Origin of the sequence: Streptomyces sp. CA-278952 (genome assembly GCF_028747205.1) — a bacterium.
Taxonomy (GTDB): domain Bacteria; phylum Actinomycetota; class Actinomycetes; order Streptomycetales; family Streptomycetaceae; genus Streptomyces.
The window spans coordinates 7,919,554-8,032,725 of record NZ_CP112880.1 but is presented as its reverse complement, the minus strand read 5'-3'; the positions used below and the strand labels follow the sequence as shown (position 1 = coordinate 8,032,725).

Annotated in this window: 100 protein-coding genes and 2 pseudogenes (2 of these 102 cut by a window edge); 49 read left to right on the top strand and 53 right to left on the bottom strand. The window is 72.0% G+C overall.

Annotated elements, in window-relative coordinates; genetic code table 11:
- Positions 1-400, bottom strand: partial view of a LysE/ArgO family amino acid transporter gene (locus N7925_RS35220; RefSeq protein ID WP_265603572.1) — the 5' portion only. The gene continues 212 nt to the left of window position 1, outside the view; the window shows 400 of its 612 coding nt (coding positions 1-400); the start codon lies at positions 398-400; the stop codon falls past the left edge of the window.
- A gap of 66 nt (positions 401-466) precedes the next feature.
- Here N7925_RS35220 and N7925_RS35215 point away from each other — a divergent pair, with 66 nt between their 5' ends.
- The 4 genes from N7925_RS35215 (at position 467) to N7925_RS35200 (ending at position 4,591) form a co-directional block, all read left to right on the top strand.
- Positions 467-1,387: a LysR family transcriptional regulator ArgP gene (locus N7925_RS35215; RefSeq protein ID WP_274346292.1), complete on the top strand. Its 921-nt coding sequence runs from the start codon at positions 467-469 to the stop codon at positions 1,385-1,387.
- Between the two features lie 307 nt (positions 1,388-1,694).
- Positions 1,695-2,369: a response regulator transcription factor gene (locus N7925_RS35210; RefSeq protein WP_274346291.1), complete on the top strand. Its 675-nt coding sequence runs from the start codon at positions 1,695-1,697 to the stop codon at positions 2,367-2,369.
- Entirely contained in the window at positions 2,369-3,694 is a 1,326-nt protein-coding gene (locus N7925_RS35205) for a sensor histidine kinase (RefSeq protein ID WP_274346290.1), read from the top strand. The genes N7925_RS35210 and N7925_RS35205 overlap by 1 nt, the downstream gene beginning before the upstream one ends.
- A gap of 54 nt (positions 3,695-3,748) precedes the next feature.
- Entirely contained in the window at positions 3,749-4,591 is an 843-nt protein-coding gene (locus N7925_RS35200) for an endo alpha-1,4 polygalactosaminidase (protein WP_274346289.1), read from the top strand.
- A 49-nt stretch (positions 4,592-4,640) separates the two neighbouring features.
- Here the strand turns inward: N7925_RS35200 and N7925_RS35195 are convergent, their stop codons facing one another.
- Positions 4,641-5,438 (bottom strand): VOC family protein, encoded by a 798-nt coding sequence (locus N7925_RS35195; RefSeq protein ID WP_274346288.1) that lies wholly within the window; start codon positions 5,436-5,438, stop codon positions 4,641-4,643.
- Between the two features lie 267 nt (positions 5,439-5,705).
- Here N7925_RS35195 and N7925_RS35190 point away from each other — a divergent pair, with 267 nt between their 5' ends.
- Complete coding sequence (locus tag N7925_RS35190; protein WP_274346287.1) at positions 5,706-6,290, top strand: DinB family protein; 585 nt, start codon at positions 5,706-5,708, stop codon at positions 6,288-6,290.
- A gap of 28 nt (positions 6,291-6,318) precedes the next feature.
- On the opposite strand, the gene N7925_RS35185 is transcribed toward N7925_RS35190, so the two are convergent.
- The 9 genes from N7925_RS35185 to N7925_RS35145 form a co-directional block, all read right to left on the bottom strand.
- Positions 6,319-6,984 carry a lysophospholipid acyltransferase family protein gene (locus N7925_RS35185; protein WP_274346286.1) on the bottom strand — a complete coding sequence of 222 codons (666 nt, stop codon included), beginning with the start codon at positions 6,982-6,984 and terminating at the stop codon, positions 6,319-6,321.
- Between the two features lie 204 nt (positions 6,985-7,188).
- Entirely contained in the window at positions 7,189-8,790 is a 1,602-nt protein-coding gene (locus tag N7925_RS35180; protein WP_274346285.1) for a glycoside hydrolase family 13 protein, read from the bottom strand.
- A 163-nt stretch (positions 8,791-8,953) separates the two neighbouring features.
- Positions 8,954-9,907, bottom strand: coding sequence for a carbohydrate ABC transporter permease (locus N7925_RS35175; RefSeq protein ID WP_018956400.1), 954 nt, complete (start codon positions 9,905-9,907; stop codon positions 8,954-8,956).
- Between the two features lie 17 nt (positions 9,908-9,924).
- Positions 9,925-10,893 carry a carbohydrate ABC transporter permease gene (locus N7925_RS35170; RefSeq protein ID WP_265603563.1) on the bottom strand — a complete coding sequence of 323 codons (969 nt, stop codon included), beginning with the start codon at positions 10,891-10,893 and terminating at the stop codon, positions 9,925-9,927.
- 7 nt (positions 10,894-10,900) lie between these two features.
- Positions 10,901-12,253 (bottom strand): ABC transporter substrate-binding protein, encoded by a 1,353-nt coding sequence (locus tag N7925_RS35165; protein WP_265603562.1) that lies wholly within the window; start codon positions 12,251-12,253, stop codon positions 10,901-10,903.
- 766 nt (positions 12,254-13,019) lie between these two features.
- A complete protein-coding gene (locus N7925_RS35160) occupies positions 13,020-13,181 on the bottom strand; it encodes a hypothetical protein (RefSeq protein ID WP_018956403.1) in 162 nt (53 codons plus the stop codon).
- Positions 13,182-13,354: 173 nt separating this feature from the next.
- Positions 13,355-13,903 carry a DUF6630 family protein gene (locus tag N7925_RS35155; protein ID WP_274346284.1) on the bottom strand — a complete coding sequence of 183 codons (549 nt, stop codon included), beginning with the start codon at positions 13,901-13,903 and terminating at the stop codon, positions 13,355-13,357.
- Positions 13,904-14,002: 99 nt separating this feature from the next.
- Entirely contained in the window at positions 14,003-14,218 is a 216-nt protein-coding gene (locus N7925_RS35150; RefSeq protein ID WP_265603560.1) for a hypothetical protein, read from the bottom strand.
- Positions 14,215-14,925, bottom strand: coding sequence for an alpha/beta fold hydrolase (locus tag N7925_RS35145; RefSeq protein ID WP_274346283.1), 711 nt, complete (start codon positions 14,923-14,925; stop codon positions 14,215-14,217). Before N7925_RS35145 ends, N7925_RS35150 begins: the two co-directional genes overlap by 4 nt.
- Positions 14,926-15,167: 242 nt before the next feature.
- Here N7925_RS35145 and N7925_RS35140 point away from each other — a divergent pair, with 242 nt between their 5' ends.
- From N7925_RS35140 to N7925_RS35130, 3 genes are all read left to right on the top strand, one after another.
- Complete coding sequence (locus tag N7925_RS35140; RefSeq protein WP_274346601.1) at positions 15,168-17,201, top strand: ATP-binding protein; 2,034 nt, start codon at positions 15,168-15,170, stop codon at positions 17,199-17,201.
- A gap of 81 nt (positions 17,202-17,282) precedes the next feature.
- A complete protein-coding gene (locus tag N7925_RS35135) occupies positions 17,283-17,786 on the top strand; it encodes a GNAT family N-acetyltransferase (RefSeq protein WP_265603558.1) in 504 nt (167 codons plus the stop codon).
- Positions 17,787-18,082: 296 nt separating this feature from the next.
- Positions 18,083-19,222 carry a serine hydrolase domain-containing protein gene (locus N7925_RS35130; RefSeq protein WP_265604110.1) on the top strand — a complete coding sequence of 380 codons (1,140 nt, stop codon included), beginning with the start codon at positions 18,083-18,085 and terminating at the stop codon, positions 19,220-19,222.
- A 60-nt stretch (positions 19,223-19,282) separates the two neighbouring features.
- Here N7925_RS35130 and N7925_RS35125 read toward each other — a convergent pair whose 3' ends face one another.
- Positions 19,283-20,098 carry a PepSY domain-containing protein gene (locus N7925_RS35125; protein ID WP_274346282.1) on the bottom strand — a complete coding sequence of 272 codons (816 nt, stop codon included), beginning with the start codon at positions 20,096-20,098 and terminating at the stop codon, positions 19,283-19,285.
- Positions 20,099-20,295: 197 nt separating this feature from the next.
- Here N7925_RS35125 and N7925_RS35120 point away from each other — a divergent pair, with 197 nt between their 5' ends.
- The 6 genes from N7925_RS35120 (at position 20,296) to N7925_RS35095 (ending at position 25,426) form a co-directional block, all read left to right on the top strand.
- Positions 20,296-20,544: a DUF6296 family protein gene (locus tag N7925_RS35120; protein WP_265604109.1), complete on the top strand. Its 249-nt coding sequence runs from the start codon at positions 20,296-20,298 to the stop codon at positions 20,542-20,544.
- 190 nt (positions 20,545-20,734) lie between these two features.
- The gene (locus tag N7925_RS35115) at positions 20,735-21,496 is read left to right on the top strand and encodes a DeoR/GlpR family DNA-binding transcription regulator (protein ID WP_265604108.1); all 762 of its coding nucleotides are present in this window, start codon (positions 20,735-20,737) and stop codon (positions 21,494-21,496) included.
- A complete protein-coding gene (pfkB, locus tag N7925_RS35110; protein WP_265603556.1) occupies positions 21,493-22,440 on the top strand; it encodes a 1-phosphofructokinase in 948 nt (315 codons plus the stop codon). The genes N7925_RS35115 and pfkB overlap by 4 nt, the downstream gene beginning before the upstream one ends.
- Before the next feature lie 141 nt (positions 22,441-22,581).
- Positions 22,582-24,609: a PTS fructose transporter subunit IIABC gene (locus N7925_RS35105; protein ID WP_265603555.1), complete on the top strand. Its 2,028-nt coding sequence runs from the start codon at positions 22,582-22,584 to the stop codon at positions 24,607-24,609.
- Positions 24,610-24,658: 49 nt separating this feature from the next.
- Positions 24,659-24,928, top strand: coding sequence for an HPr family phosphocarrier protein (locus tag N7925_RS35100; RefSeq protein ID WP_265603554.1), 270 nt, complete (start codon positions 24,659-24,661; stop codon positions 24,926-24,928).
- 63 nt (positions 24,929-24,991) lie between these two features.
- Positions 24,992-25,426: a protein-tyrosine phosphatase family protein gene (locus N7925_RS35095; protein WP_265603553.1), complete on the top strand. Its 435-nt coding sequence runs from the start codon at positions 24,992-24,994 to the stop codon at positions 25,424-25,426.
- A 10-nt stretch (positions 25,427-25,436) separates the two neighbouring features.
- Here N7925_RS35095 and lepB read toward each other — a convergent pair whose 3' ends face one another.
- The 3 genes from lepB to N7925_RS35080 all read right to left on the bottom strand — a co-directional run bounded on the left by lepB (position 25,437) and on the right by N7925_RS35080 (position 27,176).
- Positions 25,437-26,159, bottom strand: a complete 723-nt coding sequence (gene lepB, locus N7925_RS35090; protein WP_265603552.1) for a signal peptidase I — start codon at positions 26,157-26,159, stop codon at positions 25,437-25,439.
- A gap of 93 nt (positions 26,160-26,252) precedes the next feature.
- Positions 26,253-26,543, bottom strand: coding sequence for a hypothetical protein (locus tag N7925_RS35085; RefSeq protein WP_026290270.1), 291 nt, complete (start codon positions 26,541-26,543; stop codon positions 26,253-26,255).
- 123 nt (positions 26,544-26,666) lie between these two features.
- Positions 26,667-27,176 carry a mycothiol transferase gene (locus N7925_RS35080; protein WP_265603551.1) on the bottom strand — a complete coding sequence of 170 codons (510 nt, stop codon included), beginning with the start codon at positions 27,174-27,176 and terminating at the stop codon, positions 26,667-26,669.
- Between the two features lie 62 nt (positions 27,177-27,238).
- On the opposite strand from N7925_RS35080, the pseudogene N7925_RS35075 reads away from it, so the two are divergent.
- Positions 27,239-27,385: pseudogene (locus N7925_RS35075) on the top strand (DUF1801 domain-containing protein); the annotation flags it as partial.
- A 26-nt stretch (positions 27,386-27,411) separates the two neighbouring features.
- Here N7925_RS35075 and N7925_RS35070 read toward each other — a convergent pair.
- The 7 genes from N7925_RS35070 to N7925_RS35040 all read right to left on the bottom strand — a co-directional run bounded on the left by N7925_RS35070 (position 27,412) and on the right by N7925_RS35040 (position 33,060).
- Positions 27,412-28,449: an alpha/beta fold hydrolase gene (locus N7925_RS35070; protein ID WP_265603550.1), complete on the bottom strand. Its 1,038-nt coding sequence runs from the start codon at positions 28,447-28,449 to the stop codon at positions 27,412-27,414.
- Positions 28,450-28,608: 159 nt separating this feature from the next.
- Complete coding sequence (locus N7925_RS35065) at positions 28,609-28,842, bottom strand: hypothetical protein (protein ID WP_265603549.1); 234 nt, start codon at positions 28,840-28,842, stop codon at positions 28,609-28,611.
- A 6-nt stretch (positions 28,843-28,848) separates the two neighbouring features.
- The gene (locus N7925_RS35060) at positions 28,849-29,523 is read right to left on the bottom strand and encodes a TNT domain-containing protein (RefSeq protein ID WP_265603548.1); all 675 of its coding nucleotides are present in this window, start codon (positions 29,521-29,523) and stop codon (positions 28,849-28,851) included.
- 186 nt (positions 29,524-29,709) lie between these two features.
- Positions 29,710-30,225 carry a lytic polysaccharide monooxygenase auxiliary activity family 9 protein gene (locus N7925_RS35055; RefSeq protein WP_265603547.1) on the bottom strand — a complete coding sequence of 172 codons (516 nt, stop codon included), beginning with the start codon at positions 30,223-30,225 and terminating at the stop codon, positions 29,710-29,712.
- Between the two features lie 262 nt (positions 30,226-30,487).
- On the bottom strand, positions 30,488-31,192 hold the full coding sequence (locus tag N7925_RS35050) for a DUF4230 domain-containing protein (protein ID WP_265603546.1): 705 nt from the start codon (positions 31,190-31,192) through the stop codon (positions 30,488-30,490).
- 133 nt (positions 31,193-31,325) lie between these two features.
- Entirely contained in the window at positions 31,326-32,426 is a 1,101-nt protein-coding gene (locus N7925_RS35045; protein ID WP_265603545.1) for a winged helix DNA-binding domain-containing protein, read from the bottom strand.
- Positions 32,427-32,490: 64 nt separating this feature from the next.
- Complete coding sequence (locus N7925_RS35040) at positions 32,491-33,060, bottom strand: DinB family protein (RefSeq protein WP_265603544.1); 570 nt, start codon at positions 33,058-33,060, stop codon at positions 32,491-32,493.
- Positions 33,061-33,161: 101 nt separating this feature from the next.
- Here N7925_RS35040 and N7925_RS35035 point away from each other — a divergent pair, with 101 nt between their 5' ends.
- Positions 33,162-34,172: a helix-turn-helix transcriptional regulator gene (locus N7925_RS35035; RefSeq protein WP_265603543.1), complete on the top strand. Its 1,011-nt coding sequence runs from the start codon at positions 33,162-33,164 to the stop codon at positions 34,170-34,172.
- Between the two features lie 222 nt (positions 34,173-34,394).
- On the opposite strand, the gene N7925_RS35030 is transcribed toward N7925_RS35035, so the two are convergent.
- Both N7925_RS35030 and N7925_RS35025 read right to left on the bottom strand, forming a co-directional pair.
- Positions 34,395-34,937, bottom strand: coding sequence for a copper chaperone PCu(A)C (locus tag N7925_RS35030; RefSeq protein WP_265603542.1), 543 nt, complete (start codon positions 34,935-34,937; stop codon positions 34,395-34,397).
- 113 nt (positions 34,938-35,050) lie between these two features.
- Positions 35,051-35,722: a VanZ family protein gene (locus N7925_RS35025; protein WP_265603541.1), complete on the bottom strand. Its 672-nt coding sequence runs from the start codon at positions 35,720-35,722 to the stop codon at positions 35,051-35,053.
- Between the two features lie 146 nt (positions 35,723-35,868).
- On the opposite strand from N7925_RS35025, the gene N7925_RS35020 reads away from it, so the two are divergent.
- On the top strand, positions 35,869-36,369 hold the full coding sequence (locus tag N7925_RS35020) for a tetratricopeptide repeat protein (protein ID WP_265603540.1): 501 nt from the start codon (positions 35,869-35,871) through the stop codon (positions 36,367-36,369).
- A 299-nt stretch (positions 36,370-36,668) separates the two neighbouring features.
- Here N7925_RS35020 and N7925_RS35015 read toward each other — a convergent pair whose 3' ends face one another.
- Positions 36,669-36,929, bottom strand: a complete 261-nt coding sequence (locus N7925_RS35015) for a type B 50S ribosomal protein L31 (protein WP_265603539.1) — start codon at positions 36,927-36,929, stop codon at positions 36,669-36,671.
- Positions 36,930-36,993: 64 nt separating this feature from the next.
- Positions 36,994-37,158 (bottom strand): 50S ribosomal protein L33, encoded by a 165-nt coding sequence (rpmG, locus tag N7925_RS35010; protein WP_265603538.1) that lies wholly within the window; start codon positions 37,156-37,158, stop codon positions 36,994-36,996.
- Positions 37,159-37,355: 197 nt separating this feature from the next.
- Here rpmG and N7925_RS35005 point away from each other — a divergent pair, with 197 nt between their 5' ends.
- Positions 37,356-38,126, top strand: coding sequence for a dienelactone hydrolase family protein (locus N7925_RS35005; RefSeq protein ID WP_265603537.1), 771 nt, complete (start codon positions 37,356-37,358; stop codon positions 38,124-38,126).
- Positions 38,127-38,371: 245 nt separating this feature from the next.
- Positions 38,372-39,799: a PP2C family protein-serine/threonine phosphatase gene (locus tag N7925_RS35000; protein ID WP_265603536.1), complete on the top strand. Its 1,428-nt coding sequence runs from the start codon at positions 38,372-38,374 to the stop codon at positions 39,797-39,799.
- A gap of 51 nt (positions 39,800-39,850) precedes the next feature.
- Here the strand turns inward: N7925_RS35000 and N7925_RS34995 are convergent, their stop codons facing one another.
- Positions 39,851-41,350, bottom strand: coding sequence for a DNA-binding protein NsdB (locus tag N7925_RS34995; protein ID WP_265603535.1), 1,500 nt, complete (start codon positions 41,348-41,350; stop codon positions 39,851-39,853).
- Positions 41,351-41,581: 231 nt separating this feature from the next.
- Between N7925_RS34995 and N7925_RS34990 the strand changes: the two genes are divergently transcribed.
- The 3 genes from N7925_RS34990 to N7925_RS34980 all read left to right on the top strand — a co-directional run bounded on the left by N7925_RS34990 (position 41,582) and on the right by N7925_RS34980 (position 46,383).
- The gene (locus N7925_RS34990; protein WP_265603534.1) at positions 41,582-42,718 is read left to right on the top strand and encodes an aminoglycoside phosphotransferase family protein; all 1,137 of its coding nucleotides are present in this window, start codon (positions 41,582-41,584) and stop codon (positions 42,716-42,718) included.
- Between the two features lie 598 nt (positions 42,719-43,316).
- Positions 43,317-43,991, top strand: a complete 675-nt coding sequence (locus tag N7925_RS34985) for a transglycosylase SLT domain-containing protein (RefSeq protein WP_265603533.1) — start codon at positions 43,317-43,319, stop codon at positions 43,989-43,991.
- Positions 43,992-44,169: 178 nt separating this feature from the next.
- Positions 44,170-46,383: a terpene synthase family protein gene (locus N7925_RS34980; protein WP_265603532.1), complete on the top strand. Its 2,214-nt coding sequence runs from the start codon at positions 44,170-44,172 to the stop codon at positions 46,381-46,383.
- 72 nt (positions 46,384-46,455) lie between these two features.
- Here the strand turns inward: N7925_RS34980 and N7925_RS34975 are convergent, their stop codons facing one another.
- The 7 genes from N7925_RS34975 to N7925_RS34945 form a co-directional block, all read right to left on the bottom strand.
- Positions 46,456-47,013, bottom strand: a complete 558-nt coding sequence (locus N7925_RS34975; protein WP_265603531.1) for a TetR/AcrR family transcriptional regulator — start codon at positions 47,011-47,013, stop codon at positions 46,456-46,458.
- Between the two features lie 56 nt (positions 47,014-47,069).
- On the bottom strand, positions 47,070-48,317 hold the full coding sequence (locus N7925_RS34970) for an MFS transporter (protein WP_265603530.1): 1,248 nt from the start codon (positions 48,315-48,317) through the stop codon (positions 47,070-47,072).
- A 214-nt stretch (positions 48,318-48,531) separates the two neighbouring features.
- Positions 48,532-49,032: a hypothetical protein gene (locus tag N7925_RS34965; protein ID WP_003971159.1), complete on the bottom strand. Its 501-nt coding sequence runs from the start codon at positions 49,030-49,032 to the stop codon at positions 48,532-48,534.
- Between the two features lie 76 nt (positions 49,033-49,108).
- The gene (locus N7925_RS34960) at positions 49,109-50,275 is read right to left on the bottom strand and encodes a thiolase domain-containing protein (RefSeq protein WP_274346279.1); all 1,167 of its coding nucleotides are present in this window, start codon (positions 50,273-50,275) and stop codon (positions 49,109-49,111) included.
- Positions 50,268-51,320, bottom strand: a complete 1,053-nt coding sequence (locus N7925_RS34955) for a thiolase domain-containing protein (protein WP_274346278.1) — start codon at positions 51,318-51,320, stop codon at positions 50,268-50,270. The genes N7925_RS34960 and N7925_RS34955 overlap by 8 nt, the downstream gene beginning before the upstream one ends.
- Complete coding sequence (locus tag N7925_RS34950; RefSeq protein WP_274346277.1) at positions 51,321-52,268, bottom strand: Zn-ribbon domain-containing OB-fold protein; 948 nt, start codon at positions 52,266-52,268, stop codon at positions 51,321-51,323.
- A gap of 56 nt (positions 52,269-52,324) precedes the next feature.
- Positions 52,325-53,125, bottom strand: a complete 801-nt coding sequence (locus N7925_RS34945; RefSeq protein ID WP_274346276.1) for a crotonase/enoyl-CoA hydratase family protein — start codon at positions 53,123-53,125, stop codon at positions 52,325-52,327.
- A gap of 167 nt (positions 53,126-53,292) precedes the next feature.
- On the opposite strand from N7925_RS34945, the gene N7925_RS34940 reads away from it, so the two are divergent.
- Complete coding sequence (locus tag N7925_RS34940) at positions 53,293-54,915, top strand: acyl-CoA synthetase (protein ID WP_274346275.1); 1,623 nt, start codon at positions 53,293-53,295, stop codon at positions 54,913-54,915.
- 159 nt (positions 54,916-55,074) lie between these two features.
- Here the strand turns inward: N7925_RS34940 and N7925_RS34935 are convergent, their stop codons facing one another.
- Positions 55,075-55,314 (bottom strand): hypothetical protein, encoded by a 240-nt coding sequence (locus tag N7925_RS34935; RefSeq protein ID WP_265603524.1) that lies wholly within the window; start codon positions 55,312-55,314, stop codon positions 55,075-55,077.
- Between the two features lie 464 nt (positions 55,315-55,778).
- On the opposite strand from N7925_RS34935, the gene N7925_RS34930 reads away from it, so the two are divergent.
- The 4 genes from N7925_RS34930 to N7925_RS34915 are packed head-to-tail and all read left to right on the top strand — an operon-like array spanning position 55,779 to position 60,614.
- Positions 55,779-57,056, top strand: coding sequence for a polyprenyl synthetase family protein (locus tag N7925_RS34930; RefSeq protein ID WP_274346274.1), 1,278 nt, complete (start codon positions 55,779-55,781; stop codon positions 57,054-57,056).
- Entirely contained in the window at positions 57,053-58,576 is a 1,524-nt protein-coding gene (locus N7925_RS34925) for a phytoene desaturase (RefSeq protein ID WP_265603522.1), read from the top strand. The genes N7925_RS34930 and N7925_RS34925 overlap by 4 nt, the downstream gene beginning before the upstream one ends.
- Positions 58,573-59,601: a phytoene/squalene synthase family protein gene (locus N7925_RS34920; protein ID WP_265603521.1), complete on the top strand. Its 1,029-nt coding sequence runs from the start codon at positions 58,573-58,575 to the stop codon at positions 59,599-59,601. Before N7925_RS34925 ends, N7925_RS34920 begins: the two co-directional genes overlap by 4 nt.
- Positions 59,598-60,614, top strand: coding sequence for a DUF5914 domain-containing protein (locus N7925_RS34915; protein ID WP_274346273.1), 1,017 nt, complete (start codon positions 59,598-59,600; stop codon positions 60,612-60,614). Before N7925_RS34920 ends, N7925_RS34915 begins: the two co-directional genes overlap by 4 nt.
- Positions 60,615-60,662: 48 nt before the next feature.
- On the opposite strand, the gene N7925_RS34910 is transcribed toward N7925_RS34915, so the two are convergent.
- The 5 genes from N7925_RS34910 to N7925_RS34890 form a co-directional block, all read right to left on the bottom strand.
- On the bottom strand, positions 60,663-62,216 hold the full coding sequence (locus N7925_RS34910; RefSeq protein WP_274346272.1) for an NAD(P)/FAD-dependent oxidoreductase: 1,554 nt from the start codon (positions 62,214-62,216) through the stop codon (positions 60,663-60,665).
- The gene (locus tag N7925_RS34905) at positions 62,216-62,944 is read right to left on the bottom strand and encodes a class I SAM-dependent methyltransferase (protein ID WP_274346271.1); all 729 of its coding nucleotides are present in this window, start codon (positions 62,942-62,944) and stop codon (positions 62,216-62,218) included. Before N7925_RS34905 ends, N7925_RS34910 begins: the two co-directional genes overlap by 1 nt.
- Positions 62,925-64,181: a lycopene cyclase family protein gene (locus N7925_RS34900; protein WP_443032330.1), complete on the bottom strand. Its 1,257-nt coding sequence runs from the start codon at positions 64,179-64,181 to the stop codon at positions 62,925-62,927. The genes N7925_RS34905 and N7925_RS34900 overlap by 20 nt, the downstream gene beginning before the upstream one ends.
- 413 nt (positions 64,182-64,594) lie before the next feature.
- Complete coding sequence (locus N7925_RS34895) at positions 64,595-66,745, bottom strand: discoidin domain-containing protein (RefSeq protein ID WP_274346270.1); 2,151 nt, start codon at positions 66,743-66,745, stop codon at positions 64,595-64,597.
- Positions 66,746-66,918: 173 nt separating this feature from the next.
- Positions 66,919-69,135 (bottom strand): discoidin domain-containing protein, encoded by a 2,217-nt coding sequence (locus N7925_RS34890; RefSeq protein WP_443032329.1) that lies wholly within the window; start codon positions 69,133-69,135, stop codon positions 66,919-66,921.
- Between the two features lie 342 nt (positions 69,136-69,477).
- Between N7925_RS34890 and N7925_RS34885 the strand changes: the two genes are divergently transcribed.
- Positions 69,478-69,972: an ATP-binding protein gene (locus N7925_RS34885; RefSeq protein ID WP_265603517.1), complete on the top strand. Its 495-nt coding sequence runs from the start codon at positions 69,478-69,480 to the stop codon at positions 69,970-69,972.
- A 330-nt stretch (positions 69,973-70,302) separates the two neighbouring features.
- Here N7925_RS34885 and N7925_RS34880 read toward each other — a convergent pair whose 3' ends face one another.
- Complete coding sequence (locus tag N7925_RS34880; RefSeq protein WP_274346267.1) at positions 70,303-71,889, bottom strand: alpha/beta fold hydrolase; 1,587 nt, start codon at positions 71,887-71,889, stop codon at positions 70,303-70,305.
- A 200-nt stretch (positions 71,890-72,089) separates the two neighbouring features.
- Here N7925_RS34880 and paaK point away from each other — a divergent pair, with 200 nt between their 5' ends.
- On the top strand, positions 72,090-73,388 hold the full coding sequence (gene paaK / locus N7925_RS34875) for a phenylacetate--CoA ligase PaaK (RefSeq protein WP_274346266.1): 1,299 nt from the start codon (positions 72,090-72,092) through the stop codon (positions 73,386-73,388).
- A 266-nt stretch (positions 73,389-73,654) separates the two neighbouring features.
- Here paaK and N7925_RS34865 read toward each other — a convergent pair whose 3' ends face one another.
- From N7925_RS34865 to N7925_RS34855, 3 genes and pseudogenes are all read right to left on the bottom strand, one after another.
- Positions 73,655-74,599, bottom strand: a complete 945-nt coding sequence (locus tag N7925_RS34865) for an erythromycin esterase family protein (protein ID WP_265603514.1) — start codon at positions 74,597-74,599, stop codon at positions 73,655-73,657.
- A gap of 77 nt (positions 74,600-74,676) precedes the next feature.
- Positions 74,677-74,868: pseudogene (locus N7925_RS34860) on the bottom strand (hypothetical protein); the annotation flags it as partial.
- Between the two features lie 94 nt (positions 74,869-74,962).
- Positions 74,963-76,462, bottom strand: coding sequence for an acyl-CoA synthetase (locus N7925_RS34855; RefSeq protein ID WP_274346265.1), 1,500 nt, complete (start codon positions 76,460-76,462; stop codon positions 74,963-74,965).
- Positions 76,463-76,792: 330 nt separating this feature from the next.
- On the opposite strand from N7925_RS34855, the gene N7925_RS34850 reads away from it, so the two are divergent.
- Entirely contained in the window at positions 76,793-77,080 is a 288-nt protein-coding gene (locus N7925_RS34850) for a hypothetical protein (RefSeq protein WP_274346264.1), read from the top strand.
- A 179-nt stretch (positions 77,081-77,259) separates the two neighbouring features.
- On the opposite strand, the gene N7925_RS34845 is transcribed toward N7925_RS34850, so the two are convergent.
- Together N7925_RS34845 and N7925_RS34840 are read right to left on the bottom strand one after the other, a co-directional pair.
- Positions 77,260-77,544, bottom strand: a complete 285-nt coding sequence (locus N7925_RS34845; protein WP_265603511.1) for a hypothetical protein — start codon at positions 77,542-77,544, stop codon at positions 77,260-77,262.
- Between the two features lie 455 nt (positions 77,545-77,999).
- On the bottom strand, positions 78,000-78,830 hold the full coding sequence (locus N7925_RS34840; protein ID WP_274346263.1) for a class I SAM-dependent methyltransferase: 831 nt from the start codon (positions 78,828-78,830) through the stop codon (positions 78,000-78,002).
- Between the two features lie 432 nt (positions 78,831-79,262).
- Between N7925_RS34840 and N7925_RS34835 the strand changes: the two genes are divergently transcribed.
- Both N7925_RS34835 and N7925_RS34830 read left to right on the top strand, forming a co-directional pair.
- On the top strand, positions 79,263-79,409 hold the full coding sequence (locus N7925_RS34835) for a hypothetical protein (RefSeq protein ID WP_265603509.1): 147 nt from the start codon (positions 79,263-79,265) through the stop codon (positions 79,407-79,409).
- Between the two features lie 350 nt (positions 79,410-79,759).
- On the top strand, positions 79,760-81,079 hold the full coding sequence (locus N7925_RS34830; protein WP_265603508.1) for a cytochrome P450: 1,320 nt from the start codon (positions 79,760-79,762) through the stop codon (positions 81,077-81,079).
- Positions 81,080-81,285: 206 nt separating this feature from the next.
- Here N7925_RS34830 and N7925_RS34825 read toward each other — a convergent pair whose 3' ends face one another.
- Together N7925_RS34825 and N7925_RS34820 are read right to left on the bottom strand one after the other, a co-directional pair.
- Complete coding sequence (locus N7925_RS34825; protein WP_274346262.1) at positions 81,286-82,836, bottom strand: acyl-CoA synthetase; 1,551 nt, start codon at positions 82,834-82,836, stop codon at positions 81,286-81,288.
- The gene (locus tag N7925_RS34820; RefSeq protein WP_265603506.1) at positions 82,833-83,942 is read right to left on the bottom strand and encodes an NAD(P)H-dependent flavin oxidoreductase; all 1,110 of its coding nucleotides are present in this window, start codon (positions 83,940-83,942) and stop codon (positions 82,833-82,835) included. The genes N7925_RS34825 and N7925_RS34820 overlap by 4 nt, the downstream gene beginning before the upstream one ends.
- Before the next feature lie 225 nt (positions 83,943-84,167).
- Between N7925_RS34820 and N7925_RS34815 the strand changes: the two genes are divergently transcribed.
- A complete protein-coding gene (locus N7925_RS34815) occupies positions 84,168-86,141 on the top strand; it encodes a serine hydrolase (protein WP_274346261.1) in 1,974 nt (657 codons plus the stop codon).
- Between the two features lie 67 nt (positions 86,142-86,208).
- On the opposite strand, the gene N7925_RS34810 is transcribed toward N7925_RS34815, so the two are convergent.
- The gene (locus tag N7925_RS34810; protein WP_274346260.1) at positions 86,209-87,321 is read right to left on the bottom strand and encodes a LacI family DNA-binding transcriptional regulator; all 1,113 of its coding nucleotides are present in this window, start codon (positions 87,319-87,321) and stop codon (positions 86,209-86,211) included.
- A gap of 226 nt (positions 87,322-87,547) precedes the next feature.
- Between N7925_RS34810 and N7925_RS34805 the strand changes: the two genes are divergently transcribed.
- The 11 genes from N7925_RS34805 (at position 87,548) to N7925_RS34755 (ending at position 101,698) form a co-directional block, all read left to right on the top strand.
- Complete coding sequence (locus tag N7925_RS34805; protein WP_274346259.1) at positions 87,548-88,825, top strand: ABC transporter substrate-binding protein; 1,278 nt, start codon at positions 87,548-87,550, stop codon at positions 88,823-88,825.
- A gap of 135 nt (positions 88,826-88,960) precedes the next feature.
- Positions 88,961-89,803, top strand: a complete 843-nt coding sequence (locus N7925_RS34800; RefSeq protein WP_265603502.1) for a carbohydrate ABC transporter permease — start codon at positions 88,961-88,963, stop codon at positions 89,801-89,803.
- Positions 89,790-90,719, top strand: a complete 930-nt coding sequence (locus N7925_RS34795; protein ID WP_265603501.1) for a carbohydrate ABC transporter permease — start codon at positions 89,790-89,792, stop codon at positions 90,717-90,719. Before N7925_RS34800 ends, N7925_RS34795 begins: the two co-directional genes overlap by 14 nt.
- Positions 90,720-90,791: 72 nt before the next feature.
- Positions 90,792-91,556 carry an SDR family NAD(P)-dependent oxidoreductase gene (locus N7925_RS34790; RefSeq protein WP_265603500.1) on the top strand — a complete coding sequence of 255 codons (765 nt, stop codon included), beginning with the start codon at positions 90,792-90,794 and terminating at the stop codon, positions 91,554-91,556.
- Positions 91,544-93,337: a heparinase II/III domain-containing protein gene (locus N7925_RS34785; RefSeq protein WP_274346258.1), complete on the top strand. Its 1,794-nt coding sequence runs from the start codon at positions 91,544-91,546 to the stop codon at positions 93,335-93,337. The genes N7925_RS34790 and N7925_RS34785 overlap by 13 nt, the downstream gene beginning before the upstream one ends.
- Before the next feature lie 3 nt (positions 93,338-93,340).
- Entirely contained in the window at positions 93,341-95,326 is a 1,986-nt protein-coding gene (locus N7925_RS34780; protein ID WP_274346257.1) for a hypothetical protein, read from the top strand.
- A 3-nt stretch (positions 95,327-95,329) separates the two neighbouring features.
- A complete protein-coding gene (locus N7925_RS34775) occupies positions 95,330-95,971 on the top strand; it encodes a hypothetical protein (protein WP_274346256.1) in 642 nt (213 codons plus the stop codon).
- Positions 95,968-97,050 carry a right-handed parallel beta-helix repeat-containing protein gene (locus N7925_RS34770; protein WP_265603496.1) on the top strand — a complete coding sequence of 361 codons (1,083 nt, stop codon included), beginning with the start codon at positions 95,968-95,970 and terminating at the stop codon, positions 97,048-97,050. The genes N7925_RS34775 and N7925_RS34770 overlap by 4 nt, the downstream gene beginning before the upstream one ends.
- A complete protein-coding gene (locus tag N7925_RS34765; RefSeq protein ID WP_274346255.1) occupies positions 97,047-98,198 on the top strand; it encodes an SGNH/GDSL hydrolase family protein in 1,152 nt (383 codons plus the stop codon). Before N7925_RS34770 ends, N7925_RS34765 begins: the two co-directional genes overlap by 4 nt.
- Positions 98,199-98,301: 103 nt before the next feature.
- Positions 98,302-100,719: a polysaccharide lyase 8 family protein gene (locus tag N7925_RS34760; RefSeq protein WP_274346254.1), complete on the top strand. Its 2,418-nt coding sequence runs from the start codon at positions 98,302-98,304 to the stop codon at positions 100,717-100,719.
- Between the two features lie 4 nt (positions 100,720-100,723).
- The gene (locus N7925_RS34755) at positions 100,724-101,698 is read left to right on the top strand and encodes an acetylxylan esterase (protein WP_274346253.1); all 975 of its coding nucleotides are present in this window, start codon (positions 100,724-100,726) and stop codon (positions 101,696-101,698) included.
- Positions 101,699-101,723: 25 nt separating this feature from the next.
- Here N7925_RS34755 and N7925_RS34750 read toward each other — a convergent pair whose 3' ends face one another.
- The 3 genes from N7925_RS34750 to N7925_RS34740 form a co-directional block, all read right to left on the bottom strand.
- The gene (locus tag N7925_RS34750) at positions 101,724-103,358 is read right to left on the bottom strand and encodes a phytoene desaturase family protein (RefSeq protein ID WP_274346252.1); all 1,635 of its coding nucleotides are present in this window, start codon (positions 103,356-103,358) and stop codon (positions 101,724-101,726) included.
- 64 nt (positions 103,359-103,422) lie between these two features.
- A complete protein-coding gene (locus N7925_RS34745) occupies positions 103,423-105,624 on the bottom strand; it encodes a serine/threonine-protein kinase (protein ID WP_274346251.1) in 2,202 nt (733 codons plus the stop codon).
- 32 nt (positions 105,625-105,656) lie between these two features.
- Complete coding sequence (locus N7925_RS34740) at positions 105,657-106,559, bottom strand: oxygenase MpaB family protein (protein ID WP_274346250.1); 903 nt, start codon at positions 106,557-106,559, stop codon at positions 105,657-105,659.
- Positions 106,560-106,837: 278 nt separating this feature from the next.
- Between N7925_RS34740 and N7925_RS34735 the strand changes: the two genes are divergently transcribed.
- From N7925_RS34735 to N7925_RS34720, 4 genes are all read left to right on the top strand, one after another.
- On the top strand, positions 106,838-107,671 hold the full coding sequence (locus N7925_RS34735; protein WP_265603490.1) for a hypothetical protein: 834 nt from the start codon (positions 106,838-106,840) through the stop codon (positions 107,669-107,671).
- A gap of 118 nt (positions 107,672-107,789) precedes the next feature.
- Complete coding sequence (locus N7925_RS34730; protein WP_265603489.1) at positions 107,790-108,320, top strand: carboxymuconolactone decarboxylase family protein; 531 nt, start codon at positions 107,790-107,792, stop codon at positions 108,318-108,320.
- A gap of 81 nt (positions 108,321-108,401) precedes the next feature.
- Complete coding sequence (locus N7925_RS34725) at positions 108,402-109,676, top strand: MFS transporter (RefSeq protein WP_265603488.1); 1,275 nt, start codon at positions 108,402-108,404, stop codon at positions 109,674-109,676.
- Positions 109,677-109,836: 160 nt separating this feature from the next.
- Entirely contained in the window at positions 109,837-111,270 is a 1,434-nt protein-coding gene (locus N7925_RS34720) for an MFS transporter (protein WP_274346249.1), read from the top strand.
- Positions 111,271-111,343: 73 nt separating this feature from the next.
- Here N7925_RS34720 and N7925_RS34715 read toward each other — a convergent pair whose 3' ends face one another.
- Positions 111,344-112,099 carry an alpha/beta fold hydrolase gene (locus N7925_RS34715; protein WP_265603486.1) on the bottom strand — a complete coding sequence of 252 codons (756 nt, stop codon included), beginning with the start codon at positions 112,097-112,099 and terminating at the stop codon, positions 111,344-111,346.
- A gap of 224 nt (positions 112,100-112,323) precedes the next feature.
- Between N7925_RS34715 and N7925_RS34710 the strand changes: the two genes are divergently transcribed.
- Positions 112,324-113,172: the 5' portion of a hypothetical protein gene (locus tag N7925_RS34710; RefSeq protein WP_265603485.1), read on the top strand. Its footprint extends 381 nt past the window's final position; 849 of the gene's 1,230 nt are visible here — the first part of the coding sequence; the start codon lies at positions 112,324-112,326; its stop codon lies off the right edge, out of view.

The window sequence follows — 113,172 nt, the reverse complement described above, 5'->3', positions numbered from 1 at the left end:
GGAACACGGTGTCGAGGTACACGTGCGGGTTGAGCCAGGTCATCGCCAGGCAGGTCAGCACCACACCGCGGCGCGAGGCGGCCGGAGCGTCCCCCGCGTGCAGGGCCGAAGGCCGCAGGACCCGGCGCGCGGCGAGCAGTCCGTAGCCGATCAGGAACACGCCGCCGAGCAGCCCCACCACCGTCAGCGCCGACGGCCAGGCCACGACGAGAGCGCCGACCCCGGCGACCCCCAGCGCGATGAGCACCGCGTCGGACAGGGCGCAGATCCCGACCACCGCGAGCACGCCGTCGCGGCGGACGCCCTGGCGCAGCACCAGGGCGTTCTGGGCTCCGATGGCGACGATGAGCGAGAGGCCGGTGCCGAAACCGGCGGCTGCGGTGGTCAGGGCGTTCGTCATACGGCGACGCTACGGAGCGAGGAATCCTGATGTCCAGCTAAAGATTCTTACGTATCATTAGCAGCCATGATGTCCGAGCTTCCTCTCGATCAGGTGCGGACCCTGCTGGCCGTGGTCGACGAAGGCACCTTCGACTCGGCGGCGATCGCCCTGCGCCTGACGCCGTCGGCGGTCAGCCAGCGGGTGAAGGCGCTGGAGCAGCGCACGGGCCGGGTACTGCTGATGCGCACGAAGCCGGTGCGGCCCACCGAGTCCGGTGAGGTGGTGGTGCGCTTCGCCCGCCAGCTGGCCAGGCTGGAGCACGACGCGCAGGCGGCGCTCGGCCTGTCCGGGCCGGGCGAGCCGACGCTCCTGCCGATCGCGGTGAACTCGGATTCACTGGCGACCTGGTTCCTGCCCGCCCTGCGGCGCGTGCCGGAGGAGATGGGGCTCTGTTACGAGCTGCGCCGGGAGGACCAGGACCATACGGCCGCCCTGCTGCGGCAGGGGCTGGCGATGGCCGCGGTGACCTCGTCGCCGGAGGCGGTGACCGGCTGCTCGGTGCGCCGGCTGGGCCGCATGCGGTATCTGCCGGTGGCCAGTCCCGCCTTCGCCGACCGGTGGCTGGGGCGGCGGGAGGGCACCGCGTTGCGCGAGCTGATCGGCGACGCCCCGGTGATCGGCTTCGACCGGCGCGACGATCTCCAGGACGCCTTCGTGCGCCGGCTCGGGCCCGGCCCTCGGCCGAGCGCCCGGCGCCACCTGGTACCCACGTCGGAGGGGTTCGCGAACGCCGTGGCGTCGGGCATGGGCTGGGGCATGGTGCCGGAGGTCCAGGCGGAGCCATGGCTGAGCGACGGCCGACTGGTGCGGCTCGCCCCGGACCACACGGTGGACGTCCCGCTGTACTGGCAGCAGTGGAAGCTGGAATCAGCTGCTCTGGCGGCCGTCGCCGAGGCGGTGGCGGCGGAGGCCGCGGAGGCACTCGACGGCGACTGGCCGGAGTGACCGGCGCTTCCGTCCGGCACCGGGGCCCACTCGCCATCAGCGGCGGATGGGCGAGCACGGGGGCGCCGGCCGGGCCCGTGCTCGGCCGGATGGCCACCCAAGCGCTGGGCACGGCGGTGCGGCTGGGTGTCTTCGACCGGTTCCGGCCGGGCGAGCCGAGTCCGGAGCGTGACACCGCGGCCCGCGCCCAACACTTTCCGGACCGTGGAGGCCTCACCGGCCTGACGGGGCGACTCGGTGCGGGTGCGCGGGACGCCCTAGGATGGCGGGTCTCTCCCCCCGGAAATGACTCGGAGGCATCCTCCCCATGCGTGTGCTGCTGGTGGAGGACGACGACGACCTGCGGGACGTGATCGCGGCCGGGCTGCGGGACGGCGGCTTCGCCGTGGACTGCGCGTCGGACTGGCCGGAGGCGGACGTGCTGCTGCACACGACGGCGTACGACTGTGTGGTGCTGGACCGGATGGTGCCCTTCGGCGACACCCTCGCGCCGCTGGAGGGCAGGCGCCGGGCCGGCTGGTCGGTGCCCGTGCTGTGCCTCACCGCGCTGGACTCCCTGCACGAGCGGCTGCGGGGGCTGGAGAGCGGGGCGGACGACTATCTGGCCAAGCCGTTCTCGATGCGCGAGCTCGTCCTGCGCGTCCGGGGCCTGAGCCGGCGGGCGTCGGCCCGGCTCCCCTCTTTCCTGAGCTGTGCGGACGTGGTCATGGACGTGGCACGGCACGAGGTGCGGCGCGGTGGTGTGCTGCTGTCGCTGAGCCCGAAGGAGTACGCCGTGCTCCAGCAGCTCCTCGTCCACCGGGACACCGTCGTCACCCGTACCGGGCTGCTGGAGCACTGCTGGGACGAGATGGCCGACCCGGTCTCCAACGTGGTCGACGCCGTCGTCGCCGGGCTGCGGCGCAAACTCGGCTCCCCCGGCCTGGTGCACACCGTGCGGGGACAGGGGTTCCTGTTGTCGGCGGAGCCGGGGCCGTCCTGATGGCGCAGCCCGTACGGCGGCGCCGCTCACCGGCCCGGAGGCGGCTGCACCGGCTGCGGCTGCGGCTGACCGCCGCGTACACCCTGATCACCGTCGTCGGGCTGGCCTGCCTGTCCTGGCTGGTGATCCGTACCGACGACCGGGCGCGGCTGGACGCCGAGTACGACGAGATGCGCCGCCGGGCGTCCGTCGCGGCCTCCCTCGTCTACTACGAGGACGAGCGGATCCGGCTGGACGGGCTCGCGGACGACGAGGCGACCTCGGGAACCCCGCAGGTCCTGGTGGTCGAGGGCCGCCCCGGCGGTGCACCGGTCACCGTCTTCCGGGGGCGTACCGCGCGGTTCGCCGTGGGCGCCGGGACGCTCGGGGCGGTGACCCGTTCGGCGATGGACGAGGAAGGGCCGGTACGGGCCGAGGCGCGCGACCGCACGGGAGAGCCCGTCCGTCTGCTGGCCGTGCCCTTCTACCACGACGCCACCGACGAGGTGGCGGGCGCGGCCGTCGCGGTCGGCGATCCGGAGCGCGGGGCGGCCGAGCACCGCAGTCTGGTCCTCTCCCTCGTCGTCGGGGCCGGTGCGCTGGCCGCACTGGCCGCGCTGACCGGGCATGTCCTCTCCGGACGGAGTATGCGGCCGGCCTGGGAGGCACTGGAGCAGCAGGAACGGCTGCTGGCCGACGCGGCGCACGAGTTGCGGACCCCGGTCGCGGTGATGCGCGGATCGGTGGAGGTGGCCGCCGGGGCTCCGGGCGGGCTGGAGGCGCAGCTGCCCCGGATCCGGCGGGCGGCGGACCGGATGGCCGATGTCGTGGAGAACCTGCTGACCCGGGGGCGGCTGGAGGCCGCCGTGGACGTCGTGCGGGCGGAGCCGCTGCGCCTGGACCAGCTCGTCGAGGAGGTGTGCGCGGAACTGCCGGAGGGCGGGCACGGGCTGGAGTCGCTGCTGGAGGAGTCGGTGGTCGAGGCGGACGCGGCGCTGGTGCGGATCGCTGTGCGCAACCTCCTGGACAACGCCGTGCGCCACGGCCGGGCCCCCGGGGCGCCGGACGGGGCCGATCTGCTGGTGTCCGTACGCGGACCGGAGGTGCGGGTCGCCGACCGGGGCCCGGGGGTGGCTCCGGCCCGGCTGCCGGAGCTGATGGAGCGGTTCAGCTCGCCGGGCGGGGGAACGGGGATCGGCCTCTCGCTGGTACGGCGGATCGCGGAGGCCCACCGGGGGTCACTGACCGTCCGGGCGCGCCCCGGCGGCGGCGCGGAGTTCGTCCTGCGTCTCGCGCCCGCCCGGTCGCGGCGCGGCTTCGGCCGGGCGCTCACGATTCGCTCATGATCGGCCGTCCATGATGTGGGGGAAGGTTCCGAAGCCCACGCACGGGAGTCACGCATGTCCCAGCACGCCGTCCGTACGTTCCTCCGCCGCCGAAGCACGCTCGCCGGTCTGGCCGGCGGTGTCGCGATCGCGACGGGAGCGGGACTGCTGCTGTCCAACGCCTTCGCCTCGGGGTCAGCGCCCGAGGTCGTGCCGCCCGAGGCCGACGTGACCTTCGACTACCAGATCGGCGGCGCGTACGCCCCGCCCGCCGGGGTCGGGGCGGTCTCCCGCGACCGGGGCGACGAGCCGGCCGAGGGCCTGTACAACGTCTGTTACGTCAACGCCTTCCAGACCCAGCCCGACGCGTTGGACCGGTGGGAGAAGGACAACCCCGATCTGCTGCTGCGCGACGGCGACCTGGTCAATGACGAGGAGTGGGGCGAGGCGCTGCTCGACACCTCGACCGCGGAGAAGCGCACCCGGCTGGCGGACATCGTCGGGGGCTGGGTCGACGGCTGCGCGAAGTCCGGTTTCCAGGCGGTGGAGCCGGACAACCTGGACTCCTACGAGCGGTCGAAAGGCCTGCTGACCCGGGCGCACAACGCGGCGTTCGCGAAGCTCCTGGCCGACCGGGCGCACGCCGCCGGGCTGGCGATCGGCCAGAAGAACACCACCGATCTGCTGGAGCAGCGGGGGACGATCGGGTTCGACTTCGCCGTCGCCGAGGAGTGCGGCCGGTACGGCGAGTGCGAAGAATACGCCTCCGCGTACGGCGACCGGGTGTTCGTCGTCGAGTACACCGAAGACGACTACGCGAAGGCGTGTGCGTCCGTGGGGGCGAAGGTCTCGGTGGTGCGCCGGGATCTCGACGTCCGGCCGGCCGGACGGCCCGGATACGTGTTCCGTACCTGCTGAAGGGCGCTTCCCGGGGCGGGCGCGCTCGGGGGGCGTCCGGCGGGTGGACTCAGAGGGCGTCCGGCTGGTGGGCGCAGACGGTGAAGATGCCGCCGTGGGGGTCCCTGATCACCACTTCGGTTCCGTCGGCGGGCGAGTCCGCCAACGGTCCCACCGCACCGCCCGCCGCGCGGGCCGCCTCGGTGGCCGCTTCCAGGTCCGCGACCGGGAACCGGACGTGCCAGCGCGGGCGCAGCCGGGGGTCGGGCGAAGAGGCGTCGCCGCCTCCGCGCAGCGTGGCCACGGTGCGGCCGCCCTGCCGTACGACGACCGCGTCCTGTTCGTACGCGTAGCCGACCTCGCAGCCGCCGGGTTCCTCGGAGGCCCAGCCGAACACCTCGGCATAGAAGATCGCGCAGTCGAAGGCGTGGCTCGTCCGCAGTTCGATGGAGGCGGGCGGCTTGTCGCGGCCGAACGACCAGGGCGGGGTCCGGCCTTCCCAGAAGCCGAATCCGGCCCCTTCCCGGTCGGCGGCCACGGCCCCCCGCCCGGGGCCCAGCCGGATCGGGCCGACGGCGATGGTGCCACCCCGTTCCCGGACCCGGGCCGCTGTAGCGTCCGCGTCATCGACGGCGAAGTACGGGGTCCAGGAGACGGCGTTGGGCAGACCGGGGGCGATCCGGGCGATCCCCGCGACCGGCAGGGCGTCGAGGTGGGCGACGGTGAAGCCCTCGCCGAGGGTGCCGGAGCGGAAGGTCCACCCGAGGACGGTCCCGTAGAAGTCCTGGGCGGCCCGTACGTCCGGGGTCATGAGACTGACCCAGCACGGAACCCCGTGCACCGGGGTGCTCTGCTCTGCCGCGGTCATCGGGATCGTCTCCTCGTCCCCGGTGGTAGCCGCCGGACGCGGACGCCGGTCCGGCGGGTGAGCCTGCTGGTCACCGGCCGCCACAGGCCGGTGCGCTCCGTGGCGTCGGGCGTCCCTGGAACGGCACGCCTCCATACCTACGCCGCCGGGGTCGCCGCCGCCACCCGGGCCGCGTCCCGGAACGGTGTGGTGCACACACCCGGTGCGCACACCCGGACCGCCCCTGGGCGGGGATCGTGTGTCAGTGCCCGGTGGCAGACTGCCCCCATGACCGACTCGCGGCCGAAGGCTGATCTCCAGCACTATCTGCAGTCCGCTCGCGACGCCCTGCTCTGGAAGCTCGAAGGGCTCTCCGAGTACGACGTCCGGCGCCCTCTGACGCCGACCGGCACCAATCTCCTCGGACTGGTCAAGCACGCCGCCGGGGTGGAGCTGGGCTACTTCGGCGAGACGTTCCGTCGGCCGTTCGGCGAGACGCCGCCCGCCTTCGGGGACGACGCCGAGGCGAACCAGGACATGTGGGCGACCGCCGACGAGTCGCGCGAGGACATCCTCGCCCTCTACCGCCGGGTGGCGGAGCACGCGGACGCCACGATCGCCGAGCTGCCGCTCGACGCGGTCGGGCACGTCCGGTGGTGGCCCGGCGAGCGGAGCCGCGTGACGCTGCACCAGATCCTGATCCATGTGATCGCCGACCTCCAGCGGCACGCGGGCCACGCCGACATCGTCCGGGAGCTCGTCGACGGGACGGTCGGACTGCGGTCCGGCACCGACAACATGCCGCCGGGCGACCGCGCCTGGTGGGAGGGGTACCGGCAGCGACTGGAGCAGGTGGCGCGGGAGGCCGGGTAGCCGTTCCTCCCCCGGTTCCGTCGCCCGTTCAGCGTCCGGCGAGCGCCGCGGGTTCGCCGAGCCGGTGTGCGGCGGTGCGCCAGGCCGCGGTGACGGCTTCTCGGGCCGTGGCGGTCGCCGCCCCGACATCCGGCGGGAGACGCAGCGGGGCGCCGACGTGGACGTGGAGCCGGGGGCGGCGAGCCGGAGCGGTGAGGAGCCCGGAGATCTGCTTGACGCACGAACCCGAAGTCACGCGGCGGGCTCCCGCCTGGCCGAGCGGGACGACGGGCGCTCCGGACACGTGAGCGAGACGGGCCAGGCCGCTGCGGAAGCCCTCCGGCGGAGCCTCCGCCGCGTCCGTGCGGCAGGGCAGCCGTCCTTCGCCGTAGATGAGCAGCTGACGGCCGTCCCCGAGCGCGGCGGCCGCCGCGTCGAGGGCGGCCGCGGCCCGGTCGGTGTTCCGGTGCACGGGCACGTGGCCGCCGCGTTCCAGGAGCCGGCCGAGGACCGGTATGCGCCACAGCCCCGCGGTGGCCATGACGACGGGTTCGACGCCGAGGCGCAGCAGTGCGGCAAGGACGATGCCCGGGTCGGCCAGGGAGGTGTGGTTGGCGACGATGATACTGCCGGCGGCCGGAGCCGTGGCGTGGTCGGACGTGACCGTGAGTCGTCCGAGCGAGGGGACGACGGCGGCGGCGATGCGGCTGAGCACGGTTCTCCCGGGGTTCGGCGGGCGGGGCCGTCGTGGTGACGGCGGTGCGGGCTCCGCCTCTCCCGGCCTCGCCCGCCACACCCTCATCGTCGTGGCGGCCGGGGCGCGGGGCCTGAGTGCCGGTACTCAGGCCCCCTGGTCGATCGCCCCCGGATCGGGACGTCCCGGGCTGCCGGGACGCCCCGGACCGTGTGCCGTACCGGTTCAGAGGGCGAGCCACACCGCCGTGTCCCGGGGCAGCCGGCCTTCGGCGTCCAGGGGGCCGCTGGTGAGGAGGACCCCGGTGGGGGCGGGGAGCCGCGCGGGTTCCTCGTCGAGGTTGACGGCGCAGACCAGGCCCTCACCGCGGGCGAACATCAGGAGGCCGGGCTTCTCGCTCAGCCAGCGCAGCGGTTCGGTGTGCAGCGCTGTCAGAGTGCGCCGCAGCCGCAGGGCCTCGCGGTAGAGGGCCAGCATGGAGTGGGGGTCCTGTGCCTGGAGGTCGGCCGCGCGGCCCGGCCAGTCGGCGGGGAGCGGGAGCCAGGGTTCGACGGTGGAGCCGAAACCGGCGAACGGTTCGCCGGCCGCCCAGGGCAGCGGGGTGCGGCAGCCGTCGCGGCCGGGGGCCCGGCCCTGGGAGCGGAAGTACATGGGGTCCTGGATGCGGTCCAGCGGTACGTCGGCCTCGGGCAGGCCCAGTTCCTCGCCCTGGAAGAGGTAGACGGAGCCGGGCAGGGCGAGCGAGAGGAGGGCGGCGGCGCGGGCGCGGCGGGTGCCCAGCTCCAGGTCGCTGGGGACGCCGAACGCCTTGGCCGTGAAGGCGAAACCGGTGTCCTCGCGGCCGTAGCGGGTGACGGTGCGGGTGACGTCGTGGTTGCAGAGGACCCAGGTGGCGGGCGCGCCGACGGGGGCGTGTTCGGCGAGGGTCTCGTCGATGGCGCGGCGCAGCAGTGCGCCGTCCCAGGGGCAGCTGAGGAAAGTGAAGTTGAAGGCGGTGTGCAGTTCGTCGGGGCGGAGGTAGCGGGCGAAGCGCTCCGAGTCGGGCAGCCACACCTCGCCGACGAAGATGCCGCCGAAGGTGTCGGCAATGGCCCGCCAGCCCCGGTAGATGTCGTGCAGCTCGTCCCGGTCGATGTACGGGTGGGGCCCCGGGTGCCCGTCGAGGTCCGGGAGCGCCGGGTCCTTGGCGACGAGGGCGGCGGAGTCGATGCGCACCCCGGCGACGCCGCGTTCGAACCAGAAGCGCAGGACGTCCTCGTGCTCCTGGCGTACGGCCGGGTGCGCCCAGTTGAGGTCGGGCTGTTCGGTGGCGAAGAGGTGGAGGTACCACTCGCCGTCCTCGACACGGGTCCAGGGCACCCCGCCGAACTCGCTCTCCCAGTCGTTGGGGGGCAGTTCGCCGTGTTCGCCGCGGCCGGAACGGAAGTGGAAGAGTTCGCGCTCCGCGCTGCCGGGGCCCGCCGCCAGGGCGGCCTTGAACCAGACGTGCTGGTCGGAGACGTGGTTGGGAACGATGTCGATGATGGTCCGGATCCCCGCCTCGCGGGCTTCCGCGATGAGCTTCTCGGCTTCCGCGAGGTCGCCGAAGGAGGGGTCGATGGCCCGGTAGTCGGCCACGTCGTACCCGCCGTCCGCCATCGGGGACAGATACCACGGGGTGAACCACAGGGCGTCGACGCCGAGTTCGGCCAGGTAGGGCAGCCGGGACCGTACGCCCGTCAGATCGCCGGTGCCGTCGCCGTCGCCGTCGGCGAAGCTGCGGACGTAGACCTGGTAAATGACGGCCGAGCGCCACCAGTCGTCGGCGGCAAGCTGGCTGCCTTCCATAAGGCGGGTTCCTTTCGGGCGGGGCGCGGTCGCCGGCGGGGTGTGGGCCGGTCCGCGCAACAGAGGGCGGGAGGTTCTGACGCCGCCGCCCCGGAGCGGGGCGGGAAGGCCGGGGGCGGCGGCGGGTCCGGGTGGGCGGCACAGGTGGTGCCGTCCGGCGCGGTCAGCCTTTTGTGCTGCCGGCGCTGATTCCGGCGATGATGTGCCGCTGGAAGACCAGGAACATGAGGACCATCGGGATGCTCGCGATGACCATGGCCCCGATCAGGACGGTCAGCGGGACGTTCTGCGAGAGCTGCACCAGTGCCACGCTGATCGGCTGCTTGTCGGTGTCGGAGAAGACCATCAGGGGCCAGAGGAAGTCCTGCCACACGGCGACCAGCGCGAAGATCGACACGACGCCGAGGACGGGTCTCGACAGGGGCAGGACGATGGACCACAGGGTGCGGAGCTTGCCCGCCCCGTCGATCTCGGCGGCTTCCAGGACGTCGCGCGGGATCTGGTCGAAAAACCGTTTGAGCAGGTAGAGGTTGAAGGCGTTCGCGACGGCCGGCAGCCAGATGGCCAGCGGATCGTTCAGCAGGTTGACGTGGATCAGCGGCATGTCCGCGATGGTGAGGTACTTCGGTACGACGAGGGCCTGCACGGGGACCATGAGGGTGGCGAGGATGCCGCCGAGGATGATGTTGCCGAAGGCGGGCTTGAGCTTGGACAGGGCGTAGGCGGCGGCCGTGCAGAAGACGATCTGGAGCACCCAGGCGCCGGTCGCCTGGACGACCGTGTTCCACAGGTGGGTCGGCAGCCGCATGAGGTCCCAGGCGTCGGTGTAGCCGCTCACCCGCCACTGCTCGGGGACGAGGGTGGGCGGGGTGCGCACCACTTCCTCGGGCGGTTTCATCGCGCCCGTGACCATCCAGTAGACGGGGAAGAGGAACGCGAACGCGAAGAGCAGGACGACGAGGGTGAACACCGACCAGTAGGCGACCTTGCCGCGGCGTCCGGCGAGTGCCAGCGGCGAGATGACGGTACGTGACGACCGCTCGGCCGGGGCGTCGCCGGACTTCCTGGCGCGGACGGTGGGCGGTTTCTGTACCGGGGGCGGAGCTGTCTGTGTCATGGCGGGCGACGCTCCTCTCAGTCGGTGCGGGTGAGTCGCAGATACAGGGCGGAGAAGGCGCTGAGCACCAGCAGGAGCATCACGCTGAGGGCGGACGCGCCGCCGAAGTCGTTGTAGAGGAAGGCGTACTTGTAGATCAGGTAGAGCACCGTGACGGTGGAGTTCTCCGGGCCGCCGCCGGTGATGACGAACGGTTCGGTGAACACCTGCATCGTCGCGATGACCTGGAGGAGCATCAGCATCAGGATGATGAAGCGGGTCTGCGGGATCGTGACGTGCCGGACGCGCTGCCAGACGGACGCGCCGTCCAGCTCGGCGGCCTCGTACAGCTCGCCGGGAATGCCCTGGAGGGCGGCGAGGTAGATGAGGACGGTGCCGCCCATGTTGGCCCAGGTGGCGACGGCGACGAGCGAGACGAGCGCGGTGTCGGCGCCGTTGGTCCAGTTCGACGTCGGCAGGTGGAGGAAGCCGAGCACCTCGTTGGCCAGGCCCGCGCCCGGATCGTAGAACCACTTCCACAGCAGGGCACTGACCACCGGCGGGATCATCACGGGAAGGTAGACGACGACCCGGAAGAAGGCTTTGGCGTGCCGCAGTTCGTTGAGGACGAGGGCCATGACGAACGGGATGGCGAACCCGATGACCAGGGCGAGCACGGTGAAGGTGAGGGTGTTGCGCCAGGCGGCGGCGAACTCGGGGTCCTGGAAGACGCGGGAGAAGTTCGCGGTGCCGACCCATTCGGGGTCGGAGCCGGGGGTGTACTTCTGGAACGCGATGATCACCGACCGGACGGCCGGGTACCAGGAGAACAGGATGAAGCAGAGCAGGCCGCCGATCAGGAACCCGTAGGCGGTGGCCTGGTCGGCGATCTTCCTGCGCAGCGGGCCGAGGGGCCCGCGGCCCGCCCTGCTCGCGTCTCCCGGGGGAGGCGTCGTGCCGGCGGACCGCGGCCTCGCGGGCGGTGCGGGTGGGGACGTGGTCTTCATGCCTCTCTCAGCCCCGGGCCAGGATTCCGTCGATCTTGGACTGGGCGTCCTCCAGCAGGGCGTCGATGTCCGCGTCCTTCTTCGTCAGGACCGCCGAGACGGCGCCGTCGAGGACCGCGTAGATCTGCTGGCCGTGCTTGGGCTCCAGCTTCATGTCGAGCTGCTGGCCGCCGTCGATGAAGGCCCGGTAGTTCTCGACCGGGACGTTGGCGGACGCCTTCTTCAGCTCCTGGTCCTTGGCGTCGGTCGCGCCGGTGAACAGGCGCGGCTCGGGCAGACCGACCGGGGACTTGTCCTCGGCGGCGCGGGCGTAGTTGTTCATGAAGCCCTGGCCCGGGGTGAGGAAGGTCCACTCCAGCCACTTGAGGCCGGCCTTGATCTGCTCCGGGGAGGCCTTCTTGTTGAACATGTAGCCGTCGCCGCCCATGAGGGTGCCCTTGCCGCCGGGCATCGGGGCGAAGGCGAGGTCCTCGTACGCGCCGCCGGCCTCCTTGACGATGCGCGGGACGTTGTCGGGCGCGGCCAGGTACATGCCGAGCTTGCCGGAGCCCATCATCTGGAGGGTGTCGTTGATGATGAGCAGCTGCTTGGCGCCCATGGAGTTGTCGCGCCAGCGCATGTCCTTGAGGTTCTGCAGGACGGCCTTGCCCTCGGGGGTGTCGACCGTGGCCTTCTTGCCGTCCTCGCTGACGACCGCGCCGCCCTGGGAGTAGATCGAGGCGGTGAAGTGCCACCCGCCCTGGTTCTGGGCGCTGTACTCGGCGAAGCCGACGGTGCCGTCGCCGAGGGCGGCGATCTTCTTGGCCGCGGCCTGGACCTCTTCCCAGGTGGCCGGCGGCTTGTCCGGATCGAGACCGGCCTTGACGAAGAGCGGCTTGCTGTAGAGCAGGCCCATGGAGTAGTTGGTGCGCGGGATGCCGTAGATCTTGCCGTCGACGGTGTAGGCGTCGCGCAGGGGCTGGGCTATGTCCTTGTACGCCTTGAGGTCCTTGACGTACTCGGTGATGTCCGCGGCCTGGTTGATGGAGACGACGCGCTCGGTGTCGGTGAAGTACGTGTAGAAGACGTCTTCCATCTGGCCGCCGGCCAGCTTCGCGTCGAAAGTCTTGGGGTCCTGGCAGGGGAAGGCGTCGTGCGCGGTGACGTCGATGTCGGGGTTCTGCTTCTCGAACGTCTTGACGTCCTCGTCGAACCGCTTGTGGTCGATCTTCGCACTCGGCTGGGGCCAGCAGTTGACCGTGATGCGCGTCTTGCCGTCCGCGGCACTGTCACTCTCGGAACTGCAGGCGGCCAGGCCGGTGATGGTCAGTGCGGCGGCGACGGCGGTGACGCAGGTACGACGAAGAACAGAACTTCTCATCGGTGGACCCCTCTAGGGCAGGAGTGCGGGAAGCCCACAGCCCCGAGCTGTGCGGCGAGCCACACTCAACCACCGCCGACGAATGTCCGCAAGATGTCACGTTGATTTCGTAAATCTTTGACAGCCCTTGCCCGCTACGGGCCCCACAGACGGACGAAACCGCGAGAACCATGGAGGCGGAACCCCGCACGAGAGGCCCCCGGTGGGCCGCGGGCGCTGCGCGGGACCGTGACAGGGCCGGGCCGTCGCCCACACGGAAGCGGACGGACGGCCCGAGCCCCGGAGCGTGGGAGGTGCGGCAGTCCCCGGCGGTGACGTACGGCGGGGCGCATGACGCCCGCGAGGGATGCCCACGAGCGCGGGTAGGGGCGAGAGGGCGTGGGCCACCATGGGAAACGGGCGAGGAACCGCCCGGTGGGCGGAGGCCCGGCCGGCGACGCGCACGGTGTCTGCCCTGTGCCCCATCGCCCCTCGACGGCCGGCTGGGAGCGCTCTCCACGCGACTGTGTGGACCGCTCACCGAAGCACGGCCGCCGGACGGTCGCGACGGGGTGGGCCGGGGGCCGCGGTGGCATCGGGCGCGATGTCGGACGCCCGGCCTACCGCAGCCTCACCCGCTTTCACTGACGACGACTCTTCAGCAAACCATCGCGTCACGAACGCAAGAATATGGCAATAGTTGCAGGACGTTTATCGTCCCGTGATGGACATGGCCGCCGCAAGGCGGCTGCGACCGGGAGTTCCGGCCTATGGGCCCCGCGAGGCCCTAGCGTGCTGCGGCGGCCGTCCGCACCGTGCCGAAGTCAATGGCTCGGTCGGCCTCGCGCAGCACCTCTTCGGCCACTCTGCGCACTTCGGCGGGCACATCGCCGTGCTCCTCCACGAGGCCGGCGTAGATCGGTGCTTCGGTGCTGTCTGCGGAACTCATACGATTTTTTCCCCGGGGGTCTGGTGCGAAAAGCCCCTGCCGGTCGGCGGAGGCGGGGGCGAGTGTACGTGGTGGGTGGCGGCGGCCGCGATTCCATTCCGGCGCGCGGACCCTGTCGCACCTGCTGGAACAACGCCCCGCCCCGTCCTCGGAGAGCGCGGGCGGCGGCTCTGTCACCGCCTGCGACGGTCGGCACCGAGGTGCTGTACGGGAAAGCCCGCGCGGGCGGCGAGCCCGGTCAGCTCGTCGGCACGGGCCGCCCGCAGGCCCACCACCGGATAGCAGTCGGATGCGATGTCGAGGACGGCCGGCGCCGCACCGATCTCCCGGTAACGGCGTCCGCAGGCGTGCAGGAACTTCGCGGTCGGCAGGAGCGTCTCCTCGGCCTCGAAGAGCACCCACGGATCAACGGAGGGCCTCGATTCCAGCTTCCGCAGCTGGGCCCGGATCTCCTGCGCGTCCTCCTTCCAGTCGAACTCCGCGAGCAGACCGTGTGCGCCGAGCGCGTCGATGAGCGCGATCCAGGCGAGGTTCTCCACCGGCTCGTCGATCCCCCGCCCCTCCAGGCGGTCCCCGAAGGCGCTCACGTAGTCGTGCGGGCTGTCGTGGGCGCGCAGCGCCTCCTCGGCCACGGCGGGGTGCGCAGGGGCGAGCAGTGAGGCGATCGCGGCCAGGGCCGCGCGGATCGCGTCGGCGTCGTGCGGGTCGGACGTGGCGTGCACTCCTCAAGGGCGTCTGAGAGCACCGGAAGGCGCGGGGCGGGACCGGGAGGCGGGGCGCCGGGCTGGGACGGCCGCCGGGGCGCGGGGTCGGGACGTGCTCTAGGCCGTCTCCGCCGAGCGCCGCCGCCGGGCCTCGGGCAGGGGCCGGTGGCCCTCGGTCCACTCGTTGACCCAGCCGCAGCCCGAACAGGCGTACCGCCCGTCGAGACCCGCGATCAGGGTGCCGCAACGCGCGCATCCGATGTAGGTGATCTCCGGGTGCTCCGTGGCCGCTTCGTCCGGGGAGCGCCCCTCCGGGCGCGGCGAGGCCGTCATCGTCGGGCGTCCGTTCCCGCGGCGTCCAGCAGGATGCGGGCGAGCTCGGCCGGCTGCGAGAACATCGGCCAGTGGCCGGTGTCCATCGTGACCAGCCGCCACCGCTCGCCCGCCAGCAGCTCGGCCACCTCGGGGCTCGGCTCGGGCCAGTCGAGCAGGCATTTGACGTAGGTCGCGGGCAGCAGGCCCAGGGGACGGGCCAGAACGGCGGGATCGGTGAGCGTGGCGCCGGGGTGGGGGGTCGAGCCGTCGAGGAACCGGGCGAGCTGTTCCTCGGTGAGGCCCTGGTCCGCGCAGTCGGCAGCGGCCGGCGGCGGCCAGAAGCCCCCGTTGGCGGCGATGGCGGCCTCGACGCCGGCCCGGCCGTCCGGCCAGCCGGAGACGAAGGACTCGCCGTCGGCCGGAACGCTGGAGTCGACGAACACGACGCGGGCGAGCCGGTCGCCGATCCGCTCGGCAGCCTGCCCGACCGGAATGCCCGCGTAGCTGTGGCCGACCAGCACCACGTCACGCAGGTCCGGACGCTCGACCGCGTCGACGATGTCCTGGACGTGGGTCTGCTGCCCGGCCGCCGCTTCCTGTCTGTCCGCGAGGCCCGAAAGGGTCAGCGGGTGGACCCCGTGACCGGCCGCGCGCAGGCCGGGCTCCACGTCGCGCCACGCCCACGAGCCGAGCCAGGCCCCTGCCACCAGTACGAATTGCGTCATGCGAGCAACGTAGCGCAGGGGTACGACAGAGCCTCCCGGTCGACGTTCCGTCAGCCGACGTTCCGTCAGCCGACGGCGCTTCACTGTCTTCGCAGCACCGGATCGGGGGGCGGGACGCAGGCACACCACCCCTTTCGATCCAGGTCACTTGCCCATCGAACAGGATGCATTGTCGGCCGTTTCTGACTGCTTTTCGCTATGAACAGAGGCAGTGTGCCGCGGCGAGGCAGGATGTCCCCGTGATGGGCAACCTCCCCGTCGTGACGACCAGCTTCGTCGGACGCGACAACGAACTGGTCGGCGTCGAACGGGCACTTCGAGAGCATCGGCTGGTCACGCTCACCGGCCCCGGCGGGGTCGGCAAGAGCCGACTCGCCCTGCGCACCGCCGAGCGTGCCCGGGACCGCTACGCCGACGGCGTCTGGTGGGCCGACCTCTCCCATCTGCACGACGAGCAACTGCTCGCCACCACGGTCTGCGACGGCGTCGGGCTTCTGGACCACAGCCCCCGCCGGCCCGTGGCCGCGCTCGCTGAATGGCTGTCCGGTCGGCGGCTGCTCCTCGTTCTCGACTGCTGCGAGCGGATCGTCGGCCCCTGCGGGCAGCTCGTGACCGAACTGCTCGCCTCGGCCCCGGGGCTGACGGTCCTGACCACCAGCAGGGAGCCGCTGGGCGCGGCGCACGAGAAGTGCGTCGAGGTGCCCCCGCTCTCCTCGGGCGACGACGGTGACGAGGCCGTCCGGCTCTTCCACGAGCGCGCGGCCGCCGTCGCCCCGGCCCTCTCCCTCGACACCCCCGGGAGCGCGGCCGCCGTCGCCGAGATCTGTCGTCGGCTCGACGGCATACCGCTCGCCGTCGAACTCGCCTGCGCCCAGCTCCGCGAGAGCAGCGCGCAGGAGATCACCGGACGGCTGGCCTCCCGTATGGAGGAGCTCACCGACGACACCGTCTGGCCCCGCCGCCACCGGGCCCTGCGCACCACCATCGGCTGGAGCCACGAGCTCTGCGCACCGCTGGAGCGGCTGTTGTGGGCGCGGCTCTCCGTCTTCCGCGGCGTCATCACCACTCCGGACGCGGAGGCGGTGTGCGCCGGCGGACCGCTGGACGCCGTGGCCATCGCCCCGGCCCTGGAACGGCTGGCCGACCAGTCCGTGCTCCGGCGGACCGGAGACGGCTACCGCATGCTGGACACGCTGCGCGAGTACGGGGCGATGTGGCTGGCCGAGCTGGCGGAGGACGCGCTCCTCGCGGACCGGCACGCCCGGCACTTCGCCCATGTCGCCGTCCAGGCGTACGCGGGCTGGCTCGGGCCGTCGCAGGTCCTCTGGTACCACCGGATCGCCGACACCCACGCGGACCTGTGCGCGGCCCTGGACCATCTGCTGGCCGAGGACCCGGAGATGGCGATGGAGATGGCCGGGTGCGCGGGACTCTTCTGGAGCTGCTGCGGCCATCTGCACCAGGCCCGTACGTATCTGGAGCGGGTACTCGCCCTGCCCCTCTCCGCCGGTCCTCACCGCACCCGGGCACTGTGGGCCCTGGGTATCACGCTGACCCTGCAGGGCGACCACGAGGCGGCGCGCCGCACCGGCGAGGAGTGCCGGCACGCCGCACACCGCGACGAGGGCCCGGAGGCGGTGCTGCTCGCGGCCCACTCCATGAGCTTCACGTACCTGATGATGGGTCAGCCGCTCACCGCGTACGCCGTCAGCGACGGCGCGCTGAGCCACCATGACGGCGACCCCGCCGACGCTCCCTCACAGCTGCGCTGCCGGGTGATACGCCTGTTCGCCCTGTCCGCGCTCGGCCGACTCGACGAGGCGTACGAGGAGGCCATGCGGCTCCAGCGGATCAGCCTGCGGTTCGGCGAGCACTGGGCACGGGCGTACGCCGATCACCAACTCGCCCTCATCCACCTGCTCCAGGGCCGCCCCCGTCATGCCGAGAGCCACGCGCGCGCGATGCTCGCGAGCAAGCACGAGCTCCACGACAGCCTCGGCATAGCGCTCGGCCTCGATCTGCTCGCCGGATCCATCGCCGCCCAGGGGAACGGAGTGGCCGCGGCCCGTGCCTCCGGTACCGGACACACGTACTGGCGCATGATCGGCCACCCCCACCGGGGCACCCCGGAACTCGGGGCGATCCGCGAGCAGTGGGAACTCCGGGCCCGGCAGGTCGCGGGCGACTCGGCGTACGAGAAGGCCTACCAGGCTGCCTCGGCCGACGACGCCGAACGCGGTCTGGCCCACGCCCTGGAGCGCGGACATCCCGGATAGCCCGAGCCGCCCGGACCCCGGATGCAGGATGCAGGTGCTGGACACCGAACACCCCGACGGGACACCACTTAGCATCCCCGTATGACGTCCATCAACAGGCTCCGTCCCGACCACGCCGAGGCTCTGCTCGCCTTCGAGCGAGAGAACCGGGCCTACTTCGCCGCGTCCATTCCCGACCGGGGCGACGACTACTTCGCCGCGTTCGCCGAGCGGCACCGTGAGCTGCTCGCCGACCAGGACGCGGGGCTGCTCCACTTCCACGTCATCGAGGACGACGACGGCGGCGTCCTGGGCCGGATCAACCTCGTCGAGGTGCGGGAGGGTTCGGCCGAGCTGGGCTATCGCATAGCGGAGAAGGCCGCGGGACGCGGGCTGGCCACCTGGGCGGTCCAGCAGGTCTGCGTCCTGGCGGTCCGGGAGTACGGGCTCACCGAACTGCGCGCGGAGACGACGCTGGACAACACGGGATCGCGCGCGGTGCTGGCGCGGTCGGGGTTCGAGCCGCTGGAGGACGTCATGTTCGGCGACCGTCCCGGGCGGCGGTACGTCCTGGAGCTGAGCGGGGGCGCTCCCCCGGCCCACTGAGCGGCACGGCTGAAGGAAGCGGGGGCCGGTAGCGGTCGGGTGACCGGCGCTGCCCGGTGTCGGCGGTGTGGCGGGGATCGGCCGGATGGTCCACCTCGGGGGCAAGCCTCGTCCGGCCGCCCGATGCTGGGGCTCGCGGGTGCGGACGCCACCGCTCCGCCCGACGCCCACCGCCTCCAGGAGGCCCCGTGTCCGTACCTTCTCGCCCTGATGCCCCGCTCCCCCGCCCCCGTAGTCGGTCCCGGCGGCGAAGAGCCGTCGTCGCGGCCCTGGCGGCCGCATCGCTCGCCGGGCTCATGTCCGGCCCGGCCCACGCAGGCGGGGACGGCGGCGACGGCCCGCACGGGCCGGTCGACCCCGAGCTGCGGCGGGGGCTCCAGGCGCTCGTGGACACTCCGGGAGGGCCGCCCGGCGCCATCGCCGTCCTCACGGCGGGCGACCGGAGCGAGGTGTACCGGGCGGGTACGTCGCAGCTCGGTACCGGGCGTCCGCCCAGGACCACCGACCACATGCGGATCGCCAGCACGGCGAAGGCCTTCAGCGGCTCGGTCGCCCTGCAACTGGCCGAGCGGGGCGCCCTCCGACTCGACGACACACTCGGCCGGCGGCTGCCCCGGCTCCCCGCCGCCTGGCACCGGGTGACGCTCCGCCAGCTCCTCAACCACACCAGCGGGCTGCCCGACTACACCGAGGCCCCGACCTTCATCGCCGAGCTGACGGCCGACCCACGCCGACGCTTCGACTCGCGCCGCCTGCTGGACTACGTCGCCGGGGACCCGCTGCGGTTCGAGCCGGGCTCGGCGTACCACTACTCCAACTCCGACAACATCGCCGTGGCGCTGATGGCCGAGGCAGTCACCGGACAGCGGTACGAGAAGCTCCTCGCCGAGTTCGTGTACCGGCCGCTCGCCCTGCGCGACACCAGCCTCCCGCAGGGCTACCGGCTGCCCGAACCCTATCTGCACGGCTATGCGGTGGACCCTCCGGACGCACCCGAGGACGTCAGCACGGTACTCGGCGCGTCGGGCGTGTGGGCGTCGGGCGGCATCGTCTCCACCCCCCGGGACCTGGGGGCCTTCATCCGCGGCTACGCCGGAGGGCTGGGCCTCGGCCCCGAGGTCCGCCGGCAGCAGCTGTCCTTCGTGGAAGGCAGCTCCGAACCGGCCGGCCCGGGGCGCAACAGGGCCGGTCTCGCGGTGTTCTCGTACACGACGCGCTGCGGCACCGTGTACGGCCACACCGGTAACTTCCCCGGCTACACGCAGTTCGCCGCGGGGACCAAGGACGGCAAACGATCGCTGACCGTCTCCCTCACCTCCCAGGTGAACAGCTCGACGAACCCCCGGCTGCTGGCCGGGCTCCGCGAACTCCAGGAAGACTTCGTCTGCCGGCTGCTCGACCGCCGGAAGCCGGGAACCGCGCACGAGAGGCCATAGAAACGGAAGGGGTACGCCGGGCCTCCGGCGTACCCCTTCGCGGGTCAGACGGGGCGGCGGTCAGTCGTTGTCGGTCTCCTCGCGGACGATGGTGTCGTTCTTGGCGTCCACGTCGAAGGTCGTCTTCTTCCAGTCCGAGCCGACCACGTCGACCTGCCAGACGACGCCGCCACCCTCGTTGTCGTCGAGGCCGACGGAGGTCACCGTCCCCTTCTTCTTCTCGGTGGCGACCTTGGCGGCCTGCTGCGGGGTCTGGGTGGCCTGGGCGAGCCGGTCGGCCGTCTGCTTCTTGTCGTCCGCGTCCTGATCCGCGTCGACCCGGGCCTCGATCACCTTGCCGTCGACCGCGTTGATCCGGACGGTGTGGACCGTGCCGTCCTTCTCCGCGACCTCCGCGACCCAGACCGGGCCCTCGGAGCCCGGGCTCGCGCTCGGGCTGGACGTGCCGGTTCCGCTCGGGCTCGCGGTGCCGGTCGGGCTGGCCGAACCGGTCGGACTGGCGGAACCCGTGGGGCTGCCGGATCCCGTCGGGCTGGGGCTCTGGTCGTTGTCGTCGTCGTCCACACCCTCCAGGTCCAGATCGACCAGCTTGCCCCCGGCCACCTCGCCGGCGGCGGTGGTGGCGGCGTCGTCGAAGGTGACCTTCGTGGCGTCGAGCACCTTCTTCCGCTCCTGCTGGTCCTCGGTCAGCTGGGCACTGGCCGAGGGCGACGTCGTCTGCTTCTGCGGGACGACCTTCGCGGCTTCGGAGGTGGCCGCACTCGTCGCGCTGTCCGAGCTCTGACCGCATCCGGTCATCAGAACGGCCGTGGCGGCGGCCATGCCGAGGGCGCCGACCGTCTTGAGGGTGCGGGAACGGGAGGAGGCACTGTTCATTCGTCGAGGCTCAAGTCTCATGCACGCATGCCTAGCCCTCCGGGCCACCGGTCATGTTGTCCTACCGGGGAGTCACCCGATCGACCGGCCGGGTCCGCCCGTTGGCCGTCGCTCCCCGGGCGGTGCGCGCCGAGGTGCGGAACAATGGCGGCAGGGCCGTATTCTCCGCGCCCGGCCCGGAGGCCGTCATGGATCACATGGTGCACACCGAGTGTTACGAACTCATCTTCGAGCTGTCCGGAGCCGCGGACGACGTGGTCCGCGTACGGCTCACCGACCGGCTGGGGGCCGGCGGGTTCCCGGTGTACGAGGACGAGACGGGGATCGTGCGCGCCGAGATCAGCGACCGGGGCGAGGTCCGCATGCTCGCCAGCGGCGGCCACCAGGTCCCCGGCACTCCCCTGCTGGCCCGCCCCCTGAGCGAGGACACACCCCCAACGCCGTGACCGAACCCGCGGGGCGGGGCGCACCGTGCACGGTGCGCCCCGCCCCGCGATGCGCGCGCACCACGTCCGCGCGCGAGCTCACTCTTCCGTTCATGCCCACTCCTCGCCCGATTGTGTTTACAATCCCGCACCTCGGACGTAACCTGAGCACGAAACCACAGACTCGGGCATGAAACGGAAACGAAACCACATGTACGCACCGGAGCGTCAGCAGGAGATCCTCCGCCTCGCCCAGGAGAGCGGGCGGGTCGACGTGCTGTCCCTGGCCGAGGAGTTCCAGGTGACGGCCGAGACCGTCCGGCGCGACCTCAAGACCCTGGACCGGGCGGGGCTGCTGCGCCGGGTGCACGGTGGGGCGATCCCCGTCGGGCGGCTCGACTTCGAGCCCGACCTCGCCGAACGCGACGCCGTCGCCGCCGACGAGAAGGACCGCATCGCCCAGGCCGCCCTCGCCGAACTGCCCGCCGACGGCAATGTGATCGTGGACGCCGGGACGACGACCGCACGGCTCGCCGCCGCCGTACCGGTCGACGCGACGCTGACCGTGGTGACGCATGCCCTGCCGGTGGCCGCCCGTCTCGCCGACCACCCCGGCATCGCGCTGCATCTGGTGGGCGGCCGGGTCCGGCACCGCACCCGCGCGGCGGTCGACGCCTGGGCGCTGGGTTCGTACGCCGAGATCAACGCCGACGTGGTCTTCCTCGCCACCAACGGCTTCTCCCCCGACAGCGGCCTGACCACGCCCGACCTCGCCGAGGCCGCGGTGAAGCGGGCCGTGATCAAGGCGGCCCGCCGGGTCGTCCTGCTCGCCGACTCCGGCAAGTTCGGTCAGGAGCACTTCGCCCGCTTCGGCGATCTCACCGACGTGGACCTGCTCATCACCGACACGGGCCTCAGCCCCGACGACGCCCGCTCCATCGAGAGCCGGGGCACGGAAGTAGTACGCGCATGATCCTCACCGTCACCCCCAACCCCAGCCTGGACCGCACCTACGAGCTGCCCGGGCTGACCCGCGGCAGCGTGCTGCGTGCCACGGCGGACCGTGTCGATCCGGGCGGCAAGGGAGTCAACGTCTCCCGCGCGGTCGCGGCGGCGGGACACCGCACCCTCGCCGTCGCCCCGATGGGCGGCCCGGAGGGCGCGCTGCTCACCCGGCTGCTCGGCGACCTGGGCATCGAGGCGGTCGGCGTGCCGATCGCCGGGAACACCCGGATCAACGTCACACTCGTCGAACCCGACGGCACCCTTACCAAGGTCAACGCGGCGGGCCCCGAGCTGAGTCCGGCCGAGGCGGAGGACGTCCTGGAAGCGGTACGGGGCCACTCGGCCGCCGCCGACTGGGTCGCCTGCTGCGGGAGCCTGCCGCGCGGACTGCCGCCGCAGTGGTACGCGGAGCTGGTCGAGCGGAGCCACCGGGCCGGCGCGCGGATCGCGCTGGACACCTCCGGAGCGGCGCTGACCGCAGCCCTGGACCGGGGGCCGGACGTGATCAAGCCCAATGCCCAAGAGCTCGCCGAGGCCGTCGGCCGGCCGCTCGCCACGGTGGGCGACGCGCTGAAGGCCGCCGAGGAGCTGCGGGAGCGCGGGGCCAGGTCGGTGCTGGCGAGCCTGGGCGCCGACGGGCAGTTGCTCGTCGAGGCGTCGGGTGCGTACTTCGCCACCGCGCCGGTCGCCGCTGTGCGCAGCAATGTCGGCGCCGGGGACGCCTCCCTGGCCGGTTTTCTGGCAGCGGGCGGGCAGGGCCCGGAAGCTCTCACCTCGGCCGTCGCCCACGGTGCCGCGGCCGTGCAGCTGGCCGGAAGCCTCATGCCCACCCCGGCCGACCTGGATCTCCCGTCGGTCGTGACGACGTCCGACGTGCCGCTGGACCGCGCGCTGACGGAGCCCGCTCCATGACCCCGTACCGCCATCACCGTCCCCCGTACCGCCATTCGCCGCCGCAATTCCCACAACTCCCCTACAGGCCCCACCTGTACGAGTCCGCCGCCCCGTCCCCCCGAGCCGCCGCCCGGCGGTCCCCGAGCAAGGAGCACCGCGATGAGTGAGCTGATCACCGCGGAACTGGTCGACCTCGATCTGTCCGCCAACACGAAGGACGCCGCCGCGAGGTCGCTCGCCGAGCGGATGGTGGCCGCGCACCGCGTCACCGATCTCGAAGGCTTCCTGGCCGACGTCGCCGCCCGAGAGGCGCAGATGCCGACCGGCCTCGACGGCGGCATCGGCATCCCGCACTGCCGCAGCGAACACGTGAGCGCCCCGACGCTGGCCTTCGGGCGCAGCGGGGCGGGCATCGACTTCGGGGCGGCCGACGGTCCGGCCGACCTGATCTTCCTCATCGCGGCCCCGGCCGGGGCCGACGACGACCACCTCACCATCCTGTCGGGCCTGGCCCGCAGGCTGATGGACGCGGAGTTCACCGCCGCCCTGCGCGCCGGAACGGATCCGCGGACGGTGGCCGCGCTGATCCGGGGCGAGGAGCCGCCGAAGGAGAGCCAGGAGCAGGAACAGGAGCAGGAACAGGCGAAGACGGAGACGGAGACGGAAGCCGCAGTAGCCGCCGCGAGCACCCCCTTCCGGATCGTCGCCGTCACCTCCTGCCCCACCGGCATCGCCCACACCTACATGGCGGCCGAGTCCCTGGCCGCGGCGGGCCGCGCCGAGGGGGTCGAGGTGACCGTGGAGACCCAGGGTTCGGCCGGCTTCAAGAAGCTGGACCCCGCCGTCGTCGCGGCGGCGGACGCCGTGATCTGGGCGCACGACGTGGAGGTCCGGGAGAAGTCCCGCTTCCGCGGCAAGCCGCTGGTCGACGTCGGGGTCAAAGCGGGCATCAACCGGCCCGCCGAGCTGATCGCCGAGGCCCGCCGCAAGGCGGAGCGCGGGGAGATCGCCGCCGTGTCCGAGGACGGCGGCGGCGCGGACACCGGGGGCGGGCAGGAATCCTCTGCGGATCACGCGCACTTCGGCGTCCGGCTCCGTACGTATCTGATGTCCGGCGTGAGCTACATGGTGCCGTTCGTCGCGGCGGGCGGTCTTCTGATCGCCCTGTCGTTCGCCATCGGCGGCTACGAGATAGCGAGCGCCAAGTCGGTCGCCGACCACTTCGTCTGGGGTGAGGCGGACAGCTGGGCCGCGCTGCTCAACCAGATCGGCTCGGCGGCCTTCGGGTTCCTGGTCCCGGTGCTGGCCGGGTACATCGCGTACGGGATGGCGGACCGGCCGGCGCTGGTGCCCGGGTTCGTCGGCGGGGCCATCGCGCTCACGGTGAACGCCGGATTCCTCGGAGGTCTGGTCGCCGGCCTGCTGGCCGGTGCGGTGGTGATGGCCATCCAGCGGGTCCCGGTCCACGCGACCCTGCGCGGCATCATGCCGGTCCTGGTGATCCCCCTGATCGCGTCGGCGACCGTGGGGTTCCTGATGTTCATCGTGGTGGGCAAGCCCATCGCCTCACTGCAGAACGCGCTCACGGACTGGCTGAACGGACTGTCGGGCTCCAACGCGGTGATCCTCGGCGTCGTTCTCGGGCTGATGATGTGCTTCGACATGGGCGGCCCGCTGAACAAGGTGGCGTACGCCTTCGCGGTCGGCGGTCTCGCCGACCCGACGCCGGGCAGCCTCAAGGTGATGGCCGCGGTCATGGCGGCCGGGATGGTGCCGCCGCTGGCGATGGCGCTGGCCACCACCGTACGCAAGAGGCTGTTCACGAAGACGGAGCGCGAGAACGGCCGGGCGGCCTGGGTGCTGGGCGCCTCGTTCATCACGGAGGGCGCGATCCCGTTCGCCGCCGCCGATCCGCTGCGGGTCATTCCGTCGGTGATGGCGGGCGGCGCGGTCACCGGCGCCCTGTCGATGGCTTTCGGCGCGACCCTGCGCGCTCCGCACGGCGGCGTCTTCGTCGTCCCGCTGATCGGCGAGCCGTTCCTCTATCTGCTCGCCATCGCCGCCGGGACGCTGGTGGCGACCGCGCTCGTCGTCCTGCTCAAGGGTGCGCGGAGGGCGGCGCCGGAGGCTGCCGGTGACGCGGGGCCCGCGAGCCCCGACGGCTCCCGGGTCACCGTCGCCGCCTGAACTTCACACACACGCCCCTCCCGAACACCTCTTCCCTCAGGAGTGATCCATGCACCGGCAGACCGTCGCCATAGCCTCCCGCAGCGGGCTCCACGCCCGTCCGGCGTCCCTGTTCGTCCAGGCCGCCGCCCGTCAGCCGGTCAAGGTGACCATCGCCCGTGAGGGTCGCGACCCGGTCGAGGCCCGCAGCATGCTGGCGGTGCTGGCCCTGGCCGCCACGCACGGCGAGACCGTGGAGCTCAGCGCCGAGGGCGACGGAGCGCGGGCGGCGATCGAGGAGCTGGCCGAGCTGCTCGCGCGGGATCTCGACGCCACCTGACCCCCGGCCGACGACGGTGCGATCCGTACCACCGGCGACTGCCGGGTCGTTAGGTTGGGACACGTGATCGAGACGTGGAACACCGCCGACCCGGCCGTCCTGGCCCTCCCCTCCGGACGGCTCGTACGCGGCCGGGGACTGCGCAGGCCCTTGCCGGCAGGCCCCGAACCGGACTTCGCCGTCTACCTCCTCGGGCGTACCCCGCCCCCGGTCGCCTGGGAGTCCAGGTGGCTGCGGTGGCCGGACTTCCGGCTCCCGGCGGACCGGGCGGCGGCCCGGGAGCTCCTCCACGAGGTGTGGGAGCGGTCCGCCGGGACGCGGGTCGAGGTGGCGTGCGGCGGCGGAATGGGCCGCACCGGCACGGCGCTGGCCTGCCTCGCCGTCCTGGACGGGGTGCCCGCCGACGAGGCGGTGGCGTTCGTGCGCGACGGCTATCACCCGCGGGCGGTGGAGACGCCCTGGCAGCGCCGCTACGTACGGAACTTCGCGCAGCGCTGAGGGACAGCCCTCAGCGAGTTGCGGGGCCCCGGGGCTTGTCGGGCACGTTGTCGAAGGTTCCCGGCACCGGCAGGGTGCTCCAGCGGCCGACCGGCCAGGCGATGACGACAGCCCTGCCGACGACCTCGTCGACCGGGACCATCCCCTGGTTCGGGTCGTCCTGGTGGTAGCGGGAGTCCGCGGAGGCCTGTCGGTGGTCCCCCATCACCCAGATCTTGCCTTCGGGCACGGTGACCTTGAACCGGCCGCCGTCCTCGTCGTTGCTGCAAGGGGTGTTGCCCGGGAAGACGTACGGCTCGTCCAGGGCGGTGCCGTTGACCTTCACCGGCCCGTCGCCCTCGCACTCGACCGTGTCGCCTCCGACGCCGATGACCCGCTTGATGAGGTCCTTCTCCTCGGCGGAGGGCATCACGCCGACGAAGCTCAGGACCTTCTGCACGGTGTTGGGCGGGTCCACGGGCACGCCCGCGAGCCAGTTGGACGGGTCGTGGAAGACGATCACCTCACCGCGCTCCGGCTCCGATCCGAACCAGGGGGTCAGCTTGTCCACGAGGACCCGGTCGCCCCGCTGAAGGGTGTTCTGCATGGAGTCCGAGGGAATGGAGAAGGCCTGCACCAGGAACGTCTTGATGAGCAGCGCCAGCACCAGGGCGACGCCGATGAGGAGCGGCAGCTCCACCCAGAACGGCCGGTTCTTCCGTGTCCTCGACCGCTGTGTGCCTGCCCGCCCCATGTGCACCGCTCCTCGCCCGTGTACCGCGCGCCCGTCCCTGGGGGAACGGATCCGGTGATCCACTCTATGGGGCGCGGTGAGCGGTGGGCGACGTCAGACGGGTCCCGCGCCGACCGGAGGGACCGTCGCGCCCTCGCCGGCGCGGACGGCTTCGACCACGCTCTGGTGGAAGGTGCGGCTCTCCTCCTCGGAGGGGCACGGCACGGGGCTGCCGGTGAGCGTGAACCAGTCCGACGACCCGCTGTACTGCACGGCCACCGACGCCTGTCCGTCGGACCAGGTCGTATGCACGGTGAGATCGCCGCTCAGGATGCCCGCTTCTTCGGTGCGCACCCCACCGGTTCCCGCGAAGACACCACTGGTCGTCCAAGATGCCCAGCTCATGTCGGTCACCTCTCGGACGATGGCAAGCCTGTCCAGCCGACTTCTTCCGAGTATGGCACCGCCGCTGGGACTGCGCACGGGTGTGCGCGGGCCCCGTTCCGCCGCTGCTCCGGTCACCGGTTTTCAGGCGCGTTCCAGCATCCCTCGGACGTAGGCGGCCTGGCCCGCGTGCTGGAGATCCTCGGCGATGACGCTGATCAGCCGGACACCGAGCGTCACCGGGGGCGACCAGTCCTCGTCGACGATCCGGTCGAGGGCGTGGCCCTCCAGCCCGGCGACGAATTCCAGGGTCCGCTCGTGCACGGCGTCGAAGTAGCCGAGGAGGGAATCGGCGGAGTCCACGCGGACGGCGGCGACCTCGTCGGTGCTGTGCCCGTAGCCGGTGGCCGCCTCGTCGAACGGCAGTCCGAAGATGTCCGCCCAGCCTTCGGTGTGCCAGATCTGTCCGGTTCCGGCGGCCTCGGCGATGTGGTCGTCCTGGACGCGGGTGAGATGCCAGACCAGCCAGGAGATGGAGTTCGCCCCCGCGTCGACGCGGGCGTTGAGGTCGTCGGGCGTGAGTCCTTCGACCGCCGCGTGGACCGCTTCCCCGACCCGGTCGAACGCTTCGGCCAGCATGCCTGCTGTATTCATGCGTCCACCTTCGCCGGAGGAGCCCGTTGCTCCCGGGTGCGACACACCGCCGGGTCGGCGGTGACGTCCGCGACGCGTTCACGGACCGGCTGGCCTCCCACGACATGGGCAGGCACTGCCTGCGCTTCCGCGATCCGCGGAGGATCGACTTCACGCTCGTCCGCGACCTGCTCCGGGCGACGGCGGCGACCCGCGGCACGGCCTGCTGACCCGGGGGCCCCTGGCCCGGTGTCGCTCAGCGCGGGCCGTGCAGCCAGTCGGTCAGCAGGCGGTTGACCTCGTCGGGGCGTTCCTGCTGGATCCAGTGGCCGCAGCCTTCGAGGATGTGGGCGGCGGACAGGCCGGGGAGCGTCCGCGGGTAGGCGTCGATGGCGTCGGACATCCATGTGGTGGAGGCGTCAAGGGCGCCGCCGATGAAGATCGAGGGCTGGGTGACGGGTGCTCCGTCCCAGGCTGCGAGGTCCTCCCAGTCCCGGTCGACGTTGCGGTAGCGGTTGAGGGCGCCGGTCAGACCGGTGCGTTCGAACTCCTCGGCGTAGACGTCGAGGTCCCGTTCCTCGAGCCAGCCGGGGAGCGCGCCGACGGGGAAGCGGTCGGCCATGCGCGCGCCCGGCGGTACGAAGAAGAGACCGGGGTGGCCTGCGGGGGCGGTGATGTCTCCGGAGAGTCCCGCGTAGAAGCCGGCGAGCCAGCCGCGTACGTCCGGCTCGATCTCCGCCTCGGCGCGGCCGGGGGTCTGGAAGTAGCTGACGTAGAACTCCTCCTCGCCTCCGACGCCTGCGAAACCGTCGGTGGGGCGGGGGCCTCCCCGGGGCGCGTACGGGACGCTCAGCAGCGCGACCGCCGTGAAGACGTCCGGGCGGAGCAGGGCGCTGTTCGCTGCGATGGGCGAGCCCCAGTCGTGTCCGACGACCGTGGCGGTCTCCTCGCCGAGGGCGTGGACGACGGCCGTGTTGTCGGCGACGTGGGCGAGCATGCGGTAGGCGTCGGTGGCGGCGGGTGCGGAGGAACGCCCGTATCCGCGTACGTCGATGGCGACGGCACGGTGCCCCGCTGCGGCCAGGGCGGGGAGCTGGTGGCGCCAGGAGTACCAGGACTCGGGGAAGCCGTGGACCAGGAGCACGAGGGGGCCCGTGCCCTGTTCGACGCAGTGGATCCGGCCGCCGGGGACGTCGACCATCCGGTGCGTCGCGCCGGGCAGGAGGGCGGAGGGTCGGGCGGCACGGTCTGCGGAACGCGCGGACGGCGTGGTTACGGGGGTGGGCTCCGGCATGGCTCCTCCTCGGGCGCCCCGTGCGGGCGGGGCGGTCGTGTCGCTTCGGCGGGCGGCCGGGCCGGGGCCCGGCCGCCCGGTCACGATCATTCGGCCGGTGTGACCGCACGGACAAGGTTGTTTGCCGTTCCGGCAAAACAACGGGTGCGGGGACCGGCTTCAGACGAGCAGGCTCAGCAGGTGCGCGCAGGCGGTGGCCTCGTCCGGGTGCCGGGCGACGACTTCGTATGTTCCGCGCTCGAAGGCCCCGGTCTCCCAGTCTCCGTCCCCGCCGCGCCGGACGAAGAGGAAGTCCGGCGGGGTGGGAACGGGCTCGTGGACGCCCTCGATCCGGTAGTAGCCGCCGGGGATCCGTGCCTCGACGAGTGCCGCGTGCAAGGACCGGCGGTCCATGGCGGGTTACGCGCCCGCGGGCGTCAGGTAGGCGTTGTCCAGCAGCCACTTCACGTTGAGCCGCTGCCCCGCGCCCGGGTCGAGGAACACGGCGTCGAGCTTGATCTGCTGGCCGCCGCCGGGCTGCTCGAACCACGGGGCGATGCCGCCCTGCCAGACCCAGAAGGGCTTGGCGACCTTGTAGACCCGGTAGTCGCAAGGGGTGGCCGCGTCACGGGTGTTCAGGTTCTGCGGGGGCAGGGCACGCTCGGCGTAGGCGTCACCCGCCGGGGCGAGGTAGCCGCCGTACTCCGAGCCGAAGCGGTCCAGGCGCTGGCCGGCGCGGAGCTTCACGGGCTCCTTGTCGATCTCGCCGTTCACCTCGGCGAAGCCGTCGTTGGGCGGGTACTTCCAACTGCCGGTGTCCGCGGGCCCTTCCCAGTACTTCTTGAGGAAGTCGTTCGGCGTGAGGTCGCCGGTGCGCTGCCAGCCCTTCAGGAGCGGACCGACCGGGGCGAGCCGCTTGTTCGGCAGCCACTTGGGACCGAGGCGGGCGTCGCCGCGGAACTCTCCGGTGCAGACTTCATGACGCTCGGCGGCGGGCGCGGGCCGGGCGGGCCCCGGTGCGGCGCTCGCCGCCGGGGCGGAGATCAGTCCGGCGGTGATGCCGAGCGCGGCGAGTACGGTACGGATGCGGTGCATTCAGGAGTCCCCTCGAGCAGTGATGATCCATCAGGACAGCTGACGTAGGGTAACCGCTCGACTACCCGAGCCTTCCGCGCCATGCCGTTTTCCGGCCACCGCGAACAGCACCACGCCCCGGCCGCGACGATGCGCGACCGGGGCGTGGCGGACGGAGGGGCGTGGAGCCCGACCGATACGGCGTGCCTAGCCGACGTTGACGTCGATGCAGGCGTAGAAGGCGTTCGGGGTGTCCGCGATGTTCCAGACGGCGAGCACCTTCTGCCGGCCGGTCTTGTCGCCGAAGTCGACCTGGTGGGTCACGGTCGCGCCGGGTCGCGCGCCACCGTCGTCGAATTCGGCGATCTTCTCGCCGCCCGCGAAGTACTGCCAGGTGCTGGTCGAGTGGCGCGCGGTGAGCTTCCACTCGAACTGCTGGGAACGGTTCACCGGAGTGACCGACCAGCCCTTGGAGTCGTCGTCCAGGTCGGCGAAGCCGCTGTTTCCGCCGCTGCAACTGGTGAGCCCCTTGGGGCCCTCGACGCTCTGCGGTTCGTACGTGATCGCACCGCAGCTGACCGTGCCGGCGGCACACTGCGCCTGCCTGCTCGGCGGGTTGGAGATGTAGCCGTGGGCACTGGCGGAGCTCGCCGGAAGACTCAGGGCGAGGACCGGGGCGAGCAGGGCGCCGACGGCGAGTGCGGTCTTCCTTTTCGCGTGCATGTTTCTCCTTCACAGGAGACCGCACCGCGCGGTGGCGGGCCGTGGGGGGCCCGGCTTCGGCGGCGAGGCCTCGCGAGTGTGGGGCCAAGAGGCGCGAAGGGCTGCAAGTCCCTTGCCGGACAACCCTGATGGCGGGTGTCCGGAAAGGCCTTGCACTTGGACTAGACCATACCCACCGACGCGTTCACGTCAAGGGTGATCCGCAGTGGGCGGCCCGCTCCTCCGCGTCGCGCGGGCGGCCCACGCGGCCCGTATGACGCGATCACTCCTGGTCGTCGCCGTACCGGACCGTGACGCGCTCGAAGCCGAGGGAGCCGAGCAGCCCCTTCAGCATGTCGGCGGTGTTCTTCTCCGCGCGGGCGATCAGTTCGCTCTCCTTCGCCGCTCGTGAGATGTGGTGAACGGCGAGCTGGTTGACCGCCTGCTCACTGCCGGGATTGTCGGAGACGAGGTCGCCCAGCCGGTCGAGGAGACCGCGCTGTTTGGACACGGCGTAGGAGCGGTCGGGATCGAGGGCCGGTTTGCCCAGCACCGCGTGCGGCAGCCGGAGTTCGGCGGTGGTGCGGTCCTCGTTCACCACGACGCCGCTCCCGGTGACCTTGCCCAGGTCGACGGAGGCGCCGACCGTGCCCGCACCGACGAACAGGGTACGGGTGCCGCGCAGGGCGTCGGGAACGAACTTCGCGTCCTTCTCCAGATCGACGACGACCTGGAAGTTGCCCGAGGCGGCCTCGTACGCGCTCATGTCCTGGATCGACTTGAGCACGGCGGGGCCCGACCGGTCGTGGGTCTCCTCGCCGAAGAGGTCGTCGAGACCCGGCAGCAGGCTGAGCCTGCTGCCGGCGAACAGCAGGACCAGCACGGCCGCGGCGACGCCGAGGACCATCGGCCACCTACGGGAGCGGCGGATGTCGCGCGTTCTGTCGCCGTGCGGCGCGGGCTCTGTGGTTACGTCGCTGGACGTCATGTTCACCGTGTGACCCACGACCGGTGCTTTCAGTCCGGCTGCTCCCGGATCCCGGCAGAACTACCGTACAAAATGGGCCTGTTCCGGTACGGCCGGGCAGACACGAGGGCGGCTGCCCGGCGGCCGGGCACGCTCAGCCCGGCGCGGCGGCCACCCGTACGCGATCGCTCCCGCCGTCGGTCAGGAATGACGCCAGCTCCCTCCCCTGGTCGGCCACGGCGTCGCGGTCGGCCCGGGAGAACGCGTGCAGGGGTTGCACCGTGACGGCCTCGTCGGTGACGCGCCAGGTGGCCGCCACGCGGCCGTCGACCAGCACGACACGCTCGCCGGCGACCGAGAGGCCGCGGTGGGCGTCGTCGATGATCCGGCCGCGGTCCTGATAGCCGAGGATCGCGTTGTCGAAGGCCGGCAGGAACCGCACCGGGGCAGGAGTGTCCGGGTCCGGGCGCGGCGCGTCGGGCAGGTCGAGCAGCTCCCGTCCCCGCTCGTCGCGGAAGCGGACCAGCTCGTCGCGTACGGCGGCGACCGCGCCGGGCAGTCCGGCCAGGCCGGACCAGGCGCGCAGGTCGGCCGTCGCGGCGGGGCCGTGGGCGGCCAGATAGCGCCGGACCAGTGCCTGGCCGACCGGGTCGGCGCCGTCGGGGGCGGGCGGATCGACCGGACGGCCCAGCCAGGAGGAGAGGGCGACGTTGCGCACCCCGCCCTTCGCCCGCCACAGCCCCCGGGGCGGGGCCTGCGCCATCGGGACCAGAGCGGCCACCACGATCTCGCCCAGCGGGCGGGGCCCCGGACCGGGCCGGCGCCCGGCGAGCGCGGCCACGATCTCGGCCGCTGTACGGGGTTCCCCGTCAGCCATCAGCTCCCGGGCATCAGCGGCGAGTGCGTCGAGGTCGACCCCCTTCAGCTCGTCGCGGTAGACCCCGAGCACGCGTTGGCGCAGCATCGCGTCGTGGCGGGCCCGCCAGGCGAGGACGTCGTCGGCGGTGACGAGGTGGACCGTGCGTCGCATCAGATGGGTACGCACCACGCTCCGCCGGGTCAGCAGGTCCGAGAGAACCGCCGGGTCGAAGGCGGCCAGCCGGGACCAGAGCCCGACGAAGGGCTCCTGCGGTTCCTGCGCCTGGAGGCCGCAGAGGTGGGCCACGGCGTCCACGACCGGCAGATCGGCCCGGTCGAGCAGCAACTGGCGGGCCAGCATGGCGCGGTTGAGCGCCCGGTTGTCGAGGACGGTCACCGTGTGGTCTCTCCTTCTCGGTCGCCTGCCGTCGGTTTCCGCGCCCCGCGCGGCGCGCCGGTGGTCAGGTCGCCTGCCGCCCGTCGAGCGTCTCGCGCAGGATATCCGCGTGCCCGGCGTGCTGGGCGGTCTCGGTGAGGACGTGGGTCAGCACCCGCCGTACGCTCCACTCGCCGCCGGGTTCGTTCCAGGGCGCCTCGGGGAGCGGGTGCGTCGCCGAGAGGTCGGGGACCGCGAGGATGATCTTCTCGCTGCGGGCGGCAGTCTGCTCGTAGGCGCGGAGAACCCCGGACGTCGTCTCGCCGGGCAGCATGCGGAACTCCTTCTCCCGCTCGATCGCCCACTTCGGGAACTCGACGGCGGTGCCGGCCGCCAGATCGTCCCACGTGACTCCTTCGGGCAGGGCGAAGGACATCGCCGACGGGCCCTCGGTCACGAAGTTCAGCCAGCTCTCCTCCATGGCCGTGACGTGCTTGACGAGGCCGCCCAGGCACAGCGCGCTGACGGTCGGGCGCTCACCGGCCTGTTCGTCGCCGAGCCCCTCGACCGTGCGGATCAGGGCGGCCCGCGCGGTGGCGAGGGCGGCGAGCAGGTCGGTGCGCTCGGCGTCGGGAGAGGTGGGGGCCGTGGTCATGGTGATCGGGGTTCCTTCCGGTGTTCCTGTCGTGCGGTACGCGTCTACCCTCGCAAGGGAAGAGGACAGGGTGTGGCCTCTTCTCGGGTCATACTGGCGTCATGCCGAAGACTTCAGCGCGACTGCTGGCGCTGCTCTCCCTGCTCCAGGCGCGCCGGGACTGGCCAGGCCCGTCGTTGGCCGAGCGGCTGGAGGTCAGCCCGCGCACGGTGCGGCGTGACGTCGACCGGCTGCGGGAGCTGGGCTATCCCATCGCGGCGTTCAAAGGCCCCGACGGCGGATACCGGCTGGACGCGGGCGCGCGGTTGCCGCCGTTGCTGTTCGACGACGACCAGGCCGTCGCGCTCGCCGTCGCGCTGCGGACCGCCGCCGCGACCGGCGCCGGGATCGGGGAGGCCGCGGCCCGCGCGCTCACCACCGTCCGGCAGGTCATGCCCGACCGGCTGCGCCACCGCGTCGACGCCCTGCGGGTCACCGCCGTCGAACGCGCGGGGGGCCCGCCGCGGCCGCAGGCCGATCCGCGGGTGCTCGTGGCGTTGAGCACCGCCGTGCACGCCCGCGAGGTGCTGCGCTTCGACCACTCCCCCGCGTACGCGCCGGACACCGCCGATGCCCCGCCCGCTGTGCGGCGGGTGGAGCCGCACCGCCTGGTCACCTGGGGCGGCCGCTGGTATCTCGTCGCCTGGGACCTGGATCGCGAGGACTGGCGGACCTTCCGCGCGGACCGGATCACCCCGCGCACTCCCACGGGTCCCCGGTTCACGCCGCGCGAGGTGCCCGGAGGCGATGTGGCCGCCTTCGTCGCCGCCCGGTTCCAGGGCTCCGACGCCCCCGGCGCGTGGCCCTGCCACGGCGAGGTGATCCTCGACGCGCCGGCCTCCGCGGTGGCCGGCCACGTCCGCGACGGGACCGTCGAGGAGCACGGCCCGGACCGTTGCCGCGTGGTCCTGGGCGCCTGGTCGTGGGCGGGCCTCGCCGCCGAACTCGGCAGGTTCGACGCGGACATCGAGGTCGTCGGACCTGACGCGCTCAGGGACGCCTTCGCCCAATTGGCCCGCCGCTATGCCGACGCGGCGGGGGCGGGAGCCGACGAGAGTCGGGGCAGGCCGTGATCTCGCGCTCCCTGAGTCCCGCCCGAGGGCGACGCGGGCCTCGCCGCCGCGGCGGCGACAAGCTCCCCGGCGCCGGCACGGGCCCGTGAGAAAGCCGGCTCTCCGCCGCCGCTGCCGTCCTGCTCGGCCCTGGCGAGCTGTCTATCGATGTCCGCGATGCCCTCGCGGCACTCCGCACTGACCGGCCTCGCGGGCGGCAGGTCCGGTGCCGAGGCTTCGGCGTCACCGATCGGGGGAGGCGCTCCTGTCGTAGACGGGGGCCTGTGACTGGATGCTGAAGGTGACCGCTCCCGCTTTCTCGAACCGCAGGGTGAATTTCATGAAGTCACCGCCCCTGATCACCTCGCCCACTTCCCGCAGGACCATGTGGGACTTGCCCGGTTCCAGTTCCACGAGCTTGTTCGCAGGCAGTTCCACGCCGTCGGGGAGCGGATCGCCGTCGGCGTCGACGAGGTCGACCGCTGCCGCGTTCGGCGTGCCGGCCCCCAGGAGCCTGTCGGTCTCGCCGCCCTTGTTGTAGAGCCACGCATAAGCCGGGACGTCGTCCCCCGGCTGCCACGGCCCGCCCTCTGGTTCGGCCACGTGCGCGTAGCGGATCATGATGTTCCCGACACGGGCGTTCTGACCCGGCGCATCCCACTCGGGCAGGGAGAAGCCGTCATCGCCGCACCCGCTCGCGGTCACCGCCAGCGCGCAGGCGGCTGCCAGCAGCGCCCTGCGGCCCCGCAGGTTGACGTAGCGTGCCCTACTCGATCCTCTCGTCACAGCGCCGGACCTCATCCCATCGTTCTCGTGGAATCCGCGGAGCGGACGGACGTAGTCGACCGGCACCCACGGCACCATTCGCGTGCAACGCAACCACAGGAGACGTTGCCCGGCTACTCGGCCGCGTTCGATCCTGCCCGGCCGTCGGTCTTCCCGGTGCGGGAGCCTCGCGTCTTCGCCGGATCCTTGGCCGCCTGCTTCGGCCGGGCCCACTGTCCGGCCTTGGTGCGGGCCGCCTTCATGGCAGCGGTCTTCGTGCGGCCCGGCTTGGTGCGCGCGGTGGGGCTCGGCGCGTGCTTCGTCTCGGCCCCGGGTTCCTGCGCCGACGGGCCGGGGGAGCCCGGGTCGTCGGTGTAGGTGTAGTAGCGGTGGCTGATCCGGCGGCCCAGCACGAAGTAGCCCAGTAGCGCGCCCGCCGTGTTGAGGATGACGTCGTCGATGTCGAAGGCGCGCCCCGCGACCAGGGCCCCCTGGATCAGTTCGACGACGGCCATGGCGACGGCGGTCAGCAGCGTCATCCGGATCATGCGCAGGCGGCGTGCCCCGAAGAACGGCAGCAGGAGCCCGAACGGCACGCCGAGCAGCAGGTTTCCGCCCGCCTGTTTGACCGCGGCGAGGAAGGTGTATTCCTCGGCGTACTGGCGCAGGGAGCGCCCGGGGCGGAGATTCGAGGTGACGAGGTCCTCGGAGGCCGGTGAGGGCGTGAGCGTCACCTTGGCCAGGAGGACGGAGAACGCCACCAGTCCCAGCAGCACCACCGTCAGGACCGCGCCGCGCACCAGCACACGTGCCCATGTCCCCCGGCGTGTAGGGGGATTCGCCTCTGCTGTCATGGCCGACGGATGCCCCCGACCGGCCGGAACACACACCGGACGGCCCATGGAGCGGAAATCTCACGCGGCCGTCCACGCACACCTGCGACGATGTGCGCATGAGCGCACGTAAGAAGAAAGACCTGCTGGAAGAGGCCGACCGGTTGCGTACGGAGGGCCGGCCCGAGGAGGCGCGCGAACGGCTCCTCGCCCTGACCACCGAGTACCCCGACGACGCGGAGGTGGCCTACCGGACGGCATGGATCCATGACGCACTGGGGCTGGAGTCGGAGGCGGTGCCCTATTACGAGCGCGCTCTGGCCAATCCGGAGCTGGCCGCGGAGGATCGGAGCGGGGCGCTCCTGGGGCTGGGCAGCACGTACCGGATCCTCGGGCGGTACGGGCAGGCGGTGGAGACGCTGCGCCGGGGCGTCGAGGAGTTCCCGGACAACGGCTCGCTCCGGGCGTTCCTGGCGATGGCCCTGTACAACACCGACGAGCACCACGAGGCGATGCGGCTCTTGCTGGAGCTGACGGCCACGACCAGTAACGACCCGCACGTCCAGGGGTACCGGCGGGCGATCGAGCACTATGCGAAGGACCTCGACGAGACCGTGTGACCTGTACGGGGCCATGGCGCCTCCCCCGCAAAGGGGAAGCCCCGGCCGGATCGGGGGAATCCAGCCGGGGCGGCTTGAGTGCGGGCGTGAAGGGCGGTCGCCTCTCGGCGGAGCGCTCCATGGGGCTTCGGCGGTGCGATGTTCCCCATGGGCTGCAGGTGAGGCCCGGGGACACTGTCCCCCTCACTCCCACGTATAGATGAACGATAAACCATCCTGAGGTGTTCCCGGGAATCCGCCCCCGCGGATGTGATCCACGGCACGGATTTCCGGGCTTCCCCCTGGTCAGGCCTGCTCGGTCAGCTCGCGGACGTCTCGCCGGTGCCGTAGCGGCGCCGGAACTGTTCGACGCGGCCCGCCGTATCGAGCACCTGGCGGCCGCCGGTGTAGAACGGGTGGCTCGCCGAGGAGGTCTCCACGTCGATGACGGGATAGGTGTTGCCGTCCTCCCATGCCACGTGCTCGCCGGAGTCGGCGGTGGAGCGGGTCAGGAAGGCTACGTCGGCCGCGCGGTCACGGAAGACCACCGAACGGGACACGGGGTGGATACGGGACTTCATGGATGCGTTCCTTCCTCACCGCGGACAGCGGTGACGTACAGGGGGACGGGCTTCTTCCGGACGGTCAGCGGACCTCACGGAACAGCACGTGCCGGCCGGCGGCGGAGTCGAACTTCCGGAGCTCCAGCCGGTCGGGGTCGTTACGGCGGTTCTTGCGCGTCACATAGCTCCGGCCCGTTCCCACGGTGGACCGGAGGGTGACGACCGGCCTGGTCTCGCTGCGTGCCATGGGCGCCTCCCGGTGCTCTGCCGACCCCACTCCCCTATCGGGAATGGGTGTCGTTTTCGTTCTGGTGAGGTAACGCGGACCGCCCGCTCGGCATTCCCGGCCCGCCGCGCACCGCGCTCCAGAGGGATACCCGGGCCGTTCTGCCGGCGGCAGAACACCCGCCGGACCGGACCCGACGATCACTACAGTCCAGTCCCATGAAGACGGTTACGACGCGTACGGTCGAGTATCCGGCCGATGGTCTGACGATGATCGGGCACCTCGCGCTCCCGGCCGGTGTCGACCGCCGACCCGCGGTGCTGCTCGGACCAGAGGGCACGGGGCTCAGCGACGTCGAGCGTCGCCGGGCGGATGCGCTCGCCGCGCTGGGATACGTGGCGCTGGCCTTCGACCTTCACGGCGGGCGCTATTTCGACGACCCCGAGGAGATGCTGGCCCGTTGCCTGCCACTGCTCGCCGATCCCGACCGGATGCGGGGCATCGGCCATGCCGCGCTGGACGTGCTGCGCACCGAGCCGCGGACCGACCCCGACCGGATCGCCGCCGTCGGCTACGGCACCGGGGGCGCCGTCGGACTGGAACTCGGGCGCGGCGGCGTCAGCCTGCGCGCGATCGGGACAGTCAACGCGACCACCACGGGCCGACCGGGCGAGTCGGCGCGCATTCGCTGCCCGGTGTGGGCCGGGGTCGGGTCGGAAGACCCCATCATGCCGCCCGCGCAACGGAACGCGTTCACCGCCGAGATGCAGGCCGCGGGCGTCGACTGGCGCCTCACGGTCTACGGCGGCGCCTTGCACGCCTTCCACCACCCGCCGGTCGGCCACCCCGTGGTCTCCGGCGTCGGCTACCACCCACGGCACGCGCAGCGAGCCTGGCGCGACGTCCTCGACCTGCTCGCCGAATGCCTGCCGGTGAGGCCCGCCGGTCCCCTGCGGGGCCGCACATCGCCGCACGCGGAGCCGAGCTGATCAGGGCTTCGAGATCATCCCGTTGCCCTTGGCGCGCATGTCGACCACCCCGGACCTCACCGTCAACTCGCCCCAAGCGCACGCCTGTTCGGGTAGCTCCCAGCCTTGAGGGCCGCTGGCATATGCCAGAAGCATGAACCCGTCGAGTGTTGCCAAAGCTCTTACGGGCCGCCGCGGCCTGTGCGACAGTCGGTAACGATCCACCCTTCAGAACCGGCTAGGCCGCGCCTGTATCGGAGTACGAGATGCCGTCCCCCCTCTCCGCGGACCGCCCCGCACCACAGCTTCCCGCGCCTGACGCCGTCGACGCCCTGATCCACCGGACGCGCCGGCTGCGCGGGGACGTGGACGCGGTGCGGCGGGACGCCGTCGTGTTCGACGAGGACGACCCCCAGCTGCGCTGGCAGCGCGCCCTGTGCGAGCTCGCCGTGCAGCACCTGGACGACCTCGACGAACACCTGGGCCAGCTTCGGGCGGGTCTGCCGGACCGCTGCTCCGCCGACACCCCCCGGGCCGTCGCGGTCCCGGACGATCCGAGCGCCGGTTCGCTGCTGAACCGGGTCGGCAGCGCCGAGTGGAACCTCCTCACCGACGAGTCCCGCTGGTCCGAGGAGCTGTACGAGATCTTCGGCAGGCCGCCCGGGTCCACTCCCCTCTCCCTCGACGACCTGCCGTCCGTACTGCTGCCCGAGGACCAGCCGGTGCTGACCGCCATGGTGACGGGCTGTCTCGTCGACGGCCGGCCGATGGACGGCGAGTTCCGCATCGTGCGGCCCGACGGCCGCACGCGCACCCTCCACATGACGGGCGAACCGGTCCTGGACGCCGAGGGCTGCACCGCCTCCATGTGGGCGGTCCTGCGGGACGTCAGCGAGCTGCGGCGCAGCGAGCAGGCCGTGAGCAGAAACCGGGCGTCGGTACGGCGCGAGGAGCACATCGAGCGCGCCGAGCACCGCGTGGCCGTGGAGCTCCAGGAAGCCGTCCTCCCTCCGTGGCGCGGATCGCTGCGGCTCCCGACGCGGGGCCCCGGCGCCCTGGACATCGCCGCGCACTACCTCCCTTCCGAGTCGAGCGACCTCATCGGCGGCGACTGGTACGACGCCATGGCGTTGCCGGACGGGCGCACCCTCCTCACCGTCGGCGACCTCACCGGGCACGGCATCCCCGCCACCTCGGCGATGGCGATGATGCTGGGAGCGCTGCGCGGCATGGCCGTCGCCGGCATCGAGCCGGGCGCGCTGATGGGGCACCTCAACCAGGTGCTCGAAACGTCGGTGCAGCCCGCGCTGGGCAGCGCCCTGTGCTGCCGGTTCGACCCCGACTCCTCCGTTCTGTCCTGGGCACAGGCCGGACATCCCGCACCGCTGCTCTTCCGCCACGGCTCGGGACGGCTCCTGCCCCCGCCGGACGGCATGCTGCTCGGCGCCGCGTCCAACATCGTCTTCGAGCAGGACGAGGTGCGGCTGTACCCCGGTGACGTGCTCGTACTGCACACCGACGGCCTGACGCGACGCGGCGACCGGGGTGCGGGCCCGGAGGCGTTGCTCGCCCTCGCCCCCCGGTTCGCGGACGCCCGTACGGCACAGGAGTGCGTACGGAGCGTCGTCGAGGAGTTCGGTGGGACCGAGCGCCTGGACGACGCGTGCGTGCTGGTCGCCCGCATCGGGGCGTGAGGAAGCGCGGACGTGTCAGGGCGTGCGTGAGCGGGAAGTGGCGCCGCCGGGTCAGATCCGCGTGCCCTTGGCCTTCTTCTGGCTCGGCGGCATCGACAGCTCGATCTCCTCGCGCAGATCCTGGATTCCCGCGTATCCGGCGAACTGACCGGTGAGCCGGTACATTTCGCGGAGCCGGTCCCAGGTGCGGTGCGAGGAGGTCTCCCCCATCGACACCAGCGCGAGCCGGGCGTACCGGTCGGCCTGTTCGGGATCGTTGGCGATGAAGCAGGCCGAGGCCAGCGAGATGTAGTCGAAGATCTTCGACCGCCGGCGATCCTTGTCCCGTAGCTCCAGCGCCTGCTTGGCGTGGCGCTGGGCGATGGCCGCGGCCCCCCGGTCGTGCTCGGCCAGGGTGCGGAAGGCCAGTGCCTGCATCCCGTGCATATCGGCCTCGTCGAACATCTGCATCCAACTGGGCGGTGGCACATCGCTCTTGTCCGAGGTGAAGAGCTCCTCGGCCTCGCCGAGGGTGCGCCGCATGGCCTGCCCGCGCCCCATCGACGCCTGTGCCCAGGCCTCGATGGTGCGCAGCATCGCCTGCGTGCGGGGCAGGGTCTCGTCGCCGGAGCCGGACTTGGCGAGCTTCATCAGGTCGAGTGCGTCGTCGGGGCGGCCCAGGTGCACCATCTGGCGTGCCGCCCGGGAGAGTGCCTCTCCGGCGCGCGGCCGGTCGCCGCCCTCGCGGGCCGCGTGGGCGGCGATGACGAAGTACTTCTGGGCGGTGGGTTCGAGGCCGACGTCGTGGGACATCCAGCCCGCCAGGACGGCGAGGTTGGCGGCGACGCCCCACAGGCGGCGCTGGAGATGGTCGGGGTGGCGGTAGGCGAGCATGCCGCCCACCTCGTTGAGCTGGCCCACGACCGCCTTGCGTTGGAGTCCGCCGCCCCGGGACGCGTCCCAGGCGCGGAATACCTCGACCGAGTGTTCCAGGGCCTCGATCTCCTCGGAGCCGACCGGGGCGGCCTCGTACCGGTCGAAACCGGCGGGATCGGCGTGCAGGGGATCGTTGGCGCGTGGAGCGTCGGCCGCCGAAGCGGGGGCGCTGTTCAGCCAGTCACGCATGGGGCCGGCGATGGTTGAGCCGGCGGTGAGCGCGGCACCCGCACCCGCACCCACCACCAAGCCACGTCGGTTGAGCATGAGGTCCATTCCCGTGAATTCGGTGAGGACCGCTGCCGTCCGTTCGGGCGCCCACGGCAATTGATCGGGATGGTGTTCCGTCCCGGAGTCACGCCGCTTCCCCACACGCCCGCGTCGGCCGAACCCGAGGTCCTCGATGGTCACGACACGGCCGAGCCGCTCGGTGAACAGAGCCGCCAGCACTTCGGGCACGGGATCACGGGGGGACTCCCCCATGTCGATCCAGCGCCTGACCCGCGAGGTGTCGGTGGCCAGCTGCGGGTGGCCCATGGCCGCCGCCTGCCGGTTCACCATTCTCGCGAGTTCGCCCTTGGACCAGCCGGCCAGGCCGAACAGGTCAGAAAGGCGGGTGTTGGGTTCTCCGGTCACTTCAAGCCCCCAGGTTCTCGGCTGACTTGACACTAACCCCCTGTCAGATGCGCTGTGACTATTCGCCAGGGTTCGCCAGGGTCCGCCAGATGGTCTGCCACCCGCGCTCCGGTGTCAGGTAGGAAAGCGCCACCCCGCCCGGCAGCCCTAGGTACTCCCCAGGGTGCCGAACGGCCGTCGGCCGGGTTGGCGCACGTACCTTGTCGGCGCACGAAGGGATCTGTCTCGCCCATGTACACAGCATCGTCCTCCGTGTCCGCCCCGCCCCGTCCGCTCCGCCCGATGGGCGCGGGTGGCGGGCCCTATCTCGCTCCTCACGCCGGCGCACCGGTGCAGGGTCCGGGCCGGGCCCGACGGGCCGCGGGGCCGGGCGCCGGACCGCTCAGCGGAAGGATCGACCTGTCCGGGCCCCAGGGCGCGCAGGTAAGGATGGCCATCGCCTCCGTGCAGCGCATCTGCCCCGAGTTCAACCCGGTCCACGTGCTGCGCCGCAGCGGCCGTTCGGTCCTGATCGTCGGGACGACCGGGCGGGCCACCGCCGTCGCGAAGTGTTTACTGGACCACTCGCCGGCGTGGACCGAGCGGTTCCGGCACGAAATAGCGGCATACCGCGCGTTCGTCCGGCACCGCCCCCCGGTTCGGGTGCCCCGGCTGATCGCGGCGGATCCGGAGAACTGCACGCTGGTGATCGAGCGGATGCCCGGCCGGGTCGCCGCCCTCACCCGGCACCCGGCGGAGGCGCCGCCGAGGGCCGACATCCGGGCCGCGCTAGGGGCGATCGCCCGGGTGAACGCCTGGCGGCCGCCGCCCGGACTGTTCGAGGCGCCGCTCGACTACGCGTCGCGGATCGCGCGCTACCACGAGCTCGGTCTCTTCACCGACCGTGACCTGGGCGACCTGCAGAAGCTGCTGCACGGTCTGGCCCACGCGGGCGGCAAGCAGGGCATGGGGCAGTTCTGCCACGGGGACGCCCTGCTCTCCAACATCCTGCTGTCGCCGACCGGGCCGGTGCTCGTCGACTGGGAGCACGCCGGCTGGTATCTCCCGGGGTATGACCTGGCGACGCTGTGGGCGGTGCTGGGCGACGCCCCGGTGGCGCGACGCCAGATCAGCCAGCTGGCCCAGGCCAGGGGGCCGGCCGCGCGGGACGCGTTCCTGGTGAACCTGATGCTGGTGCTGACCCGCGAGATCCGCAATTACGAGACGGCGGTCCAGCGCACGATGCGCGAGGCGCCCGCGGCGGGGGCGGGGGCCGACCGGCCCGGCGCGCTCTCCTCGGGCGAGGAGCAGCGGCTGCTGCTGCGCAGGCTGCACGACGACTGCGCCATGGCGCGGCGGGCGGTGCGGGCCGCGGTCGGCACCCGCTGAGGCCGGACGGCGAAGCGGGGATACGGCCCGCCTCGCCGAGAACCACGGTGACCAGACCACTGTGAAGAAGAAGCGCGCTGCGGGACCGGTGCCGACACACCGGTCCCGCAGCGCGCTGTCGTGCGTCCGGGGGCTTTTCCGCCGTCGCCCGGCCCAGCTGACGCCGACGCTCGCCCGGCCCGGCTGACGCCGACGCTCCAGGGCCGCAGCCGCCCGAGGCTCGGTACGACGGCGACGAGAGCCCTTCCGGGCCGCTTCTCCCCGTGACCGGGCGTTGACCCAGTGCCACCCGGAGGTCCCCCGCAGGTGAGGCCCGCCACGAGACCCACGTCACCTACGACCTCCAGTAGTAGGCGCGAGCCCTCCCGTCCGGCGTAACGAACCGCCCATATGGCTCATAAATTGGCATCTCACGATGAAGAGTAGTAAAGGCGGTCATTGCTTCCTATGTCGGTGACCGCTAACCATGGATTCCGGCAAGCACCGAGTACGAGCCGCCGTCGATCGCCCACCGGCGAACGCGGTCCGGACCTCCCGGTTCCTGCCGACGCGGCGCGCGAAGGCCGCGAAGCCCGTCCCCCATAGGAAGAGCTCACGCATGCCCCGCATCTCCACCCTGCGCATCACCCGCTCGCACAAGATCGCCACCGCCGTGCTCGTCGCGGCCGGTTCCGTCAGCGCCATAGCCGCCACCGGCGGCCCGAGCGAAGCGCAGACCACGGCGGCCCGGTCCTCCGTCTCCGTGGAGCCGGTCGCCGCCGCAGGTATCCCCACGGCGAAGGACGCGGCGGCCAAGAAGGCCGCTCAGGAGACCGCCGCCAAGGAAGCCGCCGCGAAGAAGGCAGCGGCCGCCCGCAAGGCGACCGCGGAGAAGGACGCCGCGGAGGCGCGCTCCGAGAAGCAGGCCGCCAACCGCTCCACCGAGCGCGTGGCCCCCGCGCCCAAGAAGTTCGCGAACAACCTCGACGGCTGGATCCGCGAGTCGCTCGACATCATGAAGAAGAAGAACATCCCCGGCTCCTACGAGGGGCTGCACCGCAACATCATGCGCGAGTCCAGCGGCAACCCGAACGCCGTCAACGACTGGGACATCAACGCGCGGAACGGCATTCCCTCCAAGGGTCTCCTCCAGGTGATCCAGCCCACCTTCGACGCCTACCACGTCAACGGCACCCCGAAGAAGCTCACCGACCCGGTCGCCAACATCACCGCCGCCGCCAACTACGCCGCGGACCGGTACGGCTCGATCGACAACGTCGACTCCGCCTACTGAGCGGCAGACTCCCGAACGACCGACCGGCGAACGACCGCCTTCCGAGCACGCACCAGCGCCGCGATTATGTGACTATTCGCCGTCGTGCGTGCTCCGTATGGCCGAAGGGTAGTGCTGCGCGGACACCACCGGTCCGCGCGTTTACCCGCGTGGAGGCTTCTGGAAAGGCCTGACGCACATGGCACAGCCCTTCTCACTGCCGGACTTCTATGTTCCGTACCCGGCGCGGCTCAACCCTCACGTGGAGGCTGCACGCACGCACACCCGGGCGTGGGCCCGCTCCATGGGGATGCTGGAGGGATCCGGCATCTGGGAGGAGAAGGACCTGGAGGCGCACGACTACGCCCTCCTGTGCGCCTACACCCACCCCGACTGCTCGGCCGAGGCGCTCTCCCTGGTCACCGACTGGTACGTGTGGGTCTTCTTCTTCGACGACCACTTCCTGGAACTGTTCAAGCGCACGCCCGACCGGGAGGGCGGCAAGCGGTATCTGGACCGCCTGCCCGCCTTTATGCCGATGGATCGCGGCGCCCCGACGCCGGAACCGGAGAATCCCGTCGAGGCGGGGCTGGCGGATCTGTGGGCGCGTACGGTCCCCTCGATGTCGGACGCCTGGCGGGCCCGGTTCGCGGAAGCGACGGAGAACCTCCTCAACGAGTCCCTGTGGGAGCTCGCCAACATCCACGAGGGCCGCATCGCGAACCCCGTCGAGTACATCGAGATGCGCCGCAAAGTGGGCGGCGCCCCCTGGTCGGCGGGTCTGGTGGAGTACGCGGCCAACGCCGAGGTGCCCGCTTCGGTCGCCGACGCCCGCCCGCTGCGGGTGCTGCGGGACGCGTTCTCCGACGGGGTGCACCTGCGCAACGACCTCTTCTCCTATCAGCGCGAGGTGGAGGACGAGGGCGAGAACAGCAACGGCGTGCTGGTGCTGGAGACGTTCCTCGGCTGCTCCACGCAGGAGGCCGCCGAGGCGGTCAACGACCTGCTGACCTCACGGCTCCAGCAGTTCGAGAACACCGCACTGACCGAACTCGGCCCGCTCTGCGCCCAGAAGGGCCTGGACCCGGCGCAGACCGCGGCCGTGCTGGCGTACGTCAAGGGCCTCCAGGACTGGCAGTCCGGCGGCCACGAGTGGCACATGCGCTCCAGCCGCTACATGAACGGCGGCGGCGCGGGCGAGGCCGTGGCCGGCTTCGGCATGTCCGCCGCCTCCATCAGGTTCACGCTCCGCTCGGAGACCGCGCGGGTCCGCAGCCAGAGCCATGTTCCGTACCAGCACGTGGGGCCCTCCCTGCTGCCGGACTTCGACCTGCCGTTCGGGACGACGCTGAGCCCGCATCTGGAGGGGGCCCGGGTCCGGATCGTCGACTGGGCGCGGCGGATGGGCATCCTGGAGGCCCAGCCGGGCGTGCCGGGTTCGCACATCTGGGACGAGCGGCGGCTCGTCGCGATCGACCTGCCGCTGTGCGCGGCGGGGCTGGATCCGGACGCGACCCCGGACGAACTGGACCTGTCCTCGGGGTGGCTGGCCTGGGGTACGTACGGCGACGACTGGTTCCCGGTCGTGCACGGGCGGGCCCGGGACCTGGCGGGGGCGCGGCTGGCCAACGAGCGGCTGTCGCTGTTCATGCCGCTGGACGGCGGGGGGACGCCGGAGCCGGTGAACGCCCTGGAGCGGAGTCTGGGCGACCTGTGGCGCAGGACGGCCGCCCCGATGGACCTGAGCGGGCGGCGCACCTTCCGGACGGCGATCGAGTCGATGACCGAGAGCTGGCTGTGGGAGCTGGCGAATCAGGCGCAGAACCGTATCCCCGATCCGGTGGACTACATCGAGATGCGGCGGGCGACGTTCGGCTCGGACCTGACGATGAGCCTGTGCCGGCTCGGGCACGGCAGGAAGGTCCCGGAAGAGGTCTATCGCAGCGGTCCGATGCGATCCCTGGAGAACGCGGCGGCGGACTACGCGTGCCTGCTCAACGACCTGTTCTCCTACCAGAAGGAGATCGAGTACGAGGGCGAGGTGCACAACGGCGTCCTGGTCGTGCAGAACTTCTTCGGCGTGGACTATCCGACGGGCGTGGCGATCGTGCACGACCTGATGAACTCGCGGCTGCGGCAGTTCCTGCATGTCGCCGAGGTCGAACTGCCGGTGCTGTACGACGACTTCGGCCTCGACGCCGAGGCCCGGGAGGTCCTGGCGGGCTATGTGCAGGAGCTCAAGCACTGGATCGCGGGGATCCTGATCTGGCACCGGGACTGCCGCCGCTACCGTGAGGAGGACCTGCGGCAGGGCAACGACACCCCCTGGCATCTGAGCGGCCCCACGGGTCTGGGCACCTCGGCAGCGCAGGTGACCCGGATGATGGCCCAACTCGCGGGCAGCCCGGCGTAGTTCTCCGGGACGCGGCCCGTCGTACGGAGGAACGGACGGCGGGCCGCGGCCGGTTGCGGACGGGGCGGGGGCTCAGAGCAGGACGTGCCGGAGCACCGCCTCGAACTCCGCCGCCGTCGGCGGGGTGTCGGTCAACAGCCCCTGGAGCAGCAGGCCGTCGATGACGCCCTTGAGCGCCCGTACCCGGACCGGGTCGTCGGTGTAGCGGCGGCCGTACGCGGCGATGGCCTCCAGCCAGTGCCGGGTGGAGCCGCGGAGCTCCGGGCGGCGGGCCGCGAGCAGGTACAGCTCGTACTCCGCGAGCAGCCGTCCGGGGCCGTTGACGACCTTCGCCAGCAGCTCCGCGAGCGCGGTGATGCCCTCGGGGCCGCCGTCGGTCTCCTCGGCCAGCCGGAGCATGCGGTCCGCGTCCTGGTCCATGCAGCGGGTGAGCGCGCCGGTGAGCAGGTCGTCGATGCTCGTGAAGTGGTAGGCCGCGGCGGTGGCGGGCAGGCCCGCCTCGCGCGCGACCGCCCGGTGGCTGACGCCCGCGACTCCTTCCCGGGCGACCACCTGGAGCGTGGCCTCGATCAGCTCCTCCTTCCGTCGCTCGCCTTTGAGCAGGCGTCCGTCGGTCTGCGGTGCGTGCACGGTGCCTCCGGGCGTCGTGGTGGATGGGACGGCGGGTGTGCTGCGGCACGGGCCCGTCAGTGCGCGGGCCCGCCGGGAGCTTCGGCCGGCTCCCCTGCGTCGCGGTCGTGACGCTCCTGAAGGCTCCGCTCCAGCGGACGCCGGGCGCACAACGCCGTCAGCAGGGCGGCCGCGCCCGCGGCGACGGCGACGCCGAAGCCGCCGCCGGGACCGAAGCGGTCGACGATCGCTCCCGACACCGCGGCGCCGGACGCGACGCCCACACTGAGCCCGGTGATGGCCCAGGTCATGCCCTCGGTGAGTGCGGCGGGCGGCACCGCCCTCTCCACCAGCCCCATCACCACGATCATGGTAGGCGCGAAGAAGAGGCCCGCGAGGAAGACGGCGGCGGACAGCGAGACGATGTCCCCGACGAGCAGCAGGGGAAGGGTCGTGAGCGCCGTCCCGGCGGTGCCGATGACGAGCAGCCGTGGCAGCGGCGTCGTGAGCTTGAGCGTCCCGAAGACCAGCCCGGCGACGGCGGATCCGGCCGCGTAGACCGAGAGGACGATTCCCGCGCCGGCGGGTGAGCCCTGCTGTTCGGCGAACGAGACGCTCACGACGTCGACGGTGCCGACGATGGCGCCGCCGGCCGCGAGCGTGAGGGCCAGCAGGCGGAGCGCTCCGCCGCGGATCGCCGAGCCGCTTCGCGGGTGGCCCTCGGCCGGCCGGGCCACCGGGGGCTCGGTGCGCTTCTGCGGGACGAACATGAGGACGCCGAGTATCAGCAGCACCCCGGCGACCAGCGGCCCGGCCTCGGGGAACAGCGCGGTGCACAGGGCCACCGAGAGTGCGGGGCCCACGACGAAGGTGAGTTCGTCGACGACCGATTCGAGCGAGTAGGCGGTGTGCAGCCGGTCGGAGCCCTTGAGGGCGTGGGTCCAGCGGGCACGCACCATCGCCGCCATGTTGGGCATCGCTCCGGCCACCGCCGCGCAGCCGAACAGGGTCCAGACGGGGGCGTCGTACCGGACGCAGAGCAGCAGCGCGCCGAGCGCGATCACGCTCAGTCCGGCGACCGGCGGCAGCACCCGGCTCTGGCCCCGGCGGTCGACCGCCCGGGAGATCCGCGGACCGCACAGGGCCATGGACAGGGTGAAGGTGGCGGAGACGGCTCCGGCGAGGCCGTAGTCACCGCGCATCTGCGACACCATCGCGATGATGCCGATGCCCGCCATGGACAGGGGCATGCGGGCGACGAACCCGGCGGCGGAGAAGGTCCTCGATCCGGGCGTCCGGAACAGGACGCCGTAGGGGTTGGCCATGCGCGGACCTCCGTGGGCAGGCGTAGGGGCGACCCTCCGCGGCGAACGATCCATCAACTTGAACGATCGCTACAACTTGAACAGTCGTTTCGTTTTCTACCCTAGTCCTCCTCTCGGGCCGCCGCCCACCCGGGCACGCGGAATGGCCGGATACCCGCCCGGACAACGGAAAAGGCCGCCCGGACGCATCCGGGCGGCCTTGCGCAGGGACGTTTCAGCCCTGCTGGAACAGCTCTGCGGGCAGGGGCTTGAGCAGGGTGTACAGATCGTCGGTGATCGGCCGGTCCCAGCTGGCGATGGTTACGAGGACACCGTCGCTGCGGTCGAACTGGACGCAGGCGATACGGCTCTCGGAGAGCTTGACGCGGCGGACGATCAGCAGGTTGTCGCCCTGCATGACGGGAACGTCCTCGGAGCTGACGACCTCGATCGGCTCGTCGTTCTCCAGGGCGAGGAGCAGTTGGGCCACCTCGAAGGGGACCTGGCCCTCCTCGGTCTCGCGGGCGGGCGAGCCTTCCGGAAGATTGCCGATGATCATCGCCGGGCCCCGGCCGCCGTACAGGTCGTAACGGAGGAAGACACCCTGACAGCTACCGTCGGGGGCGGGGAGCAGACCGGCGCCGAGGTTGCCGGGCCAGTCCCCGGGGTCCATGGCCAGGACGTCGAAGTCCGGGCCCGCGGGTGTTGCGGCGCTACGGCGGCGGAGGAAGGACATGCTGCCATGTTACGTGTCCCGGCTCACGTTGCGGAGCCGGGCCCGGGCCGCGCGGGACCGGGCCCACCGCTCCCCCTCAGCCGGGCGGGGGCTCCGCTCCCACCAGCCACATGGCGAAGAACTGCGCCCCTCCGCCGTAGGCGTGGCCGAGCGCCCTGGTGGCCCCGTCGATCTGGTGCTCCCCGGCCCTCCCCCGCACCTGGAGAGCCGCCTCGGCGAAGCGGATCATGCCGGACGCGCCGATGGGATTGGTGGACAGCACACCGCCCGAAGGGTTGACCGGGAGGTCGCCGTCGAGTTCGGTGACGCCCGCCTCGGTGAGCTTCCAGCCCTCGCCCTCCTCGGCGAAGCCGAGGTTCTCCAGCCACATCGGCTCGTACCAGGAGAACGGCACGTACATCTCGACGGCGTCGATCTCCCGGCGCGGGTCGGTGATCCGGGCCTGCCGGTAGACGTCTGCGGCACAGTCCTTGCCGGCCTGCGGGGAGACGAAGTCCTTGCCTGCGAACAGGGTCGGTTCGCTGCGCATCGCCCCGCCGTGCACCCACGCGGGCGGGTGGGGCGAGCGGGCCGCGCCGTCGCGGTCGGTGAGGACCATGGCGCAGGCCCCGTCGGAGGAGGGGCAGGTCTCGGAGTAGCGGATCGGATCCCAGAGCATGGGGGCGGCCCGGACCTTCTCCAGGGTGATGCCGTGGTCGTGGAGGTGCGCGTAGGGGTTCTTCAGCGCGTTGCGCCGGTCCTTGTACGCGACGAGCGATCCGACCTCGTCGGGTGCTCCGGTACGCCGCATGTAGGCCCGTACGTGCGGGGCGAAGAAGCCGCCCGCGCCGGCCAGCAGCGGCTGTTGGAAGGGGACGGGCAGGGAGAGGCCCCACATGGCGTTGGACTCGGACTGCTTCTCGAAGGCGAGGGTCAGGACGGTGCGGTGCACGCGGGCGGCGACGAGGCCCGCGGCGACCAGGGCGGTGGAGCCGCCGACCGAGCCCGCCGTGTGGACGCGGAGCATGGGCTTGCCGACGGCGCCCAGGGCGTCGGCGAGGTAGAGCTCCGGCATCATGACGCCCTCGAAGAAGTCGGGGGCCTTGCCGATCACGACGGCGTCGATGTCGCTCCAGGTCAGCCCGGCGTCCTCCAGCGCCCGGAGGGCGGCCTCGCGGACCAGTCCGGCGATGGACACGTCGTTCCGGGCGGCGACGTGTTTGGTCTGGCCGATGCCGACGACGGCGACGGGCTCCTTAGGCATGAGTGCTCTCCCCTTCCAGGACGGCGACCAGGTTCTGTTGCAGGCAGGGGCCGGAGGTGGCGTGCGCGAGCGCCCGGTCGGACTCGCCCCGGTGGATACGGGCGGCGGCCTCGCCGAGCCGGATCAGCCCGGCGGCCATCACGGGGTTGGCGGCGAGCGCGCCGCCCGAGGGATTGACGCGGACGTCGTCGCCGAGCCCGAGGGCCTTGCGCAGGACGACCTCCTGCGAGGTGAACGGGGCGTGCAACTCGGCTGTGTCCACGGGGCGTTCGAAGGCTCCGGCGCGCTGGGCGGCGAGCCGTGCGGAGGGGCTGTCGGTCAGGTCGCGGACGCCGAGGCCGTGCGCCTCGATGCGGTGGTCGATGCCCCGGATCCAGGCGGGCCGCGCGCACAGGGCGCGGGCGGTGTCCCCGGCGGCGAGGACCACGGCGGCGGCCCCGTCACCGATGGGCGGGCAGTCGCCGGTGCGCAGCGGCCGCACGAGGTAGTCGCCCGCGGGAACGTCGCCGGTGAGCTGGGCGTGCGGGTTGCCGACGGCGGCGGTGCGGTTGCGGGCGGCGACCTCGGCGAGGGCGGGTTCGTCGGTGGCGCCCGCGTCGATGAGGGCCTGCGCCTGGAGGGCGGCGAGCGCGACGGAGTCGGGCCAGAGCGGGGCGAGGTAGTAGGGGTCGAGCTGGCGGGTGAGGACGTCGCGGACCCGGCCGGGCGAGGACTTGCCGTAGGAGTAGACGAGCGCGGTGTCCGCCTCGCCGGTCTGGATCTTCACCCAGGCCTCGTACAGCGCCCAGGCCCCGTCCATCTCGACGTGGGACTCGGAGATGGGCGGATGCGCGCCGACTCCGTCGAGCGCCATGGTGAAGGAGAAGGCCCGCCCGGCGAAGTAGTCGGCGGAGCCGGAGCAGGTGAACCCGATCTCGTTCGCCCTGAGGCCGGTCGCGCCGAGCACCTCGTGGAGGACGGGCATCAGCAGCTCGACCTCGGAGAGTTCGTCGGTGCGCCGCCGGTGTGCGGTCTGGGCGAAGGCGACGATGGCCACGTCCCGCATCTACACCAGCTCCTTGTACGTGTCGTAGTCGGCGTCGGGCTCCCCGGTGGGCCGGTAGTGGTCGGGGTGACGGGCGTCCTCGGTCCAGACGGGCTCGACGCGCAGGCCCATGCGCACCTGGTCGTACGGGATTCCGGCGATGCGTCCGTGCAGCGCGAGGTCCGCGCCGTCGAGGGCGATGTGGGCGTAGACGTACGGGACCTTGATGTCGAGATTCTTCGCTTTGATGTTGACGATGCAGAAGGTGGTGACCGTGCCGCGCGGGCCGACCTCGACCTGTTCGGCGGTGGCGACCCCACAGGTGGGGCAGACTCCGCGCGGCGGGACGTAGACCTTGCGGCAGGCGGGGCAGCGCTCCCCGACAGTGCGGTGGCCTTCGAGGGCGGTGAGGTAGGCGCTCTGCGCGCGGCCCGGGGTATGGACGTAGTCGAGGCGGGCCGGGGCGACAATGCCGGTGACGGGGTCGGCGAACTCCCCTGTGTGTGGAGCGGGTTCGGTGCTGACGGGCTCACCGTCGCACGGTTCGAAGCAGGCGATGTCGGTGATGGCTCCGGTGCGCGTCGCGGCCCAGCGGATGCGGACGCGCATCCCGGTGCGCACGGTGTCCGGGCCCGGCGCGTCGAGTGCGTGCAGGAGCGCGGTGCCGGCCCCGTCGAGGCGGACGAGCACCCAGGCGAAGGGCGTGCCGAGCGGCTGGTCGCGGCGTGGGTCCGGGTTCCAGGCCCAGGTGGTGACGGTGCCGGTGGGGGCGACCTCGACGAGGTCGCTGATCTCGTTCGCGGTGACGGGGTCGTACTCCACGGGCGGCACGAGCACCGTGCCGCCCTCCGTGCGGACGCCGAGGACGGTGCGTTCGCGCAGTCCGGTGAGGAAGGCGCTCTGGACGGGCCCGAGCGATCGGGTGAAGGGGAATTCGACCACCAGCGGGGCGCTGAGGATGTCGGACATGGCTGCTGCCTCCTTGCTGAGAGGGCTGAGGGCTTGAGGAGCCGCGCGCTCAGCGCTCAGGCGCGCCGGTAGACGGGCGGCCGCTTCTCGGCGAATGCGCGCGCGCCTTCCTTGGCGTCTTCGGTGGCGAACACGGGCCAGCCGCGCTTGAGTTCGGCGGCCAGCGCCTCCGCCTCGGCCAGCTCGGCGCCCTCGTAGACCGACGCCTTGACGGCCTCGACGGCGAGCGGCCCGCAGGCGTTGACCCGTTCGGCGACGGCGAGGGCCTCCTCCAGCGCCGTTCCGTCGGGCACGACCCTGCCGATGAGCCCGATGGCGGCGGCCTCGTCTGCGGTGTAGGCGCGGCCGGTGAGGAGCATTTCGAGGGCGTGGGTGCGGGGGATCTGACGGGGCAGCCGGACCGTGGAGCCGCCGATCGGGAAGAGGCCCCGGCGGACCTCGAAGAGCCCGAAGGTGGCTCCCGCTCCGGCCACGCGGATGTCGGTGCCCTGGAGGATCTCGGTGCCGCCCGCGACGCAGGGGCCCTCCACAGCGGCGATCACCGGTTTGCGCGGGCGGTGGTGGCGCAGCATCGCCTTCCAGTGGAGGTCCGGGTCGGCCGTCATCCGCTCCCGGTACTCCTGCCCCTCCATTCCGCCGCCCGCCAGGGCCTTGAGGTCCATGCCGGCGCAGAACGCGCCGCCCGCTCCGGTCAGGACGACGGAGCGGACCGTGTCGTCCGCGTCGGCCGCGAGCCAGCCGTCGTACAGGCCGACGAGCATCGGCAACGAGAGTGCGTTCCTGGCCTGTGGTCTGTTCAAGGTGAGCACCAGCGTGGCGCCTTCGCGCCGCACGGTGAGGTGTTCCGTACCGCCCATGACCGACTCCTGTTCTCCAGACCTGGAACAGGTTGCAGGAGGAGGGGACGCAGTTCAATAGATTTCTGACAGCTCGTCAGATTGTTTCGGCGCCACCCCTTCCCAGTTGTGCCGCCCGGCGCTCTAATGACGGCCGAGTCGCCAGTCACCCGGGGTCAGGAGGAACGGTGGAGTACAACCTTGCCGACCTGTTCGAATCGGTCGTCGACGCGGTGCCCGGCCGCGAGGCGCTCCTGTACGTCGACCATCCCGGCACGGGCGCGGAGCGGCGGCTCACGTACGCGGAGCTGGACGCCGCCGCCAACCGGATCGCCCATCATCTGATCGACACGGGAATCCGGCCGGGCGAGCACCTGGGGCTGCACCTCTACAACGGGGTCGAATACCTCCAGACCGTGCTGGGAGCCCTCAAGGCGCAGATCGTCCCGGTGAACGTCAACTACCGCTATGTGGAGAAGGAGTTGGTCTACCTCTACCGGGACGCCGACCTGGCGGCGCTGGTCTTCGACGGCGAGTTCGACGAGCGGGTCGCGGCGGCCGCTCCGCAGGCCCCGGGCCTGCGCCACCTCCTCCGGGTGGGGCCCGCCCCCGTCGCTCCCCCGACCGTGCGGGTCATGCCGTTCACCGAGGCGGAGGCGTCGGGCGAGGCCGGGCGCGGCTTCGCACCCCGCTCGGGCGACGACCAGTTCATCATCTACACGGGTGGCACGACCGGGATGCCGAAGGGTGTGATGTGGCGTCAGGAGGATCTGTTCTTCTCGGGCCTGGGCGGCGGCGCCCCGACCGGCGACCCGGTGAAGAGCCCGCAGGAGCTGGCGGAGCGGGTCGCCGCGGGCGGGGACGGGATCACCTTCTTCCCCACCCCGCCACTGATGCACGGGACCTCCACGCTGACCGCGTTCATCGGCTTCAACTTCGGCCAACGCGTCGTCGTGCACCGTAAGTTCGTTCCCGCCGAGGTGCTGCGGACGATCGAGAAGGAGAAGGTCACCAGTGTCTCGCTGGTCGGCGACGCGATGCTGCGCCCGCTGATCGACTGCCTGAAGGGGCAGTCGCGCGGGACGGACTGCTCGTCGCTGTTCTCCGTCTCGAGTTCCGGGGCGATCATGTCGGACTCGGTGCGGGCGGAGTTCCAGGCGCTCGTGCCGACGGTGATGCTGCTGAACAACTTCGGTTCCTCGGAGTCCGGTTTCAACGGCACGGCCACCGCCGACTCGGGACCGGAGAAGGGCTTCCGGGTGCAGGTCAACGCCCGTACGGCCGTGGTGGATCCGGTGACGTACGAGCCGGTGGTCCCGGGCGAGCCGGGCCGCATCGCCCAGCGCGGGCACGTCCCGCTCGGCTACTACAACGACCCGGCCAAGACCGCCGACACCTTCTTCCGCAGGGGCGAGGAGCGGTGGGTGCTGCTGGGCGACATGGCGACCGTGGACGCGGACGGCATCGTCACCGTGCTCGGCCGGGGCTCCCAGTGCATCAACACCGGGGGCGAGAAGGTGTATCCGGAGGAGGTCGAGCAGGCCCTCAAGTCCCATCCGGACGTGTACGACGCGCTCGTCGCGGGCGTACCCGACGAGCGCTGGGGCAACCGGGTCGCCGCCGTGGTCCAACTGCGCTCCGAAGCACAGACGTTGACTCTGGACGAGATACAGGCGCACTGCCGGACCCGGCTCGCCGGCTACAAGGTCCCCCGCGCGCTGGTGCTCGCCGACCGGATCCAGCGCTCACCCAGCGGCAAGGCGGACTACCGCTGGGCGAAAGCGGTGGCGGCGGGGGCCGACCGGGGCTGAGGGCCCGCCCGTGCGTCCCTCGGAGCCGAGGGACGCACCGCGGAGCGGCCGGCGCTGACCGCCACCACCGCGTCGTCGATCCTCAACGACAGTGCGGGTGGTGGGGCGGGCCCTCACCCGTTCCGGAACTGCCGCAGCCGGGTGCGCCCGGCTGCCGGGTCAGCGGACGAAGTAGCCGCGCTCCGCGTCGAAGTAGGCCTTCTCGCCCTTGATGTAGGTGATCCCGTACGGGCCGCCGAGGTTGCGGTACTCGCCGCTGGCCCAGCCACCCTCGACCTCCGCGTGACCGCCGCCGGCCGGGCCGTCCCAGCCGTTCGTTGCCTGCGCGGAAGCCGGTCCCGCGGCGACGAGCCCGGCCGCGGCGACAGCCGCCAGCGTGATCGCGATACGACGCATCATGGCACTCTCCTTCATGTCATCGGTAGGTGCAGTGCGACCAACCTGGCCGATGAGACAACCGTTGGCATATGCGGCACGCGGGCGTCCCGGCAAGGAGAACTCGTTCGGCCCCCCGCCGTGCATCCCCCGTCGTGGGCGTTCTCCTCCCGGGCCCACAGGACGCTCGCCCACCTCGTCGAGCGCCGAGGTCGCACCACGAGCCGAGAGAAGTACTTTTGCCGGGACGGGCCGGTGTGCGCCCGTTCACGTGGGCCATACGGGCGTGGTGGCCGTCGTCATGGCGGTTCCGGGGTGTTTCTCCACCGGGAGTGCACGACCGACGTGATCGTCTCTGCATCAGTGCCTGCCTTCGCGCCACGACGCGAATTTTCGATCGGCAGTGCACGAAGGCATGCGATCGGGGTACGCGCCCGGGCGGAGTGTCGAGTCGTTCGTCATCACCACTGATCTCGGAAAGGCGTGAGATGGGCCGCCGCCAGCCTACGAAGCACTCGTTCAGTGATTCTCCGCGCCCGGCCCACGACGTGCGCGGAGGCCGCCAGCACACCCCGTCGTCCGAGGACGCCCGGGTCGTGGACTCGGACGTGGTCGGTTCGGTCCTGCGCACCGCACGGGCCGTGCTGGCGGACCGGATCGACGAGGCGGTGCGGAGCGACGCCTCGTTCTGCGAGGAGTTGGCACGGCGGGTCGCCGACTTCACGCTGGAGGGCGGCAAGCGGATGCGGCCCCGCCTCCTGTGGTGGGGGATGCGTTCCTGTGGTGCGGCGGAGACCGCGGCCGCGCTGCGGCTCGGGGTGGCGCTGGAGCTGATCCAGAGCTGCGCGCTCATCCATGACGATGTGATGGACCGCTCGCGGCTTCGCCGGGGGAAGCCTGCCATGCACATCGGTCTGGCAGAACGTGCGGGTCTCTCGCCGGATTCCGAGCGGGGTTCCGACTTCGGCGCCTCGGCCGCCGTGCTGGCGGGGGACCTCGCACTGGTCTGGGCCGACGACACGGTGGCGGAGACCGTGCTGTCCGCCGCTCAGCGTCGTCGGATCGGCGCCCTGTGGCGGGCCATGCGGACCGAGATGGTCGCCGGGCAGTATCTGGATCTGCGTGGCCAGCTCAGCGGTGGGTCGTCCGTGGCGCAAGCCTTGCGGACCGCCTGCCTCAAGAGTGCCTCGTACTCCGTCGAGCGGCCTCTGGCGATCGGCGCCGCCCTGGCGGGCGCCGATGACCGGACCACCGACGCTCTGCGCTCCGCCGGCCGGTGTGCCGGTATCGCCTTTCAGCTGCGGGACGATCTGCTCGGGGTCTTCGGCGACCCGGCGCTGACCGGGAAGCCGTCCGGCGACGACATCCGCGAGGGCAAGTCGACCTATTTGCTGGCTGTCGCCCGGAACTCGGCCGAAGCGTCGGGCGACGAACAAGCACTGGCGGTACTCGGCCGCGCCACCGGCAACGCCGACCTCACCGAGGAGGATCTCGCGGACGTACGCGGCGTGCTCGAGGTGACGGGGGCGCGCGCCCATGTGGAGCGGAAGGCGGAGCACCTCCGCGACCACGCCGTACGTCGTCTGGGACAGGCCGTCGACGTGGACGCGCACGGCGGCCGCCAGTTGCTCGGTCTGCTGCGCACGGTCTCCGGGGAGCGGACCGCCCACTCCCCCACCACCGCCGGTGAGACGCACGGTGGCGGCACCGGGGTGGCAGGGGCCTCACCGGTCCTGATGACGACCGAAGGAGGTAATGCGGGGTGATCACGGTCAAGGGGCCCGTCGACCATGTGGTGGTGGTCGGTGCCGGTCTGGCAGGACTGGCCGCCGCGCTGCACCTGCTGGGCGCGGGCCGCCGCGTGACGGTCGTCGAGCGGGAGGACGTGCCCGGGGGCCGGGCCGGGCTCCTGGAGTCGGGCGGCTTCCGTATCGACACCGGGCCGACGGTACTGACGATGCCGGATCTGGTGGAGGATGCCTTCGCCGCGGTCGGGGAGCGGATGGCCGACCGGCTGGAACTGATCAGGCTCGCCCCCGCCTACCGGGCGCGGTTCGCCGACGGGTCCCAGCTCGACGTGCACACCGACGGTGCCGCGATGGAGGCCGCAGTCGAGGAGTTCGCGGGGGCCCGGCAGGCGGTCGGCTACCGGCGGCTGCGGATCTGGCTGGAGCGCCTCTACCGGGTGCAGATGCGCCGTTTCATCGACACCAACTTCGACTCACCGCTCCAGCTCGCCCACCCCGACCTGGCCCGCCTCGCGGCGCTCGGCGGTTTCGGCCGGCTCGACGCGCGGATCGGACACTTCGTCTCGGACGAGCGGCTGCGCAGGGTCTTCTCCTTCCAGGCGCTGTACGCGGGCGTGCCCCCGGCACGGGCGCTGGCCGCGTACGCGGTGATCGCCTACATGGACACGGTGGCCGGTGTGTACTTCCCCCGGGGCGGCATGCACGCTCTTCCCCGGGCGATGGCGGACGCGGCCTCCGACGCGGGAGCCGTGCTCCGCTACGGGCAGAGGGTGACCCGGCTGGAGCGTTCGGGTGACCGGGTCACCGCTGTCGTCACCGACCAGGAGCACATTCCGTGCGACGCGGTCGTCCTGACCCCCGATCTGCCCGTCAGCTACCGACTGCTCGGCCGCACCCCGCACCGCCCCCTGCCTCTGCGGCACTCGCCGTCCGCGGTGATCCTGCACGCGGGCACGGATCGCACCTGGCCGGACCTGGCGCACCACACCATCTCCTTCGGCGCGGCCTGGAAGAACACCTTCCACGAACTCACCCGCACCGGCCGGCTGATGTCGGACCCCTCGCTCCTCATCACCCGGCCCACCGCGACCGACCCCTCTCTCGCACCGCCGGGCAAGCACCTCCACTATGTGCTGGCTCCCTGCCCGAACACCGAGGTCGGGCCCGGCGTACGGGAATGGCGGGAGCTGGGACCCCGCTACCGGGACGAGCTGCTGGCCGAGCTGGAGCGCCGCGAGATGCCCGGTCTCGGCGCGGCGATCGAGGAGGAGGGGCTGGTCACGCCGGTCGACTGGACCGCACAGGGGCATGCGGCGGGCACCCCCTTCTCCGTGGCCCACACCTTCCCCCAGACCGGACCCTTCCGGCCGCGCAACCTGGTGCGGGGCACGGTCAACGCCGTCCTCGCCGGTTGCGGCACCACACCCGGTGTCGGCGTGCCGACCGTCCTGATCTCCGGGAAGCTGGCGGCGGAGAGGATCACCGGCCCTCGTATCGCCCGAGCCCCGCGCTCCGCCCCGGGAGGTTCCAGCGCATGACCGTCCACGAACTCGATGCAGCGGGCATCCACGATCCCGCGCTCCGGGCCGCTTACACCCGCTGCCGGGGTCTCAACGCACGTCACGGCAAGACCTACTTCCTCGCGACGCGGCTCCTCCCCGTCGACCGGCGGCCGGCCGTCCACGCCCTGTACGGCTTCGCCCGCTGGGCCGACGACATCGTCGATGATCTCGACACCCCGGCCACGCCGGGGGAGCGCGCCCGCGCCCTGCTCGGCCTGGAAGCCCAGCTGGAGGCAGGGTTGCGGGGGGCGCGGGCCGCCGAGCCGGTGATCCGTGCCCTGGCCGACACGGCGGCCAGGTACACCATCGACCATCGGCACTTCACCGACTTCCTGTCCTCCATGCGCAGCGACCTGACGGTCGGCGGCTACGCCTCGTACGAGGAACTCGGCCGGTACATGCACGGCTCGGCCGCGGTGATCGGCCTCCAGATGCTTCCGGTGCTCGGGACGGTGGTGGCGCGCGAGGAAGCGGCACCGCACGCGGCCGCGCTCGGTGTCGCCTTCCAGCTGACCAACTTCCTGCGGGACGTGGGTGAGGACCTGGACCGGGGACGGCTCTATCTGCCGACCGAGCTGCTGGCCGCGCACGGGGCGGACCGGGACCGCTTCGAGTGGAGCCGGAGCACGGGGATGCCGGACAGCCGGATCACCGATGTCCTGCGGGCCGCCGCAGCCCACAACCGAGCCGTCTACCGGGCTGCCCTGCCCGGCATCGCGATGCTCGCCCCGGTGTCGCGGCCCTGCATCCGTACGGCGTTCGTGCTGTACAGCGGCATCCTCGACGCGATCGAGGCGGACGGGTACGCGGTCCTGCACCGCCGGGCGGTCGTCCCGCGCCGACGACGGGCCGCCGTGGCGCTGGACGGTCTGGTGCGGGCGGTCGCGGTGCGCACGGTGTGCCGGCGCCGAGCGGACGCGGTCGATGCGTCCCGGTCCGCCGAGCTGTCCCGGCCGCGGACGGCCGGCGGACCGGCCCCAGTGCGGAGGGAGGCCGTATGAGGCCGGCGGCACGACGCCCACGCTCCGGCCGTCTTCCCTTGCGGGTGCGGCGCGCGCCCGTCCCGTGGGAGCGTCAGGCACCCACGTGGCGCGACGCGAAACCCTGGCTCATCACGGAGGCCCTGAAGCGTGCGCGGAGCAGGCCTTCCGGCAACTGGTACGTCATCGGAGCCTCGCGCGCCCTTCCTCCCGGGAAGGCCCTCGGGGTCACGGTCGGCTCCACCGAAGTGGTGGCGTGGCGCGACGGCGCGGGAAAGCTGCGTACCGGTCCGGGTGCGTGCCCGCATCTGGGGGCACCGCTGCGCGACAGCCCCGTCCGCTGCGGCACGCTGGTCTGCCACTGGCACGGACTAGCGTTGGACGGCCGGCCGTTCGCCGGATGGGAGCCCTATCCCGCCTTCGACGACGGCGTCCTTCTCTGGGTGCGGCTCGACCACATGGGGGGTGAGCCCCCTTCGGAACGTCCGTACCTACCCGGCCGGCCGAGGGCGCGGGACGCCGTGGCGGCGGTCTACTCCGGCGTGGGGCGCTGCGAGCCGGAAGACGTCGTGGCCAACCGTCTCGATCCCTGGCACGGCGCGTGGTTCCACCCGTACTCCTTCGTGGACCTGACGGTGACGGGAACGCCCGCCGACAGCCCGGCGGACGACGACGGGTTCACCGTCGACGTGTCCTTCAAGGTGGCCGGGCGACTGGTGGTGCCGGTCCGGGCCCGGTTCACGGCGCCCGAGCCCCGTACGGTCGTCATGCACATCGTCGAGGGCGAGGGCGCGGGGTCCGTCGTGGAGACCCACGCCACACCCCTCGCTCCGGACGAGCGGGGCAAGCCCCGGACCGCCGTGACGGAGGCACTGGTCGCGGCGTCGGACCGTCGTGGCTTCGCCGTGGCCCGGGCGGCCGCCCCTCTGCTGCGCCCCCTGATGCGTGCCTCGGCCGGCCGGTTGTGGCGGGACGACCTGGCGTACGCGGAGAGGCGCTGGGAACTCCGCGACAGTGGGACGTTCCCGGGCTGACGAGCGGCCCCTTTCATGAAGCTCCGCGCGGCCCTCGGTCAGCCTCCGTCAGTCGGCCAGCGCGGCGAGCCGGCGCAGAACGGCCGACCGTCCCGCGCGCGGGACGGTCCAGAGCGTCTGCCCCCGTACGCCCCAGCGTTCCAGCAGGGCGTTCGCGGCGAGGAATCCGCTGGTGGCCGCGCGTTCCATCAGGGCCACGGGCAGCTCGGTGCGGACCATGTCCCCGGCCACGGTGACTGCGGGGTCGGGGCTGCGCACGCCGGGCCGGTCCCGGTAGCCGCCCACGGGGAACATCGGGCAGTCCGCCCGCCATTCGTGGCGGGCGTCCAGGAGGCGGGCGCTCCGGGTCTCCGGGTAGACGCGGTGCAGTTGTCTCAGCGTCTCGTCCTGTACGGCGGAACGGTCGGCGTCCGGTGCGACGGCGTACGCGTGCAGCTCGACGACCGAGCCTCTCGTGCGCCGGGCCCAGCGGGCGGCCTCGCCCTCCCAGCGGTCGAGGACGCTCACGTTGTCCAGCGGTCCGTAGCCGCTGGTCCCCAGGAACCCGGGCCGGTCGTGCGCCACGGGCCGGTCGAGCCAGAGCCGTGAGACCAGGAACGGCGGGGCGGTGCGCAACCGTGCGATCCGTGCGCGCCAGTCGGTGTCGCCCAACTCGGGGGACGCGGCGACGAGGCGGCGCAGGGCGCCGCTGTCCAGGGCGAGGACGAGGGCGTCGTACCGGGTGGTGCGGTCGTCCGTGGTGAGGTCCAGCCCGCCGCCGGGCAGGGGGCGGACCTGCCGGAGCGGTGTCCGGGTCCGTACGTCGACGCCGTGGATCTCCAGGTAGCGGTGCAGCGGTTCCCACAGGGCTGCGGGGAAAGGTTCGCCGGGCACGTCGAAGAGCAGGCCCTCGCTGGAGCCGAGGAAGTAGATGTGGAACATCAGAGCCAGTTCGGCCGCCGACAGTTCACGCGGGTCGGCGAAGAAGCTGCGGGAGAAGACCTCGAACGCCAGGTGGTGGGCGGCTTCCGGGAAGCGGATGCGGTCGAGGAAGTCGGTGGCGCTGATCCCGTCGAGCCGTTCGTAGACCTCGGGCACCCGCACGTCCAGCAGCCCGACAGCCGCCCTCGGGTTGATCCGGACCAGGTCCCGCAGACCGAAGGTGGGGCTGAGGGCGACGAACCCCATGGCGCTGAGCGGAGGCGTGCGCGGCACCCGGGCGAAGCTGTCCCGCAGGCCGGAGCCGTGCCACAGCGGGTAGTCGGGCAGCCGGGTCAGGGAACCGAGGTCCGGGTCGACCCGACGCAGAAGTCCGCGCAGGTTGTAGTACTGCCGGAAGAACGCGTGGAACCCGCGGCTCATCGTCACCGTGGTGCCGTCGGTGAGCTCGGTGGGCCACCCCGACAGCCTCCCGCCCAGGCCTGGTTCGCGCTCGTAGAGGGTGACGCGTACGCCGCGTTCCGCGAGAAGGGTGGCCGCCGCGATCCCCGCGATGCCGCCGCCGACGACCGCCACCGCGGGCGCGTCCCCGGTGAATCGGGCGCGGCCGGCCGGTGCCGGCACGACTGCCGCCTGCCGGTCCCTGCCGTGCCGGTGTCCCCTGCCGCTGTCCCGCGCGAACATCACGCCCGTACCCCCGGGACGGCTGCGGTTCGACCGACGAAGGTGTGGGTGATGCCGGTCTGCCAGCCGGGCAGCGGGAGGACGCGTACGTCGGCGAAGCCGGCCCGGCGCAACCGCTGGGCGAACGCGGGAGCCGTGTCGAACCGGGTGACACTGTCCCGGAGGTGTCGGTAGAGGCCGGCGTCCCCGGCGAGCCGGCCGGCGGGCTGGATGATCAGCGAGCAGACCGCGCTCCACACCGCACGGTGGACGGGGGATCCGCCGAGCGTGTACTCGTGGACGGCGAGGCGGCCGCCCGGTACGAGCAGACCGCGCACCATGTCGAGGGCCTCGTCGGGGTCGGTGAGGTTGCGGAAGAGGTAGCCGGCGAACACCGCGTCGAAGGAACCGGCTTCCAGCCGTCCGGCCAGTTCCTCGACCGGGAGGTGCGCGAAGTCGACGCCCTGCGGCCAGCTCTTGGCCGTCGCGCGGTCCAGCATGCCCGCGGACGCGTCGACTCCGGTGATCCGGGCGCGCGGGGCGGCAGCGAGAAGCGCGGCCGTGGACGCGCCCGTTCCGCACCCCAGGTCGAGCACGCGCAGTCCGCGTCCCTCCTCCGGCAGGCCCAGTCGGCGTGCGGAGCGGCGCAGGTGCGCGTGGTAGCCGGGGCTGGCCGAGACGAGGCGGTCGTAGGCGGTGGAGCCGTGGTCGAAGGCCTCGGACAGCGCGTCACCGCGCAACAGGGTCATGGGGTGCTCCCTTCGGGGGCGGTCGGTGCGGGGGAAACGGAGCCGCCGGGCGTGCACGCCGGGTTCTGAAGGGAAGTTCGAAGACGGTCCGCAGCATGGGGACCATCGGTGTCCGCAGGCCGATGAGCAGGTCCTCGTGCAGTTGCGAACGGCCGTCCATGAAGCTCAGCAGCCGCTCGCCGGGAATGTGGCGGAAGAGGCGGTGGAAGAAGTCCGCGCCGTCCACCCTGCCGCTGTCCAGGGCCCGCAGCAGCACGGCGTCCATCAGCCGCGCCCGACGCCCGTACGGGGCGGGCACACGCAGGGGGCGTCCGGAGCGCAACTGGTCGGCGACGGCCCGGCTCTGTCGCTGCACGGCCGCGAAGGTGTAGCCGGTAGACGGGCGGGTCGCGCCTCCGGCGGTGCCGATGCGATACACCGAACGCCCCGCCTTGTGCGGGAAGCGGCCGTCCGTCATGGGGATGACACCGTGCTCCTGCGCCGTCACCTGGAGCGGCCCGAGCCGCAACACGTCGTGGGTGTAGTGGCGCAGGGCTCGCCGGTAGCCGTCGGTGTCCAGCGGGGCAGGTGAGAACTCGGTGTACTCGACCAGCGCGGTGTGCGGGTCCAGTGGCAGGACGTAACCGAACGAGAGCCCGCGAGCGGGCTGCGGCGTACGGAAGTCCATCAGGTCCGCGGTCCCGGGATCGAACACGGGACGCTCGGTGCGGACGAACCAGCCGGTGAAATGCTGAAGCAGCGTCGTGCGGGCGGGGGGCAGGCGGTGGGACGGCCGGGAGTCGAAGACGAGACGGCCGCGGACAAGGATCCGTTCACCGCACGCCGTTCGGGTCAGGACCTCGCCGCCGACGCCGGACGGGTCGTCGCGTACGGCACTCGCCGTCGCCTCCATCCGGCACAGGTCCGGTGCACGGGAGAACCGTTGCTCGACCAGTGCCTCGAAGGCGTCCGAGCGCAGCATCTTGTAGCGCAGCCGCGGGAGCTGGGCCACGGTGGAGGCCCCGTCGGCCGCTCGGACCCGCAGCCGGGGCCAGGAGGCGGCCAGGACGGGATCGTAGGGCCCGCCCGGCGGCTCCCAGAAGCACCAGGTCCGCGGGGGCGCTCTCAACGGCCCCGGCGGGGCGTCTACGAGCGCGACCGACAAAGGTACGTCGCTGTCCGGTGCGCAGAGGTGGTACGCCAGGCTCATCCCGGCCGCACCCGCGCCCACGATCACGACGTCGAAGTCAGTGGGCACGGCATTCCTCTCGATCGGACGGGTACGAACCCTCGCGGGGCGAGCGAAGCCGACGTCCTTCACATCGCAACGCCGGGCGGGCCGGGTGCCAGGCGACCGTATCCCGCAGTGCCCTCCCCCACCCGGCATGCTCGGCCGCGCCCACCTGAGTGGCGGTAAGGCCTGGCCGGGGGACGGCAGGCTTCGTTGCCCCCGCCTCGGCCTTCCGCGGGCGATCGCGAGCACCTTGCCGTGCTGTCTGCTGTCCCCGACACCCGGCCCCGCACCTCCCGCCTGACCGCCGACGCCCTGCTGAAACCTGCCGTCGCCGAGGACGCGGCGCCGAGAAGCCGCGTGAGGCCTGCGTGCTCGTCCTGTGCGGTGCGTGGAAGGGGGGCCGCTCCACGCCGGAACGGCCCCCTGGACGGCCCCGATCAGCTGTAGACGCCGAACTCGTGCAGTGAGTAGCCCCAGCCCGTGCCGCGGGCGGTGAGCTGGATCCGCACGTGGCGGGCCGTTTCGGTCAGGGCGATGGTGTCGACGTCACCGTTGCCGGACGTCGTGGTGTGGACCGTGCGCCAGGCGTTGCCGTCGTCCGAGACCTGGACCTCGTAGGACTTGGCGTAGGCCGGGTCCCACACCAGTTGCAGGTTGCGGACCGGCGTCCGCGCACCGAGGTCGACCGCTATCCACTGCGGGTCGCTCCAGTCGCTGGCCCACCGGGTGTCGGCCCTCCCGTCCGTGGCGCGCTCCGGCGGGCAGGGGCAGTCACCGTACGAGGCCTGCGAGCTGGACGCCGTGGTGGGCTTGCCGAGAGCGACATTGGTGCCGGTCATCGGCGGCGCGACGACCTTGACCGACTTGGTCTCGATGCCCGCGTTGCCCTTCCCGTCCTCGGACTGGATGTAGACCTTCCACACGCCGAGCTTCTCGGGAGCGGTGACCGCGAAGGTGCCGGCGCCCGTGGACCTGAATTGCGCCGGTACGAGCCGCTTGTCGCCGTTGGCATAGTTGCCGCTGAGGAAGATCTTGTTGGTGAGCTGGTCGCCCTCGGGGTCGCGGATGTCCGCGCGGACGGTGAACTCCTTGCCCGCCGGGGCGGACCCGGCCGGCGTCACCGTCATGTCGGTGATGACCGGCGGCAGGTTGTCACCGGCGTTGGAGCCCGTGTACGCCTTCTTCACCGAGTAGTACGACAGCCGCTTGAGACCGTCGGGGATCAGGTTGAACCACACCCCGCCGAAGTCGTGCTCCAGTCCGTAGTGGAAGAGGGTCGCGCCCAGGGCCACGCCCCGGTGGCCGGTGATGCAGTCCCAGGACTTGGTGTAGCCGTCGCGCTTCTGCACGTCGGTCGGCTCGTCGGGAACACCGTTGGCGTCGTCGGGCACCTCCCACTCACCCGCGGGGCCGCTCTCGGTGATGATGTAGGGCTTGGTGTAGCCCCCCTCCTCCCAGTCCTGCTGGACCCCGCACGTGTCGCCGTAGGCGTTCATCGAGTACAGGTCGAGGTCGGGAGCGTTGCGCTTGTAGTACGGCCAGGCGCCGGTCCACGCGTCGGTGGAGGTCACCGGGTGGTCGGCGTCGATGGAGTGGATCTTCTTGGCCACGTCGTTGACGAACGTCGTGTAGGCGTTGCGCTGGGCTTCCAACTCTGCGCCGCTGTAGCAGTTCTGGAGGCCGAGGACGGACTCGTTGCCGACGTTCCACATGAGGGTCGCGGGGTGGTTCTTGTAGGTCTCGACCCACTTGGCGATCTCGGTGAGCATGGTCGACTTGTACGCGGTGTCGGTGACGTAGTTGGCGCAGCCGCCGCTGCCGGGACCGCCGCCGGGCTGGAGCCAGAAGCCGTTCATGACCCGCAGGCCGTTCGCGGCGGCCGCGTCGAGGAGCGGCTTGGTGCCGGCGTCCGTGCCCCAGGTGCGGACGGTGTTGACGCCCATCGACTTCAGGTCGGGCATGTACTTCGGAGCGTCCGCCATGGACGGGCCCCAGGTGAGGCCCTTGACGGTGTACGGCTGTCCGCCGACGGTGAGCTGCCACGCGCCCTGGGAGCCGGTGACCTTGACGGCCCCGCCGGGCGGGGGGTCGGTGGTGCCCTGGGAGCCGTAGACCTGGAACTCCCAGAGGGAGTAGCCGTATCCACCGGGGCGCGCGGTGCCGAGCATCCGGACGTAGCGGCCGGAGCCGGCGAGGGCCAGGTCGTCGGTGCCGCCGTCGCCGTCGGTGACCTTCTTCAGGGTGGTCCAGTCGGTGCCGTTGTCGCTGGCCTGGATCTCGTAGGCCTTGCCGTAGGCGCCCTCCCAGGTCAGTACGGCCCGGCTCAGGTCGGACTTCTTGCCGAGGTCGATCTGGATCCACTGGGGGTCGGACCACTGGCTGGACCAGCGGGTGCCGGTGAGGTCGCCGTCGACGGCCTGTGCGGCGGAGAGGCCGGCGCCCTCGTGCGAGGAGGCGGTGGCGGTCTTGCCCTGGGAGATCAGGGGATCGGCGGCGCGCGCCTCGGTCGGCGCGGCGATGAGCGTGAGGGAGGAGGCGAACAGCGCGCCGAGGGTCAGGGTGAGAGCGGGTCTGCGCAGGGACAGCATGGCGGCTCCTGAGGAGGATGGGGGGAACACGGGCGGCCGCCGTCGGGGAGGACGGCGGCCGTCCGTGGGAGAGAGGGTCGGCGGGTGAGCCCTCACCGCGGGGGTCCCCCGGGCCGACGGTCAGGATCGGCCCGGGGGCGTCCACCGCGGGTGGTTTCACCGCGGGGGACGGATCAGGGGAAGGAGACCAGGGTGGACGGCACGGTCGTGGTGCCGGCCGGGACCGTGGAGGCTCCGGTGTTGTTGATGACGTGGTTGTAGTGGCCCATTCCGCCGAGCGACACCACCAACAGGCTGTGGAACTTCACGCCCGGCTTCACCGGGGCCTTGAAGCCGTGGTCCTGGCGGATGGTCGAATCGACGTTGTAGTTGCAGTAGCTGCCCATCCCCCAGCCCTCGTGGACGTCGACGGAGTCGTCGACGCGGTAGGCGGCGTAGCCCTTCGTGTCGCCGTTCTGGATGGCTGCCTGGTTGGGTGCGTCGTACGCCTTCTCGTTCTGGTAGAAGATCGTCCGGCCGCGCTCGCCGTACCACTCGACGTCGTACTTGTTGAAGTGTTCGACGAACAGGCCGGTGGCCAGCACGTCGTCGCCGTACACCCGGACCCCGTAGTCGGCGCGGTTGGTCTCCCAGCCGACGCCCTCGCCGTGGTCGGCGCGCCACACCCAGGTGTGGTCGATGATCACGTCGTCGCTGTGGACGGCGATGGAGGTGGTGGCCTTGCCGGCGCCCGCGCCGCCGATGCGGACGTAGACGTCCTGGACGGAGGTGGGGTTGGCGGCGTGGTCCGCGGAGGAGTTCTGCGCGCCGACCTCGAGCAGGGTCGGGGAGTTGACCGTACCGGCGTCGATCAGGAAGCCGGCGAGCTTGACTCCGTCGACGTCGGCGACCTTCATCGCGGTGACGCCGCCGTCGGGGATGATCGTCGCGAGACCGAGGCCGAGGACGACCGTGTTCGCGCGGTTGACGTTGATGGGCTGGTCGACGTGGTAGATGCCGGGGGTGAAGAGGAGGTTGAGGCCCTGGGACAGCGCCTGGTTGATGGTGGCCGCGGTCGCGCCCTCCTTGACGACGTAGAACTTGTCCAGCCCGATCGAGGTGCCCTGCGGGGTGCCGTTCCAGGAGACGCCGCGGGCGTTGGTGCGCTTCTCGGGAACGAAGACCTTGTACGTGTTGCCGTCCAGGTACAGGAACGGCTTCTCACGCGAGATCGGAGTGGTCTGCAGCGTGGTGTAGCGGGGCTCGGGGAACGCGTTGGCGGGTGCGCCTTCGACGCCCGAGAACGTCTGGTTCCAGACGGAGTTGGACCAGCCGCCGATCGAGCTGTCGCGGGTGTACCACTGCTGCTGCGAGTAGTTGCCGACCTGGCCGTCCACCTTGGAGTCGGCGATGTAACCGCCGCTTGCCCAGCCGTAGCCGTTCGGGGCCAGGTTGAGCCCGCCCTTGACGTGCATGCGGCGGAAGGAGGCGGCCTGGGAGACGGCCCAGCGGTTGGTGCCGCTGACCGGGTTCACCGCCAGGTTCTCGGCCGAGCGCCAGAAGTTCTGCGTCGCGTTGCCGTTGAACCAGCCCGCGTCGACGGTCACGTCACCGTTGATGGTGGTGTCGTCGGGCTTGAGGCCGAGGCCGGAGATCGAGGTGTAGAAGCCGATCTCGGCGTTCAGGTTGTTGTAGGTGCCGGGCTTGAAGAGGAACTGGTGCCGGCCATTGCCGAAGTGCGCCGCCTCCTGCTCGTCGAAGACCTGGTCCAGTTTGGCCTGGATGTTGGGCGTGGAGGGGTCGAAGACGTGCACGTTCGGGCCGAGGTCGCCGCCGCCGGGCAGCTGCGGGCCGTCGGTGCCGCCGGACTCACCGTAGACCTTGAACTCCCAGAGCGAGAAGCCGTATCCGGTGCCGCGGGCGGTGCCGTACACCCGTACGTAGCGGGCTTCACCGCTGATGTTCAGGGTGTCCGTGCCACCGTCACCGTCAGCGGTCTGGTAGGCGGTCGACCAGTCGGAGCCGTTGGCCGACAGCTCGACGCGGTAGCCCTTGCCGTAGGCCGCCTCCCAGTCCAGGACGACCTGGCTCAGCTTCGTGGTCGCGCCGAGGTCGACACGTATCCACTGCGGGTCGGAGGCGGCGCTGGACCAACGGGTGGTGGCGTTCCCGTCAACGGCCGCAGTGGCCGGGGTGCCGTAGTTCTCCTCACTGGAGGCGGTGACCGGCTTGCCCTGGGACAGCAGGACGGGGGCGGCCTCGGCCCTCGCGGCGGGAACGAAGGCGAGGAGGGTGGCGGCCAAGGCGGTGACCATCGCGGCGACGAGGCCGCGGGAGACCGGTCTTGGGGCACGACGGCGGCCGGGGCCGTAGGGCACCGGGGCCGCTGGGGATATGCCAACTACGGGCATGCGGGGGCTCCTAGAGATCGAACGGAGACGGGAGAGCGCTCTCCCGGAACCTTGCCCGTCGCATCAGTCGCGGTCAAGAATCCTGACGCGACTTTCCTTTCGACTTGTATTAAGTCATCGCCTCCGTGGCAGCCGTGGCGTCCGATCAGGCCGCACACCGCACCACCGCGGCAGACCCGGCGGAACGAGCCTTTCGTCCAGCCGGTCCCGCTGGGGCCGCCGCCTCGTCTCCGCTCCGCCGGACTTTCGCGCTGGGGTCGTGTCTGAAATGAGCGGCGGCGGGTAGGCGGAAGAAGTCCCACTCGCGGTCAACGCGGGTGGATGTGGACGGGGGCCGGCTTCATGGAACAGTTGATGATGTACGACAGGACCGAGCAGGAGCGTCGGAAGGCGGCCGGCACGAGCACCATGCGAGGCAGCGCCGCTTACGAGATGGCATCGGGCGAGGTCGCTCGCGCCCGTGGCTTCGTGCGGGACTTCCTCTCCCGGGCTCAGGCCCTGCACGGGGAGTCCGTGTCCGCGCGGGCGGTGGACGTGGCGCAGCTGGTGGTGAGCGAGCTTGCCACGAACGTGTGCAAGTACGCGCCGGGTCCGTGCCTGCTGGACCTCGAGACCGACGGCAGCATGCTGGGCATCACCATGTGGGACTCCGGCTCCGTACTTCCCGCGGCTTCGCCCGCCGATCCGACCCGAGTGGGCCAGCACGGGCTGGAGCTGGTGCTCATGGTCTGCCAGAGCTTCGAGATCCGCCGGGAGCCGGTCGGCAAACGCGTCCGCGTCCAGCTCTCCCTCCACGACAGCCCCAGCGGAAACCCGGCCGGCCAGACCACTTGGTGAAGCCGCCGCGCAGGGCCGCCGGAACGCGATGCAGTCGCGCCGTGAAGCGCTGACGTGATGCGGGCGCGCCGCAAGGCGCTGGGGCGCCCCGCTGCGCCGTCCGGCGCAGCGCAAGGCCAACCGCGAGTGCGCCGACCGCGTCGCCCTCCCCTCTCGGGCGACACCCCGGAGTGAGTCGTCCGGCTCGGAGTACCAGCGGGAGCGGCACCAGCGGCATGGGGAGCAGCCCTGGAGTGGACCATCGGTCCGGAATTCCGCTTCGGTCAGCGCGCGCCGCCCCTGCCCTGCCGTTCAGCGCGGCCTCTTCCCGTACCTCCGTGCTCCTCGGGATCATTCATCGGAAGCCCATCCACGACCTCCGTCGCCGGTGGAGTTGGCCGCGGACCCGCCGGGTCGGACGAGCCCGAAAGACCGGATCGCCGCGAGGAACTCCTCCGGCCGTTCCGTGTGGATCAGGTGCCCGGCGTCGATGGTGACCAGCTCGGCCTCCGGTATCGCCCGGACCAGCTGCGCGAGCTGTCCCTGGTCGATGTGGCTGGTGGGGCCGCCACCGATGACGAGGGTGGGCGCGGTGATCTCCGGGAACCGGCTCCGGACGGCCGGGTCGGGGTCGTTCAGCTGGACGTCGGTGTCGGGGACGACGGGCCAGTCGAAGTCGAGCGGGCCCTCCGGGCGGACGGAGGGTGGCCGGGGCGGGTCGAGCGGGTGGAGGGGCGGCGCGTCCTCGATGACCAGCCGTCCGATCAGACCCGGCTCCCGCTGGGCCAGGAGGTAGGCGGCCACCCCGCCCATGGAGTGCCCGACGACGGTCGCGCCGGCCAGGTTGCGGGCCTCCAGGAAGGCGTGCAGGTCATCGCGGAACATCTCGAAGGAGTAGCGGCCGGGCCAGTCGCTCAGCCCGTGGCCCCGGAAATCGGGGGCGTACACACGGTGGTCGGCGGCCAGGTCCTCCGCGATCCGGGTCCAGGTCCCGCTGGAGCCGGCCCGGCCGTGCAGGAGGACGACGGGCGGGGACGGCTCCTCGCCCCACACCCGGTACGCCAGTCGGACCCCGCCCGCCTGCACCGTACGGATGTCGGGGTCGAGGAAGGCCTCCACCGTACGGGCGAAGGCTCCCGGGTCGTCCAGCCACGGGAAGTGCCCGGCGCCCCGCTGGACGACGAACTCGGCGCCCGGGAAGAGCGCGGCGAGTTCCGTGGCCCGGTCCGGGCTCGGGTGGCCGTCGTACTCCCCGGCGAGGACGAGGACCGGCACGGTCAGGGCGCGCAGGGCCCCGGCGGTGGCGGCGGGATCGTGAACCCCTTCTCCGCCGTAGTGGCCGCGAGCCTCGACGTTGGTCTGCCCGGCGGAGGCTTCGGCGTGGGCGCGGGCCGTCGCGTCCCAGCGGCCGTAGGTGAGGGGCCGGACGGCGGGCCACAGCTCGGCGAACGGTCCGCCGGCGAGCAGCGCCTCCTGGGCGGCCCTCGCCTCGGGGTACCAGGGCTCGTCGCGGCGCAGCTCGGCGGCCTCGCGCAGGTCCTGGTCGCTGATCTTGATGCCCACGGCCCGAGTGCTGGGCGTGACGAGGGTCAGGGTGCGGAGCCGGTCCGGGTGGCGGGCCGCGTACAGCAGGGCCAGGTCGGCCCCGGCGGAATGCGCCAGTACGTCGATCCGGTCGAGGCGCAGGTGTTCGCGCAGCGCCTCCACGTCGTCCACGAGGCGGTCGCAGCGGTACGTCGAGGGGTCCTCGGGCACACCGGAGTCGCCGGTGCCGCGGAGGTCCAGTGATACGAGCTGCCGCCGGGCGGCGAGCCCTCCGAGGTCACCGAGATACGCGCTCGCCCGCATCGGCCCGCCGGGCAGGCAGATCAGCGGCTCCCCCTCCCCCACCAGGTGATAGGCGAGCGGGGTCGTGTCGTGCGCGGAGAAGATCGGCATGCTCCCCATCCAAACAGGAAGCCGTGAGCGGGCGCACCGGACTTCGCCGCGGGCTGATCCGCCGCGAACCCCGCGTACCTCTTGCCAGCAGCCCCGGCCGCCTGCATTACTGCTCCCAGGAAGATCGACCGAATGATCGGTCGCCCCCTTGCGGCCAGTTTATGACGTGTTGGTCGCCTGTTTCGGAGGGAAGAGCCCTGATGACGGCCATGCTGGACGCGGCGGAACAGCTCGGCCGCGGCGAACTGGAGGCCCTGCAACTGGAGCGGCTCCGCTCCACGCTGCGCCACGCGTACGACAACGTGCCCTTCTACCGGAACGCCTTCGACAGGGCGGGGCTGCGGCCCGACGACTGCCGGACGCTCGCCGATCTGGCCCGGTTCCCGTTCACGGTGAAGGCGGATCTACGGGACAACTACCCGTTCGGGATGTTCGCGGTGCCGGAGCACGAAGTGCGCAGGATCCACGCCTCCAGCGGCACGACCGGACGTCCGACGGTCGTCGGGTACACCGAACGGGACCTGGACACCTGGGCGGACGTGGTGGCCCGTTCGATCCGGGCGGCGGGCGGGCGGCCCGGCCACAAGGTTCATGTGGCGTACGGATACGGGCTGTTCACCGGTGGGCTCGGGGCGCACTACGGGGCGGAGCGGCTCGGCTGCACGGTGATCCCGGCGTCCGGGGGCATGACCGCGCGCCAGGTCCGGCTGATCCAGGACTTCCGGCCCGAGATCATCATGATCACGCCGTCGTACATGCTGACGCTGCTGGACGAGTTCGAGCGGCAGGGTGTCGATCCGCGTTCGACGTCCCTGGAGGTCGGGATCTTCGGCGCGGAGCCGTGGACCGAGGGGATGCGCCGGGAGATCGAGGAACGGTTCGCCATCGACGCGGTCGACATATACGGGCTCTCCGAGGTGATGGGCCCGGGGGTCGCGCAGGAGTGCGTGGAGACGAAGGACGGGCTGCACATCTGGGAGGACCACTTCTATCCGGAGGTCGTGGACCCGTTCACGGGTGAGCTGTTGCCGGACGGCGAGGAGGGAGAGCTGGTCTTCACCTCACTGACCAAGGAGGCGATGCCGGTGGTCCGCTACCGCACCCGGGACCTGACGCGGCTGCTGCCGGGGACGGCACGGACGTTCCGCCGGATGGAGAAGGTCACCGGCCGCAGCGACGACATGGTGATCCTGCGCGGGGTGAACCTCTTCCCCACTCAGATCGAGGAGATCGTGCTGCGTACGCCCGCCGTCGCCCCGCACTTCCAGCTGCGGCTGACCCGGCACGGGCGGCTCGACGCGCTGACGGTGTTCGCGGAGGCGCGGGCGGACGCGACGACCGATGAGCGGGAGAAGGCGGCGCGAGCCATCGCGGCGGCCGTGAAGGACGGCATCGGGGTGTCGGTGAGCGTCGAGATCGTGGATCCGGAGTCGCTGGAACGCTCGGTGGGCAAGATCCGGCGGATCGTGGACCTTCGGGAGTCCGGCACGGACCAGTAGTGCTTCGTTACCCGTAGTACTCCATTACCTTGAGTGACATCGCCCGTTGATGGGCATCTTCGGGGTGTGAAGCTGAGGGATGTCGAGCGGCTCCGTGGTGCGTTGGCGGAGTTCGTGGGTGATGTGTTCGGGTCGTTGCCGCGGCGGGATCAGCGGCGGTGAGGTGCCTGTTGTCTGCGGGGCCCTGCTGGACGGTCGGCGTAAGCCGACCCAGCCGGTGGCCGAGCGGCTGCCGGACGGGAACACGCAGGCCTCGCAGGAGTTCGTCAGGGCAGGGGCCGGGACGGTGTCACCTCTTGCGTGTGGACAACGACGTCGAACCAGCTCGCGAGTGACCCGCCCGACATGTGGTAGGCCGCATCATCCCGGGGGTCGTAGAACGGGCCGATCAACCGCGTGCGCGTCGGGGCGTCCAGGAGGCGGCGGATAGGCTCGGGTTTCGATGTGCCCAGATTAAGGATGTATCCCGCCCTGTTCTCGGCGGCCGCATGCAGCAGGCTGTCGACGAAGTCCGGGCGTGGAGCGGCCAGTGGTTGGCCGATGGAACCACGCGCCATGGTCAGGCCCACGGACCGGTAGTCCCGTCCCAGTCGTTCACGCAGGTATCCGCCCATATTCTGGTGCGACTCCAGGGGCTCGGAGGGGGAGACGGTACGAGGGGCGCCGACGGCGGTGTGCGCCATTCCACCCCAGTAGACGATCTTGTCGCCGGTGCGCTGCTGCCACCAGCTCACACCGTCGGCCAGCGTGCGTTCCAGTTCGGCCAGACCCTCGAGCTGTGTGGTATGCCGCACCGGTTCAGCAGGGAACTGCGCGAAACGTACCGGGTCGCCTGGGTGTCGTTTGTTGTAGGACCGCATCCAGTGGACGAGATCGAGGATCTCGGCGGTCTGCCAGAACGACCGTGCTTTGCCCAGCAACGCACGAGGGTTTCCATCGCCGGTGGCGACGTAGACGTCCAAGCCGAGGCGCCCAGGGTCGTCGCCCTCCAGGGCAAGGGAGCGGAACCCCTCTTCTTCCACCAGCAGCCGCACGATGCGATGCGCCGCGTCCGACAATTCGCGTGTCTGTCGGGCAGCTGCTCCAAGCGCCACGATCTTGGCGTCCCGCACCAGCGGGGCGAGCGGCCGCAGATCGTTCAGTGGCTCATCAGGCTTCCTGTTCACCAGCACGTGTGAGTTCTTCCTGATCCACTCGGTCACTGTCTCCATTGGCCTGCCCTTCCTCCCCGAGCACCGCTTCTTGCGGACCACTCCAGAAGATCGTCTGACCTCAGGCTTGGTTGAGGTCAAGTACCTGTGACGTCGAGTTGGCGCTCGTCACTGGAGCGGCCTGTAGTGGCTCGAGGGCGGATCCAAAGGCGTATCGCGACCAGCGTGACGGCTCCGTGGATGACGTAGGAGCGCTGGTCGGACCTCGTGGCCACGGCCCGGAAGCTCCTCAAGGCGTTGATCGTCCTCTCGACTACGTTTCCGCGCTGGTAGATCGCCATTTCGCGAGTCAGTCCGCCCTGGAAGCGTCCGAGTCCCGAAGGCCTCGGGAACCGGAAGGCCCGGTCCCAGAAGCGGTCGCTCTCAGGTCAGCTCGTCCCGCAGTTGCCGCTTGAGGATCTTCCCGCTGGCGTTGCGCGGGAGCGCCTGAGCGAACACGACGCGCTTGGGCGCCTTGAAGGCGGGGAGCTTCTCGCGGGCGTGGGCGATGAGCTCGCTCTCGTCCGCCTCGCCGCGCAGGACGACGACGGCGGTGACCGCCTCGATCCAACGGTCGTCGGGAAGGCCGATGACGGCGGTCTCGGCGACGGCGGGGTGGGTGTACAGGGCGTCCTCGACCTGACGGGAGGCGACGAGGACGCCGCCGGAGTTGATGACGTCCTTGACCCGGTCGACGACGGTGAGGAAGCCCTCGGCGTCGCGGACCGCGAGGTCGCCGGAGTGGAACCAGCCGTCGCGGAAGGCGGCGGCCGTCTCCTCGGGCTTGTCCCAGTAGCCGGAGCACAGTTGGGGCGAGCGGTAGACGACCTCGCCGGCGGTGCCGTCGGGGGCGTCCTCGCCCTTCTCGTCGACGACCCGGGCCTCCACGAAGAGGACGGGACGGCCGCAGGACTCCATGCGGCCCTCATGCTCGTCGGGGCCCAGCACGGTGGCCAGGGGGCCGATCTCGCTCTGGCCGAAACAGTTGTAGAACGCCAGGTGCGGGAGGCGTCTGCGCAGTCGTTCCAGGACGGGCACGGGCATGATCGAGGCCCCGTAGAACGCCTTGCGCAGTCCGGCGAGGTCGCGGGTGGCGAACTCCGGGTGGTTGGCGAGGCCGATCCAGACCGTGGGTGGGGCGAACAGGCTGTCGACCAGGCCCGCTTCGACGAGGTCGAAGATCGACGCCGCGTCCGGGGCATCCAGGATGGTGTTCTCCGCGCCGACCGCCAGATAGGGCAGCAGGAACACGTGCATCTGGGCCGAGTGGTAGAGCGGCAGGGAGTGCACGGGCCGGTCGGTCGCGGCGAGGCCGAGCGCGGTGATCGCGCTGACGTACTCGTGGACCAGGGCCCCGTGCGTCATCATCGCGCCCTTGGGCAGGGCGGTGGTCCCGGAGGTGTACAGCAGCTGCACCAGGTCCTCGGAGGCGGGCGGGCGCCGCGGGGTGAACGCCCGTTCCGTCCCCAGGGCGTCGAGCAGCGAGCCGGGGGCGTCGCGCAGCGCGCGCACCGGGCGCCCGGCGGGGAGCCGCCCGGCGAGGTCCGGGTCGGTCAGGACGAGGGAGGAGCCGGACTGGTCGAGGAGGTAGGCCAGGTCGTCGCCGGTGAGGTTCTGGTTGACCGGCACATGGACGAACCCGGCCCGTGCGCAGGCGAGGAAGCCGATGAGATAGGCGTCGGAGTTGTGCGCGTAGGCGGCCACCCGGTCGCCGGGAGCGAGCCCGTGCTCCTCGGTGAGGACGGCGGCGGCCGTGGAGACGGCGGCGTCCAGGGAGCGGTAGGTCCAGGCCCGGCCGGCGTACCGCACGGCGGTCCGCCCGGGCGTGCGCCCGGCGCTGCGGGTGAGGACGCCGTCGACTGTGCTGCTGCGTACACCTGTCATGGCGTGATCCTGTGCGGCCCGGCCCCCAGGGGTCAAGAGGCTGGATACCGACCAGACGGCTGACAGCCCCCCGGGCTCCCTGGCTCAGTGGCGCCTGGTCCGTCCGGGCGTTCCGGACCGGCCGGACGTGCCACCCGCACCGCTGGGAGGAAACACCTTGACGTGCCGAAACCGTCTGAGACTGCTCGGGTCGCCGGTCTCGCCCTGTTCACCGTCTCGGCGTCGCTGCCGCCGGCCGCCGCGTCCGGGGCACTTGAGTCGGAGGCACCCGTCCGGGGGCGGTCTCTCCCCCGTCATCCCCGATACACGGAGTAGGGCATTCCACACATCATGGCGAAGGACTCCGCGCGGCTCGGCTTCGGCGCCGACTGGGCGCAGGCCACCGATCAGATGTGCACGCCGTCGGACGGCTTCCCCCCGGTGCGCGGGGAGCGGTGGAGATTCTTCGGCCCGGACGCCGCCATGGACTCCTCCCTCTCCTCGGCGGCGACGAACCGCTCCAGTGACCGCGATCGAGAAGGGATCGAGGCCGACATGGCCGCCTTCGGCGCTGACCACCCGTTCCCGCGTCCGCGCGCCGGGCATCTCGACGTGAAGCCGAGGTGCCCGCACGCGTAGGGGTCGTCCTCCCAGCTCCACCGGTCGATTCCGGACGTCAGGGCGCAGGACGGGCAGTGCACGGACCTCCTGAACCGACACGGTGTCGGCTTCCTTCTCGCCGCCGGTGGATCCTCCGGGATCGACCTGGCCCTTGGCGATGGACGGTCAGGGGGAGCACGGACGCTGCCGCCTCGGTGTCAGTTGAGCGCGACGGGAGGCGGTGTGCCGTAGAAGGTGAGCGGCGGCCAGCCCTTCGACTGAGCCAGTGCTGACAACGCCTCGGCCACCTCGAGGGGGGTGATGTCCTGCGCCGAGGGGTAGCCGTTCGGCTTGTCGACACGGAGCTTGAAGCTGACGTCCATCATCAGATCGCTCTCGGCCATGCTCGCGTCGGCCCGGAACTCGGTGCCCTCCATGAACTGAACCGGTGTTGTGGCCGGGTCCGCTTCCGCGGCGTCGGCCGCCGAGGTGGACGCGAACACGGCTCCGGCTGCGGCCGTCCCTGAGTACCCCAGCAACTTGCGTCTCGATATATCCGACACGAACGCCTCCCTCTGCCGACGTCCCGGGGCATCCCGGAGCTGCGATCGATCCTATGAACGAGAGGCTCGTCGCGAAGGGCTTTCCTGAGATCCGGGAGGGGTTGTTTGTTGCCCCACCGCCGAGGCCCAGCGGGCTGATCCCAGGCATCCGGCCCTCTCCTCCGCAGCATGCCGAAGGACCATCGCCGAGGCCGCACCTGGCCCGGGCGGCCCGTCCTGCTTCACTCGGCTGCGAAACCAGCTGCGCCCCGGTGGGGTGACCACGCCGGTGCGGTGACCCCACCGGGGCGCTCTCCAACACCGTCCGCCGGGCACCGGTCACCGGTCACCGGCGACGGCGAAATCTTCGGACCCGGAGGACTCATGCCCGACCAACGCCGAATCTCTGACTCAGGTCACTGGCCCGGCTGGTGGGGTGCGCCGAACTCGCTGTCGGTGTACCAGCCGAACCGGGCACGCTGTCCAACACGGAGGAGGCTCAGGTAACGGCGTGATGCTCGGTCGCCCATGCGCGTGCGGATCCGCTCGGCGACGGCGTCGAGCAAAGGCTCCCGGACCTCACGATCAAGTCTCCGGTACAGCGACAACGAGCGAAGGTGATCGGCAAAGCCGTCCCCGGTGAACCACTGCACGGTTGGATACCAGCGCACCATCGTTGGGCCGAACAATCCTCCGGGATCGTCGACCAGGCCCCACCCCTCGTCAGCGCTGCGCACGTCTTCTTCGAGTGGCGGATGACCCCAATCCGGGTTCCCCGGGGAGAACCGCTCGTGGAGATCGGCGGTCTCGGCATACACCTCCGGTTCTCCCGGTCGACGGACAACCACGTGCCCGAGCAGCGCCATCCAGCCTCCGGGATGGAGCACATCGTGCGCTCGCTGCCAGCCAATCGACGGGTCGACCCAGTGCCACGACGACGCAGCCACGAGGACGTCGAAGCGTCGACCGCGGTCGTCCCACTCCTCGAACCTCGACGTCTCGACTTCGACGTTCCGGAAAGAGGCGAGACGCCGGCGAGCGAATGCGGCCATGTCTCCACCTGGCTCGACGGCGGTCACCGAACACCCGAGCGCTGCCAGCGAGCGCGTCGCCTGACCGGTACCGCAGCCCACCTCCAGCACCGACGCCCCCTCGTCCATGCCGGTGATGGCGCGGAGGTCTGCGAACAGCTCGTCGGGGTATCCCGGCCGGACCCGGTCGTAGAGCTCCGGCACCTCGTTGAACACTCGGCCGAGGTCTTCTCGATGTGGGCGCATCTTCGGATCACCAGTCACGAACGCACAAGCTATGAGTTCGCGCACGGAAACGCCAATGGCTTACGGCAGCCACTGCTTCCGTTCCTTGCCGTCGGTAGTTCAGAGAAGAACTCGTCGCACTCCACCCGAACCGACCGATGCGCCGGCCGGATGCGGGCTCCGGGCAGAGCCGGGGCCGCAGATGATGTTGCGGTTTCTGCTCTCCGCCCGTGCGGGATGCCCCAGGGCGCCCGGGCCACCCTTCTCGGCGTCCCGCTGCTACCCGCACACCTGGGCATGATCCCGAGTCGCGGCCCGGGAACAGCGGCTTCCGCTCCGTGCGGCGGCGGGCTGCGTGCGGCGCCTGGACATTCTCGCTTCATAGTGGGGTACGCGGATGGCATACCGTTCCAAGGAGGAATCATGGCCGGACTGATCGCCCGTCTCACGCAGTTCACCCGCAGCCCCCAAGGGCGGCGAACCGTCGCTTCGGCCCGGCGTGCCGCGGCCGACCCGCGCAAGCGCGCCCAGGCTCGCAGCCTGTTCGGCCGGCTGCGCGGACGCCGGTGACGTCGGCACTTCGGCGAATGACCGGGACGTCGTACGCGTACGCCGGACAGCCGGGCGGCGGCCGACAGAAGCTGCCACGGCTGTCGGCCGGCGCCGTCGCGCGCCGCACATCTCGAAACCGAAGGACCGCACGACCTCGACCGACCCCATCCGCGGCGCACCCGCCACGGCTCCGCCCCCGCCCCGCTGTCCGTCCTCCGAGCTGACGGCCGACGCTCGCGTTCCGAACGTCGACGCCGCTCGCACCAGTCGCCGGCCCACCCGTGACCGCCCCCGCAGTTCCTCGTTGCCCACACGTACTGGCGGCCGGAGCCGCGGAGGCCGACGAACGTGGACAGGACAGCGAAGCTATGAGTGTGGACAGGACAGCCTGCCCCGGACAACCGTTCGTGCCGCCCGGCGCGGGAGTACTCGCCCACTCCCGCGCCCTGCGGTTCTGGCTGGACCCGGCCAACCTCGCGGCCCGCCTCGAGCAGGCGGGCCCGGTCGTCGCCACCAGGACAGGCCCGGCGATCGCCTTCCAGGTCAACGACCCGGCACTGCTGCGTAAGGTCGGCAGTGATGAGGACACCTTCCGGTTCTGGGGCCCGGACCCGAGCCTGCGCGACTTCACCGAGGACGGGGTGGTCGGCCTTGAGGGCGCCGCCCACCGGGAGCGGCGCGCCGTGATGAGGCCCGCGTTCGCCGCGTCCCGGCTCACCGCTCTCGGGCCCGACGCCCAGGCCCGCACCCGGCGGCTTCTCGCCGACCTGCCCGCGGACCGACCGCTCGACATGCGGGTGGAGATGAGCCGGCTCGCCTGCGGCCTCCTCGTCAGCTGCGTCCTCAACAGCGAGATCGCTCCCGACACCCTGTCCAGGATCGCAACCGCCCGCTCCACCCTGTCCGGCGGCATGTTCTGGCGCTACGCCCTCGCACCCTGGCCCTGGGTGCCCGTGCCCCGGCGCCGCGCCTGCCGCCGCGCGCTCGCCGAACTGGACGAGGCCGTCCGCCAGGTGCGAGCCCGCCACCGGCCCGACCCCGACGGGCAGGACCTGGTGTCCTTGCTGGAAGCTGCCACTCCCGAGGACCCCCACGTGGTGCAGCGCGACATTCGCGCTCTGCTGATCGCCGGTATGGAGACCAGCGCCTCCACCCTCGCCTGGGCCTGCTACGAACTGGGCCGCTACCCGCACTACCAGCAGGCACTCCGGGACGAAGCAGACGCCGCGCCCGATTCGAGCCGCCTCCAAGCACACCAGCTCCCGCTCGCGACCGCCTTCGTTCAAGAGGTCACCCGCCTCCACGGCATCCCGTTCCTGGTCCGCCGCACCCGCCACCAGACCTGCCAGGGCGGTGTACGGATCCCGGCCGGAGCCGTGGTCACCCTGCCTCTGGGGGCCCTGCGCCGCGACAGGAACCGCTACCGCGACCCGGACGTGTTCGACCCGCAGCGCTGGCTCCCCCACGCCGAGCCGCCGCCGACCCCCGCCGGGCTGCTCGCCTACGGCCTGGGTCCCCGGTACTGCCCCGGCGCGGCCGCGGCCGATGCCATGCTGCCCGTCGCCCTGGCAACCCTGGCCGGCTCGCGCACGCTGCGCCCGGCGCGGCCCGGCCGCAAGATCGGCGTGAGCCTGGAACTCACACCGACACCCAAGGGGCTGACCATGTACCTGACCAATCGCCGCTGACGCGAAGCCGCCGACACGAAGGCAGTTCATCGCAACTGATGGGCGGTTCTGTGCGAACCTGTGCCCTTCCCCGCCAAGGTGGGGGCAGCGGTTCACCTGTGCCCGCGATGGACGTGCCGCCGTCGGACGGGGAGGATCCGATCACACCTCCGGCGGCTTGGCCTTCTCCGTCGGCATGGACCTGTCCTCCTGGAACCCCCCTGCCGCTACAGCGGGCGCTCGAAGCCCTGCCAGTACGGTTCGCGCAGCCGCCGTTTGTAGAGCTTGCCGTTGGGGTCGCGCGGCATGGCGGCGATGAAGTCGAGGCTCCGGGGCCGTTTGTACCCGGCGAGCCGCTCCTCGCAGTGGGCGAGGATCGCGGCGGCGAGCGCTGGTGACGGCTCGTGGCCCTCGGCCGGTTCGACGACGGCCTTGACCTCCTCGCCCCGGTCGGCGTGCGGGATGCCGAAGGCGGCGGCGTCCGCGACGGCGGGGTGGGTGAGCAGGGCCGACTCGATCTCGGCGGGGTAGATGTTGACCCCGCCGGCGATGATCATGTCGATCTTGCGGTCGCGGAGGAAGAGGTAGCCGTCCGCGTCGAGCACGCCGAGGTCGCCGACGGTGAAGAAGTCGCCGATACGGTTCGTGCGGGTCTTGGTCTCGTCCTTGTGGTAGCTGAAGCCGCCGGTGCTCATCTTCATGTACACGGTGCCCAGTTCACCCGCCGGGAGCCGGTTGCCGTCGTCGTCGAAGACGGCCAGCTCGCTGATCGGCCAGGCCTGGCCGACGGTGCCCGGCTTCTTCAGCCAGTCCTCGGCGGTGGCGAAGGCTCCCCCGCCCTCGCTGGCCGCGTAGTACTCCTCGACGCAGCTCCCCCACCAGTCGATCATGGCGCGTTTGACGTGGTCGGGGCAGGGGGCAGCCCCGTGGATGGCGTGCCGCATGGAGGAGACGTCGTAGCGGGCCTTCACCTCGTCGGGCAGCGCGAGCAGCCGGTGGAACTGGGTGGGGACCATATGGGTGTGCGTGCAGTGGTGGGCGTCGACGAGGCGCAGCATCTCCTCGGGTGACCAGCCGTCCATCAGGACCAGCGGGTGGCCGATGTGGAGTGCCGCGCCCGCGAACTGGAGCACGGCGGTGTGGTAGAGCGGTGAGCAGACCAGGTGGACGTTGTCGTCGAACGGGCGGATGCCGAAGATGCCGAGGAACCCGCCGAGATAGGTCTCCTCGGGGCGTTTTCCGGGCAGGGGGCGCCTGATGCCGCGCGGGCGGCCCGTGGTGCCCGAGGTGTAGTTCATGACCCAGCCGAGGGTGCGGTCCTCGGGCGGGGTGGCCGGGTGGCCTTCGAGGAGTTCGGCGTAGGGGCGGCAGCCGGGGACCGTTCCGACGCCGTAGCGGTGGGTCTCGGGCAGTTCCGCCTCGTCGGCGGCGGCCGTCGCGGTGGCCGCGAAGCGTTCGTGGGCGATCAGGACCCGGGCCCCCGAGTCGGCGACGATCCAGGCGATCTCGGGGCCGACGAGATGGTGGTTGACCGGGACGAGGTAGAAGCCGGCCTGCGAGGCGGCGAGGTGGGCGGTGAGGAGTTCGACGCCGTTGGGCAGCACGACGGCGAAGGCATCGCCCTCGCGCAGTCCGGCCGCGCGCAGTCCGTGGACCATGCGGTTGGCGTCGGCGTGGAGCCGGCCCGCGCTCCACTCCTCGCCGTCGGGGGCGATCAGGACGGTGCGGTCGGGGTCGGCGGCGGCCTGGGCCCAGAAGCCGTTGGGCGGCTGGTTCACGTGGCACTCCTTCCGGCGATGCGGTTCATGCGGGTGACGGCCCGTTCGAAGCCCCGGGTCAGGTCGTCGACGACGGCCCGAACACTGCGTTCGCTGGTCATCCGGCCGACGATCTGCCCGACGGGTGTGCCGAGCAGCTCGCCGACCTCGTACTTCTGGATCCGGGAGACGGCCTCGGCGACCAGCAGCCCCTGGAGCGGCATGGGCAGGGTGCCGGGTCCTGCCGCGTCGTCCCAGGCGTCGGTCCACGCGGTACGGAGCTGGCGCGCGGGTTTCCCCGTGAGGGCGCGGGAGCGGACGGTGTCGCCGGAGCCGGCGGCCAGGAGCTTGGCGGTCAGGGCCGGGGAGTGCAGGTCGGCCTCCTCGGTGGTGAGCCAGAGGGAGCCGAGCCAGACGCCCTGCGCGCCGAGGGCGATCCCGGCGGCGGCCTGTTCGCCGCTGCCGATGCCTCCGGCGGCGAGGACGGGCAGCGGGGCGACGGCCTCGACGACTTCGGGGACCAGCACCATGGAGCCGATCTCGCCGGTGTGGCCGCCCGCCTCGTACCCCTGGGCGACGACGACGTCGATGCCCGCCTCCGCGTGCCGCCGGGCGTGCCGGGCGCTGCCGGCCAGGGCGGCGACGAGGACCCCGTGGCCGTGGGCCCGTTCGATGACGTCGGCGGGCGGCGAGCCGAGGGCGTTGGCGAGGAGTTTGATCGGGTAGTCGAAGGCCACGTCGAGCTGGTTCCGGGCGACCTCCTCCATCCAGCCGGTGATGCGCCAGCCGGACGCCTCCCCCTCGGCCAGTTCGGGCACGTCGTGGCGGGCCAGGAGTTCGCGCACGAATCCGCGGTGCTCGGCCGGGATCATCGCCTCGACGTCCGCCTCGGTGACGCCCTCGACCTTCTTGGCCGGCATGACGACGTCGAGGCCGTAGGGCTTGCCGTCGGCGAGGTCGTGCAGGCGGTCCAGGTCGCGCGCGAGGTCCTCGGGCGCGGTGTAGCGCACCGCTCCGAGCACGCCGAAGCCGCCGGCTCTGGTGATGGCCGCGGCGACCTCGGGGAACGGCGTGAAGCCGAAAATGGCGTGCTCGATTCCCAGTTGCTTGCTCAGCTCCGTCTCCATGGGCGGCAGGATCCCGCAGCCGAGCGGCCGAGGGAAGAGCTTTTCTGATGCTGCGTCAGATTCTTTGCGGGCCGGGAGGCACCCAGGAGCGCGGGGGTGACAGTAATCTCTGCGGCGGCAGGAACTTTCACTGCTCGGCGAGATTTCGGAAGTTACTTTCGCGTGGGCTCCGGCGCGGCGGGCACGGCCCGGTGACCGGACGTCGGGCGCGGGAAGGAGTTGCGGATGACCGGGGACATGCGGGCCAACGGGCGGGCGGAGGACGGGCGGGGCGCGCGAGGGGGCCCGGAGCCGGCCGGGGGCCGCGGCTCCACGGCCGGCCCGCGCCCGGCCGGGGGCCAGGCCACCGGCGCCCGCGCGGCCGGACGTGGCATCGTCCGGCGGCGGCTGGGCGGCGGGATACTGGCGCTGGGCGGTGCCCTCGCGCTGGCGCCGATTCCGCTCGCGGGCGCGGCCGGCCGGGGCGGGCGGCGTGCGGGGACTGCGGACGGAGCGGCGGACACGGGAGCGGGCATGGAGTCAGGGGCACACCGGCCCACGCTGCGGCGCGGGAGCGCCGCGCGCGCCGGGCTGCTCCAGGGGCCGCTGGACCAGCTCGTGCGGGACGCCGAGGCCTACCTCGCCGACTCCCCGGCTCACCCCTGGTACGCGGGCGCGGTCCTGCTCGCCGGGCGGGGCGGAACGGTGGCGCTGCACCGGCCGATCGGCAAGGCGGTGCGCTATGCCGCGTACGACGAGAAGACCGACACCGGGGTGGAGTTCCCGGCGGACCAGCAGATCGCGATGGCCGAGGACACCGTCTTCGACCTGGCCTCGATCTCCAAGCTGTTCACCTCGCTCCTGGCGGTCCAGCAGATCGAGCGCGGGAGGCTGGAGCTGGAAGCGACGGTCGCCTCGTACCTCCCGGAGTTCGCGGGCGGTGGCAAACAGGACATCACCGTCCGCCAACTGCTCACCCACACCTCGGGGTTCCGGTCCTGGATCCCGCTGTACAAGGAGCCGACCCGGGAGGGGAAGCTCCGGATGCTGTGGGAGGAGGTCCCGGCGGCCGCCCCGGGCAGCGCGTATCTCTACTCCGACCTCAACCTGATCTCGCTGCAGCTGATCCTGGAGAAGATCACGGGTCGCCCGCTGGACGCCCTGCTCCGCGACGAGATCACCGCCCCGCTCGGGATGCACCGCACCCGCTACAACCCGCCCGCCTCCTGGAAGCCGAAGATCGCGGCGACCGAGGACGCCCGGCTGCCCTGGTCCGGTCTCGATCGCGGGCTGGTCTGGGGCGAGGTGCACGACGAGAACGCCTACAGCCTGGACGGGGTGGCGGGCCACGCCGGGGTGTTCTCCTGCGCCTGGGACCTCGCGATCCTCGCCCGGACGCTCCTCAACGGCGGGGTGTACGGCCGCTCCCGCGTCCTGTCCGAGGAGTCGGTCGACCTGCTGTTCACCGACTTCAACACCGCGTTCCCGGGCGACGAGCACGGCCTCGGCTTCGAGCTCTACCAGCACTGGTACATGGGCGCGATGGCGACCCCGCGCAGTGCGGGGCACACCGGATTCACCGGGACCAGCCTGGTGCTCGACCCGTCGACCGACACCTTCCTCATCGTGCTGGGCAACTCCGTGCACCCGGTGCGGAGTTGGCGCTCGGGCAGTGCGCCCCGGGTGGCGGCCGCCAACCAGCTGGCGCGGGCCGTTCCGGTCCGGCCCGAACGGGGGCGTACGGGGCGTACGGCGTGGTTCTCCGGGATGGCGAGCGCGTCCACGGCCACCCTCACCCTGCCCGCCCTGCGTCTGGACTCCGCACGGGCCCGCCTGGAGTGCGCGCTGTGGTGGGACACCGAACGGGCCGCCGACGGCCTCTTCCTGGAGGCGTCGGCGGGGCGGGACTGGGAGCCGGTGCCGTTCACCACCCTCGCGCCGGGCCCCGGCCACCGCCCCGATCCGCAGCCGCACCCGGCCGGCTCGGTGACCGGCTGGTCGGGGCGCGTCTGGCACCGTCTCGAGGCGGACCTGACGGCCTGGCGCGGCCGGGACGTACGCCTGCGCTGGCGCTATGCCACCGACCGGCTGTACGTCGGGCGCGGCGCGTACGTGGACGGGCTGCGGGTCCGCGACGGCCACCGCACGGTCTTCGACGCGGAACGGCCCCGGGACGCCGGCCGGATCGAGGCGACCGGCTGGGTGCCCTCGGCGGACTGAGCCCGCGCCCGGACGGGGAGGGGCGTCGTCGGCCGACGCCCCTCGCAGCGCCGGGGCGGCCGCGCTCTCACGTCACCGCGTCCGTCTGCGCGGGCGTCTGCCCGTCCGTCACCGCGCCCGTCTGCGCGAGCGAGGACGCGGGCACCGGCGCGGTCGACTCCCGGACCACCAGCCGCGGCCGGATCAGCAGGGAGCGGCCGGCCGAGGGCGCCGACTCGATCCGGGCGCGCAGTTGCTGGAAGGTCTCCGCCGCCATCTCCGGCAGCGGCTGGCGGACGGTGGTGAGCGGCGGCTCGAAGAGATCGGCGAGCAGGATGTCGTCGAAGCCGACCACCGACACATCGCGCCCGGCGGTGCGTCCGGCGTCCTTGGCGCCCCGGCAGATCCCGATCGCGCACATGTCGTTGATGGCGACGAACGCGGTGGGCGGGCGGGGCCCGGAGAGCAGCTCGCGGGCGGCGTTACGGCCCAGTTCGGCCGCGTCCTTGTCGCCGAACTCGGTGGTGTCCGCCCCGGGCCAGACCGTGGCGTCGGCAGGGTCGAGCCCGGCCTCCTCCAGCGCGGCGCGGAAACCCCGCAGCCGCTCGCGGCGGTTGACGCTGTTGACCGAACCGGAGACGAAGGCGATTCTTCGGTGGCCCAGTTCGAGGAGATGGCGGGTGGCCAGCTCCGCCCCCATGGCGTTGTCCACGCTGATGCTCGCCAGTGACGGCGGATCGCCCGCCTGGGCCGTGCGGTCGAAGGCGACCATCTTCAGACCCCGGCTGAGCAGCGGCTCGACGTGTTCGAGCGAGGGCAGCGAGGAGCAGAGCACCACTCCGCTGACCCCGTCCGCCAACAGCTCCTCACCGTACTTGAGCTCACGGGCGGGATCGCGCTCGCTGTTGCAGAGCAGCACGTGGTACCCCTCGGCGAGCGCGATGGCCTCCAGCTCCCGCGCGAGCGCCCCCCAGAACGGGTTCGCCACGGAGGGCACGATCAGGCCGATCACCTTGATCCGGCCCGTGCGCAGCATGCGCGCCGCACGGTTGGGCCGGTAGCTGAGGCGCTCGATGGTCTGCTCGACCCGGGCCAGGGTGGCCGCCTGCATACGGTCGGTGCGCCCGTTGAGGACGTTGGAGACCGTGCTTGCGGAAACACCCGCAGCCGCCGCGACCTGATGGATCGTTACCCCGCTCATGCCACCTCCGGTTGGAAACTCCCTGACGACCCTAGTGTATCGATTTACTGAAGTCTCTCTACCGATACACCCGTTAACTTGCTCGAAAAATTGTTGTGCATCAGCTGTTGACGCCACTCCAGCGGCGTTCCTAATCTCAGTGCATCGATTTACCAGCGCATCCCAGCCATAGCTGGGACCCCCTCACTGGATCGATCCACAAACTCCGCCTCAAAAGGGGTGCCTCATGGAACTCAACAGACGGTCGCTGCTCACCGCCATCGGCGCGGGCACCGCCGCCGCGCTCACGGGCTGCGGCACCGGCACCGGCACCGGCACCTCGGCGGCCGGTTCCGCCGACGGTCCCGCCGAGGGCGAGATCACCCTCCTCACCCCGATCTACGAGGGCGCGAAGGGCAAGACGCTCCTGGAGGGCGACACCCTCGGCGGGTTCCGGAAGAAGTATCCGGACGTCAAGGTGAACGTGGACTACACCACGTACGCCCAGCTCAACGAGAAGATCACCACCGGACTCGCGGGCGGCCTGCTGCCCGACGTGCTGATGATGGGGGTCGGCTGGATCCCGCCGTTCGCCGCCAAGGGGGCGATCGCGGAACTGCCGGAGAAGCTGGCTGAGGCGCACGACTACGAGAAGCGGGTGCTGGAGCCGTCGCGCCACGACGGCAAGCTGTACGCCCTGCCCGTCGTGCTCGACACCCGCATCGTGGTCTACCGCAAGGACCACTTCGCCGAGGCCGGCATCCGCAAGACACCCGCCAACTGGTCCGAACTGCGCGCCGTGGCCAAGCAACTGACGGAGAAGGGCCGGGTCGGGTTCGACCCCTTCTCCATCGATCTGCGCCAGTGCTGGGAGACCTTCCTCTTCGCCAACGGCGGCCAGTTGTTCAGCGAGGACGGCAGGAAGCCGCTGTTCACCGACGCCCGCGGGGTGGAGGCCCTCCAGTTCTTCAAGGACCTGGTGGCCGACGGCTCGGCGGACTACGCGCGCAAGACCGCCGCCGGAGCGCCGTCGAACGTGCAGACCGGCCAGGCCTCGATGATGATGACGACCAGCGCACTGTGGGTCCAGGTCAAGGAACAGAACCCGGAGCTGATCGAGCAGGACAAGCTCGGCTCGTTCGTCCTGGCCAACCGCAGGCCCGCGATGCTCCAGGGCGGCACGCTCGTCACCCAGTCGGCGAGCTCCCGGCAACCGGCCGCGGCCCGGGCGCTCGTGGAGTGGCTGGCCACCCCCGAATCGATCCTCGGCGCGGCCCAGCAGCGCGGTTCGGTGCCCGGACTGCGGGATCTCGACGACACCGGTTACGTCAAGGAGAACCAGTTCGTCGACCTCTCCCTGAAGAACCTCCAGCACGCGGCGTCCGAGGGCGGCACCGCCGCCTGGATGGAGATCCGCGAAAAGATCAAGCCGACGCTGGAGCCCGCGATCGTGGGCGGCCAGTCGGCGAAGGACGCCATCGCGGAGCTCGGCCGGCTCGCCGAGGCCGCCATCGGCCGGATGTGAGGACCCGTCACTGTGGGAGCGACATCCGTATTGAAGGCGCGGCCCGTGCGGCCGCCCGCACCTCCTGAATCGGCGCCGACCCGGCGCACCCGCCGGACCCCCACGGGCCCCGGACGCCGACGGCGCCGGGCCGGCATGCTCATGGTGGCGCCCGCGCTGCTGCACGCCGCGCTGTGGATCGGCCTGCCGGTGCTGGCCGCGGTGGCCCTGGCGTTCACGAAGTACGACGTACTGACCGCCCCGCAGTTCGTGGGCCTTGACAACTTCCGGGACATGCTGGACGACGCGGTCTTCCGCAAGTCCATCGTCAACACCGCCGTCTACACCTTCTTCACCGTGCCGTTCGGCATGCTGCTGGGCCTGCTGCTGGCCATGGCCCTGCACACCGGCCTCAAGGCACGTGGCATCTTCCGCACCGCGGTCTTCCTGCCGCAGGTCACGGCCACGGTCGCCATCGCCCTGGTCTGGCTGTGGATCTACAACCCGGGCAACGGCCTGCTCAACGCGCTGCTGTCGTTCATCGGCATCGACGGCCCGGCCTGGCTCTCCTCGACGACATGGGCGATGCCCTCGGTGATCCTGGTCGGCATCTGGCAGGGCATCGGCATGAAGATGCTCATCTATCTCGCCGCGCTCCAGTCGCTCCCCAGGGAGCTGTACGAGGCGGCGTCGGTGGACGGCGCCTCCAAGGTCCGGCAGTTCTTCTCCATCACGCTGCCGCTGCTGAAGCCCGCCACGTTCTTCGTGCTCATCACGTCGATGATCAGCGCGTTCCAGTCCTTCGACCAGATCTACATCCTCACCGACGGCGGCCCCGCCAACAGCACGACGATGATGACCTACGAGATCTACAAGTCCGCCTTCCGGGAGTTCCGCGTCGGATACGCCTGCGCCCAGTCCCTGGTGCTGTTCGTGCTGCTGATGGGCTTCACCCTGGTCAACCGGCGGATCATGGGAGGCACCCGTGGCCACAGTTGATACGCGGAAGCCGGTAGTCCCGAGCACCGCGAAGCCGCGAGGGCGCGGCGACCGGCGACCGGTGTCCCCGGGCCGGATCGCGCTCTACCTCACGCTGTCGGTGATCTCCCTGCTGATGGTGGTGCCGTTCGTCTGGATGGTGATCACCTCACTCAAGTCGCCGGTGGAGATCGCCTCCCAGGACGCCGGACTCCTGCCCAGCAGCTGGCAGTTCGGCAACTACGTCGACGCGTTCCGGGCGGCCCCGTTCGCCACGTACGCCCGCAACAGCTTCATCATCGCGTTCAGCCACACCGTGCTGAACGTCCTGGTCGCCTCCATGGCCGGGTACGCGCTGGCGCGGATCAGGTTCCGCGGCAGCGAGGTGATCTTCTACCTGTTCATCGCGGCGCTGATGATCCCGACGTACACGAAGGTGCTGCCGGAGTTCCTGATCGTCCGCTTCATGCCGCTGGCCGGCGGGAACGACATCCTCGGTCAGGGCGGGAGCGGCTGGCTCGACACCTGGTGGGCCCTGATCATCCCGGGAGCGGTGACGCCGTTCGCGGTCTTCCTCTTCCGCCAGTTCTACCTGGATCTGCCGGTGGAGCTGGAGGAGGCGGCCCGCCTCGACGGGCTCGGCGAGTTCCGCATCTACGCCCGGATCATGACGCCGCAGGTCAAGCCGGCCCTCACCACCGTGGCGCTGCTGACCTTCGAGTCGTCCTGGAACAACTTCCTGTGGCCGCTGCTGGTGACCCGGACGGACAGTCTGCGGGTCATCCAGGTCGGGCTCTCCGTCTTCAAGACGGAGAACGGCACCCAGTGGCACTTCCTGATGGCCGGCACCACGCTCGCCACCCTTCCCATGGTCCTGCTCTTCCTCATCGGCCAGCGCTACTTCGTGCAGGGCTTCGCCACCGCCGGTCTCAAGTGACCGGCCCCCGGCCCCCTCCGGCCGGGCACCGCATCCGGTCCCCAACGGCCGGAAACCGAAAGGGCTTCACCCATGTCTGCTGATCTTCAGGGCTCCCGTGCGCTGGTGACGGGGGCGGGGCACGGCATCGGCCGCGCCATCGCGCTCGCACTGGCCGAGGCCGGCGCCGACGTCGCCGTGCACTACCACTCCTCCGCCGACCGGGCGGCCGACACGGTCTCGGCGATCGAGACGCTGGGCAGGCGCTCCAAGGCGTTCGCCGCCGACGCGACCGTGACCGCGGACGTGGACCGGCTGGTCGAGGAGGCGGCCGGCTTCCTCGGCGGACTCGACATCCTGGTCTGCAACGCCGGTCACCTCGTCGGCCGCTCGACCATCGCCGAGATGAGCGACGACCACTTCGACCGGGTGATCTCCACCAACCTGTCCTCGACGTTCCGCACGGTGCGGGCGGCGCTGCCGCATCTGACGCGGTCCCCGGCCGGACGCGTCATCACCATGTCCTCGCTCGCCGCGCACAACGGCGGCGGCCCCGGCTCGGTGGCGTACGCCGCCGCGAAGGCCGGCATCCGCGGCTTCACCAAGGGCCTGGCCAAGGAGCTGGCCGGGACCGGCGTCACGGTCAACGCGGTCGCGCCGGGCTTCATCAAGGGCACCGCGTTCCACGACACCTTCACCGCGCCCGCGGCGCAGGAGGCCATGCAGGCGGGCATCCCGGTAGGCCGGGCGGGCACCCCCGAGGACGTGGCGTCCGCCGTGGTCCATCTGGCCTCGCCCGCTTCGGGCTTCCTGACGGCGACCACGATGGACATCGACGGTGGCGTATGGCCGCGTTGAGGCGGATCGCGCGGGAGCGCGGCGGCTGGTGGCACGCGTACGTGTGCCCGGCGCACGGGGTGGAGCTGGAGCACGGCGATCTCCTGGCCGGGGTGTTCCCCGAGGGCGGTGCGCGGTGTGCGCACGGCTGCCGGGTGGACAGCGAAGCGGTGCGCGGCGCGTGGCTGGTCCTCTCGCACCAGGCCTGGGCCCGTCGTCTGCGGGTGCTGGCACACCGGGGCGAGCGGGCGGAGGCGGTGGAGCGGCTGGGCGAGTACGCGGGCCTGTACGCCGAGCTGGCCGCCGACCGGCACGGCGAGGCCCAGGGCTGGATGCTGCGCGGCCGGCTCTTCCACCAGGCGCTGACGGACGCCATCTGGGCGGTCAACGTCGGGCACGCGGTGATCACGCTCGCGGAGAAGGAGGCCGGGGATCTGACGGCGGTGCTGCCGCTGCTGGAGGCGCTGGAGGAAGCGGCGCTGGAGGCCCGGGACGTGCTGACCGCCCAGGGGCACCTGGCGTCCAACTACACGGCGTGGCTGAACGCGGCCGGCGTCGCGGCGAGCCGGGCGGCGGCGGCCGTCCGGTCCACGGCCTGGGAGGGCGCCGGGTGCTGGCTGGAGGGCGAGCACGGGCTGTACGCGCATCTGCGCGTGGCCGTCGCGGACGACGGCTGGGAGTGGGAGGGCAGTACCTACTACCACGGCTTCGTGCTGCGGGCGGCGCTGCTGGCGCTGCGCTCCACCGACCCCTCCGCGCTGCCGACCGACGTGGTGGGCGTGCTGGCGGGGATGACGGACGTGCTGGCCGCCGTCGCGACGCCGGGCGGGGTGCTGCCGGCCCTGCACGACGGCCCCTACCGGCGCGACGCCCTCGGTCTGGAGTGGCTGGAACTGATCGCGCTGGCGCAGCAGTCGGTGCCCTCCGACGCGCTGGAGGCGGTGGCGGACCGGGTCCGCGCCGAGCTGGGCGACGCGGACGACGCTCTCGACCGTGAGCTGGACGGCTGGTTCACCGGGCCGCCGCTCCCCCGGCGGGCCGCTTCCGCCCCGGTCACCGTGTTTCCCTCGACCGGGTACGCGGTGCTGCGGGCAGCGGGCGTCCACGCCCTGGTGGACTTCGGCCCGCACGGCGGATCGCACGGCCACCGGGACAAGCTCTCGCTGTATCTGTACGGCGACACGACCGCGTGGCAGCCGGACCCGGGCCAGGTGCCGTACGCCCACCCGGACTTCCGCGACCTGTACACCTCGACGGCGGCCCACCCCGCGTTCCGGGTGGACGGCGCCGAGCAGGCCGAGTGCGCCGGCGCGCTGACGGCGGCGGACGCCGTCTCGGTGACGGCCGAGGCGACGGAGGCGTACGAGGGCGTCCGGGCGGTCCGCCGGGTGGCCGTCGGCCCGTGCTATCTGGTGGACCTCCTGACGGTGGAGGTCACGGGCCGGGAGGACCCCCGCGTCACCGCCCAGCTGCGGCCCGGTACCGCGCTGGACGTGCAGGTGCAGGCGGCGGGCCCGGTGCGCACCACCTGGTACGGGGACGAGACGCTGCACGGCTGGCACACGCAGAGCGCCGGGGTGCCGGTGCGCCCCCTCACGCTGCCGGGCCCCGGTCCGGCGGACGACCCGCAGCGCACCCGTACCCGGGTCGACTTCACGGTCGATGCCTCCCACGTCGTCTTCGCCTCGGTCTACCAGGCGGCGTCGGCGGGCCCCGCGGTGAGCGAGGTGCGGCTGGACGGTACGGAGCTGACCGTGGAGCTGGTGGACGGTTCGACAGCCCGCTTCCGGACGGGGGGCTGAGCCGTGCTGCTCTCGGCCACCCCGCCGCCCGGTCCGCGCTCCGCCCAGGAGACCCGGGTGCGGGAGGAGGCGGCCCGGCACCGCGGGCTGACCCCGCCCCGCACCCACCCCCTGGCCAGCATCACCTGGCTGGGCCCGGCCGCGTCCAACCCGGCCCTGGCCTACCGGATCGGCGGCGACCCGGCCGATCTCGCGGAGAGCGTGCGCTGGATCGAGGCGGCGTCACGGCTGCCGCACTGGGGCCGGGCCCATATGCCCGACCACGACCTGGACGCCGGCTGGCTGCTCCACCACCTGGCGCTCACCCTGCGCTGGATCGGGAACGACCTGCCGGACGACGTGGCCGCGCTGCTCCGCTACAAACTGCTGATCCAGGGGCGTCGCCTGTACGACTTCGCGGTGGCGAGCGAGGGCCGCTGGTGGTCGTCCTCGTACTGGCAGAACCACAACTGGATCTGTTACGCGGGTCTGGCGACGGCCGGCTACGTGCTGGGCAAGGAGGAGTGGACCGAACGGGCGAAGTCGAACCTCGCCACGGTGCTGGAGGTGCTGCCCGAGGACGGTTCGCACGCGGAGGGGGTCGTCTACTGGCGTTACGGAGTCCCGTTCCTGGCGATCCACCTGGATCTGCTGGCGGAGGCCGAGGGCGTCGACTGGTGGGACCGGGGAGGCTTCATGGCGAACACCTTCGGCTACCGGCTGCACCAGAGCGCGCCCGGCTTCGCGCTCACGATCGACCACGGCGACTGCCACGACCGGCGCAGCGGCCACAGCGCCGGGCTCTACTACCGGCTGGCCGCGCAGTACGGCATCGCCGAGGCGCAGTGGCTGGGCGACCTGGCCTCGGGCGAGCTGCTGTGGGCGGAGGCGGAGCACAGCGGGGTGCGGCCGGGCATCCTGCCGGAGGCGTACCTCGAATACCTCTGGTACGACCCGGCCGTCGTGGCGGCCCCGCCCACCGTGACCCGCGCGTTCTTCCCGGACCTGGGGCTGCTCGCGGCCCGCACCGGCTGGGACGCGGAGGCCACCGCGGTGTCGTTCAAGGCGAGTCCGGGCGGCGGCCACCGGGCCTGGGAGACGAGCGCGAAGCACCGGGCGGAGCTGGGCCACGAGACGCTGAACCAGGGTCACCACCACCCGGACTCGGGCTCCTTCGTCCTGCTGTCGGGGGCCGCCCACCTCGCCGTGGACGACGGCTACAGCAACCGCAAGCGGGCGGAACACCACAATCTGCTGCTGGTCGACGGGCAGGGGTACGCGGACGAGGACCGCTACCACGTCTACGAGGGGATTCCCTTCGAACGCCAGGCCCGGCAGCGGGACGTACTGGTGGGTGACGAGGAGGGGTGGGCGCACGCCACGGCGGAGATCGCCGCGATGTACGACCCGGCCCTCGGCGTCCGCCGGCTGGACCGGACCCTGGTGTTCACCCCGGCGGGGCGCCTCGTCCTCCTGGACCTGGCGGAGGCGGAGGAGCCGCGGGAGTGGACGTTCCTGCTCCGGACCGACCGGCCGACGGAGGAACAGAGCGACGGCACCCGGCTGATCAGGTCCGGGGAGGCCACCGCCCGGGTGCGGCGGCTGGCCCCGGACGAGGCGGCGGTGCGCACCGGGGTCCTGGAGGTGGCGGCCAATCCGACGTCCAGCACTCCGGAACTGCGCCTCACCCGCACCCTGCACACGCTGGACGTGACCACTCCGGCCTGCCGCGCGGGCCTGTTCCTCACCGCCATCACACCGGACGCCGCGTGCCCGGTCACCGGGGCGGAGCCGGCCGAGGGCCACGGTGTGCGGTTCGCGGACGGTGAGGAGAGCGTGTTCCTCTCCCCCGTCGCCCGGCGCATCCGGGGTGAAGGGCTTGCGGCGGACGCCGCCGCCGTCCTGCTCACCGCCGCCGGAGCCCCCTATGTCGTGGCGGCGACCCGGCTGGAGCTGGCGGGCCGGGTACTCCTCGACGTAACGGATCCCTACACAGGAAAGGTCGGGTAGATCATGGGGACCCCTCTCGCCGGGGCGGTGGCGTCGCCGCCCGTTCCGGAAGCCACCCCGTCGGGCTGGCCGACGCTGCTGCGCCGGCTGGAGTTCGTCGCCTACCCGGCCGCCGCCGGGGCCGCGTTCACGCTGCTGGCGCTGGGCGTGGTGACCTGGCTGCCGGCGCTCGCCGCGATGGGCCGCGCGCTCCAGCGGTGGCGGGTGGACGGGGACAGCCGCTGCTTCACCAATACGCTGGCCGCCTTCGGCGGTTACTGGCGCGCGCTGTGGCTCCACGGCCTGCTGTCCACAGCGGTCGCGGTCGTCCTGGCCGCCAACACCGTATCTCTGCTGGGTCGTTCGAAGGCGTGGACGTTCCCGTTGCTGGCCGCCCAGGTGGGCATCGCGGCGGCGTTCGTGATCCATCATGTGGCGCTCGCGGCCGTGGCGGGCCGGGCCCCGGAGGGCGGCGTCCGGTCCTGGTCGGCCGGGGCGCTGGCGCTCGGCTTCGGCTCCCCGGCCCGGGGCACCGCCCTGCTCGGCGCGGTGATCTCCGCCGTCCTGCTCTCCCTCGTCGTACCGCTGGGGCCGCTGCTGCTCGGCCCGAGCGTTCCGGTCCTGCTCGCCCTGTCCTTCGCCGATCCCAGGAGGCACACCTCATGACCCGACTTCCGCGCACCGCCCTGGCCGCCGCGCTCGTCGCCGGCCTCGCCCCGCTCGTCATGACCACCCCCTCGGCCGCGGCCGAGGCGGCGAGCGCGTACTACGTGTCGCCGTCCGGCAGCGACGCCAACTCCGGTACGTCGGCGGGCGCCCCGCTGGCCACGATCCAGAAGGCGGTGGATCTGGCTCCCTCGGGCGCGGTGGTGACCCTGGCCCCGGGCACCTACCGGCAGGACGTGGTGACCGCTCGGGCCGGAGTCACCATCACCGGTCCGTCGAACGCCGTGGTGAAGGGCGCGGGCGACGCCCGGATCATCCAGGTCCGGCATGACAGCACGACGCTCAGCGGCTTCACCGTGGACGGACTGCACGGATCGGCCTCGGACGTGTCGGGCTACCGGCTCAAACTCATCTATGTCATGAGCACAACTCCCGGGAACGGGGTCGGCGGCCTGCGCGTCACCGGCATGACCCTCAAGAACGCGGCCGACGAGTGCCTGCGGCTGCGCTACCTCGTCACGGGGGCCGAGGTGAACGACAACACCATCACGGGCTGCGGAGTCGCCGACTTCGTGTTCGACGGGGGCGGGAAGAACGGCGAGGGGATCTACCTCGGCACGGCCCCCGAGCAGCAGGGCGCCAACGGGGCTCCGGACGCGGCGGCCGACGTCAGCCGGAACAACCGCATCCACCACAACACCATCGTCACGCGGGGCAACGAGTGCGTGGACGTGAAGGAGAACGCGACGAACAACTACGTCGAGTACAACGACTGCAGCGGCCAGCGCGACCCCAGTTCCGGCGGGCTCGACGCCCGGGGCAGCGGCAACATCTTCCGCTACAACACCGTCCACGACAACGTGGGCGCGGGCGTCCGGCTCGGCGGTGACACCGCGACGGACGGCACTGCGACCTCCGTCTACGGCAACACCATCACCGGCAACGCGGGCGGCGGCATCAAGTTCATGCGCACCCCGCAGGGCCCCGTCTGCTCCAACACGATGAGCGGCAACACCGGCGGCAACGCCGTGGGCACCTACGGCAGCTCCTACGACCCGACCGGTGTGTGCCCGCAGTGAGCGGTCGGGGGCCCGCGAGACGCGGGGTTCTGTACGCGGCGGCGGCAGCCGGGGCCGCCGCGGTCGCCGCCACGGCGACGGACGCGCGCGCGGCGGGGACCACCGGCCCCGCACGTTCACGCTGGACGACGTCCTGGGCCACCGCCCAGACCGCGCCGACCGCCGCCGACCCGGTGGCGTACGCCGGGCTGACCGACGGCGACTGCACGGCCGTGCTGCGGCTGTCGGCGGGTGGAGCGGTCCGGCTTCGGTACGCGAACACCTTCGGGACCGCTCCGGTGCTGGTCGGCCCGGTGACCGCGGACAGCCACCGGGTGACCTTCGCCGGGCGGAGCCAGGAGTGGCTGGCGGCGGGCGCGAGTCTGACCAGTGACCCCGTCGCGGGGCTGCGGGTGGCGGACGGGGCGCGGCTGGAGGTGCGGACGCGGGTCCCCGGCCCGACCGGCCCGCTCTCCTTCCACCGCAACACCCATGCCTGGCACACCGTCGACGGGGTGCGCACCCGGTCGGTCCTCCTGCTGACCGGGGTGGAGACCACCGGGGCGCGCGGCCCGGTGCTCGCGGTGCTCGGCGACTCCATCGCGGAGGGCGTCGGCACCCCCGACGACGCCGATCTGCGGTGGCCCGACCAGTTGGCCCGGCGGCTGCCCGGTGCGGCCGTCGCCAACCTCGGCATCAGCGGCAACCGGCTGCTGCTCGACGACGTCCGCTTCGGTCCCGGCGGCCAGGCCCGCTTCGACCGCGACGTACTCGGGCTGCCGGGACTGCGGACGGTCCTCGTCCACCTGGGTGTCAACGACCTCCAGCAGCCGCCGGGACAGAGCGGTCCGGACCAGGTCCTGGCCGGCTACCGGCAGGTGGCGTTGCGTGCCCGGGGCGCCGGGCTGCGGGTCTTGGGCGCCACCATCGCCCCGTTCGAGGGGTGGACCCGCTGGTCGCCCGAGCTGGACACGGTCCGCGCGCACATCAACCGGGCCGTGCGCACCGGGCGGATCTTCGACGGTGTGGCCGACTTCGACGCCGCGCTGCGCGACCCGGACCGCCCTTCCCGGATGCTCCCCGCCCACGACAGCGGCGACGGTCTTCATCCGGGCCCTTCGGGGCACGCGGCACTCGCCGCCGCCGTCGACCGCCGGCACCTCCTGTGAGCCGGGGTGAGCCGAGATCCCCCGTCGGCCGACACCTTCCGTGAGCCGACACCTTCTGTTAGCCGACACCTTCTGTTAGCCGACACCTTCTGTGAGAGGCGACATGACGAACCGACGCACCACCCGGCGCACCGTCCTGACCGGCGCGGCCGCCCTGGGCGCGGCGGCGACGCTGCCCCTGGTCCTCGCCGGTCCCGCCCACGCCGCGTCCGGCACGGCACGGACCGGGGCCGAGGACGCGGCGGCGCTGCGCACCCGTTGGCACACCCTGCTGACCGGCGGCCCCGACCTCGACCGGAACGACGAGCGGATCGCCGCCGCGACCGCCCGGGTCGGGCGGGCCGGCGCCACTGCCGCCACCGGCCTCGACCCGTCCCGGACGGACGGGCTGTTCCCCGACCTGACCAGCACGACGCTCTCCAACCACGTCACGACGTCGTTCAAACGGCTGGCGACGGCGGCCACCGCCTGGGCCGTACCCGGCACCCCGCAGCACGGCGACGCGGCGCTGCTGGCGAAGTTGCTCGGCGGCGTCGACTGGATGCTGACCCACCGTTACGGCCCCGGGCACATCCGCTTCGACAACGACTGGGACTGGGAGATAGGCGCGGCGCTCGCGCTCAACGACACGGCGGTGCTGCTCCACGACGAGCTGGGCGCGGAGCGCCTGGAGCGGGTCACTGCCGCCGTGCTCCACTACACACCGGACCCGAACCTGTGGCGGGCGAACCGGCAGATCGCGACCGGCGCCAACCGGGTGTGGGTCTCCACCGTGGTCGCCGTCAACGCGGTGCTGCGCGGCGACGGCGACGCACTGGGCCGGGTCCGTGACGCTCTTTCGGATGTCGAGGGTTCGGGCGCCAACAGCGTCCTGGCCTTCAACGACACCGGCGGCGCGGCGGCCGGCACGGGCGAGGGCTTCTCCTCCGACGGCTCGTTCCTCCAGCACTACAAGCACCCGTACAACGGCGGTTACGGCAAGGAGCTGCTGGGAAATCTGTCCCGGCTGCTCAACCTGCTGGCCGGAACGGCGTGGACGGTGACCGACCCCGACCTGGACAATGTGCGGGGCTGGGTGGACGACGGCTTCGACCCGCTGATGTTCCGGGGCGACGTGATGGCGTCGGTGTGCGGGCGGGAGATCGCCCGGCCGAGCAAGCAGGGGCACGCCTCGGCGCAGACGGTCGTCGAGGCGGTGCTGCGGCTGATCCCGTGCTTCCCCGGTGAGCCCGCCGACCGGTTCACGGCCCTGGTGAAGCAGTGGATCGCCGAGGACGGCTACCGGGACTTCCTCGCCGTGACCGACCTCGCCTCCCTGGTCGCCGCGCAGCGAGCGATCGCCTCCGCCGTCCCGGCCCGGGGCCCGCTGGTCGCCCACAAGCAGCACCCGCTGATGGACAAGGCGGCCCACCACCGCCCGACGTTCGGGCTCGGCATCTCCGCGTACTCGACCCGGATCTACAACTACGAGTCGATCCAGAACGAGAATCTGCGCGGCTGGCACCTCTCGGACGGGATGGTGCTGCTGTACACGGACGATCTGGGCCACTACAGCGAGGACTACTGGCCCACCGTCGACCCGGCCAGGCTGCCCGGCACCACCGTCCTCGCCGGGCGTCCGGCCGACGCGGCGGGGCAGCGCACCACCAGCACCGCCGACTGGGCCGGCGGCACCGCGCTCCCGGACACCACGCTGGGCGCGTACGGGATGGAGCTGAGGGCCTTCGGCAGTACGCTCCACGGGCTCAAGAGCTGGTTCTGCCTGGACGACGTCATCGCCTGTGTCGGTTCGGGCATCACCGCGGAGGCGGGGACCGCCGAGACCGTGGTGGAGAACCGCAAGCTCCGCGACCCGCGAGCCATGCTCCTGGTGAACGGCACAGCCGCCCCTGACAGTCCCGGCTGGTCCGCCGAGCTGGCGGACGTCCGGTGGCTGCACCTGGCCGGAACCGGCGGGTACGTCTTCCCCCGGCCCACCTCCGTGCGCGCCCTGCGCGAGGAACGCACCGGGACCTGGCGGGAGATCAACCTCAAGTACGGCACCGACACCCCGGTCACCCGCCCGTACCTGACGCTCTGGCACGACCACGGCCCGGCTCCGAGCGGGGCCGGCTACTTCTACCTCCAGCTCCCCGCCGCCTCCGCCGGGCGCACCCGGCTGCTGTCGGCCGCGCCGCCGGTGGAGCTGGTCGCCGATTCGACCGCCGTGCACGCGGTGCGGCGCCGTGCGGACGGACTGCTGGCGGCCAACTTCTGGCGGGCGGGCTCGGCGCGGGAGCTACGCTGCGACGGTCCGGCGTCCGTCCTGGTCCGCCCGAAGGGGCGGACCGTGGGCGTCGCCCTGTCCGATCCCACCCACCTGCGGTCCACCGTGGTGGTCGAGCTGGCCGGGCGCGGGCTGACGCTCGCCTCGGGCGGCCCCCGGGTGAGCGCGGCGCGCACGCCGGGCTCCATCCGGATCACCGCCGACACGTCGGGGCTGCGCGGCGCGACCCTCGACCTCACCCTGAAGAGGAGCTAGAGCCTTGCTGTTCGACATGGATCTGGAGCGGCTGCGGGAGTACCGCCCCGAGCCGCAGGAACCGGCCGACTTCGACGCCTTCTGGGCGAAGACCCTCGCGGAGAGCGCCCGGCACGACGTCGACGCCCGGTTCGTGCCGTACGAGACGGGACTGGTGACCGTCGACGTACTCGATGTGACGTTCAGGGGCTGGGCCGGGCAGCCGGTGAAGGCGTGGCTGATGCTGCCGAAGCAGCGCTCCGGGCCGCTGCCCGCCGTGGTGCAGTACATCGGGTACAACGGCGGCCGGGGCATCCCGTACGCGTGGCTGACCTGGAGCGCGCTCGGCTACGCGCACCTGGTGATGGACAACCGGGGGCAGGGCGGCGGCGGCAAGAACACCGCCGACACCCCGGACATCGGGCCCGAGGGCCACGGCTCGTCCTCGCCGGGCTTCCTGACCCGGGGCATCGAGGACCCCCACCGGCACTACTACCGGCGGCTCATCACCGACGCGGTCCGGGCCGTCGACGCGGCGAAGGCCCACGACGCGGTGGACGCCGGACGGGTCGCCGTCCTCGGCGGCAGCCAGGGCGGCGGACTCGCGCTGGCCGTCGCCGGGCTGCGGGACGACGTGGCGGCCGCCGTCGCCGACGTGCCGTTCCTCTGCCACTACCGGCGGGCCTCGCAGATCACGGACGCCGGACCGTACGCGGAGATAGCCCGCTGGCTCTCCGGGCACCGCTTCCGGATCGAGGAGGCGATGGAGACCCTGTCCTACTTCGACGGGGTCAACTTCGCCGCACGCGCGAGCGCGCCCGCCTGGTTCTCGGTGGGGCTGATGGACCGGATCTGCCCGTCCTCCACGGTGTTCGCCGCCTACCACCGCTACGCGGGACCCGCCGAGATGGAGGTGTTCCCGTACAACGGGCACGAGGGCGGCGCCGAGTACGACCTGCCGCGCAAGCTGGGTGCCCTGCGTGGGGTGTTCGGGGACTGAGGCGCCTGAGGGCTGAGGGGCGGGGTCACCGGCCCAGCGCGGCCATCGCCGCGTTGTGGCCGGGGACCCCGCTGACGCCGCCGCCGCGCACCGCGCCCGCGCCGCAGAGCAGAACGTTGGCGTGCGTGGTCTCCACGCCCCAGCGCCCGGTGCCCTCGTCCGTGTACGGGAAGGAGAGGTCGCGGTGGAAGATGTGACCGCCGGGCAACCGCAGGTCCCGCTCCAGGTCGAGCGGGGTCTTGGCCTCGATGCAGGGGTCGCCGTTCGCGTCGAGGGCCAGGCAGTCGGTGACCGGCTCCTCCAGGTGGGCGTCCAGTTCGGCGAGGGTCGCCTTCAGCAGGGCCGCGCGGGCGGCGTCGTTGTCGGCGGTGAACAGCCGGGCCGGGGCGTGCAGGCCGAAGAGGGTGAGGGTCTGGTAGCCGCGCGCGGCGAGGTCGGGGTCGAGGATCGACGGGTCGGTCAGCGAGTGGCAGTAGATCTCGGAGGGCGGGGCGGCTGGCAGCCGTCCGGCCGCCGCGTCCCGGTAGGCGTCGGCGAGCTGCCCGTACCCCTCGGCGATGTGGAAGGTGCCGGCGAAGGCCTGCCGGGGGTCGACGGACCGGTCGCGGAGTCTGGGCAGCCGGGTGAGCAGCATGTTCACCTTGAGCTGCGCGCCCTCGGCGGGCGGCGGCGGGGCGTCGCCGAGGAGGGTGGCGAGGGCCTGCGGGGAGGCGTTGACGAGCACCCGGCGGGCGGCGACGACGTGTTCCCCCTCCGGGGTGCGGACGGTGACCTCGGCGTGAGTGCCGTCGGTCTCGATCCGGGTCGCCTCGTGCCGTACGCGGATCTCGGCGCCCGCCGCACGGGCGGCCCCGGCCAGCGCGTCGGTGAGCGCGCCCATGCCTCCCACGGGGACGTCCCAGTCACCGGTGCCGCCGCCGATCACGTGGTAGAGGAAGCACCGGTTCTGGAGCAGCGAGGTGTCGTGGGCGTCGGCGAAGGTGCCGATCAGGGCGTCGGTGAGGACGACCCCGCGCACCAGGTCGTCGGTGAAGTTCTCCTCGACGGCCACCCCGAGCGGTTCCTCGAACAGCATCCGCCAGGCGTCGGCGTCGTCGATGCGTTCGCGCAGTGCGTCCCGGCTCGGCAGCGGCTCGGTGAGCGTCGGGAAGACCCGTGTCGCGAGTCGCTGGGTCATGGCGTAGAACCGCTGCCAGGCCGCGTACTCGCGCTCGCCGCCGGTCAGCTCGGCGAAGGACTCCTGGGTCCCGTCGCCCGCGACGAGCAGCCCGGTGGGGCGTCCGTCGCGCACCGCGGGGGTGTAGGAGGAGACGGTCCGCTTGCGTACGGCGAAGTCGAGGCCGAGGTCCCGGACGATCTTGTCGGGCAGCAGGGACACCAGATACGAGTAGCGCGAGAGCCGGGCGTCGACCCCCGCGAAGGGGCGGGTCGAGATCGCCGCTCCCCCGGTGGCGTCGAGACGTTCCAGGACGAGGACCGACTGCCCGGCACGGGCCAGGTAGGCGGCGGCGACCAGGCCGTTGTGGCCGCCGCCGACGATCACGGCGTCGTAGCGGTCGCGGGCGGGCGCGCCGGGGCCCAAGCCCCCCTGGGCGGCGGGCCGATCTGCGGGTGACCGGGGCGCGGGTGTCTGGGGTGCGGGTGTCCGGGGTGCGGGCATGCACCTTCGTAACACGCGGCCTTCCGCCCCGGCCAGGGGACGGACGCGGGGACGCGCGTGCGGTTCAGGTGCGGTGTGGTCCGGTGGCCTCCGCCGACCGTCCGAGCCGCTCCAGGCAGTGCGCCTCGTCGTCGCGGGCCGCCAGCGTCTGGGGGTGGTCGGGGCCCAGCACCCGGGCGCGCGCCTCGGCGACCTCCCGGTACGCCACCAGAGCCTCGCTCCACCGGCCGAGCCAGCCGAGGCCGGCGGCGACTTCCCGGCGGCTGATCACGGTGTCCGGGTGATCGGGTCCCAGGGTGCGTTCCCGGAGCGCGCAGACCTCGCGCGCCTCTGCGAGCGCCTCCTCCCAGCGGCCGGTCCGCCCCAGGTTGACCCCGAGGCCGTGGCGGGCGCGCAGCGTCTCGGGGTCGGCGGCGCCCGCGGTCCGGGTGCGGTCGGCGACCAGGGAGCGGTACAGCTCCAGGGCCTCCGCGTCGCGGCCGAGCCGGCCGAGGCTGATACCGGCCTCGTAGCGGGCGGCGAAGGTGTCGGGGTGATCGGGCCCGAGGGTGCTCGCGCGGGCCCCGGCGACGTCCTGGAAGGTGTCCAGCGCCTCGGCCCAGCGGCCCAGCCTGCCGAGGGTGTACGCCACTTCGTAGCGGGTGGTGAGGGTGTCGGGGTGCGTCGGGCCGAGCAGCCGGGCGCGGGCGTCGGCGACCTCACGGGCCAGCTGCCAGGACTCCTCGGGCCGCCCCAGCCTGCTGAGGTTGAACGCCAGGTTGTGGCGGCAGCGCAGGGTGTCGGGGTGGTCGGGGCCCATGACGCGTTCGCGGACGGCGAGGACCGCCTCGTACACCTGGTGGGCCTCGGCGTGCCGGCCCAGCCGGCCCAGGGCGTGGGCGGTCGCCTGGCGGGCGGCGAGCGTCTGCAGGTGGTCGGCGCCCAGGGCGCGTTCGCGGCCCTCGGCGACCCCGGCGAACTCGCGCAGCCCTTCCTCGGCCCGGCCCGTGCGGCTGAGGGTGAGGCCGAGTTCGTAACGGCTGGCGAGGGTGTCCGGGTGGTCGGGGCCGAGGAGGCGGCCACGCTGGGCGGCGACCTCCCGGTGCACCTCGCCCGCCTCCTCCCAGCGGCCCAGGCGGCCGAGGTCGATGCCCGCGCCGTGGCGGCCGTCGAGCGTGGCGAGGAGACCGGGAGCGGGTGCGGCGACGGCCGGCCCGGCGTGCGGGGCGGTGGCGGAGTGCGGGGTGCCGGTGGTCCACTGGCCCGTCAGCCCGGCGGCCGGATCGGGCCGTTGGGCGGCGGGGCCCGTCGCGCCGGTCGCCAGGTGTCCGGCGGTCATGGAGCGGGTCCAGGCGGGGAGAGCCCTGGTGCGCGGGGCCGGCGGCCGCTCGGCGCCGGACAGCGCGAGGGGTGCCGGCCCGAGCGCGGGCTGTTCCCCGGTCCGGCCGAGGACGATGCGGCGGTGCAGGTCGCCCGCGTCGGCGGGCCGCTCCTCGGGGGCCTTGGCGAGCAGGTCGAGAACGACGCGGTCGAGGAAGTCGGGCAAGTCGGCGCGGTGGGTGCGCAGCGGTTCCGGCGGGGTGTCGCGGTGACCGACGAGCACGGCCCAGGCGTCGTCCTGATCGAACGGCGGCACGCCGGTGGCGATCTCGTACAGGACGCAGCCCAGCGAGTAGAGGTCGCTGCGGTGGTCGACCTCCTTGCCGCTGATCTGCTCGGGTGACATGTAGTGCGGGGTGCCCATGGCGAGGCCGGTGGTGGTGAGGCGGGAGGTCATGCCGATGTCGTGGCCGAGGCGCGCTATGCCGAAGTCGCAGATCTTCACCGTGCCGTCGGTCAGGCGCATGATGTTGGCGGGCTTGAGGTCGCGGTGGACAATGCCCTGCCGGTGGGTGTAGCCGAGGGCGTCGGCGACCTGTTCCGCGATGTCGACGACGTGGTCGACGGGCAGCGGGTGCTGCTGGTTCTCCTGAAGGAGCTGGCTCAGGTTGTGCCCGTCGAGCAGCTCCATGACGAGGTAGAGCACGCCCTCGTGCTCGCCGAAGTCGTGCACGACGGTGACGCCCCGGTGCTGGAGGGAGGCGGCCACCCGGGCCTCGCGCCGGAAGCGTTCACGCAGGACGCGGGTGAACGCCCGGTCGTGCTGGGGGCCCATGGGTTTGAGGCACTTGACGGCGACCTGACGGCCCAGCGACTCGTCGCGGGCGCGCCACACCTCGCCCATGCCGCCGCGCCCGATCAGTTCGAGCAGTCGGTACCGGCTCTGGATCAGCCTGGTGTCCGCCATCTGCCGCTTCCCGCCCCCGTTGTTCCCCGCTGCTAGCGCTGTGCCCTCCCCGGCCCGTCCAGTATGGCGGCCGGTCCGCGGAGTCTGTACGCGGCGGGGCGGCTGCCGGGGCCCAGCCGTGCCATCGCCCCGAGAATGTGGCCGGGCGGCAGCTGCCAGCGCACCCGGTCCGGGACCGCGCGCAGGACGGCGCCGGTGGCGCGCAACCGCCGGTCGACGGTGGCCGGCGGCGGGGCAGGCCGCCCGTACAGCGCGTGGGCGTACGGGGGCAGGGACTGGTAGGCGAGCGCCGCCACCCGCCGCCACACCAGGGCGCGCGCCGGGACGAGCCAGGGGCGCACGGGCGGGCTACGGAGGAAGGCGTCGACATCGGCGGCCTCGGCTCCGGCGGCGAGTTCGGGGCGTACGCGGTCGAAGTAGGCGGCGAGTTCGGCGGTGGTGGCGGGCACCCGGTCCGGGTCGAGGCCGACGAGGCGGGCGCCGGTGCGGTGCTCGTCGATGTACCGGTCGGCCTGGGCGTCGGTGAGGGGGTAGCCGGAGCGGCGCTGGACCTGGAGGTAGGAGTCGGCCTCGGCGCAGTGCACCCAGAGCAGCAGTTCCGGTTCGTCGACGCCGTACGTCTCCCCGGTGTCCGGGTCGGTGGCCTCGATGGCGCGGTGGATCCGGCGGACCCGGGCGCCCGCCTGTTCGGCGGCGTCGGTCGTGCCGTAGGTGATGGTGCCGACGAAGGACGCCGTACGCATGAGCCGGCCCCAGGCGTCCCGGCGGAAGTCGGAGTTCTGGGTGACTCCGCGCACGGCGCGTGGGTGGAGTGCCTGGAGGTAGAGGGCGCGGATGCCCGCGATCCACATCATCGGGTCGCCGTGCAGCTGCCAGGTGACCGACCGGGGCCCGAAGAGGCCGGGGTCGGGTCGCGGTGGAGAGGCGTCGTTCATCCGCGGGTACCTCCGGCTCGGCGGTGCACGGGGGCGGTGCCGGTACGCGTACGGACCGGGACCGGGACCGGAATCGATGGTACGTCGGGGACGGGTGTCTCCGGCAGGGCGGGTCGGACGGCGACCGGCCCTCGTGCACGGTGGCCGAGCGGTTCACGGTCCGTGCAAGGCCGTGTTCGGCGCGCCTCCCGGAATACCCCCCAGGGGTATGCTGTTGTGACGGATGTCCCCAGGACGACAGAGAAGACCCGAAGGCACATCACACACGTGGAGTCACGATGAACAACCACTCCGGCCACGACATGACCGCCCACGGCGGCGCCCGTCCCGGTGGGCTGTCGGTCTCCGAGAACGGGTACACCCTGGAACTCGACTCGACGATCTTTCCGGCCGGGGTGCGGACGGTCACCTTCCGGGTGACCGGTCCCGACGGACGACCGGTGACCGCGTTCACGCCCGAGCACGAGAAGAAGCTGCACTTCATCGCCGTCCGGCGCGACACGACCGGCTTCCAGCACGTGCACCCGGTGATGGACGGGAAGGGCACCTGGAGCGTCGATCTGACGCTGGAACCGGGAGACTGGAGGTTCTTCGCCGACGTCCACCCGGTCGGCCACGGCGGAACCATGGCCCTGGGCATCGACGCCTCGGTCGCCGGGCCGTACGCCCCACAGCCCATTTCCGGGGGCTCGCGCAGCGCCCACGTCGGCGAGTACACCGTCAGCCTCGACGGCGAGCTCCTGCCCGGCACGGCGAGCGACCTGACGCTGACCGTCAGCCGGGACGGGCGGCCGGTCACCGATCTGCAGCCCTACCTGGGCGCGTACGGGCATCTGGTGGCGCTGCGAGTCGGCGACCTGGGCTATCTGCACGTCCACCCGGACGGCGAGCCCGGTGACGGCGTCACCGAGCCGGGGCCCGCGATCACCTTCATGGCCGCGGCGCCGTCGGGCGGCGTCTACCGCCTCTACCTGGACTTCCAGCACCAGGATGTCGTCCGGACGGCCGAGTTCACGGTACGGGCCACCGCGACCGTCACTCCCGGCCCGGACGCGGCGCCCCGGGCTGCGTCCGAGCACGCGGGCCACCGCGGCGGCCACGCACACCACTGACCGGCCGCGGAAACGTCACCGGCCGGGCGGGCCGCGCACGGCCCCGCCGCGGGGCGCTCGGTCCGTCGAGCGCCCCGCCACCCTCCCTCCAGCACAGCCTCCCCTCGGAAGGACCGCCATGCCCCGCCTGACCCGACTCACCCCCGATACAGCGGTCGGCGCCTCGCGCGACCTCCTCGCCGAGCTGGTCTCCCGGCACGGCGAGGTCGGGGACATGGTCTCCACGATGGCGCACTCGCCCGCCGTCCTGGGCGGCTATCTGCAGCTCAGCCGGGCCATGGGGCGAGCCAAGCTCGACCGCGGGATCAGCGAACGGATCTCGATCGCCGTCCAGACCCGGCAGGGCTGCCGGCTCTGTCTGGACGCCCACGCCGGCGCCGCTCGCCGGATGGGAGTGGACGAGGGCGAGATCGAGCGGGCCCGCGCCGGCACCTCGGACGACCCCGGGATCGCGGCGATCATCGCCCTCGCCCTCCAGGTCTACCGCGAGCCCACCTCGATCACCGACGCGCAGGTCGTCGCAGTCCGCGAGCACGGCTACAGCGACCGTGCGATAGCCGACGTCGTCGGCGTCGTCGCACTCAACGTCCTCACCGGCGCCTTCAACCTGCTGGCCGGACTCACCCCGGAGAGCGGCGCCGATGCGTAGGGACACCCCCGCCTCCCCCTGCGGGGCGCGGCCTCCGGCGCGAGGCCGCGCCCCGCCGCACGGACCCGGAAGGAACACGCCATGCGCCTGTTCGCCAACCGCGACTACCGCCGCCTGTTCAGCGCCCAGATCATCGCCCTCTTCGGCACCGGGCTGGCCACCGTGGCCCTCGGGCTGCTCGCCTACGACCTCGCCGGTCCGAGCGCCGGAGCGGTTCTCGGCACCGCCCTGACCATCAAGATGGTCATGTACGTGGTCATCGCCCCGGTCGCCGCCGCGTACGTCGACCGTCTCCCCAGAAGAACCCTCCTGACCCTCCTCGACGCGGTACGCGCCGTGGTGGTCCTGGCGCTGCCGTTCGTCACGGAGGTCTGGCACATCTACCTCCTGGTCGGCCTGCTCCAGGGCGCTTCCGCGGCGTTCACCCCGACGTTCCAGGCCGTCATCCCCGACATCGTCACCGAGGAGTCCGACTATGTACGCGCCCTGTCCGCCTCGCAGGTCGCCTCGACGATGGAGAGCCTCCTCTCCCCCGTACTGGCAGCGGTCGCCCTGGCGTTCCTGAGCTTCGACCGGCTGTTCCTCGGCACCTCCGCCGGATTCCTCCTCTCCGGCCTGCTCGTGCTGTCGACGCGCATCCCCGAAGCCCGTCCCAGCTCCCACACCCGGGCATGGGACAGGGCGACGGCAGGGATCAGGACCTTCCTAGGGACACCACGGCTGCGCGGCGTCATGGCGCTCAATCTCGCGGTCGCGGCGGCGGGGTCGATCGTCGTCGTCAACACCGTCAACTACGTCCGTGACGAGCTCGGGGGTTCGCAGTCGGCCGTCGCGTGGATGCTCGCCGCCTCCGGCAGCGGGACCCTGCTGGCCGCCCTCGTCCTGCCCCGGATACTCGACCGGGTCGCCGCCCGGACGGTCATGGTGACCGGCGCGGGAGTCCTCGTCGGCGGCACGGCCGCCGCGGTGACGCTCGCCGCGGCCGGACTGACCACCTGGGCCGGCACGACGGTCGTCTGGGCCCTGATCGGCATCGGCATGGCGCTGGTCATCACGCCGACCGGCAAGGTCCTGCGCGCCTCGGTCGAACCGAACGCGATCCCCGGGGTCTTCGCCGCCCAGTTCTCGCTCTCGCACCTCGCCTGGCTGATCACCTACCCCATCGCCGGATGGCTCGGCACGAGCACCGGCTTCGCCGCCGCCTGGTCCGCCCTCGCGGCGCTGGCCGCCGCGGGCGCGATCGGCGCCCTCCTCCTGTGGCCGCGCCATGACGGACGAGGAGCCGCGCCCAGGATCCTGACCCCCGTTCCGGCCGGGCGCCCGTCGGACCGGTCCACCCTCTCCAAGGCCGCGTAGAACGCGCTGTCGGCCGCCGCGCGGGACCGTGACGAAGCCCGGTAAGGGGCCTATGCCCCGACAGCCGTATCCGAACGGCCCCACCAGCAGATCGTCATACCCCTAGGGGGTATATTGCTCACTCGAAGCGAGATACCCCCCTCCCGTATAGGAGAAAGCTATGTCAACCTCGTCCGCCCCTCCCAGCCCACGCCGCTGGACAGCACTCGTCCTCATAGCCCTGGCCCAGTTCACGGTCATCATGGACACGTCCATCATTGGCGTGGCCCTGCCCAAGATGCAGGTGGACCTCGGCTTCTCCCCCGAGGGCCTGTCCTGGGTGTTCAACGCCTACGTCGTCGCCTTCGGCGGGCTCCTCCTGCTCGGCGGGCGACTCTCCGACCTGTTCGGCGCCAAGCGGATCTTCGTCGCCGGGTGGATCGTGATGGCCGGGGGATCGCTGGTCGCCGGCCTCGCCCCGGAGATCTGGGTCGAACTGACCGGGCGCGCCCTGCAGGGCGTCGGCGCCGCGCTGATCGCCCCGTCCGCCCTGACGCTGCTGATGATGCTCTTCGGCTCCCGCCCCAAGGAACTGACCAAGGCGCTGGCGCTGTACGGCGCGGCGGCCCCGGCGGGCGGCACCGCCGGCGTCTTCCTCGGCGGTGTGATCACCGAGTACGCCAGCTGGCCCTGGGTGTTCTACATCAACATCCCGATCGCCCTGATCGTGCTGGCCCTCACCCCCGGGGTCATGCCCTCCTCCCCCGTCCGGCGCGGATCCGTCGACTTCGGCGGAGCGGCCACCGTCACCGTGGGCCTGGCCACCGCCGTCTACGCCATCGTCCGCGCCCCGGAAACCGGCTGGGGCTCGGCCGAGACCTGGCTCGTCCTGCTGGCCGGCCTGGCGCTGATCGGCGCGTTCGTCGCCATCCAGTCGAAGCGCCGCGAGCCGCTGATGCGACTGGGCATCTGGAAGGCCCCCAACCTCGCCGGGGCGAACATCGCGCAGCTGCTGATGGCCGCCGCGTGGATCCCCATGTGGTTCTTCCTCAACCTGTACCTCCAGCAGGTCCTGGGGCTGGGCGCGTTCGCCTCGGGCGCGGCCCTGCTGCCCATGACGGTCGCCATCATGATCATGATGATCGTCCTGGCACCCCGTCTGATGGCCCGATTCGGGAGCAAGCCACTGATCGTCACCGGCCTGCTGGCGCTCGCGGCAGGCATGCTGTGGCTGTCCTTCGCCCGGGCGGACGGCACCTTCTGGGTCGACGTCCTGCCCGCGTCCCTGCTGGCCGCGGCCGGCATGTCGCTGGCGTTCATTCCCTCCCTCGGCACCGCGCTCTCCAGTGCGCGCCCCGAGGAGGGCGGCCTGGCCTCCGGCATCGTCAACACCAGCTACCAGGTCGGCTCCGCTCTCGGACTGGCCGCGATGACGGCCGTGTCCGCGGCGTACGGCGCCCGTGAGCTCGGCAACCCCGAAGCGCTCACCAACGGGTTCTCCGCCGCCTTCATCGGAGCGGCGGCCCTCGCCGCCGTCGGCGCGGTCGCGTCACTGCTCACCCTGCGCGGGGCCCCCGCCCAGGACTCCGCCCCCGGCGAGAAGCAGCCCGTCTAGGGCGCCGCTCGAACCCGCAGGGGCCGGTCCGGCGGGCCGGCCCCTGCGGGGCGGTCGGGTTCCGGCGGTCGGCTCAGGCGCGCAGGAACGTCTCGACGCTGGTCGTCAGGGCCAGCGGAGTCTCGTACATGGGGTAATGACCGCTGTTGGGGATCTCCTCCAGTTCGGCGTTCGGATAGTGGCTGAGCCACGTGGCGCGCATGGCGTCGGCCGTCAGGGCGAGATCGTGCTCGCCGACGATGACCTTGACCGGAACGGGGTTGCCGGTGATCCGTTCCGTGAGGTCGGCGGTGACCCAGTCCTTCACGTAGCCGCCGAACGCCTCGCGGGTCGACCCCTCCAGCGAGCGGTCGACCATCAGGTCGAGCCATGCCCGGGGCGCGCGTCGGCCGGTGACCAGGTCCACGATGGCCCGGCGCTTGTCGGGGTCGTGCGCGGCGCCGTAGAACAGCGCCTCCCCGTCGCGGTCCAGCGGATAGACACCGGCGGGAACGGGCGCCAGGCCGACCAGCTTGCGCACCCTCCCTGGAGCCTGGGCCAGCACCTGTTGGGCGGCCTTGCCGCCCATGGAGTGGCCGATGAGGGAGAAGCTCTCCCAGCCGAGTTCACCGGCCAGGGCGAGCGCGTCGTCGGCGATCTCGGCGAGCGTGTACGCGCCGCCGACGGCTCTGCGATCGCCGTAGCCCCGGTAGTCGAGCAGCGCGTAGCTGAAGGTGTCGCCGTCCAGGTAGTCCAGGATGGGGCCCCAGCCGGAGCTGGTCCCGAACCAGTCGTGGAGCACCAGCACTTTGTGGTCGCCGGAACCGATCAGACGGTGCGGCATGCTCATACGGGGTCCCTCCCGGGTGGTGGACGATCGGGCGCGCGGGGCGACGCGCGCCCCGGATCCCTTCCCCCGGCCGGGACCGCGAACCCTGGGCACGGAGCCGGGCGTCATGGGCTCGCGCACGCTCTTCTCCTGAGACGATCGGGCCTTCGCCGGAGGCGGACCGTTGCCATCTCCCCCGCTTCGAGCAGACCATCGAGTCCCGCGAAGAGAACAGGTACCGGTTCATGCACACAACAGAGCTGACAGAAGCCCACATCGAGGACGCGAGCAACATCCTGGTCGCACCTTCGGTGCTGCACGGCGACGACACGGTCAGGAGCTTCTTCGGTTCCGTCATCACGCCCGAGGATCTCGCCTCCGGTGCGCCCGAACTCACCGAAAGGACCGTCTACCTGTGCGGTGACATCTCCGTGTTCAGCGGCCGCCGACTGCACCCCGCCGCCCGGGTGTTCGTCGTCCGGGAGCTGTCGCACGGGTACCGCGAGGACATCGACGAACGGTGGCCCCTCATCGACATCGGCCGCGTCCCCCTCCGCGTACACGGAGTCGGCGTGTACTACCGCCGCTTCTTCGGACTCGACGCCGGTCATTTCGAAGGGATCCGCGGGGAGCACGCGTTCCAGTCCCTGACGGAGTCCACCAAGCCCGGCACAGCGCATCGCAGCGGAATCTATCTGACGCCCGTCACACGGAACGGCGACGAACTGCGTTTCCGCCTGCTCCGGTGCTCCACGAACCTCTCGGGGCCGACGGAGGGCTTTCGCCCGACCGACACGCTCATCGTCGAGGCGCTGAACCGCGAGGCGGCCACCGTCTTCCGGCACCAGGCTCCGCTGAATCACGTCCTCGCCCAGATCTACCACAACACCCCTGCCACGACGGAACGCAAGCAATCCAAGGCCAAGATCTCGGCCCATGCCGACAAGACCAAGGACATGCCCGTCAACGGCATCATGGCCTTCTGCACTTTCTACGACCGGCTCGACAGCCTGCGCCCCCTCACCGATGACGCCTTCGACTACGGCGTGAAAGGCGCCAGCGGGCTGACCAGACTCCGCTTCCGTCTCAAGGAG

Coding starts and splice junctions, on each gene's coding strand:
- N7925_RS35140 (WP_274346601.1), top strand. CDS start 15,168: ATGGGCAACCTCCCCGTCGTGACGACCAGCTTCGTCGGACGCGACAAC.
- N7925_RS34865 (WP_265603514.1), bottom strand. CDS start 74,599: ATGGAGACAGTGACCGAGTGGATCAGGAAGAACTCACACGTGCTGGTG.
- N7925_RS34950 (WP_274346277.1), bottom strand. CDS start 52,268: ATGTCCGACATCCTCAGCGCCCCGCTGGTGGTCGAATTCCCCTTCACC.
- N7925_RS35175 (WP_018956400.1), bottom strand. CDS start 9,907: ATGACACAGACAGCTCCGCCCCCGGTACAGAAACCGCCCACCGTCCGC.
- N7925_RS34955 (WP_274346278.1), bottom strand. CDS start 51,320: ATGCGGGACGTGGCCATCGTCGCCTTCGCCCAGACCGCACACCGGCGG.
- N7925_RS35070 (WP_265603550.1), bottom strand. CDS start 28,449: ATGCCGGAGCCCACCCCCGTAACCACGCCGTCCGCGCGTTCCGCAGAC.
- N7925_RS34730 (WP_265603489.1), top strand. CDS start 107,790: ATGCCCCGCCTGACCCGACTCACCCCCGATACAGCGGTCGGCGCCTCG.
- N7925_RS34835 (WP_265603509.1), top strand. CDS start 79,263: ATGGCCGGACTGATCGCCCGTCTCACGCAGTTCACCCGCAGCCCCCAA.
- N7925_RS35205 (WP_274346290.1), top strand. CDS start 2,369: ATGGCGCAGCCCGTACGGCGGCGCCGCTCACCGGCCCGGAGGCGGCTG.
- N7925_RS35170 (WP_265603563.1), bottom strand. CDS start 10,893: ATGAAGACCACGTCCCCACCCGCACCGCCCGCGAGGCCGCGGTCCGCC.
- N7925_RS34855 (WP_274346265.1), bottom strand. CDS start 76,462: ATGACAGGTGTACGCAGCAGCACAGTCGACGGCGTCCTCACCCGCAGC.
- N7925_RS35055 (WP_265603547.1), bottom strand. CDS start 30,225: ATGCACGCGAAAAGGAAGACCGCACTCGCCGTCGGCGCCCTGCTCGCC.
- N7925_RS34720 (WP_274346249.1), top strand. CDS start 109,837: ATGTCAACCTCGTCCGCCCCTCCCAGCCCACGCCGCTGGACAGCACTC.
- N7925_RS34890 (WP_443032329.1), bottom strand. CDS start 69,135: ATGCCCGTAGTTGGCATATCCCCAGCGGCCCCGGTGCCCTACGGCCCC.
- N7925_RS35015 (WP_265603539.1), bottom strand. CDS start 36,929: ATGAAGTCCCGTATCCACCCCGTGTCCCGTTCGGTGGTCTTCCGTGAC.
- N7925_RS34815 (WP_274346261.1), top strand. CDS start 84,168: ATGACCGGGGACATGCGGGCCAACGGGCGGGCGGAGGACGGGCGGGGC.
- N7925_RS34745 (WP_274346251.1), bottom strand. CDS start 105,624: ATGGCGGACACCAGGCTGATCCAGAGCCGGTACCGACTGCTCGAACTG.
- N7925_RS35065 (WP_265603549.1), bottom strand. CDS start 28,842: ATGGACCGCCGGTCCTTGCACGCGGCACTCGTCGAGGCACGGATCCCC.
- N7925_RS34850 (WP_274346264.1), top strand. CDS start 76,793: ATGGCGAAGGACTCCGCGCGGCTCGGCTTCGGCGCCGACTGGGCGCAG.
- N7925_RS35160 (WP_018956403.1), bottom strand. CDS start 13,181: ATGAGTTCCGCAGACAGCACCGAAGCACCGATCTACGCCGGCCTCGTG.
- N7925_RS35020 (WP_265603540.1), top strand. CDS start 35,869: ATGAGCGCACGTAAGAAGAAAGACCTGCTGGAAGAGGCCGACCGGTTG.
- N7925_RS34980 (WP_265603532.1), top strand. CDS start 44,170: ATGGCACAGCCCTTCTCACTGCCGGACTTCTATGTTCCGTACCCGGCG.
- N7925_RS34970 (WP_265603530.1), bottom strand. CDS start 48,317: ATGGCCAACCCCTACGGCGTCCTGTTCCGGACGCCCGGATCGAGGACC.
- paaK (WP_274346266.1), top strand. CDS start 72,090: ATGACGGCCATGCTGGACGCGGCGGAACAGCTCGGCCGCGGCGAACTG.
- N7925_RS35085 (WP_026290270.1), bottom strand. CDS start 26,543: ATGAGCTGGGCATCTTGGACGACCAGTGGTGTCTTCGCGGGAACCGGT.
- N7925_RS35005 (WP_265603537.1), top strand. CDS start 37,356: ATGAAGACGGTTACGACGCGTACGGTCGAGTATCCGGCCGATGGTCTG.
- N7925_RS34990 (WP_265603534.1), top strand. CDS start 41,582: ATGTACACAGCATCGTCCTCCGTGTCCGCCCCGCCCCGTCCGCTCCGC.
- N7925_RS35150 (WP_265603560.1), bottom strand. CDS start 14,218: ATGACGGCCTCGCCGCGCCCGGAGGGGCGCTCCCCGGACGAAGCGGCC.
- N7925_RS34725 (WP_265603488.1), top strand. CDS start 108,402: ATGCGCCTGTTCGCCAACCGCGACTACCGCCGCCTGTTCAGCGCCCAG.
- N7925_RS35210 (WP_274346291.1), top strand. CDS start 1,695: ATGCGTGTGCTGCTGGTGGAGGACGACGACGACCTGCGGGACGTGATC.
- N7925_RS35135 (WP_265603558.1), top strand. CDS start 17,283: ATGACGTCCATCAACAGGCTCCGTCCCGACCACGCCGAGGCTCTGCTC.
- N7925_RS34770 (WP_265603496.1), top strand. CDS start 95,968: ATGACCCGACTTCCGCGCACCGCCCTGGCCGCCGCGCTCGTCGCCGGC.
- N7925_RS34920 (WP_265603521.1), top strand. CDS start 58,573: ATGACCGTCCACGAACTCGATGCAGCGGGCATCCACGATCCCGCGCTC.
- N7925_RS34805 (WP_274346259.1), top strand. CDS start 87,548: ATGGAACTCAACAGACGGTCGCTGCTCACCGCCATCGGCGCGGGCACC.
- N7925_RS34985 (WP_265603533.1), top strand. CDS start 43,317: ATGCCCCGCATCTCCACCCTGCGCATCACCCGCTCGCACAAGATCGCC.
- N7925_RS35080 (WP_265603551.1), bottom strand. CDS start 27,176: ATGAATACAGCAGGCATGCTGGCCGAAGCGTTCGACCGGGTCGGGGAA.
- N7925_RS34750 (WP_274346252.1), bottom strand. CDS start 103,358: ATGCCCGCACCCCGGACACCCGCACCCCAGACACCCGCGCCCCGGTCA.
- N7925_RS35200 (WP_274346289.1), top strand. CDS start 3,749: ATGTCCCAGCACGCCGTCCGTACGTTCCTCCGCCGCCGAAGCACGCTC.
- N7925_RS35115 (WP_265604108.1), top strand. CDS start 20,735: ATGTACGCACCGGAGCGTCAGCAGGAGATCCTCCGCCTCGCCCAGGAG.
- N7925_RS34930 (WP_274346274.1), top strand. CDS start 55,779: ATGGGCCGCCGCCAGCCTACGAAGCACTCGTTCAGTGATTCTCCGCGC.
- N7925_RS35035 (WP_265603543.1), top strand. CDS start 33,162: ATGCCGAAGACTTCAGCGCGACTGCTGGCGCTGCTCTCCCTGCTCCAG.
- N7925_RS34915 (WP_274346273.1), top strand. CDS start 59,598: ATGAGGCCGGCGGCACGACGCCCACGCTCCGGCCGTCTTCCCTTGCGG.
- N7925_RS35120 (WP_265604109.1), top strand. CDS start 20,296: ATGGTGCACACCGAGTGTTACGAACTCATCTTCGAGCTGTCCGGAGCC.
- N7925_RS35050 (WP_265603546.1), bottom strand. CDS start 31,192: ATGACGTCCAGCGACGTAACCACAGAGCCCGCGCCGCACGGCGACAGA.
- lepB (WP_265603552.1), bottom strand. CDS start 26,159: ATGGGGCGGGCAGGCACACAGCGGTCGAGGACACGGAAGAACCGGCCG.
- N7925_RS35060 (WP_265603548.1), bottom strand. CDS start 29,523: ATGCACCGCATCCGTACCGTACTCGCCGCGCTCGGCATCACCGCCGGA.
- N7925_RS34810 (WP_274346260.1), bottom strand. CDS start 87,321: ATGAGCGGGGTAACGATCCATCAGGTCGCGGCGGCTGCGGGTGTTTCC.
- N7925_RS34965 (WP_003971159.1), bottom strand. CDS start 49,032: ATGTCCTTCCTCCGCCGCCGTAGCGCCGCAACACCCGCGGGCCCGGAC.
- N7925_RS34910 (WP_274346272.1), bottom strand. CDS start 62,216: ATGTTCGCGCGGGACAGCGGCAGGGGACACCGGCACGGCAGGGACCGG.
- N7925_RS35215 (WP_274346292.1), top strand. CDS start 467: ATGATGTCCGAGCTTCCTCTCGATCAGGTGCGGACCCTGCTGGCCGTG.
- rpmG (WP_265603538.1), bottom strand. CDS start 37,158: ATGGCACGCAGCGAGACCAGGCCGGTCGTCACCCTCCGGTCCACCGTG.
- N7925_RS35190 (WP_274346287.1), top strand. CDS start 5,706: ATGACCGACTCGCGGCCGAAGGCTGATCTCCAGCACTATCTGCAGTCC.
- N7925_RS34880 (WP_274346267.1), bottom strand. CDS start 71,889: ATGCCGATCTTCTCCGCGCACGACACGACCCCGCTCGCCTATCACCTG.
- N7925_RS34715 (WP_265603486.1), bottom strand. CDS start 112,099: ATGAGCATGCCGCACCGTCTGATCGGTTCCGGCGACCACAAAGTGCTG.
- N7925_RS34895 (WP_274346270.1), bottom strand. CDS start 66,745: ATGCTGTCCCTGCGCAGACCCGCTCTCACCCTGACCCTCGGCGCGCTG.
- N7925_RS34740 (WP_274346250.1), bottom strand. CDS start 106,559: ATGAACGACGCCTCTCCACCGCGACCCGACCCCGGCCTCTTCGGGCCC.
- N7925_RS34800 (WP_265603502.1), top strand. CDS start 88,961: ATGCTCATGGTGGCGCCCGCGCTGCTGCACGCCGCGCTGTGGATCGGC.
- N7925_RS34735 (WP_265603490.1), top strand. CDS start 106,838: ATGAACAACCACTCCGGCCACGACATGACCGCCCACGGCGGCGCCCGT.
- N7925_RS35105 (WP_265603555.1), top strand. CDS start 22,582: ATGAGTGAGCTGATCACCGCGGAACTGGTCGACCTCGATCTGTCCGCC.
- N7925_RS35125 (WP_274346282.1), bottom strand. CDS start 20,098: ATGAACAGTGCCTCCTCCCGTTCCCGCACCCTCAAGACGGTCGGCGCC.
- N7925_RS35165 (WP_265603562.1), bottom strand. CDS start 12,253: ATGAGAAGTTCTGTTCTTCGTCGTACCTGCGTCACCGCCGTCGCCGCC.
- N7925_RS34960 (WP_274346279.1), bottom strand. CDS start 50,275: ATGCCTAAGGAGCCCGTCGCCGTCGTCGGCATCGGCCAGACCAAACAC.
- N7925_RS34830 (WP_265603508.1), top strand. CDS start 79,760: ATGAGTGTGGACAGGACAGCCTGCCCCGGACAACCGTTCGTGCCGCCC.
- N7925_RS34905 (WP_274346271.1), bottom strand. CDS start 62,944: ATGACCCTGTTGCGCGGTGACGCGCTGTCCGAGGCCTTCGACCACGGC.
- N7925_RS34760 (WP_274346254.1), top strand. CDS start 98,302: ATGACGAACCGACGCACCACCCGGCGCACCGTCCTGACCGGCGCGGCC.
- N7925_RS34785 (WP_274346258.1), top strand. CDS start 91,544: ATGGCCGCGTTGAGGCGGATCGCGCGGGAGCGCGGCGGCTGGTGGCAC.
- N7925_RS35130 (WP_265604110.1), top strand. CDS start 18,083: ATGTCCGGCCCGGCCCACGCAGGCGGGGACGGCGGCGACGGCCCGCAC.
- N7925_RS35195 (WP_274346288.1), bottom strand. CDS start 5,438: ATGACCGCGGCAGAGCAGAGCACCCCGGTGCACGGGGTTCCGTGCTGG.
- N7925_RS35040 (WP_265603544.1), bottom strand. CDS start 33,060: ATGACCACGGCCCCCACCTCTCCCGACGCCGAGCGCACCGACCTGCTC.
- N7925_RS35000 (WP_265603536.1), top strand. CDS start 38,372: ATGCCGTCCCCCCTCTCCGCGGACCGCCCCGCACCACAGCTTCCCGCG.
- N7925_RS34775 (WP_274346256.1), top strand. CDS start 95,330: ATGGGGACCCCTCTCGCCGGGGCGGTGGCGTCGCCGCCCGTTCCGGAA.
- N7925_RS34945 (WP_274346276.1), bottom strand. CDS start 53,125: ATGGGCGGTACGGAACACCTCACCGTGCGGCGCGAAGGCGCCACGCTG.
- N7925_RS34885 (WP_265603517.1), top strand. CDS start 69,478: ATGGAACAGTTGATGATGTACGACAGGACCGAGCAGGAGCGTCGGAAG.
- N7925_RS35180 (WP_274346285.1), bottom strand. CDS start 8,790: ATGGAAGGCAGCCAGCTTGCCGCCGACGACTGGTGGCGCTCGGCCGTC.
- N7925_RS35100 (WP_265603554.1), top strand. CDS start 24,659: ATGCACCGGCAGACCGTCGCCATAGCCTCCCGCAGCGGGCTCCACGCC.
- pfkB (WP_265603556.1), top strand. CDS start 21,493: ATGATCCTCACCGTCACCCCCAACCCCAGCCTGGACCGCACCTACGAG.
- N7925_RS35145 (WP_274346283.1), bottom strand. CDS start 14,925: ATGACGCAATTCGTACTGGTGGCAGGGGCCTGGCTCGGCTCGTGGGCG.
- N7925_RS34820 (WP_265603506.1), bottom strand. CDS start 83,942: ATGGAGACGGAGCTGAGCAAGCAACTGGGAATCGAGCACGCCATTTTC.
- N7925_RS34790 (WP_265603500.1), top strand. CDS start 90,792: ATGTCTGCTGATCTTCAGGGCTCCCGTGCGCTGGTGACGGGGGCGGGG.
- N7925_RS34935 (WP_265603524.1), bottom strand. CDS start 55,314: ATGATGCGTCGTATCGCGATCACGCTGGCGGCTGTCGCCGCGGCCGGG.